The sequence below is a fragment of the Flavobacterium sp. ZB4P23 genome (assembly GCF_003970375.1).
Lineage (GTDB): Bacteria > Bacteroidota > Bacteroidia > Flavobacteriales > Flavobacteriaceae > Flavobacterium.
The window spans coordinates 115,344-230,686 of the sequence record NZ_RYDK01000001.1; the positions used below are offsets into that span (position 1 = coordinate 115,344).

Annotated in this window: 100 protein-coding genes and 2 tRNA genes (2 of these 102 cut by a window edge); 55 read left to right on the forward strand and 47 right to left on the reverse strand. The window is 34.3% G+C overall.

What is annotated here, in order from left to right; genetic code table 11:
• The 6 genes from lpxA to EKL99_RS00550 form a co-directional block, all read left to right on the forward strand.
• Positions 1-371, forward strand: the 3' portion of a protein-coding gene (lpxA, locus tag EKL99_RS00525) for an acyl-ACP--UDP-N-acetylglucosamine O-acyltransferase (RefSeq protein ID WP_126451549.1). Its footprint begins 415 nt before the window's first position; 371 of the gene's 786 nt are visible here — the last part of the coding sequence; its start codon lies beyond the left edge, outside the window; its stop codon occupies positions 369-371.
• Between the two features lie 30 nt (positions 372-401).
• Positions 402-968, forward strand: a complete 567-nt coding sequence (gene efp / locus EKL99_RS00530; RefSeq protein WP_126459482.1) for an elongation factor P — start codon at positions 402-404, stop codon at positions 966-968.
• Positions 969-1,047: 79 nt separating this feature from the next.
• Entirely contained in the window at positions 1,048-1,977 is a 930-nt protein-coding gene (locus tag EKL99_RS00535) for a UDP-3-O-(3-hydroxymyristoyl)glucosamine N-acyltransferase (RefSeq protein WP_126576188.1), read from the forward strand.
• A 1-nt stretch (position 1,978) separates the two neighbouring features.
• Positions 1,979-2,341, forward strand: a complete 363-nt coding sequence (locus EKL99_RS00540) for a nuclear transport factor 2 family protein (RefSeq protein WP_126451552.1) — start codon at positions 1,979-1,981, stop codon at positions 2,339-2,341.
• 94 nt (positions 2,342-2,435) lie between these two features.
• Positions 2,436-3,308 (forward strand): succinate--CoA ligase subunit alpha, encoded by an 873-nt coding sequence (sucD, locus tag EKL99_RS00545; protein WP_126451553.1) that lies wholly within the window; start codon positions 2,436-2,438, stop codon positions 3,306-3,308.
• 214 nt (positions 3,309-3,522) lie between these two features.
• The gene (locus tag EKL99_RS00550; RefSeq protein ID WP_126576189.1) at positions 3,523-3,945 is read left to right on the forward strand and encodes a hypothetical protein; all 423 of its coding nucleotides are present in this window, start codon (positions 3,523-3,525) and stop codon (positions 3,943-3,945) included.
• 49 nt (positions 3,946-3,994) lie between these two features.
• Here the strand turns inward: EKL99_RS00550 and EKL99_RS00555 are convergent, their stop codons facing one another.
• Positions 3,995-5,185 (reverse strand): cytochrome-c peroxidase, encoded by a 1,191-nt coding sequence (locus EKL99_RS00555; RefSeq protein WP_126576190.1) that lies wholly within the window; start codon positions 5,183-5,185, stop codon positions 3,995-3,997.
• 394 nt (positions 5,186-5,579) lie between these two features.
• Between EKL99_RS00555 and fabG the strand changes: the two genes are divergently transcribed.
• The 4 genes from fabG to EKL99_RS00575 all read left to right on the forward strand — a co-directional run bounded on the left by fabG (position 5,580) and on the right by EKL99_RS00575 (position 10,418).
• Positions 5,580-6,326, forward strand: a complete 747-nt coding sequence (gene fabG, locus EKL99_RS00560) for a 3-oxoacyl-[acyl-carrier-protein] reductase (RefSeq protein ID WP_126459494.1) — start codon at positions 5,580-5,582, stop codon at positions 6,324-6,326.
• A gap of 100 nt (positions 6,327-6,426) precedes the next feature.
• Positions 6,427-8,454, forward strand: coding sequence for a hypothetical protein (locus EKL99_RS00565; RefSeq protein ID WP_126576191.1), 2,028 nt, complete (start codon positions 6,427-6,429; stop codon positions 8,452-8,454).
• 14 nt (positions 8,455-8,468) lie between these two features.
• The gene (locus EKL99_RS00570; RefSeq protein ID WP_126563728.1) at positions 8,469-9,365 is read left to right on the forward strand and encodes a LysR family transcriptional regulator; all 897 of its coding nucleotides are present in this window, start codon (positions 8,469-8,471) and stop codon (positions 9,363-9,365) included.
• A gap of 75 nt (positions 9,366-9,440) precedes the next feature.
• On the forward strand, positions 9,441-10,418 hold the full coding sequence (locus EKL99_RS00575) for a YeiH family protein (protein WP_231507347.1): 978 nt from the start codon (positions 9,441-9,443) through the stop codon (positions 10,416-10,418).
• On the opposite strand, the gene EKL99_RS00580 is transcribed toward EKL99_RS00575, so the two are convergent.
• Entirely contained in the window at positions 10,402-11,151 is a 750-nt protein-coding gene (locus EKL99_RS00580) for a YoaK family protein (RefSeq protein WP_126553328.1), read from the reverse strand. The genes EKL99_RS00575 and EKL99_RS00580 overlap by 17 nt on opposite strands.
• A 98-nt stretch (positions 11,152-11,249) precedes the next feature.
• On the opposite strand from EKL99_RS00580, the gene EKL99_RS00585 reads away from it, so the two are divergent.
• Complete coding sequence (locus EKL99_RS00585) at positions 11,250-12,248, forward strand: zinc dependent phospholipase C family protein (protein WP_126576192.1); 999 nt, start codon at positions 11,250-11,252, stop codon at positions 12,246-12,248.
• Positions 12,249-12,432: 184 nt separating this feature from the next.
• On the opposite strand, the gene EKL99_RS14820 is transcribed toward EKL99_RS00585, so the two are convergent.
• Complete coding sequence (locus EKL99_RS14820; RefSeq protein WP_370453894.1) at positions 12,433-12,942, reverse strand: LTA synthase family protein; 510 nt, start codon at positions 12,940-12,942, stop codon at positions 12,433-12,435.
• 783 nt (positions 12,943-13,725) lie between these two features.
• On the opposite strand from EKL99_RS14820, the gene kdsB reads away from it, so the two are divergent.
• Positions 13,726-14,463: a 3-deoxy-manno-octulosonate cytidylyltransferase gene (gene kdsB, locus EKL99_RS00595; protein WP_126576193.1), complete on the forward strand. Its 738-nt coding sequence runs from the start codon at positions 13,726-13,728 to the stop codon at positions 14,461-14,463.
• Between the two features lie 13 nt (positions 14,464-14,476).
• On the opposite strand, the gene EKL99_RS00600 is transcribed toward kdsB, so the two are convergent.
• On the reverse strand, positions 14,477-15,142 hold the full coding sequence (locus EKL99_RS00600; RefSeq protein WP_126576194.1) for a spermidine synthase: 666 nt from the start codon (positions 15,140-15,142) through the stop codon (positions 14,477-14,479).
• 62 nt (positions 15,143-15,204) lie between these two features.
• On the opposite strand from EKL99_RS00600, the gene EKL99_RS00605 reads away from it, so the two are divergent.
• The gene (locus EKL99_RS00605) at positions 15,205-15,759 is read left to right on the forward strand and encodes a 1-acyl-sn-glycerol-3-phosphate acyltransferase (protein WP_126553319.1); all 555 of its coding nucleotides are present in this window, start codon (positions 15,205-15,207) and stop codon (positions 15,757-15,759) included.
• A gap of 175 nt (positions 15,760-15,934) precedes the next feature.
• On the forward strand, positions 15,935-16,321 hold the full coding sequence (locus EKL99_RS00610; RefSeq protein WP_126576195.1) for a hypothetical protein: 387 nt from the start codon (positions 15,935-15,937) through the stop codon (positions 16,319-16,321).
• Between the two features lie 69 nt (positions 16,322-16,390).
• Here the strand turns inward: EKL99_RS00610 and EKL99_RS00615 are convergent, their stop codons facing one another.
• Positions 16,391-16,867 (reverse strand): helix-turn-helix transcriptional regulator, encoded by a 477-nt coding sequence (locus tag EKL99_RS00615; RefSeq protein WP_126576196.1) that lies wholly within the window; start codon positions 16,865-16,867, stop codon positions 16,391-16,393.
• 310 nt (positions 16,868-17,177) lie between these two features.
• Between EKL99_RS00615 and EKL99_RS00620 the strand changes: the two genes are divergently transcribed.
• The 4 genes from EKL99_RS00620 (at position 17,178) to EKL99_RS00635 (ending at position 22,100) form a co-directional block, all read left to right on the forward strand.
• On the forward strand, positions 17,178-18,332 hold the full coding sequence (locus EKL99_RS00620; protein WP_126561558.1) for a M14 metallopeptidase family protein: 1,155 nt from the start codon (positions 17,178-17,180) through the stop codon (positions 18,330-18,332).
• A gap of 76 nt (positions 18,333-18,408) precedes the next feature.
• A complete protein-coding gene (locus EKL99_RS00625) occupies positions 18,409-18,888 on the forward strand; it encodes an Lrp/AsnC family transcriptional regulator (RefSeq protein WP_072943262.1) in 480 nt (159 codons plus the stop codon).
• A 100-nt stretch (positions 18,889-18,988) separates the two neighbouring features.
• Entirely contained in the window at positions 18,989-21,574 is a 2,586-nt protein-coding gene (locus EKL99_RS00630; protein ID WP_126576197.1) for a phosphoenolpyruvate carboxylase, read from the forward strand.
• Positions 21,575-21,584: 10 nt separating this feature from the next.
• Positions 21,585-22,100, forward strand: coding sequence for a DinB family protein (locus tag EKL99_RS00635; protein WP_126553313.1), 516 nt, complete (start codon positions 21,585-21,587; stop codon positions 22,098-22,100).
• A 275-nt stretch (positions 22,101-22,375) separates the two neighbouring features.
• Here EKL99_RS00635 and recQ read toward each other — a convergent pair whose 3' ends face one another.
• The 6 genes from recQ to aroB form a co-directional block, all read right to left on the reverse strand.
• Complete coding sequence (gene recQ / locus EKL99_RS00645) at positions 22,376-24,481, reverse strand: DNA helicase RecQ (protein WP_126553311.1); 2,106 nt, start codon at positions 24,479-24,481, stop codon at positions 22,376-22,378.
• Positions 24,482-24,568: 87 nt separating this feature from the next.
• Positions 24,569-24,967, reverse strand: coding sequence for a DNA primase (locus EKL99_RS00650; protein ID WP_126459544.1), 399 nt, complete (start codon positions 24,965-24,967; stop codon positions 24,569-24,571).
• Between the two features lie 8 nt (positions 24,968-24,975).
• Positions 24,976-25,947: a deoxyhypusine synthase family protein gene (locus EKL99_RS00655; RefSeq protein ID WP_126459548.1), complete on the reverse strand. Its 972-nt coding sequence runs from the start codon at positions 25,945-25,947 to the stop codon at positions 24,976-24,978.
• Between the two features lie 84 nt (positions 25,948-26,031).
• The gene (locus tag EKL99_RS00660; RefSeq protein WP_126459553.1) at positions 26,032-27,432 is read right to left on the reverse strand and encodes an arginine decarboxylase; all 1,401 of its coding nucleotides are present in this window, start codon (positions 27,430-27,432) and stop codon (positions 26,032-26,034) included.
• 53 nt (positions 27,433-27,485) lie between these two features.
• Positions 27,486-27,665, reverse strand: coding sequence for a hypothetical protein (locus tag EKL99_RS00665; RefSeq protein WP_126459556.1), 180 nt, complete (start codon positions 27,663-27,665; stop codon positions 27,486-27,488).
• Positions 27,666-27,721: 56 nt separating this feature from the next.
• On the reverse strand, positions 27,722-28,789 hold the full coding sequence (gene aroB / locus EKL99_RS00670; RefSeq protein ID WP_126553309.1) for a 3-dehydroquinate synthase: 1,068 nt from the start codon (positions 28,787-28,789) through the stop codon (positions 27,722-27,724).
• Between the two features lie 92 nt (positions 28,790-28,881).
• On the opposite strand from aroB, the gene EKL99_RS00675 reads away from it, so the two are divergent.
• A complete protein-coding gene (locus EKL99_RS00675) occupies positions 28,882-30,051 on the forward strand; it encodes a proline dehydrogenase family protein (RefSeq protein ID WP_126459563.1) in 1,170 nt (389 codons plus the stop codon).
• Between the two features lie 117 nt (positions 30,052-30,168).
• Here EKL99_RS00675 and EKL99_RS00680 read toward each other — a convergent pair whose 3' ends face one another.
• Positions 30,169-31,956 carry an ABC transporter ATP-binding protein gene (locus EKL99_RS00680; RefSeq protein ID WP_126576198.1) on the reverse strand — a complete coding sequence of 596 codons (1,788 nt, stop codon included), beginning with the start codon at positions 31,954-31,956 and terminating at the stop codon, positions 30,169-30,171.
• A gap of 211 nt (positions 31,957-32,167) precedes the next feature.
• On the opposite strand from EKL99_RS00680, the gene EKL99_RS00685 reads away from it, so the two are divergent.
• From EKL99_RS00685 to EKL99_RS00715, 7 genes are all read left to right on the forward strand, one after another.
• Positions 32,168-32,245 (forward strand) — tRNA-Val (locus EKL99_RS00685).
• 356 nt (positions 32,246-32,601) lie between these two features.
• Positions 32,602-35,052, forward strand: coding sequence for an endopeptidase La (gene lon / locus EKL99_RS00690; protein WP_126459571.1), 2,451 nt, complete (start codon positions 32,602-32,604; stop codon positions 35,050-35,052).
• A gap of 165 nt (positions 35,053-35,217) precedes the next feature.
• Positions 35,218-36,240 carry a type IX secretion system protein PorQ gene (gene porQ, locus EKL99_RS00695; RefSeq protein WP_126553304.1) on the forward strand — a complete coding sequence of 341 codons (1,023 nt, stop codon included), beginning with the start codon at positions 35,218-35,220 and terminating at the stop codon, positions 36,238-36,240.
• A 34-nt stretch (positions 36,241-36,274) separates the two neighbouring features.
• Positions 36,275-36,970, forward strand: a complete 696-nt coding sequence (gene cmk, locus EKL99_RS00700; protein WP_126459577.1) for a (d)CMP kinase — start codon at positions 36,275-36,277, stop codon at positions 36,968-36,970.
• A 75-nt stretch (positions 36,971-37,045) separates the two neighbouring features.
• Entirely contained in the window at positions 37,046-38,422 is a 1,377-nt protein-coding gene (locus EKL99_RS00705) for a nucleoside permease (RefSeq protein ID WP_126459580.1), read from the forward strand.
• Positions 38,423-38,807: 385 nt separating this feature from the next.
• Entirely contained in the window at positions 38,808-40,589 is a 1,782-nt protein-coding gene (gene rpsA / locus EKL99_RS00710; RefSeq protein WP_126459583.1) for a 30S ribosomal protein S1, read from the forward strand.
• Positions 40,590-40,930: 341 nt separating this feature from the next.
• Positions 40,931-41,485, forward strand: coding sequence for a fasciclin domain-containing protein (locus EKL99_RS00715; protein WP_126553302.1), 555 nt, complete (start codon positions 40,931-40,933; stop codon positions 41,483-41,485).
• Between the two features lie 131 nt (positions 41,486-41,616).
• On the opposite strand, the gene pheT is transcribed toward EKL99_RS00715, so the two are convergent.
• The 7 genes from pheT to recG form a co-directional block, all read right to left on the reverse strand.
• Positions 41,617-44,037, reverse strand: coding sequence for a phenylalanine--tRNA ligase subunit beta (pheT, locus tag EKL99_RS00720; RefSeq protein WP_126553300.1), 2,421 nt, complete (start codon positions 44,035-44,037; stop codon positions 41,617-41,619).
• Between the two features lie 342 nt (positions 44,038-44,379).
• On the reverse strand, positions 44,380-44,877 hold the full coding sequence (locus EKL99_RS00725; RefSeq protein ID WP_231507348.1) for an AraC family transcriptional regulator: 498 nt from the start codon (positions 44,875-44,877) through the stop codon (positions 44,380-44,382).
• Between the two features lie 75 nt (positions 44,878-44,952).
• Entirely contained in the window at positions 44,953-45,816 is an 864-nt protein-coding gene (locus tag EKL99_RS00730) for a bestrophin family protein (protein WP_126563738.1), read from the reverse strand.
• Between the two features lie 152 nt (positions 45,817-45,968).
• Positions 45,969-47,282: a TolC family protein gene (locus EKL99_RS00735; protein ID WP_126576383.1), complete on the reverse strand. Its 1,314-nt coding sequence runs from the start codon at positions 47,280-47,282 to the stop codon at positions 45,969-45,971.
• A gap of 52 nt (positions 47,283-47,334) precedes the next feature.
• Positions 47,335-50,430 (reverse strand): efflux RND transporter permease subunit, encoded by a 3,096-nt coding sequence (locus EKL99_RS00740; protein WP_126553296.1) that lies wholly within the window; start codon positions 50,428-50,430, stop codon positions 47,335-47,337.
• Positions 50,431-50,490: 60 nt separating this feature from the next.
• The gene (locus EKL99_RS00745; protein ID WP_126451460.1) at positions 50,491-51,561 is read right to left on the reverse strand and encodes an efflux RND transporter periplasmic adaptor subunit; all 1,071 of its coding nucleotides are present in this window, start codon (positions 51,559-51,561) and stop codon (positions 50,491-50,493) included.
• A gap of 377 nt (positions 51,562-51,938) precedes the next feature.
• Positions 51,939-54,047, reverse strand: a complete 2,109-nt coding sequence (gene recG / locus EKL99_RS00750; RefSeq protein ID WP_126561565.1) for an ATP-dependent DNA helicase RecG — start codon at positions 54,045-54,047, stop codon at positions 51,939-51,941.
• A gap of 139 nt (positions 54,048-54,186) precedes the next feature.
• On the opposite strand from recG, the gene EKL99_RS00755 reads away from it, so the two are divergent.
• Positions 54,187-54,732 (forward strand): DUF1697 domain-containing protein, encoded by a 546-nt coding sequence (locus EKL99_RS00755; protein ID WP_126561566.1) that lies wholly within the window; start codon positions 54,187-54,189, stop codon positions 54,730-54,732.
• A 408-nt stretch (positions 54,733-55,140) separates the two neighbouring features.
• Here the strand turns inward: EKL99_RS00755 and EKL99_RS00760 are convergent, their stop codons facing one another.
• Positions 55,141-55,878: a diphthine--ammonia ligase gene (locus EKL99_RS00760; RefSeq protein ID WP_126561567.1), complete on the reverse strand. Its 738-nt coding sequence runs from the start codon at positions 55,876-55,878 to the stop codon at positions 55,141-55,143.
• 100 nt (positions 55,879-55,978) lie between these two features.
• Between EKL99_RS00760 and EKL99_RS00765 the strand changes: the two genes are divergently transcribed.
• The gene (locus EKL99_RS00765; RefSeq protein ID WP_126576199.1) at positions 55,979-58,039 is read left to right on the forward strand and encodes a M1 family metallopeptidase; all 2,061 of its coding nucleotides are present in this window, start codon (positions 55,979-55,981) and stop codon (positions 58,037-58,039) included.
• Between the two features lie 50 nt (positions 58,040-58,089).
• The gene (locus EKL99_RS00770) at positions 58,090-58,989 is read left to right on the forward strand and encodes a patatin family protein (RefSeq protein WP_126514825.1); all 900 of its coding nucleotides are present in this window, start codon (positions 58,090-58,092) and stop codon (positions 58,987-58,989) included.
• A 3-nt stretch (positions 58,990-58,992) separates the two neighbouring features.
• On the opposite strand, the gene EKL99_RS00775 is transcribed toward EKL99_RS00770, so the two are convergent.
• A complete protein-coding gene (locus EKL99_RS00775; protein WP_126514826.1) occupies positions 58,993-59,514 on the reverse strand; it encodes a hypothetical protein in 522 nt (173 codons plus the stop codon).
• Positions 59,515-59,643: 129 nt separating this feature from the next.
• Here EKL99_RS00775 and EKL99_RS00780 point away from each other — a divergent pair, with 129 nt between their 5' ends.
• The 3 genes from EKL99_RS00780 to EKL99_RS00790 all read left to right on the forward strand — a co-directional run bounded on the left by EKL99_RS00780 (position 59,644) and on the right by EKL99_RS00790 (position 63,502).
• Entirely contained in the window at positions 59,644-60,411 is a 768-nt protein-coding gene (locus tag EKL99_RS00780) for a TSUP family transporter (protein ID WP_126576384.1), read from the forward strand.
• Between the two features lie 119 nt (positions 60,412-60,530).
• Positions 60,531-62,867, forward strand: a complete 2,337-nt coding sequence (locus EKL99_RS00785) for an ATP-dependent helicase (RefSeq protein ID WP_126459615.1) — start codon at positions 60,531-60,533, stop codon at positions 62,865-62,867.
• A gap of 14 nt (positions 62,868-62,881) precedes the next feature.
• On the forward strand, positions 62,882-63,502 hold the full coding sequence (locus EKL99_RS00790; RefSeq protein WP_126561570.1) for an L-threonylcarbamoyladenylate synthase: 621 nt from the start codon (positions 62,882-62,884) through the stop codon (positions 63,500-63,502).
• A gap of 173 nt (positions 63,503-63,675) precedes the next feature.
• Here EKL99_RS00790 and EKL99_RS00795 read toward each other — a convergent pair.
• Positions 63,676-63,749: transfer RNA gene (locus tag EKL99_RS00795), tRNA-Arg, on the reverse strand.
• 101 nt (positions 63,750-63,850) lie between these two features.
• On the opposite strand from EKL99_RS00795, the gene EKL99_RS00800 reads away from it, so the two are divergent.
• On the forward strand, positions 63,851-64,363 hold the full coding sequence (locus EKL99_RS00800; RefSeq protein ID WP_126561571.1) for an adenine phosphoribosyltransferase: 513 nt from the start codon (positions 63,851-63,853) through the stop codon (positions 64,361-64,363).
• A 16-nt stretch (positions 64,364-64,379) separates the two neighbouring features.
• On the opposite strand, the gene EKL99_RS00805 is transcribed toward EKL99_RS00800, so the two are convergent.
• Positions 64,380-64,499 (reverse strand): SsrA-binding protein, encoded by a 120-nt coding sequence (locus EKL99_RS00805; RefSeq protein WP_197037188.1) that lies wholly within the window; start codon positions 64,497-64,499, stop codon positions 64,380-64,382.
• Positions 64,500-65,001: 502 nt separating this feature from the next.
• Positions 65,002-65,418, reverse strand: coding sequence for an Lrp/AsnC family transcriptional regulator (locus EKL99_RS00810; RefSeq protein ID WP_126459625.1), 417 nt, complete (start codon positions 65,416-65,418; stop codon positions 65,002-65,004).
• 105 nt (positions 65,419-65,523) lie between these two features.
• On the opposite strand from EKL99_RS00810, the gene EKL99_RS00815 reads away from it, so the two are divergent.
• Both EKL99_RS00815 and EKL99_RS00820 read left to right on the forward strand, forming a co-directional pair.
• Positions 65,524-66,243 carry a sulfite exporter TauE/SafE family protein gene (locus EKL99_RS00815; RefSeq protein WP_197037189.1) on the forward strand — a complete coding sequence of 240 codons (720 nt, stop codon included), beginning with the start codon at positions 65,524-65,526 and terminating at the stop codon, positions 66,241-66,243.
• Between the two features lie 187 nt (positions 66,244-66,430).
• On the forward strand, positions 66,431-67,657 hold the full coding sequence (locus EKL99_RS00820; protein WP_126568556.1) for a multidrug effflux MFS transporter: 1,227 nt from the start codon (positions 66,431-66,433) through the stop codon (positions 67,655-67,657).
• A 21-nt stretch (positions 67,658-67,678) separates the two neighbouring features.
• Here EKL99_RS00820 and EKL99_RS00825 read toward each other — a convergent pair whose 3' ends face one another.
• The 3 genes from EKL99_RS00825 to EKL99_RS00835 all read right to left on the reverse strand — a co-directional run bounded on the left by EKL99_RS00825 (position 67,679) and on the right by EKL99_RS00835 (position 71,350).
• On the reverse strand, positions 67,679-69,028 hold the full coding sequence (locus tag EKL99_RS00825) for a DEAD/DEAH box helicase (RefSeq protein ID WP_126576200.1): 1,350 nt from the start codon (positions 69,026-69,028) through the stop codon (positions 67,679-67,681).
• A 143-nt stretch (positions 69,029-69,171) separates the two neighbouring features.
• The gene (locus tag EKL99_RS00830) at positions 69,172-70,716 is read right to left on the reverse strand and encodes a DEAD/DEAH box helicase (RefSeq protein WP_126553275.1); all 1,545 of its coding nucleotides are present in this window, start codon (positions 70,714-70,716) and stop codon (positions 69,172-69,174) included.
• A 106-nt stretch (positions 70,717-70,822) separates the two neighbouring features.
• Positions 70,823-71,350, reverse strand: coding sequence for a DUF6155 family protein (locus EKL99_RS00835; protein ID WP_126553273.1), 528 nt, complete (start codon positions 71,348-71,350; stop codon positions 70,823-70,825).
• A 101-nt stretch (positions 71,351-71,451) separates the two neighbouring features.
• Here EKL99_RS00835 and EKL99_RS00840 point away from each other — a divergent pair, with 101 nt between their 5' ends.
• Together EKL99_RS00840 and EKL99_RS00845 are read left to right on the forward strand one after the other, a co-directional pair.
• On the forward strand, positions 71,452-71,730 hold the full coding sequence (locus EKL99_RS00840) for a DUF3817 domain-containing protein (RefSeq protein ID WP_126459634.1): 279 nt from the start codon (positions 71,452-71,454) through the stop codon (positions 71,728-71,730).
• Positions 71,723-72,979: a mechanosensitive ion channel family protein gene (locus EKL99_RS00845; protein ID WP_126553271.1), complete on the forward strand. Its 1,257-nt coding sequence runs from the start codon at positions 71,723-71,725 to the stop codon at positions 72,977-72,979. Before EKL99_RS00840 ends, EKL99_RS00845 begins: the two co-directional genes overlap by 8 nt.
• Positions 72,980-73,013: 34 nt before the next feature.
• On the opposite strand, the gene EKL99_RS00850 is transcribed toward EKL99_RS00845, so the two are convergent.
• On the reverse strand, positions 73,014-73,403 hold the full coding sequence (locus tag EKL99_RS00850) for an acyl-CoA thioesterase (RefSeq protein WP_126451631.1): 390 nt from the start codon (positions 73,401-73,403) through the stop codon (positions 73,014-73,016).
• Positions 73,404-73,470: 67 nt separating this feature from the next.
• On the opposite strand from EKL99_RS00850, the gene EKL99_RS00855 reads away from it, so the two are divergent.
• From EKL99_RS00855 to EKL99_RS00930, 16 genes are all read left to right on the forward strand, one after another.
• Positions 73,471-73,875 carry a glyoxalase gene (locus EKL99_RS00855; RefSeq protein WP_126561575.1) on the forward strand — a complete coding sequence of 135 codons (405 nt, stop codon included), beginning with the start codon at positions 73,471-73,473 and terminating at the stop codon, positions 73,873-73,875.
• Positions 73,876-74,165: 290 nt separating this feature from the next.
• Positions 74,166-74,879 carry an esterase family protein gene (locus EKL99_RS00860; protein ID WP_126576201.1) on the forward strand — a complete coding sequence of 238 codons (714 nt, stop codon included), beginning with the start codon at positions 74,166-74,168 and terminating at the stop codon, positions 74,877-74,879.
• An 18-nt stretch (positions 74,880-74,897) separates the two neighbouring features.
• Positions 74,898-75,839, forward strand: coding sequence for a RimK family alpha-L-glutamate ligase (locus tag EKL99_RS00865; RefSeq protein WP_126576202.1), 942 nt, complete (start codon positions 74,898-74,900; stop codon positions 75,837-75,839).
• Between the two features lie 68 nt (positions 75,840-75,907).
• Complete coding sequence (locus tag EKL99_RS00870) at positions 75,908-77,017, forward strand: carboxylate-amine ligase (RefSeq protein ID WP_126576203.1); 1,110 nt, start codon at positions 75,908-75,910, stop codon at positions 77,015-77,017.
• Positions 77,018-77,057: 40 nt separating this feature from the next.
• Positions 77,058-77,888, forward strand: coding sequence for a type 1 glutamine amidotransferase (locus tag EKL99_RS00875; RefSeq protein ID WP_126576204.1), 831 nt, complete (start codon positions 77,058-77,060; stop codon positions 77,886-77,888).
• Positions 77,889-77,900: 12 nt separating this feature from the next.
• Positions 77,901-79,091 carry a hypothetical protein gene (locus tag EKL99_RS00880; protein WP_126459656.1) on the forward strand — a complete coding sequence of 397 codons (1,191 nt, stop codon included), beginning with the start codon at positions 77,901-77,903 and terminating at the stop codon, positions 79,089-79,091.
• A 468-nt stretch (positions 79,092-79,559) separates the two neighbouring features.
• Entirely contained in the window at positions 79,560-80,123 is a 564-nt protein-coding gene (locus EKL99_RS00885) for a gluconate 2-dehydrogenase subunit 3 family protein (RefSeq protein WP_126459659.1), read from the forward strand.
• A 53-nt stretch (positions 80,124-80,176) separates the two neighbouring features.
• Positions 80,177-81,880 carry a GMC oxidoreductase gene (locus EKL99_RS00890; protein ID WP_126576205.1) on the forward strand — a complete coding sequence of 568 codons (1,704 nt, stop codon included), beginning with the start codon at positions 80,177-80,179 and terminating at the stop codon, positions 81,878-81,880.
• Between the two features lie 10 nt (positions 81,881-81,890).
• Entirely contained in the window at positions 81,891-83,051 is a 1,161-nt protein-coding gene (locus EKL99_RS00895; protein WP_231507349.1) for a Gfo/Idh/MocA family protein, read from the forward strand.
• A 39-nt stretch (positions 83,052-83,090) separates the two neighbouring features.
• Positions 83,091-84,143: a sugar phosphate isomerase/epimerase gene (locus EKL99_RS00900; RefSeq protein WP_126576206.1), complete on the forward strand. Its 1,053-nt coding sequence runs from the start codon at positions 83,091-83,093 to the stop codon at positions 84,141-84,143.
• A gap of 18 nt (positions 84,144-84,161) precedes the next feature.
• On the forward strand, positions 84,162-84,536 hold the full coding sequence (locus tag EKL99_RS00905) for a c-type cytochrome (protein ID WP_126576207.1): 375 nt from the start codon (positions 84,162-84,164) through the stop codon (positions 84,534-84,536).
• A 101-nt stretch (positions 84,537-84,637) separates the two neighbouring features.
• Positions 84,638-86,092, forward strand: a complete 1,455-nt coding sequence (locus EKL99_RS00910) for a Gfo/Idh/MocA family protein (RefSeq protein WP_126553259.1) — start codon at positions 84,638-84,640, stop codon at positions 86,090-86,092.
• 32 nt (positions 86,093-86,124) lie between these two features.
• On the forward strand, positions 86,125-86,862 hold the full coding sequence (locus tag EKL99_RS00915) for a DUF1080 domain-containing protein (RefSeq protein WP_126576208.1): 738 nt from the start codon (positions 86,125-86,127) through the stop codon (positions 86,860-86,862).
• A gap of 57 nt (positions 86,863-86,919) precedes the next feature.
• Complete coding sequence (locus tag EKL99_RS00920; protein WP_126576209.1) at positions 86,920-88,158, forward strand: nucleoside permease; 1,239 nt, start codon at positions 86,920-86,922, stop codon at positions 88,156-88,158.
• 9 nt (positions 88,159-88,167) lie between these two features.
• Positions 88,168-89,061, forward strand: coding sequence for a hydroxypyruvate isomerase family protein (locus tag EKL99_RS00925; protein ID WP_126576210.1), 894 nt, complete (start codon positions 88,168-88,170; stop codon positions 89,059-89,061).
• Between the two features lie 19 nt (positions 89,062-89,080).
• A complete protein-coding gene (locus EKL99_RS00930) occupies positions 89,081-89,956 on the forward strand; it encodes a sugar phosphate isomerase/epimerase (protein ID WP_126576211.1) in 876 nt (291 codons plus the stop codon).
• A gap of 208 nt (positions 89,957-90,164) precedes the next feature.
• Here the strand turns inward: EKL99_RS00930 and EKL99_RS00935 are convergent, their stop codons facing one another.
• Complete coding sequence (locus EKL99_RS00935) at positions 90,165-90,671, reverse strand: DUF2911 domain-containing protein (protein WP_126576212.1); 507 nt, start codon at positions 90,669-90,671, stop codon at positions 90,165-90,167.
• A 183-nt stretch (positions 90,672-90,854) separates the two neighbouring features.
• Here EKL99_RS00935 and EKL99_RS00940 point away from each other — a divergent pair, with 183 nt between their 5' ends.
• Complete coding sequence (locus tag EKL99_RS00940) at positions 90,855-92,771, forward strand: DUF294 nucleotidyltransferase-like domain-containing protein (protein ID WP_126576213.1); 1,917 nt, start codon at positions 90,855-90,857, stop codon at positions 92,769-92,771.
• 2 nt (positions 92,772-92,773) lie between these two features.
• Entirely contained in the window at positions 92,774-93,370 is a 597-nt protein-coding gene (locus EKL99_RS00945) for a 3'-5' exonuclease (RefSeq protein WP_126459690.1), read from the forward strand.
• Positions 93,371-93,560: 190 nt separating this feature from the next.
• On the opposite strand, the gene EKL99_RS00950 is transcribed toward EKL99_RS00945, so the two are convergent.
• The 18 genes from EKL99_RS00950 to EKL99_RS01035 all read right to left on the reverse strand — a co-directional run.
• On the reverse strand, positions 93,561-95,756 hold the full coding sequence (locus tag EKL99_RS00950) for a DNA/RNA helicase domain-containing protein (protein WP_126576214.1): 2,196 nt from the start codon (positions 95,754-95,756) through the stop codon (positions 93,561-93,563).
• Positions 95,753-96,082: a nucleotide pyrophosphohydrolase gene (locus tag EKL99_RS00955; RefSeq protein WP_126459696.1), complete on the reverse strand. Its 330-nt coding sequence runs from the start codon at positions 96,080-96,082 to the stop codon at positions 95,753-95,755. The genes EKL99_RS00950 and EKL99_RS00955 overlap by 4 nt, the downstream gene beginning before the upstream one ends.
• A gap of 1 nt (position 96,083) precedes the next feature.
• Entirely contained in the window at positions 96,084-98,024 is a 1,941-nt protein-coding gene (locus EKL99_RS00960; RefSeq protein WP_370453899.1) for a tetratricopeptide repeat protein, read from the reverse strand.
• A 162-nt stretch (positions 98,025-98,186) separates the two neighbouring features.
• Positions 98,187-98,672, reverse strand: coding sequence for a 4'-phosphopantetheinyl transferase superfamily protein (locus tag EKL99_RS00965; protein WP_126576216.1), 486 nt, complete (start codon positions 98,670-98,672; stop codon positions 98,187-98,189).
• Positions 98,669-98,944, reverse strand: coding sequence for an acyl carrier protein (locus tag EKL99_RS00970; RefSeq protein ID WP_126451608.1), 276 nt, complete (start codon positions 98,942-98,944; stop codon positions 98,669-98,671). The genes EKL99_RS00965 and EKL99_RS00970 overlap by 4 nt, the downstream gene beginning before the upstream one ends.
• A 90-nt stretch (positions 98,945-99,034) precedes the next feature.
• Positions 99,035-100,309, reverse strand: coding sequence for a beta-ketoacyl synthase (locus EKL99_RS00975; RefSeq protein WP_126568516.1), 1,275 nt, complete (start codon positions 100,307-100,309; stop codon positions 99,035-99,037).
• Positions 100,310-100,433: 124 nt separating this feature from the next.
• Positions 100,434-100,907: a 3-hydroxyacyl-ACP dehydratase FabZ family protein gene (locus tag EKL99_RS00980; protein ID WP_126459708.1), complete on the reverse strand. Its 474-nt coding sequence runs from the start codon at positions 100,905-100,907 to the stop codon at positions 100,434-100,436.
• 25 nt (positions 100,908-100,932) lie between these two features.
• Complete coding sequence (locus tag EKL99_RS00985) at positions 100,933-101,985, reverse strand: type III polyketide synthase (RefSeq protein ID WP_126553243.1); 1,053 nt, start codon at positions 101,983-101,985, stop codon at positions 100,933-100,935.
• On the reverse strand, positions 101,982-102,692 hold the full coding sequence (locus EKL99_RS00990; protein ID WP_126576217.1) for a methyltransferase domain-containing protein: 711 nt from the start codon (positions 102,690-102,692) through the stop codon (positions 101,982-101,984). Before EKL99_RS00990 ends, EKL99_RS00985 begins: the two co-directional genes overlap by 4 nt.
• Positions 102,693-103,823 carry an NAD(P)/FAD-dependent oxidoreductase gene (locus EKL99_RS00995; protein ID WP_126576218.1) on the reverse strand — a complete coding sequence of 377 codons (1,131 nt, stop codon included), beginning with the start codon at positions 103,821-103,823 and terminating at the stop codon, positions 102,693-102,695.
• Positions 103,824-103,952: 129 nt separating this feature from the next.
• Positions 103,953-105,227: a mechanosensitive ion channel family protein gene (locus EKL99_RS01000; RefSeq protein WP_126576219.1), complete on the reverse strand. Its 1,275-nt coding sequence runs from the start codon at positions 105,225-105,227 to the stop codon at positions 103,953-103,955.
• A 254-nt stretch (positions 105,228-105,481) separates the two neighbouring features.
• Complete coding sequence (acs, locus tag EKL99_RS01005) at positions 105,482-107,389, reverse strand: acetate--CoA ligase (protein WP_126576220.1); 1,908 nt, start codon at positions 107,387-107,389, stop codon at positions 105,482-105,484.
• 522 nt (positions 107,390-107,911) lie between these two features.
• The gene (ilvC, locus tag EKL99_RS01010) at positions 107,912-109,381 is read right to left on the reverse strand and encodes a ketol-acid reductoisomerase (protein WP_126576221.1); all 1,470 of its coding nucleotides are present in this window, start codon (positions 109,379-109,381) and stop codon (positions 107,912-107,914) included.
• 108 nt (positions 109,382-109,489) lie between these two features.
• A complete protein-coding gene (gene ilvN / locus EKL99_RS01015; protein WP_126451599.1) occupies positions 109,490-110,011 on the reverse strand; it encodes an acetolactate synthase small subunit in 522 nt (173 codons plus the stop codon).
• A 151-nt stretch (positions 110,012-110,162) separates the two neighbouring features.
• Positions 110,163-111,857, reverse strand: coding sequence for a biosynthetic-type acetolactate synthase large subunit (ilvB, locus tag EKL99_RS01020; protein WP_126576222.1), 1,695 nt, complete (start codon positions 111,855-111,857; stop codon positions 110,163-110,165).
• A gap of 57 nt (positions 111,858-111,914) precedes the next feature.
• On the reverse strand, positions 111,915-113,588 hold the full coding sequence (gene ilvD, locus EKL99_RS01025; protein ID WP_126451597.1) for a dihydroxy-acid dehydratase: 1,674 nt from the start codon (positions 113,586-113,588) through the stop codon (positions 111,915-111,917).
• Between the two features lie 61 nt (positions 113,589-113,649).
• Entirely contained in the window at positions 113,650-114,768 is a 1,119-nt protein-coding gene (leuB, locus tag EKL99_RS01030; RefSeq protein WP_126514921.1) for a 3-isopropylmalate dehydrogenase, read from the reverse strand.
• A gap of 38 nt (positions 114,769-114,806) precedes the next feature.
• Positions 114,807-115,343, reverse strand: partial view of a 2-isopropylmalate synthase gene (locus EKL99_RS01035; protein WP_126568523.1) — the end only. Its footprint extends 639 nt past the window's final position; 537 of the gene's 1,176 nt are visible here — the last part of the coding sequence; its start codon lies beyond the right edge, outside the window; the stop codon is at positions 114,807-114,809.

Genomic DNA, 115,343 nt, shown 5'->3' on the forward strand with positions numbered 1-115,343 from the left:
CCGTTGGTAAATATGCCGTTATTGGAGGATTGGCTGCCATTCATCAATTTATCCATATTGGAGATCATGCCATGATTTCTGGTGGATCCTTAGTAAGAAAAGATGTTCCCCCGTTTACCAAAGCCGCAAAAGAACCTTTGTCGTATGTAGGTATTAATTCTGTGGGATTAAGAAGACGTGGTTTTACAACAGAAAAAATCAGAGAAATTCAAGATATTTACAGAATTCTGTACCAAAAAAATTATAATACCACACAAGCTTTAGGTATTATTGAAGCTGAAATGGAGGCCACGCCGGAAAGAGATGAAATCATTGATTTTATTCGAAACTCCTCAAGAGGTGTAATGAAAGGCTATTCAGGAAATTATTAAGAATCAACAAATCAACAAATAAAAATAAAAATGGCATCTACATCAGACATTAAAAACGGATTGTGTATTAAATACAACAACGATATCTACAAAATAATTGAATTTCTTCATGTAAAACCAGGAAAAGGACCAGCTTTCGTTAGAACTAAATTAAGAAGTTTAACAAACGGAAAAGTATTGGATAACACTTTTTCTGCGGGTCATAAAATTGAGGAAGTTCGAGTTGAAAATCATAAATTTCAATATTTGTATCCGGAAGGTGATGAATTCCATTTTATGAATACAGAAACCTTTGAGCAAATTTCCTTGAATAAAAATATTTTGGATTCCCCAGGATTATTAAAAGAAGGCGAAAATGTAATGGTAAGTATCAATACAGAGACTGATTTACCTCTTTCTGTAGATATGCCGGCATCTGTAATTCTTGAAGTGACTTATGCGGAACCAGGTATCAAAGGAAATACTGCTACAAATGCAACAAAATCAGCAACTGTTGAAACAGGAGCCACTGTAAATGTACCTTTGTTTATCAATGAAGGAGATAAAATTAAAATAGATACTGCATCAGGTTCTTATATGGAACGAGTTAAAGAATAGTTTGCAGTAATTAGTGTTCAGTAATCAGATATACTGGACACTGGACACTGAACACTGAACACTGAATACTAAATAATAAATGAAATTCCAAAAAGTTTACTCTTTAGAAGCAATTGCAAATATCATCGGCTGTGAATATGTTGGTGATAAAAATTTTCCAGTGACTGGAATGAATGAAATTCATGTTGTCGAATCTGGTGATATTGTTTTTGTAGATCATCCTAAGTATTATGATAAAGCGTTAAACTCAGCGGCAACTATAGTTTTAATCAATAAAAATGTAGCTTGTCCTGATGGAAAAGCATTACTTATTTCTAATGATCCGTTTAGGGATTTCAACACATTAACAAAACACTTTAAACCTTTTCAGTATTCAAATGTTTCAATAGCTGCTTCAGCTTCAATAGGTGAAGGAACTGTAATACAGCCCAATACATTTATTGGAAATCATGTTGTCATTGGAGAAAATTGTGTGATACATTCTAATGTTTCTATTTATGATTATACCGTAATTGGTGATAATGTAATCATTCACGCAGGAACAATTTTGGGTGCCGATGCTTTTTACTATAAAAAACGTCCCGAAGGATACGATCAATTACTTTCCGGCGGAAGAGTGGTCATCAAAGACAATGTGGGAATTGGAGCGCTTTGTACAATTGACAAAGGTGTTACTGGCGATACTATTATTGGTGAAGGCACAAAAATTGACAATCAGGTGCATGTAGGTCATGACACCGTGATTGGGAAAAAATGTTTAATTGCTTCACAAACCGGAATTGCCGGATGCGTTATTATAGAAGATGAAGTTACAATATGGGGACAAGTAGGAACTACCAGCGGAATCACAATAGGAGCAAAGGCTGTTATTCTAGGACAAACCGGAGTTACAAAATCAGTAGAAGGAGGTAAATCCTATTTTGGAACGCCAATTGAGGAATCAAGAGAAAAATTGAAGCAACTGGCCAATATTAAAAAGATACCAGAAATTCTTACTAAACTAAAATAATATGTCTGCAAAAGAAATCGTTCAACAATTTTATAAATCAGATGCTTTAATCGACAGCGAAGTCATCAAAGATTATTTGCACCCGGAAGTAATAGTAGAATGGAATAGCAGCAAAGGATTCATTCAGTTGGATTATAATTCTTTATTAAATTTATCTAATGATTTAAGCAAAGCGTATGTTCGTTCTAAAGTTCGAATAAGCCATATTATTGGTGAAAATAATTTAATTTCCGTGCGCTATTCTCATTTTGTCAAAACAATTGAAAATCCAAGAGAAGAGATGTTATTAGCACATTTTATAGCTATTTGGGAAATAAAAGACAATAAATTATACAGAGGGTATCAAATGAGTCAATTATCCTAATTTAGTGTCAAAAAACTGAACACTGAACACTGATTACTGCTTACTATTTTATACTTTTGCATAACAATTTTAAAAACTACATAAAAAATATATCATGAGTGTTTTAGTTAATAAAGATTCCAAAATAATTGTTCAAGGTTTTACAGGAAGTGAAGGAACTTTCCATGCTTCTCAAATGATTGAGTACGGTACTAACGTTGTTGGTGGCGTAACTCCAGGAAAAGGAGGAACAACTCACTTAGACAGACCCGTTTTCAATACTGTAAAAGATGCTGTAGAACAAGCAGGAGCTGATACAACTATCATTTTTGTTCCACCGGCTTTTGCTGCTGATGCAATAATGGAAGCTGCAGATGCAGGTATAAAAGTAATTATTGCAATTACTGAAGGAATACCTGTGGCTGACATGATAAAAGCAAATAGTTACGTAAAAGAAAGAAATGCTCGTCTAATAGGACCTAACTGCCCAGGAATAATTACTCCGGGTGAAGCTAAAGTTGGTATTATGCCAGGTTTCGTTTTCAAAAAAGGAACTGTTGGTATTGTTTCTAAATCGGGAACATTAACCTATGAGGCAGCGGATCAAGTAGTTAAGCAAGGATTAGGAATCACTACCGCTATTGGTATTGGTGGAGACCCAATCATTGGAACTACAACAAAAGAAGCTGTTGAATTATTAATGAACGATCCAGAAACAGAATGTATTGTAATGATAGGTGAAATTGGCGGACAATTAGAAGCGGATGCAGCTCACTGGATCAAAGCAGATGGTAACCGTAAACCAGTTGTAGGATTCATTGCAGGAGTTACCGCTCCAGTAGGACGCACAATGGGACATGCAGGTGCAATCGTAGGTGGATCTGACGATACTGCTGAAGCAAAAAAGCAAATCATGCGAGAATGTGGTATTCACGTAGTAGATTCTCCAGCTGAAATTGGTAAAAAAGTAAAAGAAGTTTTAGGTTAATCTAAACTCTAATTAAATATTTTAAAAGCCTCACATTTTGTGGGGCTTTTTTATTATAAATTCAATTAAAGAAATATCTTTGCACTTTATTAAATAAATCTGTTTTTCAGATGTAATCCTAATAAAAGTAAACATAAACGAATGGTTTCTAATGGACTTCACGATTTTGTGGGGTATTTTTTTGCTAAAGCCAATTCAAATTAAAATAAAAAAAATGTATAAAGAGTTAAAAAAATTCAAAGTTACCAATCAGTTTTTATTCACTACAGAAGATAGTTTAGCCGAAGTTTGTAATGCTTCAGAAGGATCTGGAATATTTTTAGTATATGCCGTAGCAGAAGAGAAAGAGTTGATTATGGTGGGTTCTACCGGAACTGTCCAAAATAACGGAACTTTGAAAATTAAAAACGGTGGTCTAAAAGAAAAAATTGTTGAAGGACACCAATTTGCTAAAACAGGAAGAAAATATTCTTGGCCAGCGCAAATGAAAATTGAAGAGATCAGCACGCTAGAAGTGGTTTGGTATGAGACATTCAACGATAAAACTAAAGTGATTCCAACATTCGTAGAAGGACAAGTTTTACAAAACTTTCTAGACGAAAATGGAAGATTACCAAAATGGAATGTAGCTTTTTAATACAATCCGTTTTTTTAAATAATTTAAAAGCTCCTATTTGGGGCTTTTTTTATTTAAATGGTGTCGACCATTTTGTATCTACATATACATTAGTTCCTGATAATGTTTGAATAAAAGCGACAAGAGCATTAACTTCGGGAGCAGTAAGATTTAATTTTTGCCCAAAACCATTTGGCGCTAATCTTGGATCCAAATTTGTATTTCCGGGAGCTAAATTGATACTTCCATAATGCCCAATAACATTTTGTAGTGTTGTTAAATTTCCCGTATGCATAAATAAACCATTAGAACTTCCGTTTGGTTTTACCAGATCTCTCAATGAAGGTGCTCTTGTGTTTGTGATGTCAATTCCCGGGGCGTTTAAAACACCTATAATACCATTGTTTTTTGTATTGGGATCAATGTCAAATTCAGGTGCGGCATGGCAAACTGCACATCCTACTCCTCCAGAAGTTCTGTTTCCGGTTGCGTCAAAAACCGGAGGCGCCAGGAACAAATTTTTACCTTGATTTTCTTGTGTCGTAAAGTTGGTGAAGGGTTGGCCGTCGTTTGCAACTAATACCCTTCCAGCATCATATTTAGAATCAAAGGATTGGATGCTTCTAATAAATTGCGCCAAAGCCAGCTGAATCTTGCTTTCAGTAATGATTTCAGAGCCATACGTATATTTAAACAATTCTTTGTAATACCCAATGTTTTGCAATTTTGAAATTAGTACTATCAAGTTTGCATCACCTAAGGTTCCGCTAAAACCCATTTCAATGTGATTTTGAATAGGTTGTGTCGTTTGTAACTCTAATGTGGTTGCTCGTTCGTCCCAAAAAAACTTGTTTTCTCTTGAAAATCTAGAATTCACCAATCTCATAGAATGTCTGGTGGTCTTTCCGTTTATTCCGTCGCTGGCAATAGCCACATCTCCAAAAGCATTTGCTTGAATGTGGCAGGAAGAACAGGAAATTGTGTTATTTGAGGATAAGTTTTTATCATAAAATAGAACCCGACCTAATGTTGCTCCTTTGTCAGTTACTGGATTTCCTGCAGTGTTATCTTTAGTTATGTAAGAAGGGATAATTTGGTTAGCATAATTACTCAAATTATTTAAATCAATTTTACTAGGAAAAGTAGCAGTCACATTGGGATAGGAATCGGCAATCACAGTTGTTTCATTGCTTTCATTTTTGCTACAAGCTGTAAAAACGAGTAATCCTACAAAAAATAATAAGGAAGAGAGCTTGTTCATATCAATTGGTTAAGTTAAAAAATGAGGTCGTTGATTCTATTTGGGTTTCTTGTATTTTAGATTGTTTTTTTACTTTTTTTTATAATTAGAGTCAATTTCAAATCTAGTAATTTTATTATGATTACATCTAAACATTTTGAAGCTTTAATCATGTCAAACAGTTTTACTAAGTTTTAGGACAATTTTTTTTATAAAAGGTTTAATTGAAGATGTATTTTTTTTTCAACCCACAATTATTGCTATATTTGACAAGTGTAAATTAGCCCTGATAGAAGTGGAAATCCTTTTTCTTGTCAGTTCGATTTCGTTTGAAAAGCGAGGAGGAGAACAAGAGAAAAAGATTGAAACGGATAGCAGGAATAGCTTCAAATAAATATTAAATTAATTTTAGAACATGAAATTACTAGAAGGAAAGGTTGTTATAATTACTGGCGCAAGCCGTGGAATTGGTAAAGGAATTGCAGAAGTTTTTGCTAAAAATGGGGCAAATGTTGCTTTTACGTACAGTTCATCTGTTGAATCAGCTTTGGCTCTTGAAAATGAATTGAACGCTTTAGGGATTAAAGCCAAAGGATATCAATCGAATGCAGCTGATTTTAATGAAGCACAAACTCTTGTAGATGCGGTTTTAGCTGAATTCGGAACAGTCGATATTCTGATAAACAATGCCGGAATTACTAAAGACAACTTATTGATGCGAATGTCTGAAGGCGATTTTGATCAAGTTATTGATGTTAACTTGAAATCGGTTTTTAATATGACTAAAGCCATTCAACGTACTTTCTTGAAACAACGTTCAGGTTCAATTATCAATATGAGTTCAGTAGTAGGAGTGAAAGGAAATGCAGGACAAACGAATTATGCGGCTTCTAAAGCGGGAGTTATTGGTTTTTCTAAATCTGTAGCATTGGAATTAGGATCTCGTAACATTCGTTGTAATGTAATTGCTCCGGGATTTATAGAAACGGAAATGACCGCTAAGTTAAATGAAGATGTTGTAAAAGGATGGAGAGATGGAATTCCTTTGAAACGTGGCGGAACTACTGAAGATGTTGCTAATGCGTGTCTTTTCTTTGCTTCGGATATGAGTGCGTATGTAACGGGACAGGTTATGAATGTTTGCGGAGGAATGCTTACCTAAAATTTAATTAAAAGATTGTAAAATTCAAAGATTTAAAGATTTTTGAACTACGTAATTAATTTTTAATCATTAAATTCTTCAATCTTTTAATAAAGAATAAATGACAACAAACACGCTACTATTATTACTGCTTTCGTTACTAATAGCTGGTGGTTTGTCATTTTTTCAATATATTTACAAAGCCAAAAACAAATCGAAAGTCGGTTGGTTTTTGGCTTTTTTGCGTTTTTTATCCATTTTTGGAATTTTAATGTTGTTGATTAATCCAATACTAACCAAAAATACCTTCGAAACGGTAAAAACACCCTTACCGATTGTTGTTGATAATTCCAGTTCTATTTCTTTTTTGAATGCCAATGAAAAAGCATTAGAATTGTATAAAAGAATACAATTAAACTCAGATTTGAAAGATAAATTCGATGTGCAAACGTATCAGTTTTCAGATGATTTTGAACCTACGGAAATTTTTGATTTTAAGGGAACTCAAACCAATATCGATGTTGTTGCCAAAAATCTAAAAAGCATTTATAAAAACACAGTATATCCAACAGTTTTAATCACAGATGGAAACCAAACTTCAGGGAATGATTACGTCTATAGTTTTGACCCCTTAAATAAAGTTTATCCGGTAATATTAGGCGACACAACAAAATTATTTGACTTAAAAATCAATCAACTGAACGTTAATAAATATGCTTTTCATAAGAATAAATTTCCTGTAGAAGTTTTTTTGCAGTATTCAGGAACCAAAAGTGTAACAGCTGATTTTGTTATTTCACAAGGGAATTCGGTATTCAGTACACAATCCATTACCTTATCACCATCCAAGAAGACAGCAACTGTACCCGTACTTTTGCCGGCTGACAAAATAGGATTACAGGTTTTTAAAGTTACGATTTCATCAAAAGAAAAAGAAAAAAACACATATAACAACACCAAGAATTTTGCAGTTGAAGTTATTGATCAAAAAACAAATATTGCCATAATTTCAGCTATAAATCATCCCGATTTAGGGGCTATGAAAAGAGCTATTGAATCGAATGTACAGCGTAAAGTAATAATTATTAAACCAAATGAAATCAAAACATTACAAGATTATAATGTTTTGATTTTATACCAACCAACGATTGAATTTAAAACTATTTTTGAAAGTAATAAAGTTGCCGGAATTAATACATTTATTATTACTGGAAACAACACCGATTTCAATTTTTTGAATCAGCAACAGGAGAATTTGAGCTTTAAAATGAGTGGACAAAAAGAAGAGTATTTGTCGGTTTTTAATAAACAGTTTAATTTGTTTGCTGCGGACAATATTGGGTTTGAAGATTTACCGCCTTTGCAAAACGCTTTTGGAACCGTAACTACAAAAGGAGTTGTGTCAGTTTTGCTTTCATCTAAAATCAGAACAATAGATACGAATGCGCCTTTACTGGTTTTTGCAGAAAATCAAGGCAGGCGAGCCACTTATCTTTTGGGTGAAAATAGTTGGAAATGGCGCTTGCAAACACATGTAAATAATCAATCTTTTGAAAAATATGACGTTTTCATGGATAAGATTATTCAATTTCTGGCTTCTAATAATTCTAAAAAATCATTGGTTGTTGAACATGAAAGTTTTTATAATTCCGGTGAAGCCATTGAAATAACGGCACAGTATTTCAATAAAAATTATGAGTTTGATGAAAAAGCCCGTTTGACTATAACGGTAAAAAATACCGAAACCAAGCAAACGAAAAATTACGATTTATTAAAAGGGAATAATTCCTATAAAGTCAATCTTGACGGATTGAAAGCCGGTTCTCATACTTTTACGGTAAAAGAATTAAATTCTAAAACGACGTATTCCAGTAGTTTTGAAATTCTTGATTTTGATATTGAAAAACAATTTGTTAATCCCGACGTGGAGAAATTGACGCAATTAGCTGGGCAAACACAAGGAAAAGCGTATTTTTCAGATCAAGTAGACGTATTGATTAAAACGCTTTTAGAAAATGAGGAATACAAGACGATACAAAAGAGTAGTGTTACCAAAACTCCTTTGATAGATTGGATGTGGTTATTGGTTTTAATTTCAATTTTACTGACAACCGAATGGTTTGTTCGAAAACACAACGGATTACTTTAATACAATTAAACAACATGGATTTTAGACTGAAAGTATTTTATACTGTTGCCAATCGTTTGAGTTTTACAAAAGCGGCAACCGAATTGTTTATTACGCAACCTGCTATTTCCAAACACATTCAGGAATTAGAAGAGGACTATAAAATCAAACTGTTTGACAGAAATGGTTCTAAAATAGCATTGACAACTGCTGGTGAGGTATTATTGAAACACACCAAAAACATTTTTGAAGTATACCGCGAAATTAATTTTGACATGAGTACACTGATTAATCAACGTTCCGGATTGTTGCAATTAGGAGCCAGTACTACAATTTCTCAGTATATAATTCCGCCCCTTTTAGCTCGTTTCCATCAAAAATTGCAAGATGTAAAAGTAAGTTTACTCAACGGAAACACGGAACAAATAGAAAACGCTTTATTAAGAAAAGAAATTGAAATAGGAATTGTTGAAGGGCAATCCAAAAATAAATCTATTAAATATACCGAGTTTTTGAAAGACGAATTGGTTTTGGTCTGTAAGAGTTCCAATCCGTTAGTAAGTCGTGATGAAGTGACTCAGGATGATCTTAAAAAGATGCGTTTTTTAATGCGAGAACAAGGTTCAGGAACACTTGAAGTTATTGAACATGCGTTGAAACCATTTAAAATTAAAGTATCCGAACTACAAATTGAAATGCAATTGGGAAGTACAGAAAGTATAAAATCCTATTTAATGCACTCGGATTGTGTGGCTTTTATATCGATTCATGCCATAAAAAAAGAACTTCAAAACAATGAATTGGCTATATTAGATATTGAAGACCTGATTATAGAACGATACTTTTATATTATTACGCTTCAAGGAAAAACAGATTCATTATCCGATTTGTTTATTCAGAATATTTCCAATCATTATAATTTAAAGTTATAGCAGATTATAATTTGCGATTGGCATAAATAGTTTTATCGTTCCACCTTTGTACTGTACTAATTCAACAACTTTACATTGGAAACGAATCAAAAAGCAATTCAGAAGGAATCTTTTATTTTTTTTAAAGTAAATGCCACATTGCAGCAACTCATTTTCGTTGCATTGCTTTTGTTTTGCACCACAATTTTTATTTCTCCACCAATTGCTTTGGTACTAGGATTGATTGTTGCCAACCTTTTTGGACATCCTTTTTTAGAATTGAATCATAAAGCAACTAATTATCTGTTGCAGTTTTCGGTAGTTGGTTTAGGATTTGGAATGAATGTTCACAGTGCTGTTTCAGCCGGAAAAGAGGGTTTTTATTTTACAATTGCTTCTATTGTGAGCACTTTAATTTTAGGAACTTTTTTAGGAAAATGGTTTAAAACGGATACAAAAACATCACATTTAATTTCTTGTGGCACTGCAATTTGCGGAGGAAGTGCAATCGCCGCTATTGCTCCCGTAATCCAATCGAATGAAAAACAAACCTCAGTTGCTTTGGGAGTGATATTTATTCTGAATTCGGTAGCGCTGTTTTTATTTCCTGCAGTAGGTCATTGGCTGGATTTATCGCAAAAAGAGTTTGGATTATGGTGCGCTATTGCTATTCATGATACGAGTTCTGTAGTAGGAGCAGCGAGTAAATTTGGTCCTGAAGCCATGCAAATAGCCACAACAGTAAAATTAGCCCGTGCGTTGTGGATTATTCCTGTAGCATTGATTACCGCATTTATTTTCAAAAATAAATCTGGAAAAATAAAAATTCCTTATTTTATAGGATTGTTTATTTTGGCAATGATTGCCAATACCTATCTGCCAGAAATGAAGAGTGCAGGACCACATTTAGTTTCAGTTGCCAAAATAGGCCTGACGGTAACTTTGTTTTTAATTGGTGCCGGATTAAATAGGAATGTAGTGAAATCAGTGGGATTAAAACCGCTTGTGCAGGGAGTTTTGCTTTGGACATTCATTGCAGTTTCGACTTTAATTTTAATTATTTATTTAAAATAGTTTTATGACGGAAGGTTTTTCGTTTGATCACATGAAATTGTAATCTGATATAATCATACAAAAGCGCAAACAATAAAAAGGTTGCGGCAACAAAAAGTGTTTTCATTTCTAGTAAATTATACAAAAAACCACCTAGAATACAGCCCATGAAAAAGAAGATAATAATCGATAATCGGAGATAAATACTTGTTTTAAGTTTTTTATTTTCTTCGGGTTTTTTATAAAAAAACAATTGTGACAGTTCGATTCCCAAATCAGTAAAAAGCCCCGTTAAATGGGTTGTTCTAACCGTAGACTGAGAGATTTTTGTAACCAAAGAGTTTTGTATTCCCATGGCAAAAAGCATCGAAAAAGCAATCCATTTTCCTTCAATGCTGGATAATTCAGACGCTAGTCCAAAAATACCAATGCCAATCAAAACAATCATTTCCAGTGAAATAGGAATGACATGAGATAAATCAGGATGTTTTTTAGAAATTAATTCTGCTAAAAAATTAGAGGTAAAAGCGCCCAACAAGAAGAAAATAGTAAATACAAAAAAGGTAATAGCAGCTATATAATTCTGTTTCATTATTTCTTCGGCAAAATAGGCAAAATGTCCCGTAACATTTGTGGTCAACGTGTGTACGGATAAAACTCCAGTAACATTTACAATTCCGGCAACAAAAGATAGTAAAGTGGCTAAACGTAGGTTATGAATAAAAGTTCTGTTTTTTCCTTGATGTCGAAACATAGTTGTAGTTTTCTTGTTTTAATTAACAGAATCTTAAACCCAATTTTTTCTAATAACGATTTAAAGAAATACATTTGTACTTCAAAAAAATAAATTTAATGAAAAATTTTAAAATTAGACCTACACTTATCACTTTATCTGCTCTTGGAGTTGCACTTTTTCTTTTGTCATGGGGCGTTATTGGTCATGAACGAATCAATAGAGCGGCGGTAATGGCACTTCCAATACCATTGCAGACCTTTTTTTACAATCATATCGATTTCATTACCCAAGAATCTACTGTTCCGGATTTGAGAAGAAATGTTTTGAATGATAAAGCAGAGCCGCCCCGTCATTATTTTGACATGGAGAATTTTGGAGCTGTGGAAACGATTCCTAAAACTATGGAAGAAGCGAAGCTGAAGTACGATGAAAAGTTTTTGACTAAAAACGGAATTTTACCGTGGTATATTCAGGATATGATGGTCAAATTGACTAAAGCGTTCAAGGACAAAAGAAAAAATGAAATTTTATTTATTGCGGGGGATTTAGGCCATTATATTGCCGATGCACACATGCCGTTGCATACATCAGACAATCACGATGGACAAAACACGAATCAAAAAGGAATTCATTCCTTATGGGAAAGCCGTTTGCCGGAATTGTTTGCCAAAGGGTATAAATTAAATGTACCTGAAGGAATATATTTAGACAATGTGGAGAAAGCCACTTGGGATATCGTTTTTGACACGCACAGTTTAGTGGAACCTTTGTTGGCGGCCGATAAAAAATTAAGAACTGCAACTGCTGAAAACAAAATGTACGTAACGGATGCCGATGGAAATGTTGTCAAAAACAAGTACGGAGGAATGTTATATTCGGATGAGTATGCTGCTAAATTGCACACGGAGTTGAACGGAATGGTTGAACAACAAATGAAAAAAGCCATTACCGCAACAGCAAGTTTTTGGTACACGGCTTGGGTTAATGCTGGAAAACCAGATTTAAGTACTCTTGATACTGCCGAACTTACAAAGCGCAATAGCAAAACTTTAAAAAAGGATTTGAAAACTTTTGAAAAAGGGACTCTTTTTGGTTTAACAAACGAAAAAGAATAACGATATATTTCCAATTAAAAAACGGGTGAAACTTCAATTTTGACCCGTTTTTTTATGCTAATAAATTTTTTGATATTTCTTTTTCTTTAACATATCCGAGGCTGTTTGATGATACGAAATCATTTCATTTACTAAATCCGTTCTTTCTTTTGTGAGCGGTATTTGATCATAAAATATTTGAAAATCAGTAGCTGCTTTTTGATTGGGTTTCAAAGTCAATTGAAATTGTTTGACGGTTTGTTTGAGAGAAATAATAGTCAATACATTTTACCCCGCCATCAAGAGATTTTGCATCTCCGGGAATATCAATTTTTCCATTTGGATACGTGAATGGTCTGTGATTGCTCACGGTCATAATGTGATTAAAAAACGGCTTATTTGCCGCTGCTCCTTTGTTCATTTCCGTGATTGCTTTGTTGTACATATCTTCATCGCAAACGTCCCAAATATTAGCAAAAGTGATTTCGTTGGGTTCAAATGTTTTTCTGTCTACAATTTCATATCCATTTCCTGAAAAGAAATCGCCCATATTGTCAAAAAAGGAATCGCCGCCATACATGAATTTTACAGTATAGCCTTTTTGTTTAAAGAGCATTCCGGTAGGGAATTTATTTTTATTGTCTTTCCTTTTTATAACACTTTCGCCGGGAGTAGGAAGAAAACATAAAGTAATGGCTTCAAGTTCACTTTTCATAAATGCCATATAAAATTTATATAACAGACTGGTTTTTAAATAATTGATAAACATATTTTAAGAATTTCATTTAACGGATAAAGCAGGAATTGCCAATAACGATAATGTGAAGAGAAGCAGGTAAATTCCTGGAATTTTGATTTTTTGTACAAAAGCGGGAATGTTTTCAATATAGTTTTTTGATTTCTTTACTTTTAAAATAAGTGACCAATCCTGTACAAATAAATAGTGCAGAAAATAAGGGAATAACAGGATAGGATTGCATAATATTACCTATCACTTCATTAGTATACACCAGATAATTTACTGCGATAAAATTGTATTTGACCCCAAATTCATTCCGAAAAAGGTATTCACTGATTCTATTTTGTAAAATTAAACCACATATAGAAAGATGACAAAGGAAAATAACCAGAACCTGATTTGTTTCGGTATTTTGTATTGGAGATGAAAATATGATAGAGCCACAAAAAGTCACTGACCAAAACAAAAACAAAAATCAGATAAAAATCCAAATATAAATAAGTGTAGCGTATCAATCCAAGTAAAGGAGGCTTGTGTGATGGGATAAAAAAAAAGAATAACTCTTAAAACAAAACTCATACTAATGTAAAACACTACAATTAAGCACTGAGAATGTAGTGCCGTTTTTCTAATTCATAAAAACAGACTAACTTAGTAGCCTGCTAGCAAGAGTGGATTAGGATAATGAAGTAATTTTATACTTTAAAGAGTCTAGCTGTAACGGCTATAAAACTCTTAAACGCAAATAAAAAAATGAAAATGAAAATAATAGCAGTCATTCCCGCACGATACGCCTCGACACGATTTCCTGCCAAACTAATGCAGGATTTAGGTGGTAAAACGGTAATTTTAAGAACGTATGAAGCAGCTGTAAACACTAAATTATTTGATGCTGTTTTTGTAGTAACTGATTCCGATTTAATTTATGACGAAATACTTACTCACGGAGGAAACGTTATTCGAAGCATCAAAGAACACGAATCCGGAAGTGATCGAATTGCAGAAGCAATAGAAAATCTGGATGTTGATATTGTAGTCAATGTACAAGGAGATGAGCCTTTTATTGATGCGGAACCTTTAGCTAAAGTGATTGAAGTTTTTAGAAATGATTTGGATAAAAAAGTAGATTTAGCGTCGTTGATGCGCGAAATCACGAATGAAGCAGAGATTAATAATCCCAATAATGTAAAAGTTGTGGTGGATCAAAACGGATTTGCCTTGTACTTCTCCCGATCGGTTATTCCGTATCCAAGAGCGAAAAATGTAGGCGTACGGTACCTGCAACATATTGGTGTTTATGCGTTTAGAAAACAAGCATTATTGGATTTTTATAGTTTGCCCATGCAATCATTAGAAGCATCTGAAAAACTAGAGCAATTGCGTTATCTTGAATTTGGGAAACGCATTAAAATGATCGAAACTACTCACATTGGTATTGGTATTGATACCCCAGAAGATCTAGAAAAAGCTAGGAAAATGTTAAAAATTCAGAGATGAAAAACCGTTTTGATTAGGCAATTTTCTCGATGACAATAAGTTCGTTATGAACTTCAACTCTTGGAATAGTTCTAATTTTAAATTGATTTTTGTAAAACTCGGTTACATATTTTTTATTTCTTTGATTTTGATTCTCATCTAATAACATCGTATTAAAAAGAATAAAACCATGACTTTTTAAAAGCGAGCAAACCCTATTGGTAAAAAAAGGTTCAAATAAAAAATTAGGCATTGTAGTGTCCTGGAAAATATCAATGATAATCAAATCGTATTTAGTAGGGGTTTTTAACACAAATGCAAAAACATCCTCAATTACAATTGTAAGATTTTTTGTTTTATCCAAGTCAAAATAGGCATTGGCTATTGTAATTATTTCAGGATCAATTTCAACACCGGTAATTTTTCCTTTGTATTTTATTTCTTCTACCAATGTTTTGATGACACTTCCACCAGCAACACCTAAAACTAAAATATGCTCCATGGGCACAATTTTTTTGTATCCAATGTTTTTTAAGCCTAACCTCAGAATCCGTTGCAAACTGCCATAGGAATAATTTGTGTTTTGAGAATCCATGACCAGTTCCCCATTTGCCCAAGTCACCTCAATCGATTTGCTCAAAGCCGATTTAGTTTGATAAATAGTTAAAGGAATTACGTAGCTGAATATTTTTTTTAGCATTAATGATAGATTTACCCAAAAATAAGATATTAATTATTTATTTTGTACGAAAGAAAGCAAGAATGAAGAAACAATTATACAAATGGATATTTTCCAGACTAATGGGTTGGAAAGTAGTGGGTAGTATTGATCCAAATATCACGAAATGTGTCATGATGATAATGCCACATACCAGCGCTCATGATTTTTATTTAGGGGTTTTTATCCGAGCAATAACCGGTTTACAAATGAATTGGGTAGGCAAAAAGGAATTGTTTCGTTTTCCTTTGGGATTTTATTTTAGATACATGGGTGGAGAACCGCTTGATAGGACAGGAGGGTTGAATAAAGTGGATTCTATTGCAGCTATTTTTCAAAGAAAAAAGGTTTTTCGTCTGGCAGTAGCACCGGAAGGAACCCGTAAAAAGATTAGCAAACTTAAAACAGGATTTTATTACATTGCTTTAAAAGCAAAGGTTCCTGTAATTCCTATTGCATTTGATTTTGGAAAAAAAGAAATTAATTTAGGAAATCCTATTTTTCCTTCGGGAGATATTGAGGCCGATATAACCGTTTTGAAAAAACATTTTATAGGAGTCAAGGGTAAAATTCCAGAACAGGGATACTCATTTGAATAACTCTTAAAAAAACTTAAAAAATGTTAAAACCATATAATTGATTTTCTTGTAAGTGTATTAAAACTCTAAAATATACAACATGAAACATTTGGTTATTAGTACCGTATTTTTAGTTTTATTTTTCGCTTGATACAATAATAATGATTCTGATACTAGCCCGGCAGAATTAAATTTGGTGACATCCAGTAATACCTCCGGGAAAATTACGCTTACCAATTTATTAACTACAACACCAATAGTCAAATTATTTGCCAGTGCTGCTTCAGTCACTGATGGTGGATTAATTATAATTAAAAATTTCTCAACTGTTTTCGCTTCAACTGCTGCTGCGGGAACAATTGCAGTAACGAATCAAGTACGGATTTATAGTTCTAATTCACTTTTAGGCAATCCTGTGGCTGTGGCTTATGACAGTGTTACAAAAAACATATATGTTGCTGAAAGATTAAATGCAGGAGGACAAGTACTAACGTATAGTTTTCCTGTTGCTTCGGGTGATTTTGCTCCCGTAAATGCGAGAGCGGAAGCGGGTGTAACGTCAATTTTTGTCTTAAGAAAATAGATTTTTGTTTTCAAGAATGCTTTTTTAATCCATAACCCCAATTCTAAAATCAGAATTGGGGTTATTTATTTAATTTGGAACATAACTCTTGAAAGAGCCATTTTTATAAAAGATAACAATGGTGTCAATTTCAGAAGCAACCGCTTCACCAGGACTATTTATTGGATCACTTTTTTTAGTTTCCAATGCAGGAATCAAAACAGTATTTTTTAGTTCAGAAAATAAATTTTCAGGGATTATTTGATCACTGGCCAGAGCAGGGATATTTTGTTCAGAGACCTGATTAATAATTCTTTCTTTTGCCTTAAACTCTTCCGCATTTTTTGGAAAGGTTCCTTTTCCATTCAGAATCCAATACAAATCAACATCAGGAAAAACATCTAAAATTTTAAGTATAAAATCCAAGCTTGGTTTGTTTCTCCCAGAAAGCAGGTGAGACAGGCTGGAGCGTTGCACACCAATTTTATCTGCAAAAGAAGAGGCATTCAAATTGTAGTAGTCCAGTATAATCTCTAATCTTTTTATAAAGTCTTCTATGTTTACCATTGTAAATTAATGTAAAAATTAACTAGTTACAAATGTAATCAAAAGAAGCTTCAGTATCAAAATTAAAGGTATAAATAGTATTTTAAAAGTCTAACAAACTAAAGTTGTACTTTTAATAAATACACATAATTAATTGATAAACAAAATTCTAATTATTATAAAATAAATTTATAACAATTGTTAACATTTGCCGGATTTTCTACCTGGTTTAACTGGCGAAAAGTGTTTACAGTATTGAAATATTCTTTGTTTTAAATGTTTACAAATGTAAATGCAAAGATGTTTACTTTTGTAAATCAAATAAAATGGTATGAATTTAGAAGAATTATTCGATCAGTTTAAGGAAGAATCCGTTCGTGGACGGTACGTCACTTTAACATCAATCGAGCCTTTGTTGCAAAAATTAAACACGAACAATCAACTTCAAATTATAGGAAAATCAGTTCTTGGAAAATCTATTTATTCGTATGAAATTGGAAAAGGAAAAACGAGAATTTTTCTGTGGTCCCAAATGCACGGAAATGAAAGTACAACTACAAAAGCGCTATTCGATTTTTTTAATGTACTGCATAGTGGTTCTGCATTAGCACACCAATTATTAGACTTCTTTACTTTTTACACCATTCCGATGTTGAATCCTGACGGTGCAACATTATACACAAGAGAAAACGCCAATAAAGTTGATTTAAATCGCGATTCGCAAGCGCTGACACAACCAGAAAGCAAGCTGTTAAGGGCAGCTTTTGATTCCTTTGAGCCTGATTATTGTTTTAACCTGCATGATCAGCGTACTATTTTTGGTGTAGATGATACCGGGAAACCTGCAACAGTATCTTTTTTAGCACCTTCCTATAATGAAAATCGAGATATAAATGAATCTAGGTTGAAAGCGATCAACTTGATTGCCGGAATAAATGAGGATCTACAGCGTTATCTTCCCAATCAGATTGGGCGTTTTGATGATTCGTTTAATATAAATTGCATTGGAGACACGTTTCAGTTTTTAGGAGTACCCACTTTATTGTTTGAAGCGGGTCATTTTGAGAATGATTATCAAAGGGAAGAAACACGAAAATACGTTTTTATGAGTTTAATTTCAAGTTTTAGGATACTCTCCGAAAACGTTATAGTTGATAATGGAATTGACAAATATTTGAGTATTTCTCAGAATAAAGTCGTTTTTTATGATTTTATGTATAAAAACATCAAAATAAATTATGATGGTATCGAAATTATCACCAATTTTGCAGCACAATACAAAGAAGAGCTAATTGAAAATCAGGTCTGTTTTAATGCCTATGTTTCACAAATAGGCGATTTGGAGGATTATTTTGGTCATTTCGAATATGATGCTAAAGGAGCTTTATACAAAGATGATCATAACGATATTCCTAAATTGAATCAAAAAGCTGATTTTTATTTAGATAATAACGTGAAATTTGTTAACGGAATGATAAAAATATAATATTTACGTCTTTTTGTTGTTTTTATGTATATTTTTATACTTTGTTATAGTAATTAATAATATTAATTAAAGAATTATGAGTAAGTTTCGTTTAGATGAAGTAGATCACCAGATTTTAGATATGTTGATAGACAACACAAGAGTTCCATTTACGGATATTGCAAAAAAATTATTGATTTCAGCAGGAACTGTGCATGTTAGAGTAAAAAAAATGGAAGATGCCGGTATTATCATGGGATCCTCATTAGTGCTTGATTATGATAAATTAGGCTATTCTTTTATTGCTTATGTTGGTGTTTTTCTAAATAATACGTCTCAAACGAAGTTTGTTTTGGAGCGTATCAACGAAATTCCTTTTGTAACAGTAGCTTCAGTCACCACTGGAAAATTTAACATTTTTTGTAAAATTAGAGCAAAAGATACCAAGCATGCTAAAGATGTGATCTTTATGATTGATGATATTGATGGTGTTTATAGAACCGAAACAATGATTTCCCTTGAGGAAAGTATAAATGATAAGAAGCGTTTGATGCATACTATTTTCAAAAATATGTAATTACTCTTGAATGCACTATATTATAAATATAACCTCAAGTTAGTTCTTGAGGTTTTTTTATGAAAAATTAACTAAACCAACAACCAACTACAACAAAATTATGTACACACTACCCAAACTTGAACGTTTTAATCAAGATGTCCTCTCTAAATATCACATTTATAATAGTGTTTTTATAACATTGCCATTTCACTCCATAGATAATACGGGAGCTTTACTTCCTTTGTTTGCAGATATTTGTGATACAGGATTTAAAAAGCAAGAAACTCCAAAAGAAATTTTTGATTTTTTTGCCAAAAGGTATTTACATGATCCTTCAGAAACAGAAAAAATTGATATTATGTTTCGTTTTATTCAATATATCGAACGCCAAATTGTTTTGTTTGATGCTATTGAAGATGCTGCTTTTCCAGTTGTTAATAATATGGAAGGACGAGGATCTTTAAGAGATATCAAAGAAAAATCAGATGCAAAAGACAAGGAAGAGGAATTGATTGATTTTCTGGAAGATTTCAATGTAAGGACAGTTTTGACGGCGCATCCTACGCAATTTTATCCGGGAGCAGTTCTTGGGATAATTACTGATTTGACCGAAGCGATTCGGAAAAATAACTTGCTTGAAATTAAACAGTTACTGGCTCAATTAGGAAAAACGCCTTTTATTCAAAACGAAAAACCAAATCCTTTTGACGAAGCAGTAAGTTTGATCTGGTATCTTGAAAATGTTTTTTATCAAACTTCAGGCGAGATCGTGCAGTATTTGCAAAAAAACATTTTTAACGGCAACTCCATAAAGAATCCTTTGATTAAACTTGGATTTTGGCCAGGCGGTGACCGTGATGGAAATCCATTTGTGACTACTGAAATAACGCTGAAAGTAGCGGAACGTTTGCGAACTTCTATATTGAAGTGTTATTATATCGAAATTAGAAATTTAAAAAGAAAACTAACCTTCTCTGGTGTAGATACTTTAGTGACTGAATTAGAACAAAAACTTTATAGGTCTGTATTTTATTCTACAGGAGAAATTTTCATTACTTTGGATGAATTCAAATCACAATTAAATAAAATTAAACAAATAATTATCGACCAGCATCAATCGTTATATTTGGATGAATTGGACGCGATATTAATAAAAGTAAATTTATTTGGATTTCATTTTGCGTCATTAGACATACGTCAGAACAGTAAAATTCATGATGCTGTGTTCAAAGATATAGTGGATTTTTATTTAAAAACAAATCCCTCTGTTTTTCCGAAAAATTATTTTGAATTAACAGAAAAAGAAAAGTTTACGATTTTATCAAATGTAAGTGGGAATCTTGATGCTACTGTGTTTTCAAATGAAATGTCGCGTTTGACAATCGAATCCATTCAAACGATAAAAACAATTCAGGAAAAAAACGGAGAATTTGGCGCTAACCGTTACATTATCAGTAATAATGAAAGTGCACTTAATGTTATGGAGACCTTTGCGTTATTTCGTTTGAGCAATTGGGAAAATCCTCCCGTTGATATTATTCCGCTTTTTGAATCGGTTAATGATTTGCAAAATGCACATGCTATCATGGAAAAATTATATACTAATCCTGGTTATGCAAAACATTTAACGAACAGAGATAATAAGCAAACCATCATGCTTGGTTTTTCTGACGGTACAAAAGACGGAGGATATTTGATGGCGAATTGGAGTATTTACAAGGCCAAAGAAGAACTTACTGCAATTTCCAGAAAATATGGTGTAAAAGTAATTTTCTTTGATGGTCGAGGCGGTCCACCAGCGCGTGGCGGAGGGAAAACACATAAGTTCTATGCTTCATTGGGGCCTAATATTGAAAATAACGAAATTCAGGTTACTGTACAAGGTCAAACGATTAGTTCTAATTTTGGGACTTTGGATTCCTGTCGCTACAATTTAGAAAATTTATTGAGTGCCGGAGTAACCAATCAGGTTTTCAGCAAAGGTCAAAATGAATTGACTTTGGACGAAAAAAACATAATGGATCAATTAGCTGGTTTAGGATATGAGAAATATTTAAGCTTTAAAAATCATCCAAAATTTATTCCTTATTTAGAGCAGATGAGTACGTTGAAGTATTATGCTAAAACAAACATAGGAAGTCGTCCTTCTAAAAGAAGTAAATCAGAACATTTAGATTTTGCTGATTTACGAGCGATTCCTTTTGTAGGTTCTTGGAGCCAATTGAAGCAAAATGTACCCGGATTTTTTGGTGTAGGTACAGCGCTAAAACATTTTGAAGATACTGATCAGTGGGATAAAGTTCAGGATTTATATGATAATTCGTTGTTCGTTAAAACCTTGTTAGAAAATAGTATGATGTCATTGGCCAAATCATTTTTCCCTTTGACTGCTTACATGAGGAAAGATCCCGAATTTGGAACATTTTGGCAAATTATTTATGATGAATTTTTAGAAACAAAAAGATTACTTTTGAAAATTGCAGGTCATAAAGAGCTTATGGAAAATTATCCAGATGGTAAAGCATCAATTCAAATAAGAGAACGTATAGTACTGCCACTATTAACAATACAACAATATGCTTTATTGCGTATCAATGAATTAAATAAAGAAAATACCCCTGACGAAGCTTTGATACAAGTATACGAAAAAATTGTAACCCGTTCCCTTTTTGGAAATACTAATGCCAGTAGAAACTCCGCTTAAACGATAAAATATGAAGTCAACTCAATTACCCGAAAACGAATATGCCTCTTTTTATACTCCGTATATAAATGCTTTGGGAGACGTAAATTTGATGGAAGAATTAGAAATTTCATTACATGATTTTATCCATTTTATTCAAAACATTCCAATGGATAAATTTGATTATAGATATGCGCAAGGGAAGTGGAATATCAAGGAAATTATTCAGCATGTAATTGATACGGAGCGCATATTTGCCTATCGTGCGTTGCGAATTTCAAGAAATGACCAAACAGCTTTGCCTGGTTTTGATGAAAATGATTATGTAAATAATACTGAAGCTGCCAATAGAAGTATTCAAGATTTACTAACTGAATTTTCAGCGGTGCGACATTCGAATTTATTTCTTTTCAAAAGTTTATCTGAAGAGCAATTAAAGAGAATTGGAACTGCCTCAAATACTGCTGTTTCAGTTCGAGCCATAGGTTTTATTATGATTGGACATCAAAAACACCATCAAAAAGTTTTTCAAGAAAGGTACTTGTAAATTATTGAAAACAAGTTGACCAAATTTTTAATTTGTTTTCAAAAGACATGGTATTGGCAGGACTTGTGGAAGGCATCATATAATACGTGATGCCTTTTATTTGACCAAATTTTTTTAGAAAGTATTTATGACTTTCTTTTCCGTTAAAAATAATTTTTGTGATGCCGGGAAATTCTTTAAACAATGTTTCAAAATCAGTTTCTTCTTGGTTTTTGATGGGAATATTTCAGTTTCAGAATTTACAAAAGGCGGAAAGGAATGTATCATAGTAGGTTTTAAAGTACTGCTTTTTCTTTTTCGAGTATGGCTAATGCTAACCGGATTTTTCCGTAGTCTATTTTTTCTTCAAAATAATCAAAATAAGGTTTTAAGGCATTTGGTGATTCCAGTTTTATTTGCGCTTCAGCAATTTGAGAAACTTCTTCTTTTGAGATAAGCGAATCCAAATCTATATTAGCTCCATCAACATACAGTTTTGCTAAATGAGACATAATTGTACTTAAACCTAATTTTCTTTTTTGGGCAATTTCCTCTACAGAGAATCCGGTAGTATAAAGTTCTAATGTTTCTTTGTAGGTTGTGGCTTCTTTTTTCTTTTTAGCACCTTTTGCTTTCTGGAAATCTTGGATAACTTTTATAAAAGCATCGCCATATTTTTCTAGTTTTGCTTTACCAACGCCGTCAATTGCCAATAATTCTGTTTCGCTCATCGGTCTTTCAATTTCCATTTGGCGTAAAGCCGCATCACTGAAAATCACATAAGCCGGTACAGATTCTTCCTTAGAAATTTCGTACCGTAGTTTACGTAAAGTTTCAAAAAGTGAATTTGCAACGGATTTGGTTTGTTTAATTTCTTGCTTGTCGATATTGATTTTTTGAACTGTGGTCAGTTGTACTTTCTCACCTTCAAATAATACTTTTTTTGCAAAGGCTGTCAATTTGATTTTGTTTTGCTGGTGAAAAGCAATTTCACAATAGCCCAAATTGATCAATTGTATCAAATATTGATTCCAGTCATACCATGATAAATTAGCACCAACACTGTATGTTTTCAGGTTTTGGTATTCTTTTTCATAAATATATGCATTTTTTGAACCGCGTAAAAAGTCAATGATTACTGGTAATGGTTCTATTTCCTTCAACCGAATAATTGCCGATAAAGCTTTTTGAGCGATGACCGTTCCATCAAAAAAAAGTGGTGGATTTTTACAAATATCACAGTTTCCACAATTCTCTGTGACAAGTTCGCCAAAATAGGAAAGCAATATTTTTCTGCGACAACTCAACGCATCGGCATATTGTTTCATTCGTTCTAATTTGGCCAGTTGCACTTCAGCATTCAAACCTTGAGAGGCAAATTTTTGCAACTGAATCAGATCACCATAACTTTCGAATAATACCGTTTCTGATGGTAATCCATCGCGACCGGCACGACCAATTTCCTGATAATAGCCTTCAATATTTTTAGGTAAGTTATAATGAATGACCCAGCGCACATTGGATTTGTCAATTCCCATTCCAAAAGCAATGGTAGCACAAATCACCTGGCAATCATCATTGATAAATTCATCTTGTGTTTTAGAACGAATTTTCGTGTCTAAACCTGCGTGATACGCTTTGGCATTCACGCCTGTTTTTTGTAGTTTTTCAGCCAATTCTTCTGTTGTTTTTCTGCTTAAACAGTAGATAATTCCCGATTCATTGGGCTTTTCTAGGATGAAATCTATAATTTGTTTGACTCTGTCCAAAGCGGGACGCACTTCTAAACTTAAATTTTTTCGATCAAAAGAAGCAACAAATATTTTTGGATTTATCAAATTTAATTGTTGGCTAATATCTTTACGTGTAGCCTTATCAGCCGTTGCAGTTAAAGCTAATATTGGAGTAGAAGGGAAGCGCTTTTTGAGGTATCCTAAATTAGTATATGCAGGACGAAAATCATGTCCCCAAGCTGAAATGCAATGTGCTTCATCAATAGCAATTAAACTTATGGTCAAACTATTGAAAAGATTATCCAGAAACGACAGGCTTTCCGGAGCGATATACACTAATTTAATCACATTCGATTTTAACCTTTCGATATAAAACTGACGTTCATTTTCAGTTTGGCTACTGTTGATGAAACAGGCTTCAATACCATTTGCTTTCAGACTATCTACCTGATCTTTCATCAAAGCAATCAGTGGAGAAATTACGATTGTAATTCCCGGAAAAACCAATGCGGGCAATTGAAAACAAATTGATTTTCCTCCACCTGTAGGCATAATTGCCAATGTATCCTGTCCGGAAAGTACACAATTTATTATCTCTTCCTGGTTTGGGCGAAATTTTTCAAAACCAAAGTTTTCTTTGAGTTTGGCATATAAAATTTGATTAGTCATTTTGGCGTATATTTAGAAGTCTAAAGTTATAAAAAAAGGAACTCGTGAATGAGTTCCTTTTAATAAATATATTTGAGAAGGGATTAATTAATCCTCTTCATCGTCATCGTCATCATCTGAAAAATCTTTTTCGTCTGCATCTTCATCATCATCTCCTGAATCAGTATCTGGTTTATCATTAGCATCATCCTCGTCATCATCATCCATATCGTCCTCTAAATCAAGCCCTTTAATTGGTTCAACAACTTCATCGATGATTATTTCATCATCTTCATCATAATTTTCAATTCTATCAGCCAGTTTTGTGCTCACTTTTACTAAATAAATGGTATCTTCAGTTCGTACTTCAACTGCTTCAACTAATTCATTTTTAGCGTTTCTAAAACTAATAATATTTGAATCATCATAACCATCTGGAAATTTATCAACCAATAGGTTTAAAATTTCATTGGTAAGTTTGGCGTAATCTACAATTACTCTTTTCATAAAATATTCTATAAATCTAATAAATAAGCGAAAATTAAAGGAGCTACAATGGTAGCATCGGACTCAATAATGAACTTAGGGGTTTTAATGTCTAATTTACCCCACGTAATTTTTTCATTTGGCACCGCTCCAGAATACGAACCGTAACTGGTTGTTGAATCTGAAATCTGACAGAAATAACTCCAGAAAGGAATGTCATGCATTTCCATATCTTGGTATAACATTGGTACTACACATATTGGAAAGTCTCCAGCAATACCACCACCAATTTGAAAGAAACCTACACCATTTGTACTGTTTTTAGGATACCAATCAGACAAGAAGACCATATATTCGATACCGGATTTCATTGTTGAAGCTTTTAAATCTCCTTTTATTACATAGGATGCAAATATATTTCCCATGGTACTATCTTCCCATCCCGGTACAATGATAGGCAAATTTTTCTCAGCGGCTGCATACATCCAGCTGTCTTTTAGGTCAATTTCATAATATTCTTCAAGAACACCTGAAAGCAACATTTTGTACATAAACTCATGCGGAAAATATCTTTCGCCTTTATCATCTGCATCTTTCCATATTTTGTAAATGTGTTTTTGCAAACGACGGAAAGCTTCATGCTCCGGGATACAAGTATCAGTTACACGATTTAATCCTCTTTCTAATAAATCCCATTCGTCCTGTGGAGTCAAATCACGGTAATTAGGAACTCTTTCATAATGAGAATGAGCGACTAGATTCATCACGTCTTCTTCGAGATTTGCACCAGTACACGAAATAATATGCACTTTGTCCTGACGAATAATTTCAGAAAAAATCTTACCAATCTCGGCAGTACTCATAGCTCCAGCCATGCTCACCATCATTTTTGCACCATTGGCTAATTGTTCTTCATATGCCTTAGCGGCGTCAACTAAAGATGCAGAGTTGAAATGCAAATAATGCTTTTCTATAAACTGACTGATTGGTCCTTTGCTCATTTTTATTTATTTAAATACTTAGAAATCAATTCGTTAAAATTAGTATTTCAAATTTAACGAATTTTTATATTGAATAATTGTTATTTATTTTTTGTCGTACCCTAATATTTTCAAAACATCGTCGGAAGTTTGTTGTTCGGAGAAAACCTCAGTAGCTAAAATACCATTTTCGTCTCTGTCTATTAATATGTGTTTGGGTTGCGGAATCAAACAGTGATGCAAGCCACCGTATCCGCCAATCGTTTCCTGATAAGCCCCAGTATTGAAAAATCCTATGTATAACGGTTTTTCTTTGTTGTATTTGGGGAGATAGATTGCGTTCATATTTTGCTCAGAGTTGTAATAATCATCGCTGTCGCATGTCATTCCTCCTAATAAAACTCTTTCGTAAGTTTCATTCCAGCGATTCACAGCCAGCATGATAAAACGTTTGTTTATAGCCCAAGTGTCCGGTAGCGTTGTGATGAAAGAGGAATCAATCATGTTCCACTTTTCTCTGTCATTTTGTTGTTTTTGATACAATATCTGGTATATTGCACCGCCACTTTCTCCTACTGTGAAGGACCCGAATTCAGTGAAAATATTTGGAACCTCAACCTCGGCTTCATCGCAGGCAATTTTGATTTGATTGATAATTTCGTCAATCATATATTGATAATCGTACTCGAATGCTAATGAATTTTTGATCGGAAAACCACCGCCAATATTCAGTCCATCAAGTGTAGGGCACTCTTTTTTTAATGCAATATAAACTTTGATACATTTTACTAATTCATTCCAGTAATAGGCATTATCATTTATTCCTGTATTGATAAAAAAGTGCAACATTTTTAGTTCCAATTTTTTATTTTCCTGAATTTGTTTTTTGTAAAAATTGACAATGTTTTTATACCCTATTCCTAATCTTGATGTGTAAAACTCAAATTTAGGTTCTTCCTCAGCAGCAATACGAATTCCGATTTTGAATTTCCCTTTTATTTGTTCTTGTAAAAGATCAAGCTCTTCATAATTATCAATAATTGGAATTGCATTTTTATGTCCATTATTTATTATTCGGGCTATATTTTCAATATACTGATCTCTCTTAAAGCCATTGCATATCACATAGGTGCTTTTATTAATTTTTCCGTTTGCCAGTAAGTTCTCAACAATATTGATATCAAAAGCAGATGACGTTTCAATATGAATGTTATTTTTAAAGGCTTCATTCATTACAAATTCAAAATGAGAACTTTTAGTACAATAGCAGTAGTAATATTTTGCCTCGTATTTGTTTTTCTCCATCGATTTACGAAACCAGCTTTTGGCTTTGTTAATGTTGTTGGAAATTTGAGGTAAGTAGGTGAATTTTAATGGAGTGCCATATTGTTCTACCAATTTCATTAAATCGATATTATGAAACTGAAGGTTGTCTTTGTTTAAAGTAAATTCTTCCTGTGGAAAATAGTAGGTTTGATTGATTAAATCAGAATATTTTGTATTCATTAGATGTCATAAATTTATAGATTAAAATATTGTAAAATAAAGAAACCCATAATTCAAACCCGAATATTTGCATAGATAATCTGAAGTTTTTCGTGATCTGCTTTCATGTATTGAAAAACATCAAAACTAAAGTTTCCTTTGATAGAATAAAAACGTTTCAATATTCTTAGAAAAGAGATATTGTTTCGGGTTTTATTACAACTATAATTTTGTTTGTTTTGACTTTTTTTCATTACTGCAAATGTAAAAAATATTATATACGTAATGCAATCCTTTTTATAAAAAATAATTAAGATTTATAATCCTGAAAGGCTTTAAGAATTAATTCATTTTCAACCATTTGATTGATTTTTATTTTTCCGATACCTTCTATCAATGCGAACTGGATGTTTCCATATTCGTTTTTTTTGTCGTGAATCAGTAATTCTAAGATTGGTTTGATATCATTTTCTTCAAAAACGATGTCGGTATAGATAGCCTTTATACTGGATTTTATCTGAGAATATTCTTCTATATTGATCAGTTTTTTATGTAGTGAAAGGTAACTCTCTAATATCATCCCAACGGCTATGGCTTCTCCGTGCAATAAAGTTGTTTTGTTATCATTTTCCAAAAAATAACTTTCAATGGCATGACCCAGTGTGTGACCAAAATTCAACGCTTTTCGGATATTTTTTTCGGTTGGATCTTGCAGCACAATTTCATTTTTTATCTCGACTGAACGGTAAATTAATACATCAAAATCAGCAAAATCTATAGTCTTTAAATCTAAAAATTGCTCCCAATATTCTTTATCATAAATCAAACCGTGTTTCAGCATTTCGGCAAGACCGGAACGCATTTCGTTTTGTGGCACTGTTTCTAAATATTGAGTATCAATAAGCACCATTTTAGGCACATTAATAACACCGATTTGGTTTTTTAAATTTCCTAAATCCACCCCGTTTTTGCCACCTACAGAAGCATCGACCATTGCGAGTAAAGTGGTTGGAACGTGAATAAAATCAACACCGCGTTTGAAGGTTGATGCTACAAAACCACCTAAATCAGTGACAACGCCACCGCCTAAGTTAATGATAAGGCTTTTTCTGTCAGCCCCAAGTTCCGTGAGTACTTTCCATATTTGGACGCAAGTCTCAATATTTTTATTTTCTTCCCCACAATCAAATTCAATGATTTCAATTATAAGATCAGTTTCCAGAACAGGAAGAAAATGGGGCAGACAAAACTCATTAGTATTGCTGTCAACAATAATAAATAGGTTAGAGTATTTATTTTCTTTTAAATGAAGGTTTATTGCTTCATATCCTTTTTCGTTAAAATGTATCGGGTAACTGTTGGCTTGAATTGATTGCATCTGTATGGATTAATTGGAACCGCAAAATAAGGCATTTTTTGCTAAATAATATTCAAAACTCTGTCTATATTTGTACAAAAATTTAACAAATAATGGAAAAAATATTCAATAATACTCAAGTTGCCTTTTCATTAAAAAGTGATACGGAACTTGACAGAGCTTATTTTCTTTTCAAAATGATTGCTAATCAGCCTCTGGTACGTATTGGAACTGCGGTTACAAATTTTGCTCTTAAAGCCAATCTTCCTGTTGAAGGTTTGATTCGCGCTACGGTTTTTGACCATTTTTGTGGTGGGATAAATGAAGTGGACTGTCTTTCGGTGGTAGATAAAATGTATACCAAAGGAGTTTCCTCTGTTTTGGATTATTCTGTAGAAGGAAAAGAAGCCGAAGATCAATTTGATGCCGCGCTTGAAATGACCTTGAAAACTATTGAATTTGCCAGAGAACGCCAAGCCATTCCTTTTGCCGTTTTTAAACCAACCGGTTTTGGACGTTTTGAATTATATGAGAAATTGGGCGAAAAACAAACATTGACTCCAGAAGAACAGGCAGAATGGAATAGAGTGATGGCTCGTTTTGATTTAGTTTGTAAAGATGCCCATTCTAAAAATGTTGCTCTTTTGATAGACGGTGAAGAAAGCTGGATGCAAGATGCGGCTGATGATTTAGTGACCGAAATGATGCGCAAATACAATAAAGAAAAAACCATTGTTTTCAATACGTTGCAAATGTACCGTTGGGATCGTTTGGATTACTTGAAAAAATTACATGAACAGGCTATAAAAGAAGGTTTTTTTATCGGAATGAAATTGGTTCGTGGTGCGTACATGGAAAAGGAAATTGTTCGGGCTGCTGAAAAAGGATATCCATCACCAATTTGCGCTTCAAAAGAAGCTACGGATGAAAATTATGATGGTGCTGTGCGCTATATGACGGATCATTTAGAGGTAATGTCTGTTTTTGCAGGTACCCATAATGAGTCCAGCACTTATACGCTAATGGAATTAATGACGGAGAAAGGAATAAAAACTAATGATGACAGAATCTGGTTTGGACAATTGTATGGTATGAGCGATAACATCAGCTACAATATGGCCGCTAATGGCTATAATGTTGCTAAATATTTGCCTTTTGGTCCAGTTAAAGATGTGATGCCGTACTTAATTCGTCGTGCGGAAGAAAATACTTCCGTAGCGGGACAAACGAGTCGTGAATTAGAAATGATAAAAGCAGAACGCAATCGAAGAAAAGGGAAGTAGGAAAGTGGTCAGTGATCAGATTTTAGTATTCAGTTATATTAGAATTTATAAAAAGTTTTAATAAAAAACTCCATTCAGCTTATTGAATGGAGTTTTTTAATGTCAAATTTATGAAATCTAAAAATTGCTAAACTGCAGATTACTTAAATTTTTATAAATTCCATTTTCTAGAGCGATTAATTCCTGATGTGTTCCTTGTTCCGTGATTTTTCCTTTATCCAAAACCAAAATTTGATCCGCACTGCGAATCGTCGATAGGCGGTGCGCTATTATAATACTAGTTCTTCCTTGCATTAAAATCTCTAGGGCTTCCTTAACTAGTTTTTCACTTTCGCTGTCTAATGAAGATGTTGCTTCATCCAGAATTAAAATACTTGGATTTTTCAATAATGCTCGGGCTATGGCAATACGTTGGCGTTGTCCTCCGGAAAGTTTAATACCTCTTTCTCCCACAATTGTTTCAAATTTTTCAGGGAAACTTTCGATAAAATTATAGGCATTGGCTTGTTTTGAAGCAGTAACAATTTCTTCTTCGGTAGCATTGGGATTTCCATAAGCAATATTCTCTCTGATGGTTCCGCCAAATAATATTACGTCTTGCGGTACAATACTCATGTTTCCACGAAGACTTTCTAAATCAAAATCATAAATATTTTTTCCGTCAACCAATATTTCTCCTTCGTCAATAGTATAAAAACGCAATAATAGGGAAGCAATAGTAGATTTTCCGGTTCCGCTTGGTCCGACAATAGCAATTTTTTGACCAAAATTAGCGGTAAAACTAACGTCTTTTAATACTTTAATTTCTTTTCTGGAATGGTAACTGAACGCTACATTCTTGAAAGTGACATTGCCTTTTATTTTTTCAATTGCAGCCGGATCACGCACCGAATTAATTTTTTCAGGAGTTTCATCTAATAATTCAAAAACACGTTCGGTTGCGCCAATCGCTTTTTGGATTTGGGCATATAGTTCCGCAATTCCGCCAAAAGAAGCACCTACAAATGTAGAATACAACACAAACGAAATCAATTGGCCAACGCTCATTTCTCCGCTAATACTCAATCGAACACCAAACCAAACTACGGCAACAATAGCTCCAAAAAGACAGAAAATAATGAATGAAGCAAAATACCCTCGGTATTTCCCGCCTTTGATGGCAATTGCAACCACTTCTTTTATTTTTCCGTTGTAACGGGCAATTTCGTACCACTCATTGGCAAAAGCCTTAACAATACTGATGCCTTGCATGGTTTCTTCAACAATTACTTGACTTTCGGCCACTTTATCTTGAACATTTTTTGAATACTTCCTGATGAATCGCCCAAAAATAACCGCAGCAACGGCCACTAGTGGCACTACGGACAACATCAATAATGTCAATTTGATGCTTTCATTGGCCAATAAAAGAACGCCACCAATAATTAAAATGAATTGTCTTAAGAATTCGGCTATAGTAGATGTTAAAGTATCTTGTATCTGGGTAATATCTGAACTGATTCTACTGTTTAATTCGCCAACACGCTTTTGCGAGAAGAAAGACATAGGTAGTTTTACCAAATTGCTGTACAGTGATAATCGTAGATTAGCTAAAGTATTCTCCGTAAAATTGACAAATAAATACAATCTAAAAAACGAAAAAATGGACTGAAGAAATAAGATTACAATTAAACCACCCGCAATCATGTTAGCTTGAGTATTGTCTTTGTTTTTCACACAATCAATTAGCATTCCCATCAACTTAGGAAAAGCAAGAGCAGTCGCTCCAGTGAATAATAAAAAAACTAATCCTACATAAAATTTCCATCGGTGATTTCCTGCATATTGAAATATTACAGTTGCTTTTTGGAGTGAACTTGCAGTAATTTTTGATTTTGGTAAATCGTTTTCTTTGAACCTGGCCATTATCTATTGTTTATGTCGCAAATGTAAGACTATAGCGAATGAATACAAAAAAATACTAGTTTTTCATTACAAAGATAAAGTGCTATTATAGAGCACGAAAGAAAACTGAGTCACTATTTTATTGATTTTTTTTACTTTTTTGCTTGCAGATACGATTTCTAGCTGTATATTTGCACTCGCAATAAGGATATGAAAATATCTGCATTGTTTAGGGCAATTAGCTCAGCTGGTTCAGAGCACCTCGTTTACACCGAGGGGGTCGGGGGTTCGAACCCCTCATTGCCCACCATAAAGGACAAGGAAGAAAAATTCTTCTTTGTCCTTTTTTTATTTGAAAAATTTTTTAGCAGTCTGACTGAATCAAAAACTAACACTTCCTCCTATTTATCAAAGACATTTCATAGGTAATATTTACCCATGCGAATCAAGTGTTGAAAAAAGCTAAAAAAAAAGAAAGATATATCTTTCGAATTATTTGTAGGAAGATAAAATTAATTTGCTTTTACTTTGGCATAATGATTGTCTCTTTTAGGGTTGTACAAATTATTAGTGTCATACAACGATTTTATTTAAATTAATACTATGATATCATATATTTACTTGGCAAATGAAAATTTTTAATGACAAAAAGACTTAAATAAATATATGTCAAATCATAAAATACTTACTATTGACAATCTGTCACTTCAGGAATTTGATTCGGAAGCAGATTTAATTCCACTTTTGACTCCCGAAGACGAGGAGGAAATGAACAATGAGGCTTTACCTGAATTATTGGCTATATTGCCCTTGCGGAATATGGTTTTATTTCCAGGAGTTGTAATACCAATTACTGCGGGACGCGATAAATCGATTAAATTGATCAATGACGCTAACGCTGCAGGGAAAACTATTGGAGTTGTTGCTCAAATCAATGAGGAAGATGAAGACCCAACCAAAGCAGATATTCATAAAATAGGTACGGTAGCCCGTATTTTACGTGTACTGAAAATGCCTGACGGGAATATAACGGTAATTCTTCAAGGTAAAAAACGTTTTGAGATTGAGACTGTTATTGATGAAACATCTTATATTACTGCAAAAATCAAGGAAGTTCCAGAGAAAAGACCTAAGAAAAACGATACTGAATTTGTTGCCATTCTGGATTCAATCAAAGAATTAGCGATTCAGATTATAAAAGAAAGTCCAAACATTCCCAGTGAAGCTACTTTTGCCATCAAGAATATTGAAAGCCAATCGTTTTTAGTCAACTTTGTGACTTCGAATATGAATTTGACAGTTAAAGAAAAACAAGATTTATTGGCGATTAATGAATTGAAAGAAAGGGCTTTAGAAACACTTCGCTACATGAATATTGAGTTGCAAAAACTCGAATTAAAAAATGATATTCAGTCTAAAGTTCGGTTTGATTTAGACCAACAACAGCGTGAATATTTCCTGCACCAGCAAATGAAAACCATTCAGGAAGAATTAGGTGGCGTTTCTCAGGAAGAGGAAATGGACGAAATGTTACAGAAGTCCTTGACCAAAAAATGGGACGAGAAAACCAAAAAACATTTTGATAAGGAATTGTCTAAAATGCGTCGCATGAATCCCCAAGCGCCTGATTTTGGTATTCAAAGAAACTATCTGGAGTTGTTTCTGGAATTGCCTTGGAACGAATATTCTAAAGATAAATTCGATTTAAAAAGAGCACAGAAAATATTAGATAGAGATCATTTTGGTCTTGAAGATGTTAAGAAAAGAATGATAGAACATTTGGCAGTTTTAAAATTGCGAAATGATATGAAATCCCCAATTATTTGCTTGACAGGACCTCCCGGAGTTGGAAAAACATCTATTGGACGCTCTATTGCAGAAGCTTTAGGCCGAAAATATGTTAGAATTTCTCTTGGTGGGTTGCGTGATGAAGCGGAAATTCGCGGACATAGAAAAACGTATATAGGTGCCATGCCTGGACGAATTATCCAAAGCTTGAAAAAAGCCGGAACATCAAATCCTGTTTTTGTTTTGGATGAAATCGATAAATTATCAAACAGCAACCAAGGTGATCCGTCATCAGCATTATTGGAAGTTTTAGATCCGGAACAAAACAATTCTTTTTATGATAATTTCCTTGAAATGGGATATGATTTGTCTAAAGTGATGTTTATTGCTACATCGAATAATATGGCTGCGATTCAACCTGCGTTGAAAGACAGAATGGAAATCATCAAAATGTCAGGCTATACGATTGAAGAAAAGGTAGAAATTGCACGTCAGCATTTGTTTCCAAGACAATTGAAAGAACATGGTTTGACAACCAAAGATTTAACTATTGGTAAAAAACAATTAGAAAAAATTGTCGAAGGATACACACGTGAATCCGGAGTTCGTGGCCTAGAAGCTAAAATTGCTCAAGTAATCCGTAACGCAGCAAAATCCGTTGCAATGGAGGAAGCGTATAATAAAAAAGTAACGGATGACGATATCATAAAAACGCTAGGTGTTCCAAGGCTAGAAAGAGATAAATACGAGAATAATGATGTTGCCGGAGTAGTAACTGGTTTGGCCTGGACCTCTGTTGGCGGTGATATTTTGTTTATAGAATCGTTGCTTTCCCCAGGAAAAGGAACCATGACAATTACCGGAAACTTGGGTACAGTAATGAAAGAATCTGCCACCATTGCTTTAGAATATATTAAGGCCAATGCATCATTTTTAGGATTGGATTCAGAGCTGCTTTCTAAATATAACATTCACTTACACGTTCCGGAAGGAGCCACTCCAAAAGACGGACCAAGTGCAGGAATTGCAATGCTGACGTCCTTAGTTTCGTTATTTACACAAAAACGAGTGAAGAAAAACCTAGCCATGACAGGAGAAATTACTTTACGTGGGAAAGTATTGCCAGTAGGCGGAATCAAAGAAAAGATTTTGGCTGCAAAAAGAGCCAATATTAAAGAAATTATTCTGTGTCATGAAAATAAGAGTGATATTGATGAAATAAAACCTGAATATCTGGAAGGACTTTCTTTTCATTATGTAAAAGAAATGAGCGAAGTATTGAAATATGCTCTAACTGATCAAAAGGTTAAAAACGCTAAGGATTTGTAATAAAAACAAATTCTAAATTTAAAATCCAACTTCTAAAACTTGATTTTCAAGCAAAGGAATTTGGATTTTTTTATTTGTAATTACCAGTTTTAAAGTTGCCATTTATTGTATTTATAATTTTATCTTCGCAGTTGCGTTTTACTTATACAAACTCCAATTTAAAGCATGCTAAAAAAACTATATCTGTACTCTTTTATTTTTGTTTGTGCTGTGTCTTACAGTCAAATAGGAGGGAAGTACACCTATCAGTTTTTAAATTTAGTGACCTCACCAAGACAGGCAGCTTTAGGCGGGAAAGTGATTACAATTTATGATGAGGATGTCAATCAGGTCCATTTTAATCCGGCTACTATAAATGCAGAAATGGACAACCATTTGGCTTTGAATTACGGGAGCTACTTTAATGAAGTGACTTATGGAACTGCTTCGTACGCGTATACATACGATCGTCATTTACAGACCTTTCAGGCGGGTATAAATTATGTAAATTATGGTAATTTTGAAGGATTTGATGAAAATGGCCAGCCTACGGCAGCATTTACTGGAAGTGAAATAGCGCTTTCTTTCGGGTATGCCTATAATATTCCCTATACGAATATTCATATTGGTGCGAGCGCTAAATTGATTTCTTCAAATTTAGACATTTATAATTCTTTTGGTGGTGCGTTAGATATAGGCGCTCTTTTTATTGATGAAAAAAATGATGTCAATTGGGCTTTGGCCATTCGAAATATAGGCACACAGTTTTCAACGTATAATGGTACAAATGAAAAACTGCCACTAGAAATAATCGCAGGAGTGTCACAGGAATTAGAAAATGTCCCTATTCGCTGGCATCTTACTTTAGAGAATTTACAGCAATGGAATATTGCTTTTTCAAATCCAGCTAGAGCTACATCTTCATTTAATGGAGAATCAACCGAAGAGAAGGTGTCATTTGTAAATAATGCTTTGCGTCATGTAATTATGGGAGTAGAGCTTTTTCCTAAAAGAGCCCTTAATTTGCGATTGGGATATAATTTTAGACGAGCCGAAGAATTACGTATTGTCGAGCAACGTAATTTTTCAGGAATTTCATTGGGTTTTGGACTTAAATTAAATAAACTTAAATTTAATTATTCATATTCAAGATATACCTTAGCAGGAAATACAAGCCTTTTTGGATTGACAATTAATTTTCAAGAATGATTTTGATATAACATTGAACTTTAAATTTTACATTTTGAACAAAAAAATCACCATTGCGATTGACGGTTTTTCATCAACCGGAAAAAGTACTTTAGCCAAACAACTCGCAAATCATTTTGGATATGTATTTGTAGATACCGGAGCAATGTATCGTGCCGTTACTTTTTTTGCGATGCAAAAAGGATATGTTAACGCCACTTTTTTTGATAAACAAGCATTGATTAATAGTTTGTCAAATATTAAGTTGCAGTTTAAATTCAATACTGATTTGGGTTTTGCCGAAATGTATTTGAATGATGTGAATGTCGAAACTGAAATCAGAACGATTGAAGTGTCTAGTTTTGTCAGTAAAGTAGCCGAAGTTTCTGAGGTTCGCAGTAAATTAGTCGAACAGCAAAAAGAAATGGGAAAAGACAAAGCAATTGTTATGGACGGCAGAGATATAGGTACCGTTGTTTTTCCGGATGCCGAGCTTAAAATATTCATGACCGCCAGTGCAAGCACAAGAGCAAAAAGACGCTATGACGAGTTAGTTCAAAAGGGCGATAGTATCACGTATGAAAAAGTTCTCAAAAATGTAGAAGAGCGGGATTATATTGATACTCACCGGGAAGATTCTCCCTTGATAATGGCCGATGATGCGATAGAAATTGACAATTCACATTTAAATCGTAAAGAGCAATTTGAGCTTGTTTTAGAATTAGTAAACGAAATTACTAAAACGATATAATTAGTTGCAAATTTAATTTTTAATAGTAGATTTACGCCTTGTAAATTTTTTAAAACAAAAAAAACAATTCATCGCATGGGAATTAAAAATAGATTGGTAATAATGAGTTTTCTTCAGTTTTTTGTTTGGGGAGCTTGGTTGATTACCATTGCAAATTATTGGTTTGGCACCAAGAATTGGGAAGGAACTCAATTTGGATTGGTTTTTGGAACTATGGGAATTGCTTCTTTATTTATGCCGACACTAACCGGAATTATTGCTGATCGATGGGTAAATGCTGAGAAATTATATGGAATTCTTCATATTTTGTATGCTGCAGTATTATTTTTTATCCCACAAGTTACTACTCCGGAAACCTTTATTTATAGTATGCTTTTAGCAATGTGTTTTTATATGCCAACGATTGCTTTGAGTAACTCAATTTCTTACACGGCTCTAAAATTAAACAATAAAGATGTAATCAAAAATTTCCCTCCAATACGGGTTTGGGGAACAATCGGTTTTATTGTTGCTATGTGGATCACTAATTTGACCGGAAATAAAGCAACGGAATATCAATTTTATATTGCAGGTTTAGCAGCGGTACTTTTGGGAATTTACTCTTTTACGTTACCCAAATGTAAACCGCAGCGCTTGTCTAAAGAGAATGCTTCTGTGATGGAAACACTAGGATTAGAATCCTTTAAGTTATTCGCAGATTATAAAATGGCTTTGTTCTTTGTTTTCTCCATGTTTTTAGGAGGCGCATTACAATTAACAAATGCGTACGGAGATGTTTTCTTGGATGAATTCAAACATTTTCCAAAATATGCTGATTCTTTCGTAGTGGAATATTCAACTATTATCATGTCGATTTCTCAAATATCGGAGACTTTATTTATTCTTGCGATTCCTTTTTTTCTAAGACGTTTTGGTATCAAACAAGTGATGTTGATCAGTATGCTGGCTTGGGTATTGCGTTTTGGATTATTTGCTTACGGCAATCCTACAGACGGGTTGTGGATGATTATTATGTCCTGTGTGGTATACGGAATGGCATTTGATTTCTTTAATATATCAGGATCATTATTTGTTGAAACCACCACAGATCCAAAAAATCGTTCTTCGGCACAAGGATTGTTTATGATGATGACCAATGGTTTTGGAGCGGTTTTAGGAAGTTTTACTTCGGGATGGGCTATTGATAAATACTTTACAAAATCATTTAATAATACTACAGATTTAGCTGGTTTTCTGGAAACAGAAACGACAAATTCAAAGATGTTAGAATTTGTGACTGCTCAAGGGAATACAATTACGGCTGATGGATTGTTTAGTAAAGCCATTTTTATGAAAGACTGGCATACCATTTGGTTGGCTTTTGCTATGTATGCACTGATAATTGCCTTGGCTTTTGCCGTTTTATTCAAGCACAAACACAATCCTGTAGATTTTGAAAATGTAAGTCATTAGAAAGGAAAGAAAAATAAAAAAAACCGATAACTAAAAATAGCTATCGGTTTTTTTATTCTGGGAATCAAATATTTATATAACTAGCCCCGAGTGAAGCGGCATCCTTTTATACAGCATCCAGCCTTCAAAAGGCTGGATGCTGTATAAAAGATATAGCGGAAAGCGGGAGTAATCGTCATAAAAATCCCAAAACCTACTGCTCCTAAAAACCAAGACATTATCGTATTTAAATTATTTTGCAAATTAAGATAAATGTGTTACTTTTGCAGTCCTTTTGGTGAATAAGAGTTTCCTTTAGGTATTACTTAATTATACAAACAACTTCTGTTGTTTTCTAGCACATTAAGAAACTCGAGAGAATACAGAATACAAATTTTCAATCAGCATGTCTGAACAAGTAAAATCACAAGAAGAGTTTTTAGCAAATTTTAACTGGCACAACTTTGAAGAAGGTATTGATGCAGTGGATCAAAAAAACTTATTAGAATTTGAAGAACTAGTTTCAAAAACATTTATCGCTACAGATCAAGAAGAAGTAGTAGATGGAACAGTTGTTAGAATTACAGATAGAGACGTTATTGTTGATATCAACGCAAAATCGGAAGGTGTTATTTCATTGAACGAATTCCGTTACAACCCAAGCTTAAAAGTAGGTGATACTGTTGAAGTATTAATTGACATCCGTGAGGATAAAACAGGTCAATTAGTATTGTCTCACAGAAAAGCACGTACTATCAAATCATGGGATAGAGTTATTTCGGCTAACGAAACAGGAGAAATCGTTAATGGTTTTGTAAAATGCAGAACTAAAGGTGGTATGATCGTTGACGTTTTCGGAATTGAAGCGTTTTTACCAGGATCTCAAATTGATGTTAAACCAATTAGAGACTACGATGTATATGTAAACAAAATGATGGAATTCAAAGTGGTAAAAATCAACCACGAATTCAAAAATGTTGTTGTTTCTCATAAAGCGCTTATTGAAGCGGATATCGAAATCCAGAAAAAAGAAATCATCGGTCAATTGCAAAAAGGACAAGTATTAGAAGGTGTTGTTAAAAACATTACTTCTTATGGTGTCTTTATTGACTTAGGTGGAGTTGATGGATTGATTCACATTACTGACCTTTCTTGGTCAAGAATCAACCACCCATCTGAAGTATTGGAATTAGACCAAAAATTAAATGTTGTAATCCTTGATTTCGATGACGAAAAAACAAGAATTCAATTAGGATTGAAACAATTAAACGCTCACCCTTGGGATGCTCTAGATGCTAAATTAGCAATTGGAGACAAAGTAAAAGGTAAAGTAGTTGTAATAGCTGATTACGGTGCATTTATTGAAGTGGCTGAAGGTGTTGAAGGTTTAATCCACGTTTCTGAAATGTCTTGGTCTACTCATTTACGTTCTGCTCAAGATTTCGTAAAAGTAGGAGATATTGTTGAAGCAGTTATCTTAACATTAGACAGAGATGACCGTAAAATGTCATTAGGTATCAAACAATTGTCTCAAGATCCTTGGACTGATATCACTTCTAAATATCCTGTAGGTTCTAAACATTCAGGTATCGTTAGAAACTTTACAAACTTTGGTATTTTCGTAGAACTAGAAGAAGGAATTGATGGATTGATTTACATCTCAGACCTATCTTGGACTAAGAAAATCAAACACCCATCTGAATTTGTAAATGTTGGTGAAAAACTTGATGTAGTAGTATTAGAATTAGATGTTGATGGACGTAAATTATCTTTAGGTCACAAACAAACTACTGCTAATCCTTGGGATCAATATGAAGATTCATTTGCAGTTGGAACAATCCATAACGGTGAAATCTCTGAAATTGTTGACAAAGGAGCTACTGTAGAATTTGGTGATGATATCGTTGCTTTCATTCCTACACGTCACCTTGAAAAAGAAGACGGAAAGAAATTGAAAAAAGGCGAAACAGCTGATTTCAAAGTTATCGAATTCAACAAAGAATTCAAAAGAGTGGTTGCCTCTCACACTGCTATCTTCCGTGAAGAAGAAGAGAAAAATGTGAAAACAGCTACTGAAAACACATCATCTTCAGCATCTACAAACAATGCTTCGGCATCAACTTTAGGTGATAGTAATGATGTATTAGCAGCATTAAAAGCTAAAATGGAAAAATCAGAGAAAAAATAATTTCTTGATTTTTTTGAATATAGAAAGCTCCACAGTAATGTGGGGCTTTTTTTTGCTTCCTTTTTAAGGAGCATAACATATAAGTTCACCATCCACAATCGTCCCGCTGTTCGCAGTATCTTTTTATTGTGCAGTACTAATTTTTAAAAAATAACTTTGGGTAGCACCATAAAAAGGATACTTGCTGCCATCTGAGCTATTTTACTTCGTTTCATTTTCATAACACTATTAAAAAAATATAATTATTTGAAAATCAATATTTTGAAAATTATTTTTATTTTTTTAAAACCAAAAGTAATAATAGTGCGTAAATGCTTTTATATAACTTTTAAAAAAAAAATATGAAAACTAGAAAATTTTTATCAATTGCATTAATGACATTAGTATTTGGAGCTACATCTTTCGCTCAAAAAAGTGTAATGGTTGGAGGAGCAGCGATGTATCCAACTAAAAATATTGTTGAAAATGCGGTAAACTCTAAAGACCATACTACTTTAGTTGCAGCTGTAACAGCAGCTGGTTTAGTTGAAACATTACAAAGTACAGGACCATTCACCGTTTTTGCCCCAACAAATGCTGCGTTTGAAAATTTACCAGCAGGAACTGTAACTACATTGTTAAAACCAGAAAACTTAAAGATGTTACAAACAATACTTACGTACCATGTTGTAGCTGGAAAAATGAATGCTTCAGATATTGCTAAAGCAATTAAAATGGGAAAAGGAAAAGCAACCTTAAAAACAGTTAGTGGCGGAAACTTAACTGCTTGGATGAAAGGTAAAGATTTATATATCTCGGATGAAAATGGAGGAAAATCTAAAGTAACAATTGCTGATGTGAACCAATCTAATGGTGTGATTCACGTTATTGATGCAGTTGTATTACCTAAACAATAATTTTTGATTAGAGGTTGATATTTTGTTAGTCTTAAGAGCCCTCGCAATTTGCAGGGCTTTTTTGTTATAAAAAAACCCCGATACTAAGTTTTTTAGCATCGGGATTATATTTTACTTAGATAAAATTGAACTTATCTCAAAGTGGCTCCGAGTTCAGTTATAAAATTATTTTGCAACTTGCTCATAATTCTGTCAATTTGCGCATCCGTCAGTGTTTTAGAACAGTCTTGAATAGCGAAACTTAAAGCGTATGATTTTTTCCCTTCAGGAAGATTTTGACCTTGATATACATCAAATAAATTAATGTCTTTTAAAAGTGTTTTTTCTGTCTGACGTGCAATGTTATAAATACTTTCATAAGTTATGTTTTGATCTATAAGCAAAGCCAAATCCCTGCGCACTTCCGGATATTTTGGAATCTCGGTATATTTTATCTTCGCAGAAATTAATTTTAAAATTAGAGCCCAATTAAAATCCGCAAAAAATACTTCTTGTTTGATTCCAAAATGCTTCAATATTGATTTTTTTACCACCCCAAATTCTACCACAGTATCTTTGTGACATCCAATTGCAATTCCTTCAGAAAAAATATCAGATGTAACAGGTAAATTTTGTGTTTTTTGAATCCCTAATCTTGAAAGGATCCCATGGACATAGCCTTTGAACAAAAAGAAATCAGAGGGTTTTTGAGCGTTAGTCCAATTTTCTTGATTTCTGTTTCCGGAAAGAAATAAAGTCAAATGTTTTTTCTCTTCATAACCAGCAAGATAGTTGTGGTATGATTTTCCAAATTCAAATAATTTTAAATCGGAATTTTTACGATTAATATTATAGGAAACAGCCTCTAATCCGGAGAATAACAGGGATTGTCGCATTGTTGATAAATCAGCACTTAACGGATTCAGCATTGTTACGTTATGTTCTTCTTTAAGTATTTCACTTAGCGCTACATAAGAAGCGGTCGTCAGCGAATTAGCCATCATCTCATTAAATCCTTGAGAATTTAATTGTGTGGCAATCAGATTTTGTATCTTATAGTCTTCGTTTCTGGGAGAATTAGAAACAGTAGCATTCAATTTTTTTGAAAATTTAATGTTATTGTAACCGTAAACCCTTAATATTTCTTCAATTACATCAATTTCTCTTTGTACATCAACCCGATAAGCCGGAATGGTTAAACCTAAACCTGCGTCAGAAACACTATTGATTTTAATTTCTAATGATGCTAATATTTGTTTGATCGTATCTTTTGGTAATTCCTGACCAATTATTTTAGCGACTTTACTAAAATTTAAAAACACTGAAAAGTCTTCCAATTTTTTTGGATACATATCCACAACATCGGATGTTATTTCGCCTCCTGCTACTTCTTGTATTAATAGAGCTGCTCTTTTTAGGGCGTATGCGGTAATGGTTGGGTCAATTCCTCTTTCAAATCGAAAGGAAGCATCCGTATTCAATTGATGTCTTTTCGCTGTTTTACGAATACTTACGGGATTAAAATAAGCACTTTCCAAAAAAATAGAATTGGTATGTTCACCTACTCCTGATTTTTTTCCGCCAAAAACACCGGCAATACATAAAGGTCCTTTTTCATCACAAATCATTAAATCTTCTTCGTGTAAGGTTCTTTCTACATCATCAAGAGTAATGAATTTAGTTCCGGCAGGAAGTGTTTGTACGAGTATCTTTCCATTAATTTTTGCAGTATCAAAGGCATGAAGTGGTTGACCCAGCTCATGTAAAACATAATTGGTTACATCTACAATATTATTTTTAGGATTGATTCCAATAGCTTTCAATCGGTTTTGCAACCAAGCTGGTGATGGTTTTACCTCTATACCAGAAATGGTTACACCACAATATCTAGGAGCCAGTTTAGACTCTTTGACATCAATATCAATTTTTAAGGTTCTTTTATCTACTCTAAAATTACTTACCGAAGGGGTGATCAGTTCTACATTGACACCGCTTTGCAGCATTCCTGCTCTCAAATCCCGAGCAGTTCCCAAATGGCTCATGGCATCAGCACGATTGGGTGTCAATCCAATTTCGAAAACTTCGTCATTTTCAATTTTAAAAACGGTTGCTGCTGGAGTTCCTGCTGCTAAAGCATCGTCCAGTATCATAATTCCGTCATGGCTATCGCCTAGTCCTAGTTCATCTTCTGCACAAATCATTCCGTGACTTTCCTGTCCGCGAATTTTTCCTTTTTTTATTATAAAAGCAATTCCCGAGGCGTCATATAATGTGGTTCCAATAGTAGCAACCGGCACTTTTTGTCCTGCAGCAACATTAGTGGCACCACATACAATCTGTACAGGAACGCCATTTCCTAAATCGACTGTGGTAATTTTTAATCGGTCAGCATCCGGATGTTGGATGCACGTAAGCACGTGTCCTACAACAATGCCTTCTAATCCGCCTTTTACGGATTGATATTTATCAACAATTTCTACTTCTAACCCTAAATCAGTTAGTAATGCTGCAGTTTCCTCGGATTTCCAGTCTATTTTAATAAATTGTTTTAACCAGTTGTAAGATATTTTCATCTTTTAATTTTAATGAGACTGCAAATATAAGGATTGCAGTTTGGAGTAAGAAACAATTTTTTTGGTTTTTTACAACTCATTTATATGGATTGACTATGTACCAAAAATACAGATAAAGGAATCTTAAATATAATTATATGTGAATTAAACAATAAAATTAGGTTAAAAAAACACATATTTAAATTTAATGCTATTACTTGAATGAATTGTGCTATTCTAAAGAGAAATAGGTAACTATTTTTGATAAAATATAAACAGATAACAATATGGATAACGTGGCACAAAGACCAGAATTTAAGGCAAAATATGATAATTATATTGGGGGAAAGTTTGTTGCACCAATTAAATACTCATGCATTCTTTGATTAATTTATTAATGGTAGCTGCCAGTTCTACATTGTTGTAGAAAAAATAATTTTGGTAGTTTAATTGCCAAAATTGGTCGTTTCCGTCTTTAGGATACCGTTCGTTCAAAAACTGTAAGGTATCTATAATCTTAGTTTGCTCTATGGCCAAAACCAAACACTGTGTTGGATTTTTTCTTGTAGCCTCCGGGAAATCAATTTTCATTTCTACATTTGAGGGAATCACTACTGTTTCTCCTGGTAAGTACACAAAGCTCGGATCATCAAAAAGATGCATTACTTTTTTACCTCTGAGCATGCTAGTCACTACAAAATCATTAAATTTTAGAGGAACTAATGCCGATGATTCATAAGTTTCAAAAAGATTTAGTTCGCAATGGTTCAAAGAGTAAACCGTTCGGTTCTCCACTAATGTTTTTAACGATTTCTCGTTTGATAAATGCGGTGGGTTGATGAAGGTACCATTACTATTCATAAATTTAAACTTTAAAAAAGGAAAAGTCTAAATTTAAAGTAAATAACTTAAATTTTAGTGCTATTTATGGAATATTTAAATTAATTCTTCGACGTGTTTTTTTATGTTTTCCGCCATTTTTTTAGTGGGCAGATCATTGGCATCCATGCCAAAAGGATCTTCAATTTCTTCGGCAATCAGCTCTAAACTTGCTAAAACATAAAAGATAAATACCACAACCGGAATTACATAATATCCCAAACTGAACACGTATCCAAAAGGCAAAGTCAGTACATAAATAAAAATAAATTTTTTGATAAAAGCACTGTATGAATAGGGGATAGGAGTGTTTTTTATACGTTCACAAGCACCACAAATATCTGTAAACGAATGAACTTCAGTATTTAAAATCAAGAGTTGGTCGCCTGTTATTTTTTTAGAAACATACAAATCATTGATTTTTTGAAACATCATTTTTGCGACCTGATTAGGCTTGTGTTTCTGATGATCAATGTCTAAATCCAAATCGTCAAAAAGTTGCAGGCTGGTGTCACGGTCGTTTAAATGTTTGTGTAAAATTGAGGCATACCCGGGAATTATTTTGCGAAAGAAATTACGATCTTTTTCGTCCTGCAACATTGCAGACAATTTAATAGATAAATTACGACTGTTATTTACCAATGATCCCCATAATTTTCTTCCTTCCCACCAGCGATCATAAGCTGTATTGGTTCGGTAGGCTAATAATAATGAAATTACAAAACCCAACATTCCGTGCATTATTGAAATGTTTTTTACGGGACTGTTATCCGGCAAATGCCAATATTCAATTTCCAAATACCCTATTATACCGGAATAAACACCAATAAGTAGCATCATTGGTATCAATTTCCGAAAAGTATCGGCTTTGCTTAAATGGAAAATAAAACTAATCCAATCTTTAGGGTTATACGAAGTCATTCAGATTTTTTATTTGCAAAAATAAACTAAAATGAACTTTCTGGTTCTAAATAAGGAATCAAAATTTTTACTGTAAACTACCATTCGTTTTGTCCTTAAAATTTGAAAATTGAGCCATGGAAAAAAGAACAAAATTGTGAATTATTGTCAAATTAAAAAATAAGATTTCCCGCCAATTCTCGAAGTGCAATTTCAGATAATTTGCCTTGAAATTGGGCGTTACTATAGCGAACCTTTGCATTAACATAATTCAATTGTGCGGTTCTGAATTCTAGAGTGGTAATGGTTCCAATGCGAAATTTATCTAAAGTTATAGTCAAATTCTGTTGGGCTATTGCTTGATTTTTTTCTTCTAATGTTATCAATTCTAAATTGGTCAAATAGGTTTGATAGGAGGTTGCCAATTGAGCATTTAGGATCAAATTTTGTTGCTGAATTGATATTTTGGAATTTTCAATTTGAATTTTCGCTATTTTTTCATTTCTATTTTGAGAAAAGCCATCAAACAGGTTTAATGTTGCTGTAAAGCCATAATTAAAACCTCTGGATTGCGATTGTGTGACGAAACCAAGACTGGATTGACTTTCTGAAAAGTTATAGGCCGTATTAACTCTGATTGTAGGATAACGTCCTGCTTTGATTTGCTTCAATTGCAATTCAGCTACTCTTTTATTGATGATCTGAGCTTCTAATTGTGGATTTTGCTTTTCGGCCAGCACAGTAAGTTCCGGAAGAAATAACAGTCGGTCTACTGCAAGTACATCGATTACTTTAAAATTAATTTTAAGATCTCTGGCCATAATTTGGTTCAGCAGGATTTTGCTGTTAGCATAGAGTTCTTTTTGTCTTAAAAGTGCGACTTGGTCAGTATTTAAATCTACCTGAGCATTCAAAACCTCTAATTTAGATGCTTTTCCGATTGTAAATCGGTTTTGTGCCAAAATTAATCGCTGATTTGAAATAACAATTGTCGTATCCAGAGCGGCCAATTGTTGTTGTTGCTGCACTAAATCATAATAAGCAGCATTTACGTCACTAATTTTAGTAATTAAGGTCAGCTTTAATTGGGCTTCCCCAAGTTTTTGTAACTCTTTGAGCTGGTTCATTCGGGCAAACATTCGGAATCCGTCAAAAATGGTCCAGTTCAGACCTACACCATAACTCAAACTGTTATTTTTAGCATTGTCTAATTTCGTTTCTGCTCCGTCTTGCCTGGTTTGGGAACTATTTTGAACGCTGTTATTGTCCACTACAGATGCTGTTACGGTGGGTAGCATTCCTGCATTTCCAACCGCTACGTTTGTTTTTTCTATTTTTAAATTATTGGCTGCAATTTTTATTTCGTAATTGTTTTCCAATGCTATCTTTATGGCACTTTCCAATGTTAGCACTTCTTGTGCTTGGGTATTTAAATTACAAAAGAAAATTAAAATTAAACTGCGAAAGAGTATTTTAGTGTTTGTCATAATTGTTTTTTTTGTCACAGATAAATCTTTGTCATTTGTAGCTCCGTTCAAATTATCGAACTTCTTTTTCATATTCTTCAATATGATCAAATTCAGGATAATGTTTTCGAGCTTTAGACCACATTAAGTACATGGCAGGGATTACAAATAAAGTTAGAATTAAAGAGAAAATTGTTCCGCCAACAATGACAACTCCCATTCCAATTCTACTGGTAGATGCTTCTCCTAAAGATAAGGCAATAGGCAAAGCTCCCAATGAAATAGCTAAACTAGTCATTAAAATAGGACGAAGTCTGGATTCAGAAGCTTCTAAAATAGCCTCCAGTTTTGGTTTTCCTTCTTCTCTCAGTTTATTGGCAAACTCAACTATCAAAATCCCATTCTTCGTGACTAATCCAATAAGCATTACCGTTCCAATTTGGCTGAAAATATTCCACGTCTGATCAAACAACCAAAGGGAGAATAAAGCACCTGCAACAGCCATTGGAACTGTCAAAATAATAATTAAAGGATCGATAAAACTCTCAAATTGTGCTGCCAGAATCAAAAATATTAACAGTAAAGCCAATCCAAAAGCAAAAGAGGTATTAGAACTACTCTCTACATAATCCCTGGATTCGCCCCCTAAATCAGTGGTAAAAGTGTCGTCAAGTACTTTCGCTTTAATTTCATTCATAGCATCAATTCCATCACTGATACTTTTTCCCGGTGCTAATCCGGCAGTTACAGTGGCTGACATGTATCGGTTATTGTGGTACAATTGTGGCGGATTGCTCTGTTCTTGAATACTAACAACATTATCCATTTGGATTAATTCTCCACTACTATTTTTTACATACATAGAAGTTAAATCCAAAGGTTTGGATCGATCTTCTTGTTCAAATTGTCCAATGACCTGATATTGTTTTCCATTGCGCATAAAATAACCAAAACGCTGTCCGCTCAAAGAAAGTTGTAAGGTTTGTGCAATATCCATAACAGATATACCTAAACTTTTCGCTTTTTCCCGATCAATAGTAACATTGATTTCGGGTTTGTTAAATTTTAGGTTTACATCGGTAACCGAAAACGTAGGGTTTTTGGCAGCCTCATCCATAAATTCAGGAATCTTTTTTTCTAATTGTTTAAAATTAGGTGCCTGAATAATGTATTCAATCGGTAGACCTCCACGTCTGTTTACTGCAATAGTAGGTTCCTCAATAACTGAAGTCTTAATTTCGGGATATTTTTTTGTTAATCGGTTTAATTTTTCTGCAATTTCCTTTTGAGATTTTTCTCGTTCCCCTGTTTCTGAGAGTGCCATTCGAATCATTCCACTATTTACAGAGGAGGAACCCCAACCCGGTGATGTAATTACTAAAGCAACCTTTTTTTCCGGAATAGAATCATCTACTAATTGTGATAATTCTTGCATAAAGCGGTCCGTGTATTCGTAGGACGAACCCTCAGGAGTTGTCATTCTCATAACAAGAGCACTACGGTCATCGTAAGGTGCAGTTTCTTTTTGCAATAAATTAAAAAATACATATATTAATCCAAAACAAGCTATAAGAATGGGAAAACTGATCCATTTTCGTTTCATAAAAGTACTTAATGCACTGGCATAACCACTATTCAATCTTTGGTAAAATGGTTCCGAATAAATATAGAATTTTGATTTTTTTTGTTCCCCGCCTTTCATCAAATAGGCATTTAACATAGGTGTTAATGTTAATGAGACAAAAGCCGAAATTAATACTGCGGCTCCTATGACAACGCCAAACTCCCGAAATAGCCGCCCAACAAATCCTTCCAGAAAAATTACCGGTAAAAATACGGCTGCTAAAGTAATTGAAATCGAGATTACAGCAAAAAAGATCTCATTAGAGCCTTTTATAGCTGCCTCAATTGGAGACATCCCTTCTTCGACCTTCTTAAAAATATTTTCCGTGACAACAATTCCATCATCAACGACCAGCCCTGTAGCAAGAACAATAGCTAATAAAGTCAGTACATTTATCGAGAAACCAAAAAGATACATGATGAAGAACGTTGCAATTAACGAAACCGGTATGTCAATTAAGGGTCTAATGGCAATAGCCCAATCTCTAAAGAATAAATAAATGATCAGAATTACCAGAATGATAGAAATCAATAAGGTTTCAGCCACTTCAATAACGGATTTTTTTACAAAAATAGTGCTGTCAATAACAATGTTTAATTTAATATCTTTGGGTAAATCCTTTTTTAATTTATCATATTCTTTGTAGAATTCTTTAGAAATATCTAAATAATTTGCACCAGGAAGCGGAACTATAGCTACACCTACTAACGGTAAACCGGATTGCGTCATTTTTGTTTCCAGATTTTCAGGTCCTAAAACCGCTGTACCTATATCACTAAAAAGAACCGTTTTTGCTCCTTCGGAACGAATGATAATATTATTGAACTCTTCGGCTGTAGATAAATTTCCAACTGTTTTTACTGTTAATTCCGTATTATTGCCCGTTATTTTTCCAGAAGGGAGTTCTACATTTTGTTGATTTAAGGCATCTCTAACTTCGGCTACGGAACATCCGTAAGCGGCTAATTTGACAGGATCAATCCATAAACGCATGGCAAATCTCTGTTGTCCCCAAATTTGAACTCCACTGACTCCTGGGATTGTTTCTAATCTTTGGGCAATAACATTTTCAGCATAATCACTTAATTCTAGGGAATTTCTGGAATCACTTTGAACTGTCATCGAAATAATAGCACGACTATCGGCATCTGCTTTAGAGACAACAGGAGGGGAATCAATGTCTTCTGGCAAATTTCGTACTGCCTGAGATACTTTATCCCGGACATCATTTGCGGCAGCTTCAAGATCCTTACCTAAATTAAATTCAATGGTTATGCTGCTGTTTCCTTGGGTACTCGACGAAGTAATATTTCGAATTCCTTCAATAGAATTGATTGCTTTTTCTATAGGCTCGGTAATTTGTGACTCAATAATATCCGCATTTGCTCCGGCATAATTGGTTCGAATCGAAATTTGCGCAGGATCAATAGAAGGAAATTCCCGGACTCCCAAAAAACTATATCCAATTATTCCAAATAACACAATGGAAAGGTTCATTACTATAGTTAATACAGGTCTTTTGATACTTAAAGTTGATAAACTCATTGTTTTAATTTAGTTTTTAATCCCAATAAACAAAGGGATTTAATTTTAAGGGTATTGACCTTAAATATTATTTTTAGCGACAGTTACTTTTACAGGAACATCATTTTTTAAGGACATAATACCACTGGTCAATAAAGTATCACCCGCCTTAAGTCCTGAAAGTACTAAGATGGAAGCATCCGTTCTGGTGGCGGTTTCGACCATCACTTGCTTTGCTTTTCCTCCACTGGAAATAAAAACTTTTTTACCGTTTTGAACCGGAATGATCGCTTCTGTTGGGACTAAGATCGCATCTTTGATAATATCCAAAGGCATTTCTACATCGGCAAAAAGTCCCGGTAATAAGTTACCGTCTTTGTTTTCTGCTAATGCTCGTACTTGTATGGTTCTGGTAGCTACAGACACTCTTGGCTCAATAGCATAAATCATAGCGCTATATTTTTTATTAGATCCGGCTACTGTAAAGTGTAAAGAGGTGTTTTTCTTAATTTGTGTAGCATATTTTTCAGGAATCGAAAAAGTTATTTTTAGCTTGCTGGTGTTCACAAGATTTGCAATTAACATGGAAGGTGTAATATAAATTCCCGGAGAAATAGAACGCAAACCAATTTTTCCTGAGAAGGGCGCTCGTACAGATGTTTTGGCAATTTGAACTTGAATCAACTGAGTCTGGGCTTCTGCGGATTTTAGATCCGCTCGGGCTAAATCATATTCTTCCTGGCTAATGGCTTCTTTTTGAAGTAATAATTGTGCTCTTCTAGCATTTTCTGAAGCTAATCCTTCTCGAGTAGATGCTTGTCTCAATTGGGCTCTTAACTCTAAATCATTCACTTTAAAAAGTACTTGACCTTTGCTAACGCTACTTCCTTCCTCAAAATAAATTCGTTCAACAATTCCTGAAACTTCACTCCGGATTTCAACCTGTTCATTGGCTTCAATAGAACCAGATAACGATAAATTATTATCAAACGTTTGTGGCTCTACAATAATTCCACTGACATTCATTGATTTGATGTTTCCTGATTGATCTTTTGAATCGCCACTTTTACTTTTGTTTTCTTTTATTCGGTAACCAATAAATCCAATGATTCCAATTGTTAGCAAGGCATAAACTAGGTATTTAATTTTCATAGTTATTAAGTAAGATTAGGTCTCAGTTTTTTTAGTTAAAGACAAATTTAGGTTTTAGAAATGAATTAATTGAGGTGTTAATTTTTATTTAACGTTTGTACATACAAATGTCTTGTCCGTAAAAAATACGTTTCTGAATTCTAAATATTTTAGAAATATAGCATTAAAAAAAATGTTTTCGGAAACTCATTAGATTGTAGGACTACAAAAAACGGAAATGGTTTAATTGATAATAGAAAAAATAGTATTTAACGAAACTAAATTAAAAAGTACATACGATCAAAAATTACGTTAGCAAGATAAAATATCAACTTCTCGCCGTTTTAGTTTTAATCAAAAACAAAAGTTGAACATTATTCTCAAAATAAGAATTTAGGTTAGCTAATATAATTCCAGATGTTTTTCTTTTTTGTCATTTCTAAGAAAACAACTCTCAAAGCGGTATGCTCCGGTTTTTGCATCCCTGCATCTTCTTTCAGAAGTTTTAAAGCATAATTTCTGGCTAAAGCTAAAGTATCTCTGTCTCGAACTAAATCGGCAATTTGAAGATTCAGTACGCCGCTTTGTTGTGTTCCCATCAAATCACCCGGACCACGAAGCTTCAAGTCGACTTCCGCAATTTCGAAACCATCGTTTGTTTGCACCATCGTTTCCATTCGGGTTTTACTGTCAGAACTCAATTTGTGACTTGTCATCAGGATGCAATAACTTTGCTCCGCACCACGCCCCACGCGACCTCGAAGCTGATGGAGTTGCGACAATCCAAAACGTTCCGCACTTTCAATAATCATCACGCTGGCATTTGGAACATTTACGCCAACTTCAATTACGGTTGTTGCGACCATAATATTAGTTTTCCCTTCTGAAAAGCGTTTCATTTCTGCATCCTTTTCCGCTGGTTTCATCTTTCCGTGCAAAATTGAAATCGAATACTGTGGCAATGGGAAATCTCTGGAAACACTTTCGTAACCGTCCATTAAATCCTTGAAATCCATTTTCTCCGATTCCTGGATGAGCGGATACACAATATAGATTTGGCGACCCAAAGCGATTTCGTCCCGAAGGAATTTCCAAACCTTCAAACGGTTGCTGTCAAAACGATGTACGGTCTGAATCGGTTTTCGTCCCGGAGGCAGTTCATCAATTACTGAAATGTCTAAATCGCCATACAAACTCATCGCCAAAGTGCGGGGAATAGGCGTGGCGGTCATTACCAGAACGTGTGGCGGAATCACATTTTTCTTCCATAATTTAGAGCGTTGCTCTACTCCAAAACGATGTTGCTCATCAATTACAGCCAGTCCTAAATTCTTGAATTTTACTTTATCTTCTAGTAAAGCATGCGTTCCGATGAGGATATGTAACGTTCCGTTTTCCAGTTCTTCATGGATAATTCGGCGTTGAGCTATTTTGGTGGAACCTGTTAGGATTCGGATATTTATATTTAAAGTTTCGGCCAATTCGGATAAACCGATAAAATGCTGATTGGCGAGGATTTCTGTTGGTGCCATCAAGCAGGCTTGGAAGCCATTATCAAGCGCCAAAAGCATGCTCATAAAAGCCACAATTGTTTTTCCGGAACCTACATCGCCTTGCACCAATCGGTTCATTTGGGCGTTGCTTCCCATATCGGTTCGGATTTCCTTTATCACTCTTTTTTGAGCATTTGTCAGTTGAAAAGGCAAATGATGCTGATAAAAATCATTGAAGTTTTCGCCTACAGTTGTAAACGGATGTCCTTTTATTTTATGTTTTCGGATGAGATTCTTCGTGATTAATTGCAACTGAATAAAGAACAATTCTTCGAATATTAATCGGAATTTGGCTTTTGCTAAAACATCAGAACTTTTTGGAAAATGAATGTTGAATAAAGCCGCTTTTTTAGGAATCAGCTTCAATTCGTTAATCAAATAATCCGGTAAAGTTTCCGTGAATAACGCTTGTGTTTCCAGAAACAATTGCTGCATCAGTTTATTAATCACCCGGTTTGAAATTCCGCGATTAGTCAAAGTTTCTGTCGAAGGATACACGGGTTGCATCGCTGAACGCAGACTTTGTTCATGCTCTGTCATCAATTCAATTTCGGGATGCGCCATGTTGAACGCATTTCCAAAAGAGGTGCATTTCCCAAAAATAACACACATTTCATTGAGCTTTAAACTCTCCCGAATCCATTTGTGACCTTGAAACCAAACGAGTTCCATTTGTCCTGTATCATCTACAAAAGTCGCTACCAATCGTTTTTGGTTTTTGCCAAATTCTACAGTTTTGATGTTGATGATTTTACCGATAATCTGAACCTCGGCACTGTTATTTTGCAGTTCGTTGATTTTGTAATATCGGGTGCGGTCAATGTATCTGTTTGGAAAAAAATTCACCAAATCCACGTACTTATAAATTCCCAATTCCTTACGAAGCAATTCGCCCCGATTGGGACCAACGCCTTTCAAGTATTCGATGGGAGTGAGTAGGAGGTTTTGTTGCATAGTGCGAAGATAGTTTTTTGTTTGGAAATTTGGAAAGTGTAATTGATTCTAAAATGCTTTATTAAAAATGTAAAGTTAAAACTTAACTTAATTGTGAAATTAACACCAAACGCAATACCTTCGTAAAAAAAAGTAATAAATGACAACTCATCTCGCATTACTCCGTGGCATCAATGTTTCCGGTCACAGTATGATAAAAATGGAGGCGCTAAAAACAACTTTGGAAGCCATTGGTTTTCAAAATGTACAAACGTATATTCAATCGGGAAATGTTTTTGTAGATACAGAAGAAGAAAGTTCAGCTGCTGTTGGATTCAAAATAAAACAGGAAATTTTCAAGGCTTTTGGTCATGAAGTGCCGGTTGTAGTCATTAGCTCTGCAGATTTAGAAGCATGTTTCAAGAATAATCCTTTCTTGAAGGAAAAAGATATTGATACTAAGAAGTTATATGTGGCTTTTATTTCGACTACGTTACAAAGTAGCAGTATGAATGATTTGAGAATAAGTCAGTTCAAACCGGATGAAGCCAGTATTGACGGCAGCAGAATTTTTATAAAATATGCTGTTGGCGCCGGAAAAACCCGATTCGACCAAAAATACATCGAGAAGAGGCTAAATGTTATTGCAACAATCCGCAATTGGAATACTGTGACGCAATTACTGAAACTTTACGAGGAAAGATAATAAGCTTTAAAATCTAGTATAACCGCTAATTCGCTAATTTTCAAATGTTATCATCCATTTGAAATTTGCGAATTAGCGGTATTTTTTTAGAGTCAAAACAAGGATGTTTCAGAATCTATTTTTAACTTTAGAAATAAAATATTTATAATTTGACGCAACCTTTTACAAAAAGAATCATCTCAAGAATATCTGTGTAAACGATGTCAAATATTATTTTACGCTTTTAGTTAAAAAAGTAAATTAATAAGTGCTTATTGAACATTTTGATGCGGTTAAATTTAGGATTATGAAGCATTTTTGCGAAAGAGATCTCAGGAGTTAAAAATTTTTGGTACTTTTTTTTTAAAAACCTTAATTATAAAAATGAAGCCTATCCTAAAGTACTGAATTTATTAGCCATTAAATAGATTATTTTTCAACCAGATCACAATACCAAAACCCAAAATCAAATGCATCTGAAGCACTCGTGTCGCAAGCGGTATCCGAGGAATCTTCTTTTTCTGGTTTTTCGTATTTTCGGTATACAACTTCTCCTATTTCGAAATCAATTGGTTTGGAAAAAATAGGTCCATCAAAAGTAAAAGTATGAAATTCGCCGTTTTCGCCACAAACGTCTACATTTTCAGGTAAATCATTGATGAAATCTTGGTCGATAACACGACCAACAAAGCTTTTATTTAAAAATCGTTCGTTTACACAAACTACAATCGTTTTAAAGCCTAAGCCTATAAATTCTTGAATGAGTTCGAGAGTCGGAATTTTCCACAGCGGAAAAATCCCCTCAAAATCTATTTCGGCTAATTTATCTTCGCGATATTTACGTAAATCTTCTAGGAAAATATCTCCGAAAATAGAATGGGTTACACCTTGGTTTTTAAGTTTTGCCAATGTTTCGCGCATTACCTTTTCGTAGACTTCCATCGTGGGCATTTCGGGAATTAGCATAATTTCAAGCGGTAATCCAATACTTTCGGCTTGTTGCTGCAATAATCCAACTCTTACACCGTGCATTGAAATACGCTGATATTGTTGGTTTACACTTGTGAGTAAACAAGCAATTTCAATTTCGGGATTTTGTAATGTTTTGTACAAGGCGAGAGCCGAATCTTTACCGCTGCTCCAGTTAAATAGTGCTATCTTTTTCAATGTATTTTCATGTTTTTTCTGGAGTCAAACTTACAAAATTTGGCGGTTTAGTTTGCGAAACCTTCGTAACTTTGAAAATTACAGTATTAAATGTATCATAATGAAATACCTATTCTTTTTTATTTGCACGTTTACATTTGCCCAACAAACCCAATTTGTTGATTTTAAATCGGTTTTAGGGAAAATTGCCGTAAATCCAATTGAAAAAATAGTTTCAGGTGATGTTGATTATATTTTTGACGTTTTGAAATCCATTGACACGATTAAAATTGATGCACAAAACATAGAATTTTCAGATGTAAAACTGAACGGAAAACCGATTAATTTTCGCAATACTGAGACACAATTACAAATTATATTTCCGTTCACAAATGGAAAAAACAACCTGACTTTTCAGTATTTGGCAAAGCCAAAACAAACGATGTATTTCGTGGGTTCAGAAGCAAATGATAATTTACAAATTTGGACGCAAGGACAAGGAAAATATACCAGTCATTGGTTTCCGAGTTTTGATGATGTGAATGAAAAAGTGGTTTTCAATTTGAATATTATATTCAAAAAAGAATATCAGGTAATTTCAAATGGAACTTTGAGATTTAAATCTGGATTTGATGGACTTTCGGTTTGGCAATACCAAATGCAAAAACCAATGAGTTCGTATTTATTGATGCTTACCATCGGTAAATTTGAAAAAAAAATCGAGAAATCAAATTCTGGAATTCCTTTAGAAATGTATTTGGGACTAAAAGACGTTTCCAAATTTGAACCAACCTATCGCAACTCTAAAAAAATGTTTGATTTCTTAGAAAAGGAAATAGGAGTGAAGTATCCTTGGGAAATTTACAAACAAGCACCTGTTCGAGATTTCTTGTATGCCGGAATGGAAAATACATCAGCAACGCTCTTTAATACGCGTTATGTTGTGGATTCTACAGGTTTTGAAGACAGAAGTTACACGAATGTCAATGCGCATGAATTAGCGCATCAGTGGTTTGGGAATTTAGTCACTGCCGAAAGCAGCAAGCATCATTGGTTACAAGAAGGTTTTGCGACCTATTATGCGTTGCTGGCCGAAAAGGAAATCTATGGAGAAGATTATTTTTATTCCAAATTATATGAGTCGGCATCACAATTAAAATACGCTTCCAGAACGGATAGCATTCCGGTTTTGAATGCCAAAGCCAGTTCATTGACTTTTTATCAAAAAGGAGCTTGGGCACTTTTTGTTTTACACAAAGAAATAGGGGATAAGGCGTTTAAAAAAGCGGTAAAAAGTTATTTAGAAAAAAATGCATTTCAAAATGTGAATACAACAGATTTTTTTGCTGAAATCAAAAAAGTATCTAGTTATGATTTAGATAATTTTAGTGAAGTATGGCTTGAAACTACTGCTTTCAATACACAACAAGCCAATAGTTTATTGCTTAAAAACAAATCAATTCAGGCGTTGTTTGAAGTCGATAAATTAAAAAACAAACCGTTGTCAGAGAAAAAGGATTTTCTTGAAAAAACAATGCAATCTGACGTCTATTTTTTGGTAAAAGAAGTTATTTTAAATCAATTAAAAAATGAAAAATGGGAAGATAAAAAAGAACTTCTGGCATTGGCTTTAACAACTGAAAATCTCCAAGTGCGTCAGGCAGTAGCTAGTACTTTGACTAAAATACCCGAAGATTTCCGTTTGCAATATGAGACTTTACTCGATGATCATTCCTATCAAACCCAAGAAATAGCGTTGTATCATTTATGGAATAATTTCCCCGAATATCGCTCTCTTTATTTGGATAAATCCAAAGACTGGATTGGTTTTAATGATTATAATCTTAAAACCTTGTGGCTTAGCTTAGCCTTGTCAAGTCCAGATTATGCATCAGACAAAACGGATTTAATCACGGAATTGGTGAATTATTCTTCTTCAATTTATGAAGCGACAACACGCCAAAATGCTTTGGAAAATCTTCTTACTTTTGGAATAATAAACGACACGGTTTTGAAAAACTTGATCAATGCATCAACACATCAAATGTGGCAGTTTTCAAAATTTGCGAGAGACAACATTAGAACCTTGCTAAAAAACAAAGAAATGCAGCTTTCATTCGAAAGGATTTTACCAAATTTGATTGAAAAGGAGCAATTTCAATTGAAAAGATTGATTTTTTAATTACTTTAACGAGATAATAATATAAGATTTATTATTTCAATATAAAATAGATGAAAGCATTAGTCATTTCAGGGGGTGGTAGTAAAGGAGCATTTGCAGGCGGGGTAGCAGAATTTCTTTTAGAAAAAGAAGCCGATAAATATGATCTTTTCGTCGGAACTTCAACTGGAAGTTTGCTGATTCCTCATTTGGCTTTAAATAAAATTGAAAAAATAAAAGAAATTTTTACCTCTGTAAATCAGTCCAGTATTTTTAGTAGACGTCCTTTTTTTGTAAAAAATAAAAATGGGGTATTTGTTATTTCGATAAACCATTTTAATGTACTAATCAATCTCATCAGAGGGAGTAAGACTTTTGGAGAAAGTTATAGTTTGAGAAAATTAATTCGAAAATCCATTACTCGTGAAGAGTTTAAAGAGTTAAAAGCCGGGAGCAAAGATGTTATTATTACCGTTTCCAATTTGAGCACTAATGAAGTGGAGTACAAGTCAATTAAAGATTTTGAATATTCTGAGTTTTGTGATTGGATCTGGATTTCATGTAATTATCTTCCCTTCATGAGTTTGGTTAATAAAAAAGGAAGTGATTATGGCGATGGTGGATTTACCAATTTAGTACCAATTCGAGAAGCCATAAATCGAGGAGCAACAGAAATTGATGTCATTATCTTGCAAACAGAAACCCAAATTAGTAAAAAAATTATCAGTAGAAACCCTTTCTCTTTATTGGTAAATTTATTTGGGACTGTTCTCGAACAGGTAAAGAAAAAGGACATTGCCATTGGTCTTTTGGCAGCAAAGAATAATAATGTAACCATAAATTTTTATTATACTCCAACGCATTTGACTGATAATGCGCTTTTTTTTAATAAAACAGAAATGAAAAAATGGTGGAAACAAGGTTACGAATACGCATTGACTAAAAGTGAAATTATGAGTGATATAAAATAACTCTTACCACAATTGTCCCACTTCGTTTTTAATATAAGCCAATGCTGCAGTGCTTGGAGAAGGTTTCTCTAATAAATCTTCAATGATAATTTCCCGCAAACTATTTGCGTCTTTTACTCTTTCATTAGTTGTTGCCAAACGAATCATTTGAATGGTTGCATTTTTGGCTGTAACAATAATGGACCAACACTCATCCGAAATGTAGATTTGCTGTGCTAAATTGTGTTCATACTCTTGTTCGATTTGTGCAATTACAAAATTGCGATACTCGTTTTTATCTTCTGAAAGAGGGGTAATTCGAACTAAAAGTTTTGAAGGATTGATCCGTTCCATAAACAAAGCCATACGCTCATAAGCCTGCAAGCGCAGAGGCAATAAGTCTTTTTGAGCGTCTTTTTGTAATAACCAGCGTCTTGTATTTTGTTGGTCTTTGAAATAAGCGTTAAATAAATAATAAGCAACACCTCCAGTAATTAGTGAAGGTATTGTGTAGCCCAGAATTTCTATGATTTTTGTAGAATCCATTTTGATGTGAAAATTATTTAGCAAAAATATACTTTTTTGAGTATAAATCAATTTCTATTTAATAGCAATAAATGAAACCGAATGCTATTTTTGTTGTTCGTAACAAGAATATTTTAATTGAATACTATGATGGAGACTTACGTTTTGGCTTTACTTTGTATTGCGGCTTTTGCTGCGGGATTTATTGATGCAATTGTTGGCGGTGGCGGATTAATACAAACGCCTATGGGATTGGTTTTATTACCGAATCTTCCTGTTGCAACCGTAATTGGAACCTTGAAAGTTCCTGCTTTTAGTGGTACTTCCTTTGCAGCATATCAATATCTAAAAAAGGTAGATATGAACTGGAAACTATTGTCGATTATGATGCTTTTGGCCTTTCCATCGGCATTTTTGGGTTCTACTTTATTGACGTATGTGAGCAATGATTTCATGAAACCGTTATTATTGGTGGTTCTTTCTTTTTTAGTTGTTTACACGTACGCCAAGAAAAATTTTGGACAACATATTGAAAAAAATCATTCCCCAAGAACTCAAATTTGTAATGCTATCGGAATCAGTTTTGTAGTTGGTTTATATGATGGATTTATCGGACCGGGAACCGGAAGTTTTTTGGTTGTGGCTTTTATTGCCATTATGGGTTTCGATTTTTTGCACGCTTCCGCAAATGCGAAAATGGTGAATCTGGCGACAAACTTTGGTTCTATATGTTTGTTTATTTTAAAAGGAAAAATTATTTGGGCAATTGCACTACCCATGGCTGCCAGCAATGCGTTAGGCGGATGGATTGGAGCAAAAATAGCCATTAACAAGGGAAATAGTTTTATTCGGATTTTTTTTCTAGTTGTAGTTGTTGGGACTTTAATCCGTTTTGCGTACGATGTATTTTTGAGATAATAAATACAAGAATATCTTATTAAGAAGAGTCGCAAAATGAATTAGCCAATTGTTGTTTTTTGGTACTGAAAACCTCATTCAAAATCGCTATTTTTGCATAATAAAACTTAAAAATTTCCATGCACAAATATATCGATCAACTTAATGAAGCCCAACGTGAACCCGTTTTGCAAAAAGACGGACCCATGATAATTATTGCGGGTGCAGGTTCCGGTAAAACGAGGGTGTTGACTATCAGAATTGCTTATTTGATGAGTCAGGGTGTTGATGCGTTTAGTATCTTATCGCTTACTTTTACCAATAAAGCGGCCCGAGAAATGAAAAAAAGAATTTCGGATATCGTGGGAGCCGGAGAGGCAAAAAATCTTTGGATGGGAACATTTCACTCGGTTTTTGCTCGAATTTTACGCTCAGAAGCAGAACATCTTGGTTATCCTTCAAACTTCACCATATATGATTCTCAGGATTCATTGCGTGCCATTTCCGGAATAATCAAGGAAATGCAACTGGATCGTGATGTGTACAAACCCAAACAGGTTTTAAGCCGAATTTCAAATTTCAAAAACAGTTTGATTACGGTAAAAGCATATTTTAATGATCCTGATTTGCAAGAAGCGGATGCAATGTCTAAAAAACCTCGAATGGGCGAAATTTATCAAAATTATGTGGACCGATGTTTCAAAGCAGGCGCCATGGATTTTGATGATTTATTATTAAAAACCAATGAATTACTGACTCGTTTTCCGGAAGTTCTGGCCAAATATCAAAACCGTTTTCGCTATATTTTGGTAGATGAGTACCAAGATACAAATCACTCGCAATATCTTATTGTTCGGGCTTTATCCGATAAATTTCAGAATATTTGTGTGGTCGGCGATGATGCACAAAGTATTTATGCGTTTCGTGGTGCAAACATCAATAATATACTGAATTTCCAGAAAGATTATGAAGGCGTAAAAACCTTCAGACTAGAACAAAATTACCGTTCGACAAAGAATATTGTTGAAGCAGCAAACACTATTATTGATAAAAATAAAGTAAAACTGGACAAAATCGTTTGGACCGCCAATGATTTTGGTCCCAAAATAAAGGTTCACCGCAGTTTAACAGACAACGAAGAAGGCCGTTTTGTAGCCGGTACGATTTGGGAGCAAAAAATGCAAAATCAAATGCCTAACGGTGCGTTTGCCATTTTGTACCGGACCAATGCACAATCCCGGGCTATGGAAGATGCGCTTAGAAAAAGAGATATTCCGTACCGGATTTATGGTGGACTTTCTTTCTATCAAAGAAAAGAAGTCAAGGATGTTTTGTGTTATTTACGATTGGTTATTAATCCAAAAGATGAAGAAGCTTTAGTTCGGGTAATTAATTATCCGGCACGTGGGATTGGGAATACAACAATCGAAAAACTAACCATTGCAGCCAATCACTACAAACGTTCGATGTTTGAAGTGATGCAAAACATAGAGCGAATTGATTTAAAACTGAATTCCGGAACCAAGCAAAAACTATTAGATTTTGTTACGATGATTCAGAGTTTTCAGGCTATAAATGAAAATCAGGATGCGTTTTATTTAGCGGATCATGTTGCCAAAAAAACAGGATTAATTCAGGAATTAAAAAAAGATGCTACACCGGAAGGAATGGCTAAAATTCAGAATATTGAGGAATTACTAAACGGTATTAAGGATTTTACAGATGGCCAAAAAGAAGTGGATGGAGCCCGTGGCGCTTTGTCTGAATTTATGGAAGATGTGGCTCTGGCAACTGATTTAGACAAAGACACCAGTGATGAAGACCGCGTGGCGTTGATGACCATTCACTTAGCTAAAGGATTAGAATTTCCTCATGTTTTTGTAGTGGGAATGGAAGAAGATTTGTTCCCGAGTGCCATGAGTATGAGCACGAGAAGCGAACTAGAAGAAGAACGCCGCTTGTTTTATGTGGCTTTGACCCGTGCAGAGCACCAGGCGTATTTGACCTATGCACAATCACGATACCGTTGGGGAAAATTGACTGATAGTGAACCGTCGCGTTTTATTGAGGAAATCGATAGTCAATATCTGGAATACATTACACCTCCTGAAAATAATTACAGGTATAAACCAATGATTGATAGCGATATTTTTGGTGATGTAGATAAATCTAGATTGCGTCTGGCAAAACCAGCTAACGGAACCCCGCCGACCAAATATAATACAGATAATGAACCTAAATCGGATATAAATATTCGTAAATTGAAACCTGTTAGTAATAATGCTGCTTCAGGAAGTGCTAATTTATTCGATAATAAACTGGTTGCTGGTAATATAGTGATGCACGAACGTTTTGGGAAAGGCGAAGTGTTAAACCTTGAAGGAGTGGGAGCCGACAAAAAAGCCGAAATCAAATTTGAAGTAGGCGGAATAAAGAAATTACTGTTGCGTTTTGCTAAACTGGATATTATTGGATGAAAAACTAAAAAAAAATGGCTCAATTTATAAAAATATACGAAGACAAACCTAACGAAGCAGCAATTGCCAAAGTAGTTAAGGTTTTAAAAGAAGGTGGTTTAGTGATCTATCCCACGGATACTGTTTATGGTTTGGGTTGTGATATTACCAATACCAAAGCATTGGAACGCATAGCGAGAATAAAAGGAGTAAAGCTGGATAAAGCTAATTTTTCTTTTGTTTGCCATGATCTAAGCAACATATCGGATTATGTGAGGCAGATAGACACAGCAACTTTCAAATTATTAAAAAGAGCGTTGCCAGGGCCGTATACTTTTATTTTACCTGGAAATAATAGCTTGCCTAAAGAATTTAAAAAGAAAACAACCGTTGGAATTCGGGTTCCAGACAATGCGATTGCTCTAGAAATAGTTAAAGTATTAGGGAATCCTATTGTTTCTACCTCAATTCATGATGAAGATGATGTGATAGAATATACCACGGATCCGGAACTAATTTTTGAGAAATGGCAAAACCTGGTTGATTTAGTTATTGATGGAGGTTATGGAGACAATATAGGATCCACCATTATTGATTTATCGGGTGATGAGCCAGTTGTAGTTAGAGAAGGCAAAGGAAGTTTAGATATTTTATAAGATTTAAATTTTTGGCAAAATAGTTGCCGATTTACCATAAATTTTTGTGTTTCCCAAGAAGTTACAAATCTATAAGCACCAACTTCAAAAAGCCATAATACAAAAACCCTACAAATTTATAAGTAAAAAATCCTTAAACCGCTGATTATCAGTGTGTTTAAGGATTTTTGAAGTGACCTTGACTGGATTCAAACCAGTAACCTCTTGAGCCGTAATCAAGTGCGCTATTCAGTTGCGCCACAAGGCCTTTTTTTGCTATTGATGTCTTAATTAAGGCGTCTTAGCGGGTGCAAATATAAGTATAAATGTGTAATTTGCAAGTCTAAAATTGTAAAAAAACAAAAAAATATGCCATTAAAAAAGTATATACGTGATATTCAGGGATTTCCTAAAGAAGGAATTTTGTTTAAAGACATCACTCCGTTACTAATTAATCCCGAAGCAAGGAATAAATGTCTTGAAATACTGGTTGAATCCTTGAAAGATAAAAAAATTGACAAGGTAATAGGAGTAGAAAGTCGTGGATTTTTCTTTGGAATGTTGATTGCACAAGAATTAAATGTTGGTTTTATTCCGGTTCGTAAGCCGAACAAGTTGCCTTACGAAACCATCTCGGCAACGTATGATTTAGAATATGGAACGGATACTTTAGAAATCCATATTGATGCAATTCAAAAAGGAGACCGAATTCTGATTCACGATGATGTATTGGCAACCGGAGGAACCGCAAGAGCAGTTTGTGAATTGGTGGAACAATTAGGTGGTGAAATCGTGCAATGCAATTTCCTGATGGAATTAGCTTTCTTGAATGGAAGGACAAAAATCAAAGGAAATGAAATTTTTGTAGCAATTACATACTAATTTAAGGTTCGTGTGATTACGTAATACTTAAAGCAATAATCGCGATTTGCAATTTCTTGGCTTTAGCCAAATCCAATCCCTGTTTGGTGAAACTCTGTAAAATGATTTTGTTGAGTTGGCCCAAGATTTTATACATATCGTTTTGTTTTGTAAAAAGATAAAAATAAAGAAAGAGGGTAAAGAGGGCTTTGATTGGGTGATGCTTTTTTATCTCTAAAGCACACTATGTTTATATTATAATTAAAAAAGCTATTTTACATAATATAAATTATAGCGCAAAAAAGACACACTACATTTAGACAAAAAAATTACACTGTTTAGTTACATTAAACGATTACAATCCTTCCTTAAATTATTTAACATGAAGGATATTCATTTTTACAGTCTTTTGCTATAAATAATTTTACGATTGGCTGACACCATTTCCGATTTCAGAGAAATACGTCTCAAAAGCTTAAAATCACATTATTTTGTTATAATTTATGCTGTTTTAATCTAAATATAGGCCATTTTAATGGTTTTAAAGTATTTCTTTGTGTTACGACGCTTTACCTTGGTTTTGGTGGCTAACGTAAATTTAAACTAAACTATTAATAGTAACGGAATAATTTTTGATTTAAGAAACAGACGATCCTATATTATTTTTTTAAATCAGATAAAATCAAGTGAGTTGTAGGCTCTCCATAAACTAAAAGCCGATCAATAAATTGTTGTAGGTGCATTTGATCAACTAGAACGACGTTCATAATAATGTTTTGGGGTCCAGTAATTCTAAAAACCTCATTTATCTCTGGAAAATCTTTCAGCTGATCACAAAACAGCTGTAGTTTTCCACTAAATAACTTGAACAGAATAAAAACCTCTAATCCAAATCCCAGTTTTTGGTTGTTCAGCTGAAGTTTATATCCCTGTATAATAGCAGCATCCTCCAGTTTTTGAATGCGTTCTCTTACGGAAGAAGGTGAAAGTCCAATTTGTTTCCCAATTTCTACATAGGAAGCTCTTGAGTTTATTTCTAATTGCTTTATTATTTTTAAATCTAGAGTATCAACCATTAAAAAAGTTTTAAATGCTTAAAATTACAACTTTTTAACGGAAAATTACTTGTTTATTGATGGATTAAATTTAGATATTTATAGTACTAATAGTACTTTTGAACCATGGATAACACTTTATTACTACTTATAATTGGAATTTTCACAGGATTTTTTATTCAAACTATGATCGGTTTCGGCGGTGCTTTAATAGCTTTACCTTTTTTGTTGTTAGTCATGCCTTTATCTGAAGCAGTTTCGTATCTTTCTATTTTTTATTTGGTCTCCTCTCCTATTTATGTGTATAAAGAATGGGAACATATAGACAAAAGCTTATTAAAAAAAATTGCTTTTTCTTCCTTTTTTGGAGTGCTTACCGGAATAGTGGTTCTAGTTTATGGAAAACCGCTGATCTTAAAGCAGGCGTTGGGTGTTTTTATTATCCTATTTGTATTAAATAGTCTTCGTGTCAAAAAAAAAGTAGTGATTTTAAAAAAAACGAAACACTTTTTGGGTTTTCTAGGAGGTTTCTTCTCTGGTTTATTTTCTACCGGAGGTCCTTTATATGTAATAATTGTTCAGAATGAAACTAACGATATAAAGACATTTAGGGCTACCATGTTTGGTACTTTAGGCCTGGTTACGCTGATGCGAATGCCTGTTTTGGTTTTAGGTGGCGTGATTACTATGAACCAAATTTACAATTCCCTCTATGTTGTGCCTTTTCTTATTCTTGCTTTATTTCTGGGCAAAAAAGTCTATTTAAAACTTAATGAAGCGCTTATAAAAAGAATCATTTTAGGACTATTATTTCTATCAGGAGTATTGCTGGTTTTTAAAGTATAATTATAGAAATTGTATTGACTCTGCTTTTATCACATTACTGGTCAATGACGGTGCTAAATTTATTTTATTTAGCAGCTCTTTGTCCATTATCATAAATCACATTAGTGTGGAAAGTGGTTTGATTCGCATCTTAATTATTTACCTTTGCAAAAAATTAAAAATTGCGACTTAAATGAATAATACCGAAATGAACAAAAAAAAATACATTAAATTAATCCTCATTTTAGGTTCTCTTACCGCACTTGGCCCATTTTCAATTGATATGTATTTACCTGGTTTTGCCGGAATTGCTAAAGATTTGAATACTTCTGTTGCCAATGTGTCCATGACATTATCCAGTTATTTTATTGGAATTTCTGCTGGACAATTGCTTTATGGTCCGTTATTAGATCGTTTTGGCCGAAAAAAACCGCTCTTTATTGGATTATTGGTTTACATATTAGCCTCTTTGGGCTGCGCATTTGTCACTGATATTGATACTTTTATAGGGCTGAGATTCATTCAGGCTGTTGGGAGCTGTGCTGCTACGGTAGCCTCAGTGTCAATGGTTCGGGATTTATTTCCTGTAAAAGAGATACCTAAAGTCTTTTCTTTATTGATGTTGGTTGTAGGGCTTTCGCCAATGCTGGCACCCACTGTAGGCGGTTATGTTACTACTTATTACGGTTGGCATACTGTATTTTTTATACTGATGTGCATGGGAATTGTAATTCTTGTAGCGGCTCAAATTATTTTGCCTAATACTTTCAAACCGGACACTTCTATATCATTAAAGCCAAAACCAATTATTTCTAATTTTATACGCATTGTTAAAGTGCCTCAATTTTACACCTATGCGTTTACAGGAGCAATCGCTTTTTCTGGTTTATTCACGTATGTGGCAGCCTCTCCTATTTTATTTATGGATATTTTCAAAGTAGATGGTACAACGTATGGCTGGATTTTTGCCTTTATGTCTTTGAGTTTTATAAGCGCCAGTCAGCTTAATTCTTTTTTATTGCGGAAATTTACCAGTGAACAAATGATTTTTGGGGCCTTAATTACACAGTCGGTAATCAGTGTTTTATTTCTGACATTAGCAATCAATGATCTTTTAGGTTTGTATGAAACAATCGCCATGCTGTTTTTATTCTTGGCGTGTTTAGGAATCTCTAATCCTAATACAGCAGGACTGACTCTTGCTCCTTTTTCAAGAAATGCAGGAAGCGCGTCTGCCTTGATGGGTGCGATTCAATTGGGATTAGGTGCTTTGGCCTCTTTTGCGGTTGGTGTTTTTGTAAAAAGCTCTATGTTACCAATGGTTTTGATTATGACAACATCAACAATACTGGCATTGATTATTTTAATTATCGGAAAACGAAACATAAAAAAAACCATTACAACTTCAGGTGATGAAATTGTAATAGCTCATTAACAGTTTATGAAAAAGAATGAATTAATTCATTTTTTTTTGTTTTTTTATTGGTTTCTCCGTTTTTGAAAGGACTTCATTTTTTGCTTGAAGCAAGTGATTGGCCAGGACCTTTTCTATTAGTTCGTCTTTCGTCAAATGATGAAAAACTGTTTTTATTTTATCTTTTAATTCTGTAGCGATGTCATGATTGGGTTTTGTCTTGAAGATTTGCTTCGCCCATAACAACGTATTATTTTCTTCAATACTGGCAAGAGTTGGTTTTTTGAATTCTTTGAATTGTATTCCCAATTCTTTTTCGAATTCAGCAATTTCAACTACTTCTTCCGGCTGCAATACCGTCAATGAAAGTCCCTTTGCTCCTGCTCTTGCAGTTCTACCGCTACGATGTACGTATGCTTCATACACATCAGGCAAATGATAATTGACTACATAAGAAATTTCTTTTACATCAATTCCTCTTGCTGCTAAATCTGTTGCGACTAATATATTGATATGTCCTTCGCGGAATTGCTCCATGATTCGGTCTCTAATTCCCTGCGATAAACTTCCGTGTAATGCACCAGAAGAAAACCTATTGATTGCCAAGTTTTTAGCTAATTTATTGACTGCTGCTTTTGTTTTACAAAAAATGATCCCGCGTTCACCCTCTTTAGAATTCAGAAAATGCATCAAAACGTCCAGTTTTTCAATAGGATTTACCACAATGTACTGATGATCAATTCCTTGATTACCTACTGTTTCCATATTGGCACTGACATGTACCACATTTTTATTCAAATAGTTTTGAATCAATTGTTTTATGCTTCCGGGCATGGTGGCCGAGAATAAAAAAGTCTTATGTGCTGCTGGCAATTCAGCAATAATTTCATCTAAGCCTTCTTTTAATATAGTCACCATTTCATCGGCTTCATCGAGCACGAGGAATCTGGTTTCTTTTAAGTTTATGGCTTTGCGCTGAATTAAATCAATTAATCTTCCGGGCGTTGCCACTACAATATGTGTAGGTGTTGCAAGGCGTTCTATTTGCGGTTTGATTGGAATTCCTCCGCATGTTGCTGCAATGGAAACTTCAGGCAAAAAGGTGGCAAAAGACTCTAAATTTTTAAATATTTGTTGGCCTAATTCCCGAGTTGGTGCAAGAATTACTGCTTGAATCAAAGGTGATTTTACATCTATTAATTGTAAAATTGGCAATCCAAATGCGGCTGTTTTTCCGGTACCGGTTTTAGCAAGTCCAACTATATCCGTTGTATTTGACAAAAGTAACGGAATCGTTTTTAGCTGAATTTCTGTTGGTACAACAATTTTCAATTCGGTAATCGCTTTTACTATTGGTGCTGAAATTCCTAAATCAGAGAATTGTTTTGGCATTTTTTTTGAATTTTATATTTTATAAAAAATAGTTGTTTTGTAACGGTAATTTTAGCCCCGATAGCAGTGAAAATCCTTTTATTTTTTCTTTAAAAATAAAAGATTGAAACGAATAGCGGGATTAGCTCCTTGAAAAATAAATATTACTCTTCATCCGGTTCGTTCATGATTTTTTCCCGGTATTTTTTCCCGGTCAATAATACCAGTTTTAATTTGTAATCATCTACTAGCCATTCGCGGTAATTTTTACTGCACTGGCTCAAACATTTTGAATAGCGCTTGATGCGGCAATCGATGTCATCATCCAGTTCTTTTCCCAGCGCTTTTGCTTCTTGTAAGGTTTCAGAATTATCCACACACATGGCGGCATGTTGCTCTAGGGATTTTTCTAGCACTACTTTGGAACGTAAATTTTGTTTGATGATGAGTTTGTGTTCTTCATCCACATCAAAGGTTACTACTTCTGTTTTAGTAAATTTAGCGCGTAATTCCGGTGGCATGCTGTATTTAAAATACAATTCTATTTCTGTATCGTCTCGTAAGTTTTCCAGGTAAAACTCCGGAGATTTAAAGATATGCTGCCAGTTTACCGGCTCACTCCACAGGCCAAATCGGGCGGCGTTATTCCCTAAATCGATCACATTGAAAATATCTTTGTTGGGTAATTTTCTGGAACCACGACCGATCATTTGGTAATATAAGGTCAACGATTTTGTTGCTCTGTTCAGGATTATGGTCTCTACGGTAGGCTCATCAAAACCGGTAGTAAGAATTCCCACTGATGTCAATATGGCATCAGGTGTATGCTTGAACCAATGTAAAATATCTTTTCTTTCCTCGTTATTACTGGTGTTATCTAAATGGCGAATGGCATAACCGGCTTCTCTAAACGTTTCGTATACATATAAGGAGGTGTTGATCCCGTTATTGAAAATCAAGGTTTTCTTGCCTAATGATTTCTCCGTGTAGGCATGCAATAACTTTTCCTGCATGGCCATATTGGTGTACAAATCATCAGATGATTTTACGGTATAATCGCCATTGATCCCTACTTTCAGGGAGGTCAGTCCCACATCATAGCTATAGGTAACTGCTTTGGCCAAAAAGCCATTTGTAATCAAGGAACTAATGGTGTCTCCTACGATTAATTCATCGTAGCTTTCATGCATTGGCAATTTGATATTTGAGCTTAAAGGTGTTGCGGTTACCCCTAAAATAAAAGCATTTTTGAAAGAGCTCAATAATTTGCGAAAGGAATTGTAATGTGCCTCATCAATGATTACCAATCCTACATTATCTAAATGCAGTTTTTCATCGTTGATTCGGTTTTTTAAAGTTTCCACCATGGCTACAAAACAGGAATAATCGTTTTGATCCGGAAGTTCTTTTACTTTACTGTTGATAATTTTGTTTTTCACATCAAAACCCTTCAACATTTTTGAGGTTTGCTTGCACAACTCAATTCTGTGGGTCAAAACAACTACTTTTTTATCATGTTGCGATAAATAACGGCGCACAATTTCAGAAAAAACCACTGTTTTTCCACCACCGGTGGGCAATTGGTATAACAAATGGTGTTGTGGCGGTGCATTATCAATGCGCTCAAAGATGGCATCTATATCGCCTTTTTGGTACGCATAAAGTTCTTTTTTGTCTTCTATTTCTATTTCTAAAGTGTTTTGGGACATTGCTTATTGTTGGGTTTTTGCAAAAATACGCCTAAAAAACAGTTTAAGTATCAATTTTTATTAAAAATAAACGGAATGATTAAATAAATTTGAATTATGTGAGGATTTAATATTCTAATCGTTCTAAAATGGCATTAAATTCTGGTTCATTGTACCATTTTTGCAAAATAGTTTCAGTGTGTATGGCACTAATTCTGGGTTTAAAATCAGTAAGTATTCCATTTGCAATCAAGAAAACAACGGCTTGCTGAAAGGAATTATACATGCTTTTGAAAAATAATTCTTGCTTTATATCCTGTTCTGATGAGAATGTTTGTGCTATTTCAATATTGTAAAGCATTACATCCGCAATTACAAAAGGATCTACTCCCAAAAGCGTAAAGTGCTTAATGTATTTTTGGGCAACGGAACGCCTCGTTTTAGGTTTGCTACGCCTTCCGGATTTTTTCAGAGGATAATATTCATTGGAAATTTTGAGTTTGCATTCCTTCAAAAGCGTTTCTTCTTTTGGATTAAAAACAAAATCATAATAGACTTTTACAGAACTGAATTTCTCGTACAATTCGAGTATTTGCTCTTCGAGTTGTTCTTTATTCAATTCGGCTACATATTTTTTTAAATCGCGTTTGCTCATTATCAAAGTTTAAGATTACAAAAGTAATTTACTTTAGGAATCAATGCGTGGTAAATCAATGATAATCCTTAATTTTGTCAATTATCACTTAAAAAAAATAAATGCTTAAGATTTTTAAGGTTACAGCAATAGTAGAAGGTATATCCGCCTTATTGTTATTTTTCTTTGCTATGCCAATGAAATACATTTTTAATGATCCTATTTATGTCAAACACATTGGAATGGCTCACGGCGTATTATTTACTGCTTACATTATCTTGGCAACAATTTTAAAGTTTAGTGAAAAGTGGAATTTTAAAAAGTATTTTATCATTTGTATTGCGTCAATTCCTCCTTTTGGGACTTTTTACATAGAAAAGAAATACTTGCGAAATGTATAAATTAATAGAAAAAATATTCACTTTTCTATATCTAGTACTCAGGAAATGGGGCTTAGGGAACAGTCTGGCTTCTTATTTTAGCTTGGTGCTGAACATTATTGTTTTGTGTGTATTGGCGTATGTCATCTACGTAATTTTTAGACTTGTTTTAGTTACTATTATGGCCGTTATTGCCCAAAAAACCAAAACCAAATTTGATGATTTGCTGGTAACTAACAAAACGGCTAAATACATTGCACATTTAATTCCACTATTGTTTATTTACAAATCTGTTCCAATAATTTTAGATCGATTTGAATATTGGGAAGGCTTTTTTGGGAAATTGGTTGGAATCTACATCATCATTCTGATTTTATGGATTATACGAACTATTTTCAATGCGTTACGTGATTATTTAAAACTAAAACCAAGATACAGCGACAAACCTATTGACAGTTTCATTCAGGTAATCATGATTATGTTGTGGGTAATTGGAATTACATTAATCATTTCAAAATTATTTGAGATTGATAAAAAAGAGCTTTTAACTATTTTAGGAGCCGTTTCAGCGGTAATCATATTAATATTCCGAGATACCATTTTAGGTTTTGTATCTAGTGTTCAAGTATCCATAAACGATATGGTTCGAATTGGCGACTGGATTACGATGGATAAATTTGGTGCTGATGGAGATGTTATCGAGATCAATCTGGCAACGGTAAAAGTTCGAAATTTCGATAATACCACAACCACAATTCCAACCTATAGTTTGAGTTCAGATTCGTTTCAAAACTGGCGCGGAATGCTGAATTCAGATGGCCGACGCATCAAAAGACACATTCTGATAAAAACAAGCAGCATTCGGTTTTTAGAGGAAGCAGAATTAAATGATTTAAAAAAAATTCATCTAATATCGGATTATATTGACAGTCGAAAATTAGAAATAGACGACTATAATTCTAAACATAAAATTGACAAATCCATTGCTATTAATGGGCGAAATTTGACAAACTTAGGTTTATTTCGAAAATACATCACGGAATACCTGTTCAATTATCCAGGATTAAACAAAGACATGTTGATGCTTTGCCGTCAGTTACAATCAACTTCCCATGGTGTACCGCTTGAGGTTTATGCGTTTTCACATGACAAGCGATTTGAAAACTATGAATACATCATGTCGGATATATTTGATCACATCATTGCTTCCATAAAATATTTTGATTTAGAAATTTTTGAAACAACTGCAGAAAGTGAATCTCAGGTTTAATTTTTTTACTTAAAAAGTATAAATGCACTTCGTATCAAATTAATAATCTGTTTTTCACATATTCAATTGCTGTTTTTCCATGTGCCTTAGGTTTTCCATCCGCATCTAAGTTAACCATTGTGGTGTGATCAATTGTAATGATTGTCTCGCGTGTCATCATATTTCGTGCCTCGCATTTCAGCGTGAGTGAGGTTGTGCCAAATTTTAAAACATCAATTCCAATTTCGACAATATCACCTTGTCTGGCCGAACTTCGAAAATTGATTTCCGACATGTATTTGGTTACGATTCTGGTATTTTCTAATTGAATTATGGTATACAAAGCCAATTCTTCATCAATCCAAGCTAATAATTTACCGCCAAATAAAGTTCCGTTAGGATTTAGATCTTCGGGTTTTACCCATTTTCTAGTGTGAAATTTCATATTTTTTCTTTATAAATGTAAAAATACGTATTCTTGACGCAATTTTATTTAATTTTAAAGAAAAAATATGAATGCACGCGATACTTTTTTAAAAGAATTTCGAGGACAAACAATAGGTTCCGTAACCACACAATCCACAACAGAAGAATCATTTCAAAATGAGGTGTTACGCCCCATTCTAAAGTTGCAAAATGACTTATTTGCAGCATCCTTCCTCAATTATGTCAACAAAAATAAAATTGATTTCTACAGTTATACACTTGATAAAAAAGTATCCGTCATGGAAAATGCAATCCAGAAAGACATCAAGTTTAGAAATTCTCTAAAAGGAATGATCATTGGTTTATTTACAGCCGATGAATATGCTGCTTATGTACAAAACTCCTCCAATATCAATAAAAGAATGATGAGCATGCTTGTAGAACGATTAAAAAGTCATGTATCACTGTATGAAATTAATAAAAGCAACTAGCGCTATTTCTTCCTTATTTTAGAAATTTAGGGTTCTCTAATCAAATAGTAATTATAGGAAAGATCCTAAGGCTTATTTTAGGTCTAAAAACCTTATAATTAAAAATATAGAGCTTTTAAAACACGTTGCCTTGTTGTTTATAATTTAAAAAACGGCTCTTTATTCATCCAAATTTTACCATTTAGATCCAATTTATTAATCCTAATCTTTTTTATAATAAATATGGGTTAAGTATAATTTTATCTGCTTTTTGTGTTATTTTTTTCATTATAATTGTTAAAACTAATTTCATGAAGGAAGAGTATTTCAAATGGCATTCCCCTAATTTAAATAGAGAGATAGAAATGTTGGTTTTTGGACATGCCGGATATCCTGTAATTGTATTTCCTACTTCTATGGGAAGTTACCATGAAAATAAAGATATGGGATTGATTGATTCTGCAAAATGGTATCTGGAACAAGGTTTGATCCAAATATTTTGTCCTGATAGCATTGATAAAGACAGTTTTTACAATAAAAATATATATCCTATAAATCGTATAGAAAACCACGTCAGGTACGATAAAATGATTTGTCACGAAATCGTTGAAAAAGTAAAGAACAATACCTCCTCAGGCAGAGTGGCTCTTGCCGGTTGCAGTTTTGGCGGGTATCATGCGGCAAATTTTGCTTTTAGACATCCTGGTTATGTAAGTCATTTGTTTTCTATGAGTGGCGCTTTTAATATCAAGAGTTTTATGGATGGTTTTCATGACGATGATGTGTTTTACAACAGCCCGGAAGATTATTTACATGGACTTAATGATCCGGAATTATGGAAAATGGATATTGTGCTTGGGACGTCTAATTGGGATATTTGTTTTGATGCAAATTTAAAACTAAGTAAAGTGTTGAGCGATAGAAACATTCATCATTGGTTGGATATTCGTCAGGAACGAAAACACGACTGGCCGGTATGGACCGAAATGTTTCCACATTATTTATCCAGAATAAAATTTTTTTAAAATTATAAACATATCAAGATGAAAAAAATTGGAATTTTATTTGGAATGAAAGATACATTTCCACAAGCCTTCATAGATCGTGTCAATTCAAAAAACGAAAAAGAAATCATAGCTGAAGCTGTGATTATTGATAAAGTAGTTCAAAATCAAGACGGAGAATATGCCGTAATTATTGATCGCATTTCGCAAGATGTCCCTTTCTATCGTGCATATTTGAAAAATGCTGCTTTAACAGGGACGAATGTGATCAACAATCCTTTTTGGTGGAGTGCTGATGATAAATTTTTTAATAACGCATTGGCCGATACTCTGGGAGTTCCGTTACCTAATACGGTACTTCTCCCATCGGCGGAACATCCTACGGATACGACTGGAAAATCATTCCGAAACCTAAAATACCCAATGGATTGGGAAGAAATTTTTCATTATATTGGTTTTCCAGCTTATATGAAACCCTATGCCGGAGGTGGCTGGAAAAATGTGTATCGATTAGAAAATGTCGAAGAATTTTGGGAGAAACATAAGGAAACGGGGCAACTGGTGATGATGCTACAGGAAGAAATTGTTTTTACAGAGTATTTCAGAGTCTATTGTTTGGGTTGCAAAGCCGTTAGGATTATGCAATACGAACCCAGAAATCCGCATCATTTGCGTTATGTACTTGATGGGCCGCCTGTGGATAAAAAATTATTAGCTACTATTAAGGATTATACTTTACGTCTTTGCAAAGGATTGGGTTATGATTTTAATACGGTTGAATTTGCAGTCCGTGATGGTATTCCCTATGCGATAGATTTTGGAAATCCCGCACCAGATGCTGAATTAACTTCGGTAGGTGCAGAAAACTTTGAGTGGGTTGTAGAGGAAGCTGCAAAAATGGCAATTGCTGCTGCAAAAAAACAGAAATCCGGAAAGATGAATTTGACTTGGGGAACATTTATGAAAGATGCAGTAAAATAGTTTTCAGTCACAGTATTCAGTAAACAGACTGTAAACTTTGACTGCGACTGAACACTAAAACAATAATTATGTTAAAGAAATTACCTGTTTTTACCCTCGGTGTAGAAGAAGAATATCAAATTATAGATCCTGTAACCAGAGATTTACGGTCGCATTTATCCAAAATTGTAGATGGTGCGAAGATCATTTTAAATGAGCAAGTAAAGGCTGAAATGCATCAATCTGTGGTCGAAGTGGGTACCAATATTTGTAATAATGTGAATGATGCCAAAAATGAGATTCGGTTTTTACGTTCTAAAATCGTTGAATTAGCGGACAAACAAGATCTTATTGTGGGTGGTGCCGGGACGCATCCTTTCTCGAAATGGCAGGATCAACCGATAACTGATGATCCTCGCTATCACGATATTGTCAATGAATTGCAAGATGCAGCGCGTTCTAATTTAATTTTTGGAATGCATTGTCATGTAGGAATTGAAAATCGGGAGATTGGCTTGCAATTAATGAATCAGGCCACATATTTTTTGCCGCATATTTTTGCGCTTTCAACGAACTCTCCTTTTTGGGAGGGAAGAAAAACAGGTTATAAGTCCTTTAGAACGAAAGTTTTTGACAAGTTTCCAAGGACAGGTTTGCCGGAATATTTTGATTCGGTGAGTTCGTATGAGAATTATTCGGATACATTAATAAAGACTAATTGCATCGATAATCCAAAGAAAATCTGGTGGGATTTACGGTTGCATCCTTTTTACAATACGATTGAATTCAGGATTTGTGATATGTCATTGACAGTGGATGAAACCATTTGCATTGTTGCTATTATTCAGGCAATTGTAGCTAAACTCTACAAATTGAACATGAACAATACTAGCTTTAATGTGTATCGACTGGCTTTGATAAAAGAAAATAAATTTCGGGCGGCACGTTACGGCATTGAGAATAGTATGATCGATTTTGGTTTGCAAAAAGAAGTAGAAACAAAAATACTTATTCTGGAACTGCTTGATTTCATTGATGATGTGGTGGATGAATTGGGAAGTCGTGCTGATATAAATTATGTCCATGAAATTTTAAAAAACGGTACCGGTGCTGATAAGCAACTGGCTATTTTTCAAGAAACGGGCGATCTTTCCTGTGTGGTTGACTTCATAACAGGAGAATTTACGAAAGGATTATAAAATATAAAGTACCTTTGTTCATTGTTTTTTAAAAAAAAGTATGTCTAATAAAATTATAAAAATAGCCCTTCTGGACATGTACAATGGTGAACCCAACCAGGGAATGCGATGTATTATTGATGTTGTCAATAGGTTTAGTCCCGTTGTTAGTTTTGAAATATTTGATGTTCGGGTAAAATGTGAATTGCCGGACAAGAATAAATTTGACATTTATATTTCAACTGGAGGACCTGGAAATCCCTTAATTGGTGATGGAAACTGGGATGTAAAATACTATGAATTTATCGATTCCTTGAATAAATGGAATACTGAAAATAGTATTAAAAAACATGTTTTGTTCATTTGTCATTCTTTTCAAATGGCGTGTTTGCATTTTGGATTGGCTACGGTTACCAAACGAAATGACACTTCTTTTGGGGTGATGACCATTCATAAAACTAAAGAAGGACTTGTGGATCCCTTGTTCGAGGGATTAGCAGACCCTTTTTATGCGATAGATTCCAGAGACTATCAAGTGGTTCAACCCAAGTTAAGTATTTTTGCAAAAAAAGGAGCGAAAATTATTTCATTAGAGAAAATTAGGGATCATATACAATACGAACGCGCAATTATGGCCGTGCGTTTTACCGATTATTTTGTGGGTACTCAATTTCACCCGGAAGCAGATCCCATTAGTTTTGTTTCTCATTTAAGAAATAAAGAAGCAAAGGAAAAGATTAAGAATATGAAAGGAAAAAAGAAGTTCAGAAACATGCTGGAGGATTTATTAGATGATGATAAAATATACAGAACTAATGAAACTTTGATTCCTAATTTCCTTCGAATAGCAATTAATGACTTGCTAAAAACAAAGAAGACACTTTCTAATTAATACGATTTCAAAATGATTTCAAAATATCGGAAGTTATTTAATACTCAATTTACAGAAAAAAAATATCAGGAATTCAAAGATGATATTGCTTCCGATTTTAATTACCTGCCTACTTTCCGGTTAGGCGAAACCCCCTTTTTTATTTCGAAGGAGCTTAAAGCACAATTGATTGAAGGCTGTAATGATGTTATAGCTTTCATTCAGAAAAACGACTTTAAATCACTTACAAATAAATCATTAGAGCTAAATAATACTGTTCCTAATGAGGATGAACATACTACCTTTTTAGCAATTGATTTTGGAATTTGTGAAGAAGACGGAGTACTTATTCCAAAACTAATTGAAGTACAGGGATTCCCCTCTTTGTACAATTATCAAATGCATTTGTACGAAAAATTTAAAAATCATTATCCATTTCTTAACGAATTAACTCCATTTATTAATGCTATTGAACCACAGGAATATCTTACTATTTTAGAAGAAGCGATTTGCAACCATCATCCAAAAGAAAATGTTATTCTTCTTGAAATAGAACCCGAAAAACAAAATACCAAGATTGATTTTTATTACTGCAAAAGAGACATTGGCATCCCTATAGTTTGTGTTACTGAACTCATAAAAAAAGGAAAACAACTGTTTTACAAAAATGCAACAGGCAATGAAATATTGGTAAAAAGAATTTACAATCGGGTTATTTTTGATGAATTGGATTTGAGAACAGATTTAAGACTTAATTTTAGTTTTTCAGATGATTTGGATGTGGAATGGGCGGGACATCCTAACTGGTTTTTCAGAATCAGTAAATTTATTTTACCTTTCTTAAAAGGAAAATATTGTATTGAAACGACACTATTGAGTGACTTGGCAGTAATTCCTCAGGATTTAGAAAACTATGTTTTGAAACCGCTTTTTTCTTTTTCAGGAACGGGCGTTATTTTTCATGTCACAAAAAAAGATATTGAAGCCGTTGTAGATAAAGAATTATATATTCTTCAAAAAAAAGTAAATTATCTTCCTATTGTACACGCTCCTGAAGGGAAAGTAAAAGCTGAAGTCCGAATCTTGTGTGTTTGGAAAAAAGGTGATGCCGCACCTACTCTACTCTGCAACTTAGTCCGCTTAAGCCGTGGCGAGATGATTGGCGTGAAATTCAATAAAGATAAAGATTGGGTTGGTGGCACTTTAGGTTTATTTGAAAGGTAGATAATACTTCCATTTTGTAACTTTCAAAAATTCCATTTTTTAGCGGGTTGCACATTTAAATTACTTCCTATTTTTAAAATATAAAAACTTCTTTTTTACTACAAAACAGGAAATATATTTTAGATTATTTAAATGGTTCTTTAACTAATACTGTCATTTTAACGCATTGAAATGCTGTGAGAAGAAAATACAGCTATATTTTATAATTAAAACCTTATTAATTTTAGATTAAAAACAATTTAAAAATCGTTTTTTATTTTTTTTTGCTTCTTCAAACATTTTTTTTTTCTTGATATCATTGATTCCAACTACTGTTTAATGAATTTTTGAAAGTGATTCCCTTAATAATTTGAAAAATATGGAATTATTCAATATTTTAACATAAAAAAAATTAACCTGTTTTTTTTTTCTTTATTATTGTAATGTTATAATAAATTAAGAAGAATCAATAATTTTAATAATTAGCAAATGAATAGAAGAGAAGCACTTAAAAGCGTTGCATTTTTGATGGGAAGCGCAATCTCAGCAACAACAATGGGCGTTTTATTTGAAAGTTTTACTTTGCCTGAAAAAGAAAAAAATAGCGTGTCTTTTTCTGCTGCAGATGAAGAAATTTTGGCTGAATTTGCCGATATCATTATACCTACTACAGCCTCTTCGGCAGGAGCAAAAGCTGCAGGACTGGGTGCTTTTATTCCAATGATTATTAGAGAATGTTATCCTGCAAAAATGCAAGAAATTTTTGCTTCCGGGATGCAGGAAATGCAAGCAAAATGCGCTAAAGATTTCAATAAGAATTTCTTATCAATGTCAGTTGAAGAGCGTCAGCAATTAATGACTTCATTACGAGATGAGGCAATTGCAACTGATAAAGCACCTTCATTCTTTTTGATTGCTAGAGATTTAACTCTTCTTGGCTATTATTCTTCAGAAATAGGTTGTACACAAGCACGCGAATACCTTCCAGTTCCGGGACGCTACGATGGTAGTGCAGACTACAAACCCGGACAAAAAGCTTGGGCAACCAACTAGTCTTATTAGAACCTACTGTTAGAAACTATTTTATTAAATAAAAAATACTACCCGTGAATATAAATACCAATTTGAAAGAGGAAAATACGTATGATGCTATTGTTGTAGGATCTGGAATTAGTGGTGGTTGGGCTGCAAAAGAACTTACCGAAAAAGGATTAAAAGTTTTGATGTTAGAACGCGGAATGAATATTGAGCACATCAAAGATTATGAATCGGCCATGAAAGCACCATGGGAATTTGAACGCGCTGGCAAACTTACCGAAGAACAAAAAAGAACCCATCCGGTTCAAACAAGAGATTATCCATACAATGAAGCTACCGAAAAATGGTGGGTGAATGACTTGGAATGTCCCTACACAGAAGACAAACGTTTTGATTGGTACAGAGGATTTCATGTGGGTGGAAAATCTTTAATGTGGGGCCGTCAAAGTTACCGTTTTAGTGACCATAACTTTGAAGATAATGCCAAAGATGGTCATGGAAATGACTGGCCTATCCGATATAAAGACCTTACCAAGTGGTATGATTATGTAGAAAAATTCGTAGGAATAAGTGGGCAAGCTGAAAACTGGCCACTGCTTCCAGATGGTAAATTTTTGCCTCCAATGGATTTAAATTGTGTTGAAAAATCAGTTAAAGAAAGATTAGAAAAACATTATAATAAAACCCGTATTCTTACAATTGGTCGTACTGCTAACTTAACTGTACCCCACAAAGGGCGTGGCAGCTGTCAGTACAGAAATTTATGCAGTCGAGGTTGTCCATTTGGCGCCTATTTTAGCACCCAATCTTCTACACTACCCGCTGCAATGGCAACCAATAGATTGACCGTGAGACCCTACTCTATTGTGAATCATATTATTTATGATAAAGACACTAAAAAAGCAAAGGGTGTTATGGTTATTGATGCAGAAACAAATGAAACCATGGAGTTTTATGCTAAAATTGTTTTTGTAAACGCATCCACCTTAGGATCAACATTCCTCTTACTAAATTCAACTTCAGAAGCGCATCCGAATGGAATGGGTAATGCCAGCGGACAATTAGGCCATAATCTTATGGATCATCATTTCCGTTGTGGTGCAGAAGGAACAGCTGAAGGTTTTGAAGATAAATACACGTACGGAAGAAGAGCTAATGGTATTTATATTCCAAGATATCAGAATGTAGGTGGTGATAAACGAGATTATTTAAGAGGTTTTGGGTACCAAGGAGGTGCCAGCAGAGGATCTTGGCATAAAGAAGTTGCCGAATTAGCTTTTGGTGAAAACTTTAAATCGACTATGTCATTACCTGCTGATTCCTGGAGTATGGGATTAGGTGGTTTTGGAGAAATGCTGCCGTATTATGAAAACAAAGTGTACATCGATCATAGCAAAAAAGACAAATGGGGACAACCAGTTTTAGCTATTGATTGTGAATACAAAGAAAATGAAGCAAAAATGCGGGAAGATATGATGAATGATGCCGCAGAAATGCTGGAAGCATCTGGAATCAAAAATGTGCAAACCTATGATAACGATTGTTATCCTGGAATGGCTATACACGAAATGGGTACTGCCAGAATGGGTAATGACCCCATGGATTCCGTTTTAAATAAATGGAATCAATTGCACGAAGTTAGTAATGTATTTGTTACCGATGGTTCTTGTATGCCTTCTATTGCGTGTCAAAATCCATCATTAACATTTATGGCTTTGACGGCTCGTGCTTGCGATTATGCAGTAAAAGAATTAAAAAAAGGAAATATTTAGGTTCATCATTATGAGAAAATTAAGAATGGGAATGGTCGGTGGTGGTCAAGATGCCTTTATAGGTGCAATTCACCGATTAGCCGCCAATATGGATGGACTAATTGAATTAAAGTGTGGTGCATTAAGTATAAAACCAGAAACCGCAATTGCATCTGGTAAAGCCTTGTTTCTTCCGGAATCAAGAACATATTTAACGTATGACGAAATGATTAAAGCGGAAGCGGCTTTACCTGCTGACGAAAGAATCGATTTTGTTACTATTGTTACTCCAAATTTTGCCCATTTTGCACCTGCAATGATGGCTTTGGAGCATGGTTTTAATGTAGTAATTGAAAAACCAATGACTTTTTCATTGGAAGAAGCAAAACTATTGAAACAAAAAGTAGAAGAGACAGGATTACTACTTTGTTTAACACATACGTACTCCGGGTATCCAATGGTCAAACAAGCGAAAGCTATGGTCAACGAAGGAAAATTGGGTAAAATTAGAAAAGTTTTAGTAGAATATCCCCAAGGATGGTTAAGTACACTATCCGAAAGAGAGGGAAACGCACAAGCTGCATGGCGAACAGATCCTAAAAAATCCGGGAAAAGTTCTGTAATGGGAGATATTGGTACGCACGCCTCTCATTTAGCCGAATATATTACCGGGGCTAAAATTACCGATGTTTGTGCAGAATTAAACACATTAGTTGAAGGCCGCATAATGGACGATGATGGAGCTGTACTATTGAAATTTGACAATGGTGCTAAAGGCGTTTTAATAGCATCGCAAGTAGCAGCTGGAGAAGAAAACGCTTTAAAAATCAGAGTTTATGGCGAAAAAGGTGGAATCGAATGGTTTCAACATGATCCAAACACTTTAACGGTTAGGTGGTTAGATGAACCAACTCAGGTTTTAAGAGCTGGATCTAACTATGCACATTTATCTTCATTTGCAACACATAATTGTAGAACTCCAGGCGGACATCCAGAAGGATATTTAGAGGCATTTGCTAATATTTACCGCAACTTTGCTTTAACGCTTGGTTGTAAATTAGAGGGCACAGCACCTACTGCTGAAATGTTAGACTTTCCTTCTGTTGAAGATGGAGTGAGAGGAATGACATTTATAGATAACGTAGTCGCATCATCACAATCGGATAAAAAATGGACTCCCTACGTTTTGTAATTTATTAGGAATTCGTAGACCTCTTATATACCAAATATTATGACAACAATTCAAGGGCCTGCGGTCTTTTTAGCACAGTTTATTGATGATAAAGCTCCTTTTAATTCCTTAGATGGGATTTGTAAATGGGCTGCTGATTTAGGCTTTAAAGGGATTCAAATGCCAACATTAGATACCCGTTTTATTGATTTACAAAAAGCGGCAGAAAGTAAAACCTATGCGGATGAACTAAAAGGAACAATTGCTTCTTACGGACTAGAAATCACTGAATTATCAACCCATTTACAAGGGCAGTTAGTGGCTGTTCATCCTGCTTACGATGACTTTTTTGATGCATTTGCACCAGTAAATGTACATGGAAATCCTAAAGCAAGGCAAGAATGGGCTGTGCAACAATTGAAATATGCGGCTAAAGCATCTCAAAATTTAGGGTTAAATGCACATGCCACTTTTAGTGGTTCTCTACTTTGGCAGTATTTTCATCCTTGGCCACAACGACCTCCGGGTTTAGTGGAAGATGGTTTTGCCGAATTGGCTAAACGCTGGTTGCCCATTTTAAATGAGTTTGATCAAAATGGTGTTGACCTTTGTTACGAAATTCATCCCGGAGAAGATTTATTTGATGGGGAAACCTATGAAATGTTTTTGAAAGCGGTGAATAATCACTCCAGAGCTTGCTTGTTGTACGATCCATCGCATTTTGTTTTACAACAATTAGATTACATCCAATATATCGATTTTTATCATGAACGGATTAAAGCATTTCACGTAAAGGATGCCGAGTTTAATCCTACAGGAAAGCAAGGTACTTTTGGAGGCTATCAAAGCTGGGCAAATCGTGCCGGACGGTATCGTTCTCTAGGCGATGGTCAGATTGATTTTAAAACTATATTCAGCAAACTAGCCCAATATGATTTCAAAGGATGGGCAGTAATGGAATGGGAATGTTGCATTAAAAATCAGGAGGATGGAGCGCGTGAAGGTGCTGAATTTATAAAAAATCATATTATAAAAGTTACTGATAAAGCATTTGATGATTTTGCTGCAGTAGAAACAAATCAGGCTTTTAACAAAAAAAACTTAGGATTATAAAAACTTAAATACAATAAAATGAAATTAAAATATTTCTTTTTTGGGGTTGCACTAATTAGTTTAACCTCATTTTCCAATGATAATTCAGAAGAAAAATATATTGAAACTACTGTGCAATCAAACCTTGTTGTTCAAACCTCTGAAGGAGAAAAATTAATAGCTAAATCGGATTGCATTGGATGTCATAAGTTAGACAAAAAACTAATTGGTCCCTCCTACTTAGACATTGCTAAAAAATATGCCTTAAATGATAAAAATGTTACCTATTTATCCGGTAAAATAATAAAAGGTGGCTCTGGGGTTTGGGGTTCAATTCCCATGTCTGCGCATGCTTCACTGAAAAAGAATGAGGCAAATTCTATGGCAAAGTATATTTTATCCTTAAAAAAGTAAATCAAAAGGCGCTTTTAAAGAGTCAATATAATTCTAGAATGTCGAAAATAAAATCATGATGTTACACAATTTTTTGCTATAAACTAAACTGGATTAAAATAATGAAACAAAAAGAAGAAGATAAAATTACAAATAACCGTCGTGATTTTATAAAAACAACCGCTATAGCTGCAGCAGCTTTTATGATTGTTCCCCGTCACGTTCTAGGAAGAGGATTTGTTGCGCCAAGTGATCGTTTATCAATAGCTAGTATTGGTGTTGGTGGACAAGGTAAATTTGATGTCAGTATGTTTGCCAGAAGTGGAAAAGCGGATATATCGTTTTTATGTGATGTAGATACCAGAAGAGCAGCTGCAAGTGTAAATGCATTTCCTAAAGCTAAATTTTATACCGATTGGCGTGAAATGTTAGACAAAGAACATAAAAATTTCGATGCCGTTTCAGTTTCAACTCCAGATCATAATCATGCTATTCAAGCACTTGCTGCTATGCAATTAGGAAAACATGTGTATGTTCAAAAACCTATGGCACATGATATTTACGAAGCTCGAATTTTGACACAAGCTGCTACAAAATATAAAGTGGTAACCCAAATGGGAAATCAAGGTGCCTCGAATGATGGTACCAGAATAATGAAAGAATGGTATGAAGCAGGTTTAATAGGCGATGTTCACACGATTCATGCTTGGACAGACCGTCCGGTTTGGCCTCAAGGGATTCCTTGGTCTGCTAATAAAGCGGATATTCCAAAAGAATTAGATTGGGATTTATGGTTGGGAACAGCTCCTTACAAAGAGTATGTAAATAAATTAGTGCCCTTTAACTGGCGCGGTTGGTGGGATTATGGAACAGGTGCATTAGGCGATATGGGCTGTCACTTGTTAGAAGCACCTTTTAGTGTATTAAATTTAAAATATGCTAAAGATGTTCAATGTAGTGTAGGTTCTGTATATGTAGATGAGTTTCAAAGAGGATATTTTCCTGAGAGTTGTCCTCCCTCCAGTCATGTTACCTTAACTTTTCCAAAAACGGAGAAAACAAACGGTGACGTTGCAGTACACTGGATGGATGGTGGAATTCAGCCGGAAAGACCTTCCGAATTAGGTTCGAATGAAATTTTTGGAGACGGTGGAAATGGTACCTTATTCACAGGAACAAAAGGAAAAATGATGTGTGATACCTACGGTTTAAATCCGCGTTTGCTTCCTCTAAGCAAAAATGAAAATCTCCAAGTTGCTCAAAAATATGCAAGAGTGATCGATGGTTCAGGAGGACATTACAAGCAGTGGATTGAAGCCGCTATTGCTGGTTATGGGAAAAAAGAATTAAGTTCTCCTTTTGAAATTGCCGGTCCTTTAACTGAAGCTTTATTGATGGCAAATCTTGCGATCAGAGGATACGATGTGATGCGAGAAGAGCTTGGAGAAGAAGTGTACCCAGGACGTTCCGCAAAATTATTATGGGATAATGATGCCATGAGAATTACAAATTTTGATGAAGTGAACCAATTTGTGAAACGGGATTATCGTCAAGGTTGGAAAGCTTTAACTTTATAAGCAAGATTAATTATTAATTCAAAAATTCAAAAATGATTAAAAATATTTGTACTTCATTACTTATTATGATACTGATTCAAACCGCAAATGCACAGCAAGCGCCCATACCAAAAGGATTTAAATCCATATTTGACGGACAATCCACAACGGGATGGCACAGTTACGGAAAAGCAACAGCTGGTTCCGGTTGGAAAGCGGAAGAGGGTGTGTTGCATTTTGATCCTACAGCTGCCCAAAACGGTCAAGGAGGCGATTTGGTAACTAATGCAGAATACGAAAATTTTCATCTAAAACTAGAATGGAAAGTAGCGGAAAATGCCAATAGCGGTATCATTTTTTATGTGAACGAGGATTTGACAAAATTCAAAAATACTTATGAAACGGGTCTGGAAATGCAAGTATTGGACAATGACGGTCATTCTGACGGAAAAATTGAAAAACACAGAGCTGGAGATTTATATGATTTAGTAAAAAGTACTACAGAACCTGTAAAACCAGTTGGAGAATGGAATTCTGTTGATATTGTATGTAAATTTGGAAAACTGACGATGTTGTTGAATGGTGTAAAAGTAGTTGAAACTACGCTTTGGGATACTAATTTTAAAACATTGGTAGCCGGAAGTAAATTTGCTACTTGGCCAGGTTTTGCTGCATTCAAAAAAGGTAAAATTGCACTACAAGATCATGGAGATAATGTATGGTTCAGAAACATTATGATCAAAGAATGGAATACTATGAAAATTACAACCGGATGTGAAGCGGGTATGTAATTGATCTCTAAAAAATAAAAAAACAACCAAAACCAAAAAATAAAAAACCACTGACTAATGAATAATACCATCCGCATAAAATTATCCATAATGATGTTCCTAGAATTTTTTATCTGGGGTGCATGGTTTGTAACCCTGGGCACATTTCTGGGTAATAATCTAAAAGCATCAGGATCAGAAACTGCCGCTATTTTTTCTACGCAATCCTGGGGCGCCATTGTTGCACCTTTTATTATAGGTTTAATAGCGGATCGTTATTTTAATGCGGAGAAAATTTTAGGAATACTTCATCTCGCAGGTGCCTTTTTAATGTACCAAATGTATCAATCAGAAGAAGTTGGGATGTTCTACACCTACGTGCTGAGTTATATGATTTTATACATGCCCACATTAGCATTAGTCAATTCAGTTTCTTTTAATCAAATGAAAGATCCGGAAAAAGAGTTTTCTAATATTAGAGTTTGGGGAACTATTGGTTGGATTTTAGCAGGATTGTCTATTAGTTTTGTTTTTCATTGGGATACTGCAGAAGCAATTTCTCAAGGATTTCTTAAAAACACCTTCCTTTTAGCAGGAATAGCCGCTTTAATTTTAGGTATATTCAGTTTTTCTTTACCAAAAACACCACCAAAAGTAAGTGAAGAAAAAATAAAAATTGGAGATATCATAGGTCTTGATGCTTTAAAATTGCTGAAAGATAAAAACTTCGCCATCTTTTTTATATCGTCAATCCTGATTTGTATACCTCTTGCCTTTTATTACCAAAATGCACATCCATTTTTGACAGAATCAGGCGTTGAAAATCCTACTGGAAAAATGGCAATAGGTCAAATATCCGAAGCATTATTCTTATTATTGATTCCTGTATTTTTTACCCGTTTTGGTTTCAAAAAAACGATCTTAATCGGGATGTTAGCATGGGCAATTCGTTATGTTTTATTCGCTTATGGCAATGGCAATGATTTAAGCTTTATGCTTATTATAGGTATTGCGCTGCACGGTATCTGTTATGATTTCTTTTTTGTTTCGGGTCAAATTTACACCAATTCAAAAGCGGGAGAAAAATACAAAAGTGCTGCTCAGGGTTTAATAACTTTAGCCACTTACGGAGTTGGTATGTTAATTGGTTTTGCAGTTGCAGGATGGATAACGGACAATTATAAAATGGCAGATGGGGCTGTAAACTGGCAAATGGTGTGGATTATTCCTGCTGGAATTGCGTTTGCTGTATTCTTACTTTTTGCACTTTTATTTAATGAAAAAAACAAAGGAGAAGAATCCACTTCTGCTATATAAAAATTAAAAATGAGTGCTAATTTAAATAGAAGATCTGCCATAAAAGGAATAGTAGCCGGAACAGTTGCGATGGGAATTCCTGCTGGATTTTCTGCTTTGGCTATGCCAAAAAAGGAAACAGCAACACCATTGGGTAAATTGAAAGGAAATATAAATCACTCCGTTTCTCGGTGGTGTTTTAATGACATAGATTTAGATACGCTTTGCATTGAATCCAAAAAGATAGGGATTACCGGGATTGATTTAGTAGGTCCTAAAGATTGGCCAACATTGAAGAAATATGATCTTGTTTCTACAATGTGCAACGGTGCAGAAATTAATTTAGTGGATGGTTTTAATGATATTAAATTTCATGAGACACTCTTGAAAAATTATATGGAAATGATTCCACTGGTGGCAAAAGCCGGTTATAAAAATCTGATTTGTTTTAGCGGAAGCAGAAGAGGCAAAACAGATGAAGAAGGTTGGAACAATTGTATTGTTGGTTTGCAAAAACTAATTCCATTGGCTGAAAAGCATAATGTGATTTTAGTAATGGAATTACTAAACAGCAAAATTGATCATAAAGATTACCAATGTGACCGAACATCTTGGGGAGTGGAATTAGCGAAACGTTTGAACTCTGAGAATTTCAAATTGCTTTACGATATTTATCACATGCAAATTGATGAAGGAGATGTGATTAGAAACATAAGAGAGAACCATCACTACATTACACATTATCATACCGCCGGCGTTCCGGGACGAAATGAAATTGATGATACTCAGGAACTAAATTACACTGCAATTATGAAAGCAATTGCAAAAACTGGTTTTAAGGGATTTGTGGGTCAAGAATTTGTACCTAAAAACCCGGACAAACTGGCTTCATTGAAACAGGCCATAGCAATTTGTGATATTTAACTACTCTAAAAAATAACCCATGATAAAAAGAAGAGAATTTTTAATTAATGCTGGTTTAGCATTAGGCGCATTAGCCATTGCTCCTTCATTTGCTTTTGACTCTAAAAAAAGAGCCATTGGGATTCAATTATGGACACTGCGCAATACGTTACCCAAAGATGTTAAAGGTGTTTTAGCACAAGTTGGAAAAGCTGGATTTACTGAAGTAGAAACTTTTGGTTATTCAGTAGACAACGGCTTTTTTGGAACTTCGGTCCGCGATTTTAAATCAATATTAGATGACAATGGTCTAAAAGCTACGAGTAATCATTTTGATTTTAATTCGATGATCAAAGATGGTTCAACTGATCTTGTACAATCCTATGTTGAAACAGCCAACTATTTAGGAAGTGAATATGTAACAGTACCTTACATCGTTTCAGAATTGCGCGGAACTACTGGTGATGCCTATAAAAAATTAGCCTTACAAATTAATAAAGTGGGTGAGCTTTGTAAAGCTGGAGGTTTAAAATTAGCGTATCACAATCACGATTTCGAATTTACTAAATTCGGTTCAACGAATGGATATGAAATTTTATTAAACGAAACGGATAAAAACTTGGTTGATTTTGAAATGGATTTATACTGGGTCATTCGTGCTGGACATGATCCTTTGGAATTATTCAAAAAATATCCGGGACGTTTCAAAATGTGGCACGTAAAAGATATGGATAAAGTAAATCCGGATTGGAATGCAGAAATTGGCACAGGAACAATAGATTTCAAGGGTATTTTTGCTCAAGCGGAACGTGCCGGACTGAAACGTTTCTTTTTGGAACACGAATCTAACTACAAACCAAATCCAATAGAATCTGCTGTAACCAGTTTCAATTACATTAAGAAAAACTTAATTTAAACATTTTAGAAAATTTTTTATAAAAAAAAGAGGCTGTCTTTTTGAGACAGCCTCCTATTTAAAAGTAATTCTAAGTAAGTCGAAAGTTTAAAAGTCGTAAAGTCAAAAGAATTAACTTTAAGTAAAATAGCTTTAAATCATATTGTTACATAATTTTATCCTGATTTTAAAATACGACATTATACCATGGTTATTACTTAGTCACATTTTATTTTACAGAAAAAGGTATATTCCAATTGCCCCAGCTCAAAACAACAGTATTAGCACGGATCGTATAAACTAATTTTTCAGCAGCTGAAGCAGCAACTTCTTGCTTAACGGTAATACGTAGTTGGTCTTCTTTTTCTTTATACTTATATGCTCCCCACTGTTTGGCTTCTTTATTAAAAATAAGCACGCATTCTTTTTCATTTGGTATAACAAAAAAAGAGTATTTACCGGCTGGCAATTTAGTACCTTCAATTGTCAACTCTTTATCTGTTTCAAATGTTGTTGCGTCATTTGCTCCGGCACGCCAAACTTTATTAAACGGAACTAATTTTCCCCAAATTTCTCTTCCGTTGACTGATGGACTCCCATAATTGAGGGTAATTGTAGCACCATTAATTTTCCTTGTGGCTACTTCTTTGCTGCTGGTAGGTTTTCCTTGAGCAGCTATACAATTTACAATTAATAAGGCAATAAACGAAAAATGCATTTTTCTAAATAATTTCATGATTTAAAATGTTTTAGTTATCGTATAAAAGTAAAACAAGTAGCTTTTAATTCCTTTAAATCCATACTTATTTTATGAAAAGATTAAGGATTTTATAATTTAATTGTTTTGCCGCAATAATGGCGGTGTTATAATTTTTAAATTTGTTATTTTTACAATCGATACTTATTTATTCCATAAATTATGAATTCAATTGCTGAGCACATTGCTGACTTTTTAAAAGCATACCCACCGTTTAACTACTTAACTTTTGAAGAATTATCTGAAATAGCAGCAAATATTCGCGTTGTAAATTTAGAAAAACACAAAACATTATTTCAAATAAATGATCTTTTGCATGACAGTTTTTATGTGGTGGCTTCCGGTGTTATCAATTTATCGGTCATAGCAGATGCTGAGGAAACGCTATTAAATAAATGTACCGAAGGCGATATTTTTGGCCTGCGTCCCTTTTTTGCCAAAAATAATTATATGATGACGGCCAAAGCAAGAGAAGAAAGCATTGTTTATGCTATTCCCATTGCTACTTTCAGGCCTTTTGTAGCTAATAATTCTGAAGTTTTAAACTTTTTATTAGAAAGTTTTGCCGTAAACACCCGAAATCCAAAAGATAAAGAAAATTTAATTGGAAAATTAATTTCTGATAATGTATTCTATTCGGATCAGCAATCTGAAATGCAATATTTTCAATCGCTAGCCTATAATACAGCTCCCTTAAAAACGACCAGTACAGCAATTGTAAAAGACGTGGCTCAAATAATGACCGAATCGTTAAAAAACAATATCCTCGTATGTGATAATACTATCCCTTTGGGCATTATTACTGATGCGGATATGCGATCAAAAATTGCTACCGGCAGATATCCAGTAACCGTTACGGTAGATAAAATTATGTCCTCCCCTGTTATCACGGTGGTTGAAAACGTTTCTCTGGCAGAAGCGCAGTTACTGATGCTAAAACACAATGTGACTCATTTGTGTGTAACTCAGGATGGAACGGATAAATCCAGTGTGAAAGGAATCATTTCTGAGCACGATTTGATTGTGGCTCAAGCTAATAATCCCGGAGTTTTAATAAAAGAAATCAAACGGTGTCAATCACCAAAAGAATTAAAACAAATACGGGAACGATTAACAGATCTGATTCAGACTTCCATTTCTAAAAATATTCCGCTATCACACGTTTTTAATATTGCCAGCGAAATTAATTTGGCAGTCATTAAACGCTCGGTGGAATTATCCATTTTGGATTTAGGTTCCCCTCCTGCCCGTTTTGCATGGTTAAGTATTGGCAGTCAAGGACGAAAAGAACAGCTTTTATTAACGGATCAAGATAGTATTTTGATTTTTGAAGATGTGGCTGCTGATAAATATCGTGACGTAAAAGACTATTTTCTTAAACTTGGAAAAAAAACCACAGCCACTCTAGAAAAAATCGGCTATGAATTCTGTCCAAATGGTCACATGGGAAGTACTATGCTTTGGTGTAAATCATTGACGGACTGGATCAAACAATATGACAGCTGGATGAATACTCCTGGTGAGAACAGCACTGATTTGAGCAGTATTTTCTTTGATTATGAAATTATTTTTGGAGAGCAAAAAATTGAAGATGCGATAAGTAATGTAGTCTTTAAAAATGCCAAAAACAATACGTTATTTTTTGATTTCATAGGAAATGATGCCTTAAGAAAAAACGCTCCACTTAGTTTTTTCAAAAAATTCAATGTCGAAGAAGAAGGTAGAAATAAAGATAAATTTGATATTAAAACTAAGGCTTTAATGCCATTGATTGATGGCGCCCGTTTGTTTACTTTGAGTTTCGACATCCGAGGAATTAACAATACGTTTCAACGATTCAAACAATTATCAATTACGGATCCCAAACATGCTGAAATTTATCTCAATTGTGCCGAAGCCTTTTTGACTTTATCAAAATTCCGAACCTTAGAAGGGTTAAAAAATGATGATTCAGGCCAATTTATAAATTTGGAGGAATTATCAAAAATTGACCGAGAAAAACTGAAAAATGCTTTACTCCCTATGAGAGAACTGGAAGAATTAATAAAAAGTAAATTTCAACTTACTCAATTTTCATAATTATGTTAGACTGGATAAAAAAGATTAATAAAGAATATCCTGATTTTTGGAAAACCTATCTTTCTAAATTTGAGAAAAAGTCATCCCGCTTTGTGGTGGTATCGACAGAAACTTCTGGTTTGAATCCAGATAAAGATGTTATTTTATCAATAGGCTCTTTTTCAGTAATTGATAATAGTATTGTCATAGGTGATAACTTTGAAGCTGTTTTATTACAGTATAAATTTTTTCATGATAATGGACTTTCTAATACGTTTTTGGTAGAAAGTAAAATGAAAAAATTAGGAGAAGCAGATGCCATAAAATTATTCATTGAATTTATTGGGAACTCCATTTTAGTTGGGCATCACATTGATTTTGATGTGGAAATGATCAATGCGGCCTTGGAAAGACTAGACTGCGGCAGATTAAAAAATGAAGCACTGGATATTGATGTCATGCACAGAAAACTACTTGATATCAATGACAAACAATTTTCTCTGGAGGAACTTTGTGCGGCTTATAATATTCCGGTAAGTGAACGGAATTCAGCTGCTGAGGATGCTTATAAAACCGCTTTGTTGTTTTTGAAATTAAAATCAAGACTGGGGATTAAGTGATTTTAATTTTTGGTTGCTATGTTGCATACAACTGATTTTAAACATCTTATTATTACTAGGTTTGCCTCTATTTCTATAAAGTATTGTCATTCCGACGAAGGGGGGAATCACATATGTAGCTCCATTTATAGCATTTCAATTTTGTCCTTTTAGCGCATTTTGGAGGAATTAAACTTTACTATTTAAAAATTTAAGACAATACCGAAATAAAAATTCCCTTAACTCTAAAATCAACTAAATTGTCTGAATCTAATACTATATTTTCATATTCTGATTCAAAAGATAATGGTTTCAACGATATGGATTCATGCCTCCAATTTTCAGTACCGATATTCTTTTGACTATGATATTCTTTTACTGTATATCCTGAACCAAAATCTGCGTCTTGTATGCCAGTGCTTTCAACTAAAACAATTTTTCCTTCTCTACTGCCACCACTATCTTTTTGAAACAAACAGTAGGAGCCATTAGGAATTATTTTATTCATGGATTCGCCCACTACTTTACATACAAAATAGCCTTCTTTTACTGAAGTATTAAAGGGTAACTCGACCCATTCAAAATCAGAATGAACTTGTAAATCGCTAAATGAACCTGCTGCAGCTGAAATATTTACTAATGGAACTGAATTCACAAACGGTTTTACCTCCTCAAAAGGTACGATTCTGAACGGAAAATCTTTTTTATAAACATCAATATGCTTTTTTAAATAGTTTCTTAAAGAAGTATCACAAGCATAAACATAAGTACCTCTGATTCCTCGATACATTATAGTTTTGTATATATTTATTACGTAAGCCTTAAGATCATCTTTATTTGAGATCCCTTTTTTTCCATTTTTATCAAAATACAACTTCGGATTAATTTCAATTTCTTGTGTGAATTCATTGAAAATTATTTCTTTCCCAAAAATAACTCCTGTATAATTTAAATCATATCCTTGTGTCGTATGAATACAGCCAACTTCTTTAAAAGCATTTGGTGAATTAACCCAGTCCTTAGGGGTTTGATTCCATTGAAATTGTAAACCATCAATTTCAATATCCATTACAGTTTTATCTTTTTCGGATAACCAAGGCCAAGAATATCCAGCAACTAAACGACACAACCCATTTATTTCTTCCTTCTTTGCAAGTTCGCTATAAAGATCTTTTAAAGAATCAAAAACAATTAACTCATACTCATTTGGTGAATAAATAGTTTTCTCCAAGCGATTTACATGAAGTAATTGATCTACAAAACGAATATAATCATTTCCGCCTTTAACTCTCATCTGAGAAGTTAACTCGATTTTCAAAGTATTATCTTGATTCAAAAGTCTGGTAAATTGATCCTCATTTATATCGGAAGGTTTTACTGATTGCGCTGAATCATAAAAGAAAATTTGATTCTTACTATTCGCAATTATCCAGTCTAGCTCTGTTCCGGTGTCATCTAATCCTAATTTTTGATTATTTTTCCGGAAGGCTCCCATCCAACTTATATTTTTATATTGCCGTAACCGATGCGCTTCGTCTACTATTAATAAATCATATTTGTCATTGAGTTTAAAGGTATCCGATGGATTTAAAACCATAGACGCTTTTAAACCAGGAATTTTTTTGAAAACATTTTGTAATGATTCTCTTAAAGAAGTCATGGCGATAACCAATCCAATTTTTGCTTTTGGATATTTATTTTGAAAAGCAATAATGAAATTGATCTCCTTGAGCTCTTCATCACTAAAATCTTCAAAATTAGCATCCGAAATATCTGAATTAAGTAATTTAATTAAATAAGTAGCCAAAATTGTTTTTCCAGTTCCAGCACTCCCTTTTATAAAAATTCTATTGGATTTTTTGATACACAATCCATCAAGAATTTGAAGAACAGAACTATATTGATCTTCATTTAAAGATTTATAAGGGGAATATTTAAAAAGTTCTGAATTCTCAACATCTTCCAGTGACTTGCTAACTATCTTTTTATCAATTAGTTTTTTCCAAATTTCTTTAAAAAGATCTTTGTACAAATCTTGTTGGTAATAATTATGATTGACTAAACCGTAATTTCCATTTTGAAGTTCGTAAGTTCCTTCAGAAGTGATGTATTGAATCAAGTTTGATTCAATATCAAGAGTTGCTGATTTATTGAATTTATCACTCCCAATTATTGAAATTTTTGTAAATGCATCTGCTTTTTTTGGATTTGCTAGGTGATTTTTGATTCTACTAGAGGCATTTGTTGATTCTCCTACATAGGCAATTCGTTTAGTTTCATTTTGTATAAAGTAAACCAAAGGCCATTGATTTTTTACCCAAGGATTTTGAGCTATTTTAGGCAATGAATCTTTATTAAAATCATATTGTTCAGAAACCTCAATAGACAATTCAAATGATTGCATCATAATTCATCATATTTGGTTGCGTTCCCTTTTGCTTTATCTATTGGATAGTTAGCTGCATTTTGCGTAATCTTTTGAAGTACAATTTCTTTTACATCTAAATTGTATTTTTCGGCTAACAAAAAAGCGTATGCAAAAACATCTGCCAATTCTTGTTTTAGCTTATCAATATTTACATCTTCTGCTTTTTTCCACAGAAACAATTCATTTAATTCCGCTGCTTCAATAGATAGAGCTAAAGCCAAATCTTTCGAATTATGAAATTGTTCCCAATCTCTTTCATTTCTAAATTTTATTAATTCTTGAATAATGCTCGGAATATCATTCATTTTATTTCGATTTAAAAAGTGTCAATGCTACTTTATATTCCTCTTCAAAAGGCAATTGCAACTGAGAAACCATTTCAGGAACAGCTAACATCCAACTCACATAATAATATGCTAAAATGTGATAACCCGAAAACCGTTTGTTTGGAATGCTACCTACGATGTAGTTTTTTTGATTTGGGTCAAAACCTTGTGTCCCTTGCATTGCGATTTCAAAGGCTATTTTCTTGACTTCCTCTAGCGGTACATCCTTAAAATACTGCAAAGCATCAACCATAAACATCGTGACTGCCATATTAGTCCCAATATGTTCTTGGTTTTTGAGAAACTGTTCCATTTCCTTCTCTTTGAAAGCAGCATTGTCGTGTAGACCAAAAGGATCTTTTTCTAATTTTTCAATAAAAGTATCTACATCAGATCGTTTGCGGTATTCGTCCTCATTTTCCAATTCAAAATAAGAGTCAATCTGTAAATCTTCGGCCCAATGTTGTACCAATTCATATTCTTCGGCAGGTTTACGATTGTCTTTGTATTCGAGAAATTCAGCATAAAAATCTTCGGCTTTGCGCAATTCGGCTGGAGTGGCATTAAAATCGTTTATAAAATCCAAACCAAATAATGCTTTAAACTGTAAGGCATTTACCAAGTTGTAAATCTTAGATTTAGAAAGTAGTGTTGCAGGCGAAAATTCAATAACAGTCACATCGGTTACGGCTTTCAAGCCTTCTTGAATCAAAGCGTAAAGCGACAGGAATTGATACGATCTCAATTGGGGAAATTCGTTGTATATAAAATCCTCAATGAATAAATCTATTGGAGTATTGTAGGCTTGCAAATTTAACCCGTCAAATAAACCAGTACAGAATTGAGTAATCGATTGCTCTGGAATATTCATTCCATGCAACTTGGCAATAGTAGGTTGTACCGTTTTCAAAAAAACAGCTCTGTTTTGTGGAGTAGCCGTAAAAAGCTGATTTAATCCCCGTTTTCTCGCTTGAATTACAAAATTAAGATGCGCTAATTCGTGCAGAACCAAGTGTGCTACGGCAGGATAATTGGGTTTATACCGAACGATGTGCTTAATCCGATTGTAGTTTTCAGCAAACTCAATCTTGGCTGCCGTTGGAATTTCAGAATCTACTAGAACATCAATTTCTTTTCCGCAATCAAATTCTAATTGATGCTTGTATTCTGCAAAAAGCGAATTCCCATCAGTGTTAGAAATAATTTTATTGGCAACATCAAAAGCCTGATTTACTGAATTCTTGTACAGTATATCTTTATTTGGATTGCATTTTATAGCTTTCAAAGTACTGTCAAAAGCGGATTCTAAATCATTTTGAATTTCGGCTAACATTCCAAGAGCAAAATGAGTATTTGGATAGTGATCATTTATTTTTATAGCTTCCAAAAAATATTTTTTGGATTCATCCAACTTCCCTTGTTGCATAAGGTTTGCTCCAATGTTATTCATTGTAATAGCATCTTTTGGATTCACCACCAAAGCCTGATCATAGTACAACATTGCCGTAGGAATATCATTCTTGAACTTAGCAAAAATATTTCCCATCATCAGCAACGCCCAATGATTCTTAGAATCCCAGCGCAATGCATCAATCAGACTATTTATCGCTGCATCCTGATGACCTTGATCAGACAGGATTTGTCCCATAATTCGATGGAATTCCGAATTGGTAGGATTGTTCTCGATAAGATTTTGTAAAATGGGTTTTGCTTCTTGATAGTTTCCTTTTTCACAAAGGGCTACCGTTTTCCGGAAATCATTTTCTTGAAGCAGGATTGCCGAAGTGTCAATGGTTATGGTAACCCAATCCTCAGTAATGGAAACTTTTGGGGCAAAAGAACCAAAAGTATAATACGATTCTAATTCACTGATTAATAATGAATTACCCCCCCCCCGACTAATTTCGGGAAAAGCGTAAATAGAAAATCGTCTATTTTATGAATGATTTGCATTAAATATAAATTGCTATACGTTATAAAAGATACTTTTTGTTGTTTTTAAAATTGCAACAGGTTCAAATGTAACCATTGTTTATAAATCTCGCCCTATTGTATGAAAAAAAAAGTGCTTTTTGCAAAAAAATCATAGGGTTATTCCTTTCCAAAAACGACCGTGATGGCTGATGGAAACGGGTTTCTCCATTTTAGAATGCGCATCAATACGGTAAGGAATTCCATTTTTTTTAAAGATAGCATCGGCGGAATTCAAGTTTTCAATTTTTTTGAAATACTCTTTCCCGGTAACAGCAATGGTATGAATGCAATCCTGATCTATTTTAGTTTGGGTAAAATATATTTTTCCTTTGATAGAAACAGTTCCTAATGTTGTGTTTTCGTAAAAACATTCCAGTTGCAAAGGAAAAAAACCTCGAATTCCTGTTTCCCTATTGTAGATTTTATAAGCCGCCTCTTTTCTGGACCATAAATTCCAAACCATTACTTCTGGATTTACGGCATTAGAAATTAACAGCTGTTCGTTTTTAGTAAATATTTTATCTAAAAAGCGGTTGCGTTTCCAATTGCTTTCTTTTTTGGCTAAAGCCAAATCGACAAGGTCATTTCCTATCATTTTTCTGGTGATTCACTACTTTTTTCAGCTAATTTGGTTTCAATAATAGCCATAGCTGCTTTTACATTTATCATGCGTTCCATTGATTCGTTATCAATCAAAATATTATATTTTTCCTCTATATCCAAAATAACATCTACTAAATTAGCGGAGTTTATCTTTAAATCATTGATGAAATCCGTATCTTCAGTGAGTGAGTCAAAAGCTTCTTGATTCAGAATATATGGTTTTACAATGGCTTTTAGCTCCTGAATAGTTTCTTGTTTGTTCATAATTAATATTGATTTTACAGCACTTAAGTACATTTCGTTTTCTAACGCCAAAAAAATTACCACAAATTGGGGAATTTACGGTTCATTTTTTCATTTTTTAAATTTCTTAAAAATTACACACCCATTCACATCACCAAAACCAAAACTGGCTTTTGCTAATGTATTTATTTCTATATCAAGTCGTTGTCGTGGAACTCTTGATTCATCAATTAGTGCTGTTATTTCTGGATTCAAATCGGCACAATTGATATTCGGGAAAATAAATCCGTGATGCAATTGCAGTACCGAAGCCACGCTTTCAATACTACCGGCGCCACTTAAACAATGTCCAACCATCGACTTTAAAGAATTGATGTATGGAAAATCAATTCCTTTTCGATTTAAAGCCTCACTCCAATTCTGAATTTCCAGACTATCTTTGGAAGTGGCTGTCAAATGTCCGTTGATTGCGTCAATTTCACTGGCTGAAATTCCGGCATTTGTCAAAGCATTTTGAATGCATCTTTGCACCGCAACCGGATTTGGTGCAGTCATGGTTCCTAAACCGCGCTGCCCTCCTGAATTGATATTTCCACCTAAAACTTCCGCATAAATTCGTGCGCCACGTGCAATCGCACTTTCTAAATCTTCTAAGACCAAAGCACCTGCTCCGCTTCCGGGAACAAATCCGGAAGCAGCTGTGCTCATTGGTCTAGAACCCTGTTTTGGTGTTTCATTATGTTTAAAAGTACATACCTTCATAGCATCAAATCCGCCCCAAATATACGGACCGGAATCACTGGTACTTCCGGCTAAAATACGTTTTGCCTGCCCTGATTTGATGCGTTCATACGCCATTAAAATACTTTCGGTGCCAGTGGTGCAGGCCGAAGAATTAGTAGAGACTTGATTTCCAAGTCCTAATTTTCCACCCAGATACGCACTCACACCACTATTCATTGTTTGCGCTACGGCTGTACTTCCCAGTCTTCTCGTTTGTAAATCATCTATTTTATAAATGCTTTCGCGAAATTTATCAATTCCGGAAGTTCCTGTTCCAAAAATAGTTCCGCTGTCCCAATCCGGTTCTTCGTTAATTTCCAATGATAATCCGGCATCCTTCCAGGCATCAATTCCGGCAATTACGCCATATAAAATCCCTGTTGAATTGAAGTTTCTAAGTTCTAATTCCGTAAAATAATGCCCTGCTAATTCTGCAGAAACTTCGGGTTTTCCTACAATTTGACAAGAAAATTGCAATCGCTCCAACTCAGCGTCGTGCCTGATCCCGGAAATTCCGTTTTTGATGGCATGAGTGAACGCATCAAGACCTACTCCATTTGGAGCAACTACACCAAGACCCGTTATAACTACTCTTTTGTTCATTTTTTAATGTTAAATAATATTCAATTTCAATAACAATGGCAAAAAAATAATAATTTTAATACTACCAAATAGAGTACTACAGTGACAAAATATTGAAAAGAATCAAATTATACTGTTGCTTAATTTATTTTAATTCGGTTTTGAGTCCCACTTCTTTGGAGAGGGTTGGGGTGAGGATAATTCCCGCTATTGTTCCTGTGCAAACATTTTCTCCTTTTTCGTTTTTCATGATGACCTTACATTTTAATTTTCCAAATCTAAAATATATTTTTTCTGAAATTACAATCACTTTTTCATTTGGAAAAACAGGTTTTAAAAATTCTATTTCACTTGATGTTAAGGCAATTGAAGTACTAGAACTAAATGAATTATCTAACAAAAAAATGCCAAGACAAACCAATCCAATTTGCGCCATGACTTCTATCAAAATTACACCTGGAGTAACTGGAAATTCCTTAAAATGACCTTTGTAAAAATCAAGATTTTCATCAAAAGTAAAGGTTCCTTCCACTCCGTTTTCATCGATTTGGAGAATTTCATCCACAAATAAAAAGGATTTGGAATACGGTAATTTTGCTATAATTTCTTCTTTTTTCATAGTTTTTCTATTCCCCATTTGGGAGCTAAAACTCCAATAAAATTCGTTGTGCCGAAAATCCCGGTCCAAAACTCAGCATTAATCCTTTTTCTCCTTTTTTAGGCTGCTTATCCATGATTTGTTCTAAAACATACAAAACTGTGGCGCTGGACATATTTCCATAGGAGCGCAAAACCTCTTTGGTATCATCAATATTTTTTCCCAAACCAGAAAATAAAGCCTCAACGGTTTGCACAATTTTCTTTCCACCGGGATGAAAAATAAGATGGTCAATATCCTCCATTTTTAAATTATTTTTTTCTAAAAAAGGATGAATAATATCTGGAAAATGAGAAACAATCGTTTCCGGTACTTCAATATCAAGTACCATCTGCAATCCAGAATTGGTGAGTTTAAAACCCATCATGTGGATGTTATCATAAAAATGATACATCTCCTCTGCTACAATCTCAGGACCTTCGTCATCTTCATGTGAGGAAAGTAAAACGCAAGCGGCACCATCACCAAAAATCGCAGCACTTACGATATTTGCCATCGAAAAATCATCGAGTTGAAACGTAGCCGTGGGACTTTCTACGGCAATTACCGCAGCTCGTTTTCCGGGATTGGCCTGCAAGAAATTTTTAGCATAAATAATTCCTGAAATCCCGGCGGCACAACCCATTTCGGTCACGGGAAGTCTTACTATATCCTGACGCAACTTCAATGTATTGATTAAATACGCATCGAGAGACGGAATCATAATTCCGGTGCAGCTTACCGTGATGATATAATCTAAATCTTGCGGATTCCAATTTGCTTTTTTTAAAGCTTTTGCTAATACTTTTTCACCTAAATCAATGACTTCACGAACATAAATAGCATTTCTTTCTTCAAATGAAGTTTTGGTAAACACCTCTATCGGATCCATTATGGAATAGCGTTTGTCAACAGCTGCACCTTCAAAAATTTTCTTTACTTTTCTGATGAATCGTTCGTCTTGTCCCACTAGCCAAGCATCCAAAAAAGGAATTATTTCAGCTGTTGTTCTGGAATATTTAGGCAGCTGTTTGGTTACGGTTTTAATTTTTACACTCATATTTTTGAAATTATCCATTGGTATCTAAAAGCCCATTTCCAATGAATTTTATAGTTTTTAAAATTTAATTTTTTCGAGAACGCTATCAATTCTTCTTTCTTAAAACCTCTTAAAATTGATATTAATCCATCTTCTCGTGACATAGCATTCAACTGAAATACAACACATAATGCCTGAAATAATCGATAGGCAATGGCACTACGATGTAAATCATTGATTACAATTCCGATGGATGTATTGTTATAAAGAACTTTCAATAATCGAATAATCTCATCGTCTTTGAAGTGATGTAACGTCAAAGTGCACAAAACAATATCATACTTTAGATCATTAAATGATTCATTAAAAATATCTTCGCAGCGATAACTGATATTAGCATATTTATCTGATAATTGTCGTGCATGTGAAATTGTAAAATTGTTAGCATCGATGCCTATTAACTGGAAATTTAGGTTGTTTTTAAGACCAAAATCAGCCAGGGTTCGCAACATATCCCCATTACCACAACCCACGTCTATAATAACAATTTCTTTAGATTTGGAATCCTGAACAAGTTCTTGTACTCCTCTTAGAGTTAACTGGTTTCCTCCTAAAAGCTGATTGATCCGGGCAATTTTATCTAAGGCATCACGTAAAATCTCACCTTCCATGGTAAAATCATCCATCATTTCCGGTTTATCAGTTCTATATTTGGTATTTAGTGTCATTTACGAGTGAAGAGTGATTGGTTTTCCGTGTGTTTTCTTTATAATTTTTAGCAATAAAAATGGAAATATAATTAATATGCGCATCAATACTGCTGAAAGTTTTTGTTTTTGTAAAATATTGGATAAAAACCGTCCCATTTTAAGTCTTCCCTTAAAATTTAAATTCCATTCTTGCAGGTATCGCTTTTCTAATTCGGCTCTGGATTTAATCTCGGTGTTATAAAATTGAACTACTAATTCTGATGCGATTTTGGCACTATGAATTGCCATAGCCATTCCGTTTCCGCACAAAGGATGAATTAATCCGGCTGTATCGCCAATCATTAAAACATGGTTTTCCACGGCGTGTTTCTTTTTGAAAGAGATTTGGCTTATGGTCAATGGTTTTTCAAACAATAATGTACTGGTTTCAAAAAGGGTTTTTAAGTGTGGGTTTTGAGAAACAATAGTATTTTGATATTCAGTAATGTTTTTAAACTGCTTAAATGTTTTATAATCGGCTAGATAACACATGTTAATCACTTCGTTTTCAACTTTAGAAACACCGCAATAGCCTCCTTTAAAATTATGCAAACCCACTACATCATTTGGAAATTTACCAGAATAATGTGCTTTTACGGCCAGCCAAGGTGATTTTTTATGAATAAATTCTCGATTCATTTTTTGGTCAATAATAGAACGTTTGCCAAAAGCACCAATCACCATTTGGGACTCTAAAACCATTAAATTTGTCGTGGTTATTATAAATTTATCCTGCTCAAAATGAACATTTTCTACTTGATCCTGTAGTATTGTACACCCGTTATCGATAGCCTTTTTATACAAATATTCGTCTAAAACAAAACGGCTGATGCCAAAACCACCAAGAGGTAAAATACTTTGTATTGTTTTTCCTCTTGCAGTAGAAAACTCAAGTTTTGTAATGTGTGTCGGCTTTAAATGGGCTATATCTAAATCCAACCAATTGAGATATGGCATCACTTCATTAGAGATGTATTCGCCACACACTTTATGTTTTGGATAACTATTCTTTTCAATAACCGTCACCTGAAGCCCTAATTTAGATAAATGTATAGCCGAAGTCAGTCCAGCTAACCCACCACCAATAATTACTACTTGTTTATCTTTCATACAAAAGTAAATTTATGGATTTGTTTGCTAGTATGGGTATAACAAATGATAAAAAAACTGGTCTTATTGTTTAATTTTAGTTAATACATGCAATTGCTTCATCAATTGTCTTTGAAGATACCCCTTAAATTACCGGTTGAAATTCCGAAAATCATTTCCTGTAGGTTCCTCAAAAACCTCGAGTTCAAATTCAGAAGTGATGGTAAATAGATGATCAAAAATATCAGATATAATAGTCTCGTATTTTAACCATTCTTTTTCTGCGCTAAAGCAATAAATTTCTAGTGGTAATCCTTTCGATGTAGATTCTAGCTGACGCACCATTATGGTCATGTCTTTATTAATACTGGGATGAGCCGTAATGTATTTTTCAGCATAGATTCTAAAAACGCCTATGTTAGTCAGCCTCCTGATATTTACTGAAACGATCTCATTGTCCAATATTTCCGAATTAATTTTTTGTACCTCATTTTCTTTTTGAGTGATGTAATTTTGAATTAGTTTATATTTTTTGAATTGCGAGAGCATTTTTTCATCACAAAACTGAAAACTACTGACTTTTAAATAAATAGCTCTTTTTATTCGTCTCCCGCCAGAATCACTCATACCACGCCAGTTCTTGAAAGAGTCTGTGATAAAAGCATAAGTGGGTATTGTAGTGATCGTTTTATCCCAATTTTGAACTTTTACAGTATTTAAATTGATTGACATTACATCGCCGTCCGCATCATATTTTGGCATCGAAATCCAGTCCCCTACCCGAACCATATCATACACGGACATTTGAATACTGGCAACAAACCCCAGAATGGTATCTTTGAAAATTAAAAGTAAAATAGCCGTCATGGCGCCCATTGCCCCTAGAAAATAGAAAGGACTTTTGCCTAACATGATGGATAAAACCAGTATTCCTCCAATAAAATAGACTACAATTTTAAGTACCTGAATGTAACTGGTAATCGGTTTGTCTTTTAAAATTAAGGTATTGGACACTATTTCATCAAAGACTGATAATACAGTAATAACAGAATGTATTATTACTAAAATTATGAAGATATTTGATAGAATAATTATATACTCAATTGCTTTTGGAAAATCTCCAAAGATGTATGGAGCAACCATGATAATGATGAAAGCAGGGACTAAATAGGCTATTTTTTCAAAAACTCTTCTTTCTATCAGGACATCATCCCAAACTACTTTTGTTTTTAAAAAAATTTTGTGCACAAAACGAACTATAATTATTTTCGTTAAATACCAAGACAAAAAACTTATTATAAACAATACAAAAATAAGCGTCAAAAGTTTCAAATACAAAGCCACTATTGGATCTAAACCAAAATCTTCAATAAACCATTTGTCTAACCAGAGTGCGATGTTGTATTTTTTTTCAATTTGAATCATAGTAAATTTAGCTTTAAAGGTAAAGATAGGCTACCTATTCTAAGCAGTCAAAAACCAGCTCCGCATTGTGTTTACATTAACATCTTCTACTAGTATTTACAGCTATTTTATTTTTTTTGAATGAAATACAATCTTGTCATATTGCATTTTAAACTAAAAAACCCTTTCAAAGTTTAAACTTTGAAAGGGTTTTGAATTAAAAAATGCTATTTAATAAATTGGATGTTCTAATTGTTATTTTGACATAAATGGCATTACAACCTTCCTTCTTTTATTTCTTCTACAATCTCTGGATTTAATAGGGTAGAAATATCTCCAAAATTAGAATAATCTCCTTCCGCAATTTTTCTAAGGATTCGTCTCATGATTTTTCCGGAGCGTGTTTTTGGTAAACCGGTAACAAACTGAATTTTATCTAACTTGGCAATAGGCCCAATATGATCTGAAATATGCTGATTAATCTCTTTGGCTAAGTTTTCTTTATTTCTGGTTTCTCCGGTTTCTTTAAGGATTACAAAACCATATAATGCATTCCCTTTGATGTCGTGAGGAAAACCTACAATGGCTGATTCCGCAACAGCAGGATGTTCATTTATAGCATCTTCAATAGGTGCTGTTCCCAGATTATGACCGGAAACAATTACCACATCATCTACTCTTCCTGTGATTCTATAATACCCAACCTCATCACGTAAAGCACCGTCTCCTGTGAAAAATTTACCTGGAAAGGCAGAGAAATAGGTATCTTTGTAGCGCTGATGATCACCCCAGATTGTTCTGGCAATTCCTGGCCATGGAAATTTGATGCACAAACTACCAACGACCTGATTCCCTTCTATTTCATTTCGTTTTTCATCCATTAGTACGGGTTGAATTCCGGGTAATGGCAACGTGGCATAGGTAGGTTTTGTTGGGGTAACAAATGCAATAGGCGATATCATAATTCCTCCTGTTTCAGTTTGCCACCAAGTATCTACAATAGGACATCTTCTGTCTCCAACATGATTGTTGTACCAATGCCAAGCTTCTTCGTTTATAGGTTCACCAACTGACCCAATAACTTTTAAGGACTTCAATGGGTATTTTAATACAAAATCTATATTTTCTTTGGCAAGCGCACGAATAGCAGTTGGCGCCGTGTAAAACTGGGTAACTTTGTGTTTTTCGATGGTTTGCCAAAAGCGACTGAAATCAGGATAAGACGGAACGCCTTCAAAAATTACGGTTGTAGCTCCGTTCAATAACGGGCCGTAAAGAATATAGGAATGTCCGGTAATCCAGCCAATGTCAGCGGTACACCAAAAAACATCATTTTCTTCATAATTGAATACATTCTTGAAAGTGTAGGCAGTATACACCATATACCCTGCAGTGGTGTGAACCATTCCTTTGGGTTTTCCTGTTGAACCGGAGGTGTACAAAATAAACAACGGATCCTCAGCATCCATGATTTCGGCTACATTATTATCTGAAGCCTGATCCAAAAGTGGTTCCAACCATTGGTCACGACCTGCTTTCATATTGATCTTTGAATGAATTCTTTTGGCTACTAAAACTTTTTCAACACAAGGACATTTTTCCAACGCTTCATCAACAATTACTTTTAAGTCGATTGTTTTGTTACCACGAAATCCACCATCAGAAGTAATAACCATTTTACATTCACTATCATTAATTCTGGCTGATACCGCAGAAGCTGAAAAACCAGCAAAAACAACAGAATGTATGGCACCAATTCTGGCACATGCTAATATTGAAACGGCTAATTCTGGGATCATAGGCAAATAAATACAAACGCGATCTCCTTTACTTATGCCTTGCTCACGCAACACATTTGCCATTTTGCAGACCCGTTGATGCAATTCATTATAGGTAATATGCAATGCTGCTTCTGAAGGATCATTCGGTTCAAAAATAATAGCCGTTTTTTCGCCTCTTTTTGCAAGATGTCTGTCGATACAATTTTTTACAATATTCACTTTGGCTTCAGTAAACCATTTTATGTCGGCTTCAGCCATATTAAAATCAACAACTTTATCCCATTGTTGGTACCATGTAAAATTTTCCTCTGCTATTTTTCCCCAAAATTTTCGAGGTTCACGAACTGATTTATTGTAATGTTTAAAATATTGTTCTAAATTTTCAATTTTATAGTAGCTCATGTTTTAATTTTTTATAAAAGTATTAAATCTAAGTCTATTCCTAATACTATTTAGACTATAAATACCCACAAAAAAAAATGGATTATTCAATATAAATAGCTTTTAATTACTAATATGATTAATTTTTACTTTTTTGAGGGAATATGTAAAACACAAAAAGCGGAAATATATAAATACCTCCGCTTTTTGTATCAACAAAAAATCCCTAACAATTAATTTAGCAACGACAAATAGTATTTTATTTGAACTATAACCAACCTATTCAGTTGTAATAAAACACCAATTGCTAAAAAATTTTCGCGTTGATTTATTTAAGATCAATCATTATTACACTGCACCATTTTTATAAATCATTAGGGATTACTTCACTTAACGTTCAATCTAGCTCGACGTTAAGTGAATGTAAAAGCGACTATATTCATACTATTTCTTTAATAAATTTTAACTAATTCAAAATATTATAAAACCAATGGTATAGCGCTAATCCCAACACACCCTCTTGTGTGGTAATTCCTAATTTTTTTATCCAATTTTTTTCATCGCAGTCATGGATTCTCTCAACCACTCCCCAACTTCTTCTATTGGATGTTGACGAATGCTTTTGTTTACTGCAATAAGAACCGCATTGTCAACTCCATTTGAAGTTGAAAATGGTTTCCCTATCACATTAGTATCTACCGTTTTCATAAAATTAATCAACAATGGTTTGCAGGCGTGATCAAATAAATAACAACCATATTCTGCAGTATCCGAAATGATTCGGTTCATTTCATATAATTTTTTTCTTGCCACAGTATTAGCAATCAAAGGCAATTCGTGTAAAGACTCATAATACGCTGATTCTTCAATAATTCCTGTTTGAGTCATGGTTTCAAAAGCCAATTCGACACCCGCTTTCACCATGGCAATCATCAAAACACCATTGTCAAAATACTCTTGTTCAGAAATATGTGCAGCTGTTGGCGCTGTTTTTTCGAAGTTAGTTTCTGCAGTTGCAGCTCTCCAAGTCAATAAATTGATATCATCATTAACCCAGTCAATCATCATATTTTTGGAAAATTCGCCAGAGATAATATCGTCCATGTGTTTTTGAAACAACGGACGCATGATGTCTTTTAATTCATCTGCTAATTCATACGCTTCAATTTTTGCGGGATTAGACAAACGATCCATCATATTTGTAATTCCACCATGCTTTAAAGCTTCTGTAACTGTTTCCCAACCATATTGGATTAATTTTGAAGCATAAGCAGGCTCGATTCCTTTTTCAACCATTTTATCGAAACATAAAATAGAACCGGTTTGTAACATGCCACAAAGAATGGTTTGTTCTCCCATTAAATCTGATTTTACCTCGGCTACAAATGAAGAGTTTAAAACCCCGGCTTTGTGACCACCAGTAGCAACCGCATACGCTTTTGCTTGTTCAAAACCAGCTCCGTTTGGATCATTTTCGGGGTGAACCGCGATTAAAGTGGGTACACCAAAACCTCTCTTGTATTCTTCACGTACTTCTGATCCAGGGCATTTTGGTGCACACATAATTACAGTGATGTCTTTGCGAATTTGCATTCCTTCCTCTACAATATTGAAACCATGAGAATAAGCAAGCGTTGATCCGTTTTTCATCAAAGGCATGATTGCCGTAACTACAGCTGTATGTTGCTTGTCTGGTGTAAGGTTGCATACCAAATCAGCTGTTGGAATTAATTCTTCATACGTTCCCACTTTGAATCCATTATCAGACGCATTTTTAAACGAAGCTCTTTGTTCCGAAATTGCATCGGCGCGTAAAGCATAAGAAATATCCAAACCAGAATCTCTCATGTTCAACCCTTGGTTCAACCCTTGTGCTCCACACCCTACAATGACTACTTTTTTTCCTGCTAAAGCTTTAATTCCGTCTACAAATTCAGACTGATCCATGAATTCGCAAACACCTAATTGTTCTAATTGTAATCTGAGTGGTAATGAATTGAAATAATTTGCCATTTTTTATTGTTTAATGATTGTAAAATTTAATAATTGTAATAATTAATGCTTATTAGATTGAGATTTCTCCTTGGTCGGAATGACAAACTACATAGCGACTGAACACTTTTAAGAAAGTTTTTCTAATAATGTTGAAATCTCCATTTTTGCTTTGGAAACTGATATTCTCCCGGAACGAACAAATTGCATGATTCCAAAAGGTTTTAATTTATCGTACAATGATTCAATTTCAGCACGTTGTCCTGATTTTGAAATCACAAAAAAGTCTCTGGCCACTGTAACTATCTCGGAATGGCTTTCTTTGATGATATTCTGAATTTGTTTTTCGTCAAATAGCAAGCTCGACTCAATTTTGAATAATGCATTTTCTAAGAAAATAGTTTCTTCGTCAATATGATAAAAAGCTTTGATGACTTCAATTTGTTTCTCGATTTGTCCTACAATGTTATGTACCCATTTTTCGGTAGTATTCACCACGATAATAAATCTGGAAACACTTTCTATCTCCGATTCGGATACATTTAAACTCAAAATATTGATATGGCGTTTCAAGAATATTCCAGATATTCTGTTCAATAAGCCAACGTTGTTTTCTGAATAAACAGAAATGGTGAATGTTTTATTTTCCATGTTTTTTATCCTCCCCCAGCCCCCTCCAAAAGAGGGAGTGCCGAAACTAGCTTAGGGTATGTTTATAATTTTTATTACTAATTCAAAAATATAATCTATTAACAATTTCTCTTTCAATCTCCCTCCCCGAAGGGGAGGGTTGGGATGGGTATTAACTCAATCTTATATCAGATACCGATGCTCCTGTTGGAATCATTGGGAATACGTTATTTTCTTTTTCTACCATAACTTCCAGGAAATAAGATTCTTTTGAAGTCATCATTTCGGCAACAGCCGCATCAAGATCTTCCCTTTTGGTTACTTTTTTTGCTTTGATGTAATAGCCTTCAGCAATGGCTATAAAATTAGGATTGATCATTTCGGTCGAAGCGTATCTTTTGTCAAAGAACAATTGTTGCCATTGACGAACCATACCTAAAAATTCATTGTTCAAGACCACAATTTTCACAGGAACTTTAGTCTGGAAAATAGTTCCTAATTCCTGAATGGTCATTTGAAACCCTCCATCTCCAATTATGGCTACTACTTCTCGATTTGGCATTCCCATTTTGGCACCAATCGCAGCAGGCAATGCAAATCCCATGGTTCCTAAACCACCAGAAGTGACATTACTTTTGGTCGAATTGAATTTGGCATACCGACAGGCAAACATTTGGTGTTGTCCTACATCCGAAACCATAATGGCATCTCCTTTAGAATGCTTGTTAATCATTTCAATCGTTTCTCCCATAGAAATTCCTTCTTTCTTAGGCTTTAACTCATCATTGATTACAGCTTCTAATTCAATTTCATATTTTTCTTTGAATTTATTGTGCCAGGATTCATGTGTATTATTTTCGATAAAAGGAAGTAAAGCGGTCAAAGACTCTTTTACATCTGCTAAAACGGCTACCGTTGTTTTTACGTTTTTATCGATTTCGGCTGAATCAATTTCAAAGTGGATTACTTTTGCTTGCTTTGCATAGGTTTCCAGATTTCCGGTGACACGATCATCAAAACGCATCCCAAGGGCAATCAAAACATCACATTCATTCGTTAAAACGTTAGGACCATAATTACCGTGCATCCCTAACATCCCTACATTCAGCGGATGATCAGTAGGCAATGCCGAAAGTCCTAAAATAGTCCAAGCGGCGGGAATTCCTGATTTTTCAACAAATGCTTTGAGTTGTTCTTCGGCTTCACCAAGGATAATTCCCTGACCAAATACGATAAAAGGTTTTTTGGACGTATTAATAATTGCAGCTGCTTCCTTAACTTTTTCCAGATTTAAAATCGGCTTTGGATTGTAACTTCTGATGCTGGTACATTTTTTATAGCTGAATTCCATTTGGTCAAACTGAGCATTTTTTGTAATATCAATTAATACGGGCCCTGGACGACCTGATTTAGCAATATAAAAAGCTTTTGCCATGATCTCCGGAATTTCAGAAGCTTCGGTAATTTGATAATTCCACTTGGTAACCGGAGTCGATATCCCAATAATATCTGTTTCCTGAAAGGCATCAGATCCCAATAAATGTTTCCCTACTTGTCCCGTGATGCACACCATGGGAGTCGAATCAATCTGTGCATCTGCAATTCCGGTAACTAAATTTGTGGCTCCCGGACCTGAAGTGGCTATCGCTACTCCTACTTTACCAGTCGCTCTTGCAAAACCTTGTGCTGCATGGGTAGCGCCTTGCTCATGACGTACTAAAACATGGTGTAATTGATCTTTAAATTTATATAATTCATCGTAAACGGGCATAATCGCACCACCTGGGTAGCCGTAAACCAAATTTACTCCTTCTTCTAATAAGCATCTAATAACGGCTTCGGCGCCGGATATTGTATTATTTTTCATTATTATTTTTTTAGGCTTATGTCAATTTTGCTATTGCTATTGGCGTTGATTTTGAGGTTATTTATCAGTTACACATCCTGTCGAAGCGCTCGAGACCGCTCTGATGTATTTTAATAAAACTCCCTTATTTACTTTTAATTCAGGTTGAATCCAATTTGCTTTCCTATGTGCAAACTCTGCATCCGATATTTTTAAATTGATTGTATTTTTGACTGCATCAATAGTGATAATATCTCCATTTTTGACGAGCGCTATACCGCCTCCTTCAAAAGCTTCGGGTGTAACATGTCCCACAACAAATCCATGTGAACCACCAGAAAACCTGCCATCAGTAATCAGGGCTACGCTTTTTCCAAGACCAGCACCCATGATAGCTGAAGTAGGTTTAAGCATTTCAGGCATTCCGGGGCCACCTTTTGGACCACAGTACCGGATGACCACTACATTCCCTGGTTTGACTTCACCCCCGCGAACCCCAGTTATTACATCATGTTCATTTTCATAAACAATGGCATCTCCTTCAAAATACTCCCCTTCATTTCCGCTAATTTTAGCCACACAGCCTTCCTCAGCAAGATTTCCATACAAAATTTGAATGTTTCCTGTTGCTTTTAGTGCTTTTTGGATTTCGTGTATTACTTGTTGACCGTCGTTCAAATCCGGAACAGCAGCTAAATTTTCAGCTAAAGTTTTTCCAGTTACTGTCAAACAGTCTCCATGTAACAATCCTTCTTTTAATAAATATTTCATTACTGCGGGAACTCCTCCAGCTTCATGGAGATCTTCCATCAGGTATTTTCCACTCGGTTTCAAATCGGCAAGTAATGGTGTTTTGTCACTTATATCTTGAAAATCTTTAAGTGTAATTTCAATATCTACAGCATGTGCCATAGCGATTAAGTGCATTACTGCATTCGTGGAACCGCCTAAAACAGCTACCATGGTAATCGCATTTTCAAATGCTTTACGTGTCATGATATCTCGAGGTTTTATATCTTTTTCTAACAAAATTCTGATTGCTTTTCCAGCATCAATGCATTCTTGTTGTTTTTCGTCACTTAATGCCGGATTAGAAGAACTGTAGGGCAAGCTCATTCCTAAAGCTTCAATAGCCGAAGACATCGTATTGGCCGTATACATACCTCCGCAGGCTCCTGCGCCGGGACATGCGTTTTGAATCACTCCTTTGAAATCTTCCGGAGCGATTGTATTGTTAAATTTTTTTCCCAATGCTTCAAAGGCAGACACAATATTTAACGATTCCCCTTTCCATTTTCCAGAATGAATTGAGCCTCCATAAACCATGATAGAAGGGCGATTGACTCTTCCCATGGCCATGACGGAACCGGGCATGTTTTTATCACAGCCTGGAATAGCGATTAGTGCATCATACCATTGTGCTCCCATTACGGTTTCAATAGAATCTGCAATTACATCTCTGGAAACTAAAGAAAAACGCATTCCATCAGTACCGTTTGAAATACCGTCACTTACACCAATAGTATTAAAAATCAACCCTACTAAGTCCTCTTTCCAGACTCCTGTTTTTATTTTTTTAGCCAAGCCGTTCAGGTGCATGTTACAGGGATTTCCCTCATATCCCATACTAACAATTCCAACTTGTGCTTTTTTTAAATCTTCTTCAGTCAGACCAATACCGTACAACATTGCTTGTGCTGCAGGTTGTGTTTCATCTTGTGTTATGGTCTTGCTGTATTTATTTAATTCCATTGTCGGTTTATTTGTGTCGGTTTTTATCTGTTTAAAATTATTGAAAGTCAACGAGTGTTGCCTAAACAATAGTCGATTGTCCTATGTAAACATTGTCATTATTGAAATACAATAATTCATCTTTGCTTAAAATATAATTGGATATAAAATCACCTACTTCATTGGTGCCAAATTTAGAATAGGGATTCAAATCTGCTGTGACGACATTTAATTCAATTGCTTTTTCTACCGCTTCATATACTTTTTTAGCTTCTAACTGAAGTCCAAAATGTTCTAAAAGCATAGCAGCAGATAATATTGAGGCAATTGGATTGGCCGTATTTTTGCCTTTTGCCTGAGAAAAAGTGCCGTGTACCGGTTTAAAAAGGGCACTGGAATTCCCCAGAGATGCTGATGGCAATAATCCAATGGCTCCTGTGATTACACTAGCTTCATCCGATAAAATATCACCAAATAAATTCTCGGTCAAAATGACATCAAATTGTTTTGGATTAATAATGATTTGCATCGCGGCATTATCAACATAAAGGAAATCTAAAGTTACATCAGGGTAATTTTCGCTGATTTCCTGGACTACTTTTCGCCATAATCGTGACGTTTCAAGAATACTGGCTTTGTCTACCAGAGTCACTTTTTTTTGTCTTTTCTGAGCTGTTCTAAACGCTAAATGACTAACTCTAATGATTTCCTCATCGGAATACTCACATAAATCAGAAGCTAATGTGCCTTGTGCATTCGTCTTTTTTTCACTGAAATAAGATCCCCCGGAAAGCTCCCTGAAAATCACAAAATCAGTACCCTCAATGATTTTTCTTTTCAAAGGGGATAAATCTAATAAATCCTTATACGGTTTAACAGGTCTTATATTGGCATATAATCCTAATGCTTGTCTCAATTTCAATAAGCCGTTTACAGGGCGTAATTTTGGATCATGATTGTTGTCGTATTTTGTATTGCCAACAGCGCCAAACAATACAGCATCGGTATTCAGACAAAGATTCAATGTTTGCTCCGGCAATGGATTTCCTGTTTTTTCAATCGCAACGGCACCTATTAGTGCATCTTCAAATACAAACTCATGATCGAAAACCACACCAATTGCATACAATGCTTTTTTAGCCTGTAGGATTACCTCCGGACCTATTCCGTCTCCTGAAAGTACTGCTATTTTTAAATTCATAATAGTGCGATTTAAATTGTAATAGAAATCAAAATATTTTAGTTGAGGATTATTTCCTTACTCATTTTACAGGCTTCAATTATTTGATGAATATCATCATCAAGGACTTCTTTTTTGATATCGGCAAACCTCAAAAATTCAATATACACAACATCCAATTGTGTTTTTGAAAGTTCGTACCCCACTTTTTTGGCTCTGTAGGCCAATGCTGCTCTGCCGCTTCTGGCGGTAAGAACAATTGATGATTCATTGACACCAACTTCCAACGGATCCATGATTTCATAAGTCGCTCTGTTTTTGATTACCCCATCCTGATGAATTCCGGAGCTGTGTGCAAAAGCGTTAGCTCCAACAATTGCTTTATTGGGTTGCACCATCATTCCCATACTTTCAGATACTAATCGACTCATTTCATTCAGCTGACGGGTATTGATATTGGTATCTAAATTCAAATACGGATGTTGTTTGAAAATCATCACTACTTCTTCCAGTGCTGTATTTCCGGCTCTTTCGCCTATTCCGTTTATGGTACATTCAATTTGTCTGGCTCCATTTACCGCTCCTGCAATTGAATT

Bases quoted from the DNA above. Each gene is read 5' to 3' on its own strand.
- EKL99_RS00850 (WP_126451631.1), bottom strand. From the start codon at position 73,403: ATGAAATTTCACACTAGAAAATGGGTAAAACCCGAAGATCTAAATCCT.
- rpsA (WP_126459583.1), top strand. From the start codon at position 38,808: ATGTCTGAACAAGTAAAATCACAAGAAGAGTTTTTAGCAAATTTTAAC.
- EKL99_RS00550 (WP_126576189.1), top strand. From the start codon at position 3,523: ATGTATAAAGAGTTAAAAAAATTCAAAGTTACCAATCAGTTTTTATTC.
- EKL99_RS00830 (WP_126553275.1), bottom strand. From the start codon at position 70,716: ATGTCCCAAAACACTTTAGAAATAGAAATAGAAGACAAAAAAGAACTT.
- EKL99_RS00985 (WP_126553243.1), bottom strand. From the start codon at position 101,985: ATGAGTGTAAAAATTAAAACCGTAACCAAACAGCTGCCTAAATATTCC.
- EKL99_RS00615 (WP_126576196.1), bottom strand. From the start codon at position 16,867: ATGGTAAACATAGAAGACTTTATAAAAAGATTAGAGATTATACTGGAC.
- EKL99_RS00755 (WP_126561566.1), top strand. From the start codon at position 54,187: ATGACAACTCATCTCGCATTACTCCGTGGCATCAATGTTTCCGGTCAC.
- EKL99_RS00740 (WP_126553296.1), bottom strand. From the start codon at position 50,430: ATGAGTTTATCAACTTTAAGTATCAAAAGACCTGTATTAACTATAGTA.
- lon (WP_126459571.1), top strand. From the start codon at position 32,602: ATGTCAAATCATAAAATACTTACTATTGACAATCTGTCACTTCAGGAA.
- EKL99_RS00920 (WP_126576209.1), top strand. From the start codon at position 86,920: ATGAATAATACCATCCGCATAAAATTATCCATAATGATGTTCCTAGAA.
- EKL99_RS00900 (WP_126576206.1), top strand. From the start codon at position 83,091: ATGACAACAATTCAAGGGCCTGCGGTCTTTTTAGCACAGTTTATTGAT.
- EKL99_RS00660 (WP_126459553.1), bottom strand. From the start codon at position 27,432: ATGAATACAAAATATTCTGATTTAATCAATCAAACCTACTATTTTCCA.
- EKL99_RS00870 (WP_126576203.1), top strand. From the start codon at position 75,908: ATGTTAAAGAAATTACCTGTTTTTACCCTCGGTGTAGAAGAAGAATAT.
- EKL99_RS00705 (WP_126459580.1), top strand. From the start codon at position 37,046: ATGGGAATTAAAAATAGATTGGTAATAATGAGTTTTCTTCAGTTTTTT.
- EKL99_RS00785 (WP_126459615.1), top strand. From the start codon at position 60,531: ATGCACAAATATATCGATCAACTTAATGAAGCCCAACGTGAACCCGTT.
- EKL99_RS00885 (WP_126459659.1), top strand. From the start codon at position 79,560: ATGAATAGAAGAGAAGCACTTAAAAGCGTTGCATTTTTGATGGGAAGC.
- EKL99_RS00825 (WP_126576200.1), bottom strand. From the start codon at position 69,028: ATGCCAAAACAATTCTCTGATTTAGGAATTTCAGCACCAATAGTAAAA.
- porQ (WP_126553304.1), top strand. From the start codon at position 35,218: ATGCTAAAAAAACTATATCTGTACTCTTTTATTTTTGTTTGTGCTGTG.
- EKL99_RS01000 (WP_126576219.1), bottom strand. From the start codon at position 105,227: ATGATTCAAATTGAAAAAAAATACAACATCGCACTCTGGTTAGACAAA.
- EKL99_RS00675 (WP_126459563.1), top strand. From the start codon at position 28,882: ATGGAAAAAATATTCAATAATACTCAAGTTGCCTTTTCATTAAAAAGT.
- EKL99_RS00580 (WP_126553328.1), bottom strand. From the start codon at position 11,151: ATGTTTCGACATCAAGGAAAAAACAGAACTTTTATTCATAACCTACGT.
- EKL99_RS00715 (WP_126553302.1), top strand. From the start codon at position 40,931: ATGAAAACTAGAAAATTTTTATCAATTGCATTAATGACATTAGTATTT.
- EKL99_RS00680 (WP_126576198.1), bottom strand. From the start codon at position 31,956: ATGGCCAGGTTCAAAGAAAACGATTTACCAAAATCAAAAATTACTGCA.
- leuB (WP_126514921.1), bottom strand. From the start codon at position 114,768: ATGAATTTAAAAATAGCAGTACTTTCAGGAGACGGAATAGGTCCGGAG.
- EKL99_RS00955 (WP_126459696.1), bottom strand. From the start codon at position 96,082: ATGAATGATATTCCGAGCATTATTCAAGAATTAATAAAATTTAGAAAT.
- EKL99_RS00910 (WP_126553259.1), top strand. From the start codon at position 84,638: ATGAAACAAAAAGAAGAAGATAAAATTACAAATAACCGTCGTGATTTT.
- EKL99_RS00840 (WP_126459634.1), top strand. From the start codon at position 71,452: ATGCTTAAGATTTTTAAGGTTACAGCAATAGTAGAAGGTATATCCGCC.
- EKL99_RS00745 (WP_126451460.1), bottom strand. From the start codon at position 51,561: ATGAAAATTAAATACCTAGTTTATGCCTTGCTAACAATTGGAATCATT.
- EKL99_RS00905 (WP_126576207.1), top strand. From the start codon at position 84,162: ATGAAATTAAAATATTTCTTTTTTGGGGTTGCACTAATTAGTTTAACC.
- EKL99_RS00980 (WP_126459708.1), bottom strand. From the start codon at position 100,907: ATGAAAAAAGAAGAAATTATAGCAAAATTACCGTATTCCAAATCCTTT.
- kdsB (WP_126576193.1), top strand. From the start codon at position 13,726: ATGAAAATAATAGCAGTCATTCCCGCACGATACGCCTCGACACGATTT.
- EKL99_RS00765 (WP_126576199.1), top strand. From the start codon at position 55,979: ATGAAATACCTATTCTTTTTTATTTGCACGTTTACATTTGCCCAACAA.
- fabG (WP_126459494.1), top strand. From the start codon at position 5,580: ATGAAATTACTAGAAGGAAAGGTTGTTATAATTACTGGCGCAAGCCGT.
- pheT (WP_126553300.1), bottom strand. From the start codon at position 44,037: ATGAAAATATCTTACAACTGGTTAAAACAATTTATTAAAATAGACTGG.
- EKL99_RS00810 (WP_126459625.1), bottom strand. From the start codon at position 65,418: ATGGTTGATACTCTAGATTTAAAAATAATAAAGCAATTAGAAATAAAC.
- EKL99_RS00725 (WP_231507348.1), bottom strand. From the start codon at position 44,877: ATGAATAGTAATGGTACCTTCATCAACCCACCGCATTTATCAAACGAG.
- EKL99_RS00730 (WP_126563738.1), bottom strand. From the start codon at position 45,816: ATGACTTCGTATAACCCTAAAGATTGGATTAGTTTTATTTTCCATTTA.
- EKL99_RS00930 (WP_126576211.1), top strand. From the start codon at position 89,081: ATGATAAAAAGAAGAGAATTTTTAATTAATGCTGGTTTAGCATTAGGC.
- EKL99_RS00780 (WP_126576384.1), top strand. From the start codon at position 59,644: ATGGAGACTTACGTTTTGGCTTTACTTTGTATTGCGGCTTTTGCTGCG.
- EKL99_RS00845 (WP_126553271.1), top strand. From the start codon at position 71,723: ATGTATAAATTAATAGAAAAAATATTCACTTTTCTATATCTAGTACTC.
- EKL99_RS00970 (WP_126451608.1), bottom strand. From the start codon at position 98,944: ATGAACAAACAAGAAACTATTCAGGAGCTAAAAGCCATTGTAAAACCA.
- EKL99_RS00775 (WP_126514826.1), bottom strand. From the start codon at position 59,514: ATGGATTCTACAAAAATCATAGAAATTCTGGGCTACACAATACCTTCA.
- EKL99_RS00665 (WP_126459556.1), bottom strand. From the start codon at position 27,665: ATGAAAAAAAGTCAAAACAAACAAAATTATAGTTGTAATAAAACCCGA.
- EKL99_RS00625 (WP_072943262.1), top strand. From the start codon at position 18,409: ATGAGTAAGTTTCGTTTAGATGAAGTAGATCACCAGATTTTAGATATG.
- ilvC (WP_126576221.1), bottom strand. From the start codon at position 109,381: ATGGCAAATTATTTCAATTCATTACCACTCAGATTACAATTAGAACAA.
- EKL99_RS00620 (WP_126561558.1), top strand. From the start codon at position 17,178: ATGAATTTAGAAGAATTATTCGATCAGTTTAAGGAAGAATCCGTTCGT.
- ilvB (WP_126576222.1), bottom strand. From the start codon at position 111,857: ATGAAAAATAATACAATATCCGGCGCCGAAGCCGTTATTAGATGCTTA.
- EKL99_RS00965 (WP_126576216.1), bottom strand. From the start codon at position 98,672: ATGATAGGAAATGACCTTGTCGATTTGGCTTTAGCCAAAAAAGAAAGC.
- aroB (WP_126553309.1), bottom strand. From the start codon at position 28,789: ATGCAATCAATTCAAGCCAACAGTTACCCGATACATTTTAACGAAAAA.
- EKL99_RS00790 (WP_126561570.1), top strand. From the start codon at position 62,882: ATGGCTCAATTTATAAAAATATACGAAGACAAACCTAACGAAGCAGCA.
- EKL99_RS00800 (WP_126561571.1), top strand. From the start codon at position 63,851: ATGCCATTAAAAAAGTATATACGTGATATTCAGGGATTTCCTAAAGAA.
- EKL99_RS00880 (WP_126459656.1), top strand. From the start codon at position 77,901: ATGATTTCAAAATATCGGAAGTTATTTAATACTCAATTTACAGAAAAA.
- EKL99_RS00805 (WP_197037188.1), bottom strand. From the start codon at position 64,499: ATGTATAAAATCTTGGGCCAACTCAACAAAATCATTTTACAGAGTTTC.
- ilvN (WP_126451599.1), bottom strand. From the start codon at position 110,011: ATGGAAAATAAAACATTCACCATTTCTGTTTATTCAGAAAACAACGTT.
- EKL99_RS00865 (WP_126576202.1), top strand. From the start codon at position 74,898: ATGAAAAAAATTGGAATTTTATTTGGAATGAAAGATACATTTCCACAA.
- EKL99_RS00820 (WP_126568556.1), top strand. From the start codon at position 66,431: ATGAACAAAAAAAAATACATTAAATTAATCCTCATTTTAGGTTCTCTT.
- EKL99_RS00855 (WP_126561575.1), top strand. From the start codon at position 73,471: ATGAATGCACGCGATACTTTTTTAAAAGAATTTCGAGGACAAACAATA.
- EKL99_RS00540 (WP_126451552.1), top strand. From the start codon at position 1,979: ATGTCTGCAAAAGAAATCGTTCAACAATTTTATAAATCAGATGCTTTA.
- EKL99_RS00835 (WP_126553273.1), bottom strand. From the start codon at position 71,350: ATGAGCAAACGCGATTTAAAAAAATATGTAGCCGAATTGAATAAAGAA.
- EKL99_RS00655 (WP_126459548.1), bottom strand. From the start codon at position 25,947: ATGAGCAAAGGACCAATCAGTCAGTTTATAGAAAAGCATTATTTGCAT.
- EKL99_RS00975 (WP_126568516.1), bottom strand. From the start codon at position 100,309: ATGAACAAAAGAGTAGTTATAACGGGTCTTGGTGTAGTTGCTCCAAAT.
- EKL99_RS00585 (WP_126576192.1), top strand. From the start codon at position 11,250: ATGAAAAATTTTAAAATTAGACCTACACTTATCACTTTATCTGCTCTT.
- EKL99_RS00565 (WP_126576191.1), top strand. From the start codon at position 6,427: ATGACAACAAACACGCTACTATTATTACTGCTTTCGTTACTAATAGCT.
- EKL99_RS00990 (WP_126576217.1), bottom strand. From the start codon at position 102,692: ATGACACTAAATACCAAATATAGAACTGATAAACCGGAAATGATGGAT.
- EKL99_RS00915 (WP_126576208.1), top strand. From the start codon at position 86,125: ATGATTAAAAATATTTGTACTTCATTACTTATTATGATACTGATTCAA.
- EKL99_RS00875 (WP_126576204.1), top strand. From the start codon at position 77,058: ATGTCTAATAAAATTATAAAAATAGCCCTTCTGGACATGTACAATGGT.
- EKL99_RS00535 (WP_126576188.1), top strand. From the start codon at position 1,048: ATGAAATTCCAAAAAGTTTACTCTTTAGAAGCAATTGCAAATATCATC.
- EKL99_RS00555 (WP_126576190.1), bottom strand. From the start codon at position 5,185: ATGAACAAGCTCTCTTCCTTATTATTTTTTGTAGGATTACTCGTTTTT.
- EKL99_RS00605 (WP_126553319.1), top strand. From the start codon at position 15,205: ATGAAGAAACAATTATACAAATGGATATTTTCCAGACTAATGGGTTGG.
- acs (WP_126576220.1), bottom strand. From the start codon at position 107,389: ATGAGCTACTATAAAATTGAAAATTTAGAACAATATTTTAAACATTAC.
- ilvD (WP_126451597.1), bottom strand. From the start codon at position 113,588: ATGGAATTAAATAAATACAGCAAGACCATAACACAAGATGAAACACAA.
- EKL99_RS00950 (WP_126576214.1), bottom strand. From the start codon at position 95,756: ATGATGCAATCATTTGAATTGTCTATTGAGGTTTCTGAACAATATGAT.
- EKL99_RS00735 (WP_126576383.1), bottom strand. From the start codon at position 47,282: ATGACAAACACTAAAATACTCTTTCGCAGTTTAATTTTAATTTTCTTT.
- EKL99_RS14820 (WP_370453894.1), bottom strand. From the start codon at position 12,942: ATGAAAAGTGAACTTGAAGCCATTACTTTATGTTTTCTTCCTACTCCC.
- recQ (WP_126553311.1), bottom strand. From the start codon at position 24,481: ATGACTAATCAAATTTTATATGCCAAACTCAAAGAAAACTTTGGTTTT.
- EKL99_RS00570 (WP_126563728.1), top strand. From the start codon at position 8,469: ATGGATTTTAGACTGAAAGTATTTTATACTGTTGCCAATCGTTTGAGT.
- efp (WP_126459482.1), top strand. From the start codon at position 402: ATGGCATCTACATCAGACATTAAAAACGGATTGTGTATTAAATACAAC.
- EKL99_RS00860 (WP_126576201.1), top strand. From the start codon at position 74,166: ATGAAGGAAGAGTATTTCAAATGGCATTCCCCTAATTTAAATAGAGAG.
- EKL99_RS00935 (WP_126576212.1), bottom strand. From the start codon at position 90,671: ATGAAATTATTTAGAAAAATGCATTTTTCGTTTATTGCCTTATTAATT.
- EKL99_RS00770 (WP_126514825.1), top strand. From the start codon at position 58,090: ATGAAAGCATTAGTCATTTCAGGGGGTGGTAGTAAAGGAGCATTTGCA.
- sucD (WP_126451553.1), top strand. From the start codon at position 2,436: ATGAGTGTTTTAGTTAATAAAGATTCCAAAATAATTGTTCAAGGTTTT.
- EKL99_RS00895 (WP_231507349.1), top strand. From the start codon at position 81,891: ATGAGAAAATTAAGAATGGGAATGGTCGGTGGTGGTCAAGATGCCTTT.
- recG (WP_126561565.1), bottom strand. From the start codon at position 54,047: ATGCAACAAAACCTCCTACTCACTCCCATCGAATACTTGAAAGGCGTT.
- EKL99_RS00925 (WP_126576210.1), top strand. From the start codon at position 88,168: ATGAGTGCTAATTTAAATAGAAGATCTGCCATAAAAGGAATAGTAGCC.
- EKL99_RS00630 (WP_126576197.1), top strand. From the start codon at position 18,989: ATGTACACACTACCCAAACTTGAACGTTTTAATCAAGATGTCCTCTCT.
- EKL99_RS00635 (WP_126553313.1), top strand. From the start codon at position 21,585: ATGAAGTCAACTCAATTACCCGAAAACGAATATGCCTCTTTTTATACT.
- EKL99_RS00600 (WP_126576194.1), bottom strand. From the start codon at position 15,142: ATGCTAAAAAAAATATTCAGCTACGTAATTCCTTTAACTATTTATCAA.
- EKL99_RS00945 (WP_126459690.1), top strand. From the start codon at position 92,774: ATGTTAGACTGGATAAAAAAGATTAATAAAGAATATCCTGATTTTTGG.
- EKL99_RS00940 (WP_126576213.1), top strand. From the start codon at position 90,855: ATGAATTCAATTGCTGAGCACATTGCTGACTTTTTAAAAGCATACCCA.
- EKL99_RS00650 (WP_126459544.1), bottom strand. From the start codon at position 24,967: ATGAAAAGAGTAATTGTAGATTACGCCAAACTTACCAATGAAATTTTA.
- EKL99_RS00995 (WP_126576218.1), bottom strand. From the start codon at position 103,823: ATGAAAGATAAACAAGTAGTAATTATTGGTGGTGGGTTAGCTGGACTG.
- EKL99_RS00815 (WP_197037189.1), top strand. From the start codon at position 65,524: ATGGATAACACTTTATTACTACTTATAATTGGAATTTTCACAGGATTT.